This is a genomic window from Aquisalinus flavus (assembly GCF_014640095.1).
In the GTDB taxonomy this organism is placed as follows: Bacteria; Pseudomonadota; Alphaproteobacteria; order Caulobacterales; family Parvularculaceae; genus Aquisalinus; species Aquisalinus flavus.
This window is the reverse complement of record NZ_BMGH01000001.1, coordinates 2,080,351-2,195,693: the sequence shown is the minus strand read 5'-3', so window position 1 is coordinate 2,195,693 and position 115,343 is coordinate 2,080,351. Positions and strand designations below refer to the sequence as shown.

General features: G+C 62.1%; 99 protein-coding genes, 1 pseudogene and 1 riboswitch (2 of these 101 only partly in view). Of the genes and pseudogenes, 51 read left to right on the top strand and 49 right to left on the bottom strand.

Annotated features, from left to right (window positions below; translation table 11 throughout):
• The 3 genes from IEV88_RS10065 to glpK all read left to right on the top strand — a co-directional run.
• On the top strand, positions 1-108 hold the end of the coding sequence (locus IEV88_RS10065; protein WP_206711211.1) for a galactose-1-phosphate uridylyltransferase. 966 nt of this gene lie to the left of the window's left edge; the window shows 108 of its 1,074 coding nt (coding positions 967-1,074); the start codon falls outside the window, past its left edge; it ends in the stop codon at positions 106-108.
• Between the two features lie 17 nt (positions 109-125).
• Positions 126-1,181 carry a galactokinase gene (gene galK, locus IEV88_RS10060; RefSeq protein WP_188158570.1) on the top strand — a complete coding sequence of 352 codons (1,056 nt, stop codon included), beginning with the start codon at positions 126-128 and terminating at the stop codon, positions 1,179-1,181.
• 95 nt (positions 1,182-1,276) lie between these two features.
• Positions 1,277-2,767, top strand: coding sequence for a glycerol kinase GlpK (glpK, locus tag IEV88_RS10055; RefSeq protein ID WP_188158571.1), 1,491 nt, complete (start codon positions 1,277-1,279; stop codon positions 2,765-2,767).
• A 74-nt stretch (positions 2,768-2,841) separates the two neighbouring features.
• Here glpK and manD read toward each other — a convergent pair whose 3' ends face one another.
• The 4 genes from manD to uxaC are packed head-to-tail and all read right to left on the bottom strand — an operon-like array spanning position 2,842 to position 7,901.
• The gene (gene manD, locus IEV88_RS10050) at positions 2,842-4,050 is read right to left on the bottom strand and encodes a D-mannonate dehydratase ManD (RefSeq protein WP_188158572.1); all 1,209 of its coding nucleotides are present in this window, start codon (positions 4,048-4,050) and stop codon (positions 2,842-2,844) included.
• The gene (locus IEV88_RS10045) at positions 4,047-4,991 is read right to left on the bottom strand and encodes a sugar kinase (RefSeq protein ID WP_188158573.1); all 945 of its coding nucleotides are present in this window, start codon (positions 4,989-4,991) and stop codon (positions 4,047-4,049) included. The genes manD and IEV88_RS10045 overlap by 4 nt, the downstream gene beginning before the upstream one ends.
• Positions 4,988-6,478, bottom strand: a complete 1,491-nt coding sequence (locus IEV88_RS10040) for a mannitol dehydrogenase family protein (protein ID WP_188158574.1) — start codon at positions 6,476-6,478, stop codon at positions 4,988-4,990. Before IEV88_RS10040 ends, IEV88_RS10045 begins: the two co-directional genes overlap by 4 nt.
• Before the next feature lie 4 nt (positions 6,479-6,482).
• The gene (gene uxaC, locus IEV88_RS10035) at positions 6,483-7,901 is read right to left on the bottom strand and encodes a glucuronate isomerase (RefSeq protein ID WP_188158575.1); all 1,419 of its coding nucleotides are present in this window, start codon (positions 7,899-7,901) and stop codon (positions 6,483-6,485) included.
• A gap of 422 nt (positions 7,902-8,323) precedes the next feature.
• On the opposite strand from uxaC, the gene IEV88_RS10030 reads away from it, so the two are divergent.
• A complete protein-coding gene (locus IEV88_RS10030; RefSeq protein WP_188158576.1) occupies positions 8,324-11,248 on the top strand; it encodes a TIM-barrel domain-containing protein in 2,925 nt (974 codons plus the stop codon).
• 20 nt (positions 11,249-11,268) lie between these two features.
• Here the strand turns inward: IEV88_RS10030 and IEV88_RS10025 are convergent, their stop codons facing one another.
• The 11 genes from IEV88_RS10025 to IEV88_RS09975 all read right to left on the bottom strand — a co-directional run bounded on the left by IEV88_RS10025 (position 11,269) and on the right by IEV88_RS09975 (position 24,432).
• Positions 11,269-12,492: an NAD(P)/FAD-dependent oxidoreductase gene (locus IEV88_RS10025; protein WP_188159221.1), complete on the bottom strand. Its 1,224-nt coding sequence runs from the start codon at positions 12,490-12,492 to the stop codon at positions 11,269-11,271.
• Between the two features lie 70 nt (positions 12,493-12,562).
• A complete protein-coding gene (locus IEV88_RS10020; protein ID WP_188158577.1) occupies positions 12,563-13,348 on the bottom strand; it encodes an ABC transporter ATP-binding protein in 786 nt (261 codons plus the stop codon).
• On the bottom strand, positions 13,341-14,324 hold the full coding sequence (locus IEV88_RS10015) for a FecCD family ABC transporter permease (RefSeq protein ID WP_188158578.1): 984 nt from the start codon (positions 14,322-14,324) through the stop codon (positions 13,341-13,343). Before IEV88_RS10015 ends, IEV88_RS10020 begins: the two co-directional genes overlap by 8 nt.
• Entirely contained in the window at positions 14,321-15,175 is an 855-nt protein-coding gene (locus IEV88_RS10010; RefSeq protein ID WP_194420137.1) for an ABC transporter substrate-binding protein, read from the bottom strand. Before IEV88_RS10010 ends, IEV88_RS10015 begins: the two co-directional genes overlap by 4 nt.
• 1 nt (position 15,176) lies before the next feature.
• Complete coding sequence (locus IEV88_RS10005; protein WP_188158579.1) at positions 15,177-17,009, bottom strand: TonB-dependent receptor plug domain-containing protein; 1,833 nt, start codon at positions 17,007-17,009, stop codon at positions 15,177-15,179.
• Between the two features lie 154 nt (positions 17,010-17,163).
• Positions 17,164-17,352: riboswitch (cobalamin riboswitch) on the bottom strand.
• Between the two features lie 68 nt (positions 17,353-17,420).
• A complete protein-coding gene (locus tag IEV88_RS10000) occupies positions 17,421-18,413 on the bottom strand; it encodes a glutathione S-transferase family protein (RefSeq protein WP_188158580.1) in 993 nt (330 codons plus the stop codon).
• Positions 18,414-18,540: 127 nt separating this feature from the next.
• The gene (locus IEV88_RS09995; RefSeq protein WP_188158581.1) at positions 18,541-19,071 is read right to left on the bottom strand and encodes a hypothetical protein; all 531 of its coding nucleotides are present in this window, start codon (positions 19,069-19,071) and stop codon (positions 18,541-18,543) included.
• 247 nt (positions 19,072-19,318) lie between these two features.
• Entirely contained in the window at positions 19,319-20,662 is a 1,344-nt protein-coding gene (astB, locus tag IEV88_RS09990; RefSeq protein ID WP_188158582.1) for an N-succinylarginine dihydrolase, read from the bottom strand.
• Between the two features lie 10 nt (positions 20,663-20,672).
• Entirely contained in the window at positions 20,673-22,139 is a 1,467-nt protein-coding gene (astD, locus tag IEV88_RS09985; protein ID WP_188158583.1) for a succinylglutamate-semialdehyde dehydrogenase, read from the bottom strand.
• Positions 22,136-23,158, bottom strand: a complete 1,023-nt coding sequence (gene astA / locus IEV88_RS09980; protein WP_188158584.1) for an arginine N-succinyltransferase — start codon at positions 23,156-23,158, stop codon at positions 22,136-22,138. Before astA ends, astD begins: the two co-directional genes overlap by 4 nt.
• Positions 23,159-23,181: 23 nt before the next feature.
• Complete coding sequence (locus IEV88_RS09975; RefSeq protein WP_188158585.1) at positions 23,182-24,432, bottom strand: hydrolase; 1,251 nt, start codon at positions 24,430-24,432, stop codon at positions 23,182-23,184.
• A 222-nt stretch (positions 24,433-24,654) separates the two neighbouring features.
• On the opposite strand from IEV88_RS09975, the gene IEV88_RS09970 reads away from it, so the two are divergent.
• Together IEV88_RS09970 and IEV88_RS09965 are read left to right on the top strand one after the other, a co-directional pair.
• A complete protein-coding gene (locus IEV88_RS09970) occupies positions 24,655-25,338 on the top strand; it encodes a DUF6134 family protein (protein WP_188158586.1) in 684 nt (227 codons plus the stop codon).
• Positions 25,339-25,363: 25 nt separating this feature from the next.
• Positions 25,364-26,134, top strand: a complete 771-nt coding sequence (locus IEV88_RS09965; RefSeq protein ID WP_188158587.1) for an SDR family NAD(P)-dependent oxidoreductase — start codon at positions 25,364-25,366, stop codon at positions 26,132-26,134.
• A gap of 165 nt (positions 26,135-26,299) precedes the next feature.
• On the opposite strand, the gene IEV88_RS09960 is transcribed toward IEV88_RS09965, so the two are convergent.
• From IEV88_RS09960 to IEV88_RS09950, 3 genes are all read right to left on the bottom strand, one after another.
• Positions 26,300-27,718, bottom strand: a complete 1,419-nt coding sequence (locus tag IEV88_RS09960; RefSeq protein WP_188158588.1) for a serine hydrolase domain-containing protein — start codon at positions 27,716-27,718, stop codon at positions 26,300-26,302.
• A 133-nt stretch (positions 27,719-27,851) separates the two neighbouring features.
• Complete coding sequence (locus tag IEV88_RS09955) at positions 27,852-28,661, bottom strand: DUF1365 domain-containing protein (RefSeq protein WP_188158589.1); 810 nt, start codon at positions 28,659-28,661, stop codon at positions 27,852-27,854.
• Position 28,662: 1 nt separating this feature from the next.
• Positions 28,663-30,027, bottom strand: coding sequence for an NAD(P)/FAD-dependent oxidoreductase (locus tag IEV88_RS09950; RefSeq protein WP_188158590.1), 1,365 nt, complete (start codon positions 30,025-30,027; stop codon positions 28,663-28,665).
• 263 nt (positions 30,028-30,290) lie between these two features.
• Between IEV88_RS09950 and IEV88_RS09945 the strand changes: the two genes are divergently transcribed.
• The 3 genes from IEV88_RS09945 to IEV88_RS09935 all read left to right on the top strand — a co-directional run bounded on the left by IEV88_RS09945 (position 30,291) and on the right by IEV88_RS09935 (position 35,125).
• Positions 30,291-31,172, top strand: coding sequence for an RNA polymerase factor sigma-32 (locus tag IEV88_RS09945; protein WP_188158591.1), 882 nt, complete (start codon positions 30,291-30,293; stop codon positions 31,170-31,172).
• A 207-nt stretch (positions 31,173-31,379) separates the two neighbouring features.
• Positions 31,380-32,564: an OmpA family protein gene (locus IEV88_RS09940; RefSeq protein ID WP_188158592.1), complete on the top strand. Its 1,185-nt coding sequence runs from the start codon at positions 31,380-31,382 to the stop codon at positions 32,562-32,564.
• Positions 32,565-33,031: 467 nt separating this feature from the next.
• Positions 33,032-35,125 carry a transglycosylase domain-containing protein gene (locus tag IEV88_RS09935; RefSeq protein WP_188158593.1) on the top strand — a complete coding sequence of 698 codons (2,094 nt, stop codon included), beginning with the start codon at positions 33,032-33,034 and terminating at the stop codon, positions 35,123-35,125.
• Positions 35,126-35,127: 2 nt separating this feature from the next.
• On the opposite strand, the gene IEV88_RS09930 is transcribed toward IEV88_RS09935, so the two are convergent.
• The gene (locus IEV88_RS09930; RefSeq protein WP_188158594.1) at positions 35,128-35,874 is read right to left on the bottom strand and encodes a M48 family metallopeptidase; all 747 of its coding nucleotides are present in this window, start codon (positions 35,872-35,874) and stop codon (positions 35,128-35,130) included.
• Between the two features lie 162 nt (positions 35,875-36,036).
• On the opposite strand from IEV88_RS09930, the gene mutS reads away from it, so the two are divergent.
• The 4 genes from mutS to wrbA all read left to right on the top strand — a co-directional run bounded on the left by mutS (position 36,037) and on the right by wrbA (position 42,731).
• Complete coding sequence (gene mutS / locus IEV88_RS09925; RefSeq protein ID WP_188158595.1) at positions 36,037-38,787, top strand: DNA mismatch repair protein MutS; 2,751 nt, start codon at positions 36,037-36,039, stop codon at positions 38,785-38,787.
• On the top strand, positions 38,777-41,548 hold the full coding sequence (gene glnD / locus IEV88_RS09920) for a [protein-PII] uridylyltransferase (protein ID WP_188158596.1): 2,772 nt from the start codon (positions 38,777-38,779) through the stop codon (positions 41,546-41,548). Before mutS ends, glnD begins: the two co-directional genes overlap by 11 nt.
• A 127-nt stretch (positions 41,549-41,675) precedes the next feature.
• The gene (locus tag IEV88_RS09915; protein ID WP_188158597.1) at positions 41,676-41,999 is read left to right on the top strand and encodes a DMT family transporter; all 324 of its coding nucleotides are present in this window, start codon (positions 41,676-41,678) and stop codon (positions 41,997-41,999) included.
• Between the two features lie 132 nt (positions 42,000-42,131).
• Positions 42,132-42,731, top strand: a complete 600-nt coding sequence (wrbA, locus tag IEV88_RS09910) for an NAD(P)H:quinone oxidoreductase (protein ID WP_188158598.1) — start codon at positions 42,132-42,134, stop codon at positions 42,729-42,731.
• Positions 42,732-42,806: 75 nt separating this feature from the next.
• On the opposite strand, the gene IEV88_RS09905 is transcribed toward wrbA, so the two are convergent.
• The gene (locus tag IEV88_RS09905) at positions 42,807-43,424 is read right to left on the bottom strand and encodes a TetR/AcrR family transcriptional regulator (RefSeq protein ID WP_188158599.1); all 618 of its coding nucleotides are present in this window, start codon (positions 43,422-43,424) and stop codon (positions 42,807-42,809) included.
• 439 nt (positions 43,425-43,863) lie between these two features.
• Between IEV88_RS09905 and murJ the strand changes: the two genes are divergently transcribed.
• The 6 genes from murJ (at position 43,864) to gpmA (ending at position 50,480) form a co-directional block, all read left to right on the top strand.
• Positions 43,864-45,462, top strand: a complete 1,599-nt coding sequence (gene murJ / locus IEV88_RS09900) for a murein biosynthesis integral membrane protein MurJ (protein WP_188158600.1) — start codon at positions 43,864-43,866, stop codon at positions 45,460-45,462.
• Between the two features lie 41 nt (positions 45,463-45,503).
• Entirely contained in the window at positions 45,504-46,535 is a 1,032-nt protein-coding gene (gene trpS, locus IEV88_RS09895) for a tryptophan--tRNA ligase (RefSeq protein ID WP_188158601.1), read from the top strand.
• A 21-nt stretch (positions 46,536-46,556) separates the two neighbouring features.
• The gene (locus IEV88_RS09890; protein WP_188158602.1) at positions 46,557-47,876 is read left to right on the top strand and encodes an endonuclease/exonuclease/phosphatase family protein; all 1,320 of its coding nucleotides are present in this window, start codon (positions 46,557-46,559) and stop codon (positions 47,874-47,876) included.
• A 3-nt stretch (positions 47,877-47,879) separates the two neighbouring features.
• Positions 47,880-48,707, top strand: coding sequence for a metallophosphoesterase family protein (locus IEV88_RS09885; protein WP_188158603.1), 828 nt, complete (start codon positions 47,880-47,882; stop codon positions 48,705-48,707).
• Entirely contained in the window at positions 48,704-49,642 is a 939-nt protein-coding gene (locus IEV88_RS09880; protein ID WP_188158604.1) for a diacylglycerol/lipid kinase family protein, read from the top strand. Before IEV88_RS09885 ends, IEV88_RS09880 begins: the two co-directional genes overlap by 4 nt.
• A gap of 118 nt (positions 49,643-49,760) precedes the next feature.
• Complete coding sequence (gene gpmA / locus IEV88_RS09875) at positions 49,761-50,480, top strand: 2,3-diphosphoglycerate-dependent phosphoglycerate mutase (RefSeq protein ID WP_188158605.1); 720 nt, start codon at positions 49,761-49,763, stop codon at positions 50,478-50,480.
• Between the two features lie 89 nt (positions 50,481-50,569).
• Here gpmA and IEV88_RS09870 read toward each other — a convergent pair whose 3' ends face one another.
• Together IEV88_RS09870 and IEV88_RS09865 are read right to left on the bottom strand one after the other, a co-directional pair.
• A complete protein-coding gene (locus IEV88_RS09870; protein WP_188158606.1) occupies positions 50,570-50,827 on the bottom strand; it encodes a hypothetical protein in 258 nt (85 codons plus the stop codon).
• Between the two features lie 179 nt (positions 50,828-51,006).
• Entirely contained in the window at positions 51,007-51,492 is a 486-nt protein-coding gene (locus IEV88_RS09865; protein ID WP_188158607.1) for an Hsp20 family protein, read from the bottom strand.
• A 270-nt stretch (positions 51,493-51,762) separates the two neighbouring features.
• Between IEV88_RS09865 and IEV88_RS09860 the strand changes: the two genes are divergently transcribed.
• From IEV88_RS09860 to IEV88_RS09850, 3 genes are read left to right on the top strand one after another with little or no spacing between them, the layout of a single operon-like run.
• Positions 51,763-52,689: a class I SAM-dependent methyltransferase gene (locus IEV88_RS09860; RefSeq protein WP_188158608.1), complete on the top strand. Its 927-nt coding sequence runs from the start codon at positions 51,763-51,765 to the stop codon at positions 52,687-52,689.
• Positions 52,690-52,695: 6 nt separating this feature from the next.
• The gene (locus IEV88_RS09855) at positions 52,696-53,001 is read left to right on the top strand and encodes an SCP2 sterol-binding domain-containing protein (protein ID WP_188158609.1); all 306 of its coding nucleotides are present in this window, start codon (positions 52,696-52,698) and stop codon (positions 52,999-53,001) included.
• 4 nt (positions 53,002-53,005) lie between these two features.
• On the top strand, positions 53,006-54,019 hold the full coding sequence (locus tag IEV88_RS09850; protein WP_188158610.1) for an alpha/beta fold hydrolase: 1,014 nt from the start codon (positions 53,006-53,008) through the stop codon (positions 54,017-54,019).
• Here IEV88_RS09850 and IEV88_RS09845 read toward each other — a convergent pair.
• Positions 53,998-55,716 (bottom strand): amidohydrolase, encoded by a 1,719-nt coding sequence (locus IEV88_RS09845; RefSeq protein WP_188158611.1) that lies wholly within the window; start codon positions 55,714-55,716, stop codon positions 53,998-54,000. The genes IEV88_RS09850 and IEV88_RS09845 overlap by 22 nt on opposite strands.
• A gap of 129 nt (positions 55,717-55,845) precedes the next feature.
• Complete coding sequence (locus IEV88_RS09840; protein ID WP_188158612.1) at positions 55,846-56,262, bottom strand: CBS domain-containing protein; 417 nt, start codon at positions 56,260-56,262, stop codon at positions 55,846-55,848.
• A 689-nt stretch (positions 56,263-56,951) separates the two neighbouring features.
• On the opposite strand from IEV88_RS09840, the gene typA reads away from it, so the two are divergent.
• The 3 genes from typA to IEV88_RS09825 all read left to right on the top strand — a co-directional run bounded on the left by typA (position 56,952) and on the right by IEV88_RS09825 (position 59,893).
• Positions 56,952-58,808: a translational GTPase TypA gene (gene typA / locus IEV88_RS09835; protein WP_188158613.1), complete on the top strand. Its 1,857-nt coding sequence runs from the start codon at positions 56,952-56,954 to the stop codon at positions 58,806-58,808.
• Positions 58,809-58,944: 136 nt separating this feature from the next.
• On the top strand, positions 58,945-59,256 hold the full coding sequence (locus IEV88_RS09830; RefSeq protein WP_188158614.1) for a GIY-YIG nuclease family protein: 312 nt from the start codon (positions 58,945-58,947) through the stop codon (positions 59,254-59,256).
• A 325-nt stretch (positions 59,257-59,581) separates the two neighbouring features.
• Positions 59,582-59,893, top strand: a complete 312-nt coding sequence (locus tag IEV88_RS09825; protein ID WP_188158614.1) for a GIY-YIG nuclease family protein — start codon at positions 59,582-59,584, stop codon at positions 59,891-59,893.
• A gap of 1,083 nt (positions 59,894-60,976) precedes the next feature.
• Here the strand turns inward: IEV88_RS09825 and IEV88_RS09820 are convergent.
• Positions 60,977-62,023: a serine hydrolase domain-containing protein gene (locus tag IEV88_RS09820; protein ID WP_188158615.1), complete on the bottom strand. Its 1,047-nt coding sequence runs from the start codon at positions 62,021-62,023 to the stop codon at positions 60,977-60,979.
• Between the two features lie 140 nt (positions 62,024-62,163).
• Between IEV88_RS09820 and IEV88_RS09815 the strand changes: the two genes are divergently transcribed.
• A complete protein-coding gene (locus IEV88_RS09815; protein ID WP_188158616.1) occupies positions 62,164-62,799 on the top strand; it encodes an SDR family oxidoreductase in 636 nt (211 codons plus the stop codon).
• Positions 62,800-62,864: 65 nt separating this feature from the next.
• On the opposite strand, the gene IEV88_RS09810 is transcribed toward IEV88_RS09815, so the two are convergent.
• Positions 62,865-63,803: an alpha/beta hydrolase gene (locus IEV88_RS09810; RefSeq protein ID WP_188158617.1), complete on the bottom strand. Its 939-nt coding sequence runs from the start codon at positions 63,801-63,803 to the stop codon at positions 62,865-62,867.
• A gap of 206 nt (positions 63,804-64,009) precedes the next feature.
• Here IEV88_RS09810 and IEV88_RS09805 point away from each other — a divergent pair, with 206 nt between their 5' ends.
• A complete protein-coding gene (locus tag IEV88_RS09805) occupies positions 64,010-65,167 on the top strand; it encodes an endo-1,4-beta-xylanase (RefSeq protein ID WP_188158618.1) in 1,158 nt (385 codons plus the stop codon).
• 121 nt (positions 65,168-65,288) lie between these two features.
• On the opposite strand, the gene katG is transcribed toward IEV88_RS09805, so the two are convergent.
• On the bottom strand, positions 65,289-67,511 hold the full coding sequence (gene katG, locus IEV88_RS09800; RefSeq protein ID WP_188158619.1) for a catalase/peroxidase HPI: 2,223 nt from the start codon (positions 67,509-67,511) through the stop codon (positions 65,289-65,291).
• 169 nt (positions 67,512-67,680) lie between these two features.
• Between katG and IEV88_RS09795 the strand changes: the two genes are divergently transcribed.
• From IEV88_RS09795 to IEV88_RS09785, 3 genes are all read left to right on the top strand, one after another.
• A complete protein-coding gene (locus tag IEV88_RS09795; protein WP_188158620.1) occupies positions 67,681-68,205 on the top strand; it encodes a 2'-5' RNA ligase family protein in 525 nt (174 codons plus the stop codon).
• A gap of 211 nt (positions 68,206-68,416) precedes the next feature.
• Positions 68,417-68,824 (top strand): helix-turn-helix domain-containing protein, encoded by a 408-nt coding sequence (locus IEV88_RS09790; RefSeq protein WP_188158621.1) that lies wholly within the window; start codon positions 68,417-68,419, stop codon positions 68,822-68,824.
• Between the two features lie 190 nt (positions 68,825-69,014).
• Entirely contained in the window at positions 69,015-69,860 is an 846-nt protein-coding gene (locus tag IEV88_RS09785) for an inositol monophosphatase family protein (RefSeq protein WP_188158622.1), read from the top strand.
• Positions 69,861-69,866: 6 nt separating this feature from the next.
• Here IEV88_RS09785 and IEV88_RS09780 read toward each other — a convergent pair whose 3' ends face one another.
• Positions 69,867-70,445 carry a hypothetical protein gene (locus IEV88_RS09780; RefSeq protein WP_188158623.1) on the bottom strand — a complete coding sequence of 193 codons (579 nt, stop codon included), beginning with the start codon at positions 70,443-70,445 and terminating at the stop codon, positions 69,867-69,869.
• A 191-nt stretch (positions 70,446-70,636) separates the two neighbouring features.
• Here IEV88_RS09780 and IEV88_RS09775 point away from each other — a divergent pair, with 191 nt between their 5' ends.
• Entirely contained in the window at positions 70,637-71,074 is a 438-nt protein-coding gene (locus IEV88_RS09775) for a hypothetical protein (RefSeq protein WP_188158624.1), read from the top strand.
• A gap of 21 nt (positions 71,075-71,095) precedes the next feature.
• On the opposite strand, the gene rnhA is transcribed toward IEV88_RS09775, so the two are convergent.
• Genes rnhA through ispH form a run of 3 tightly spaced genes read right to left on the bottom strand, consistent with a single transcriptional unit; the run spans position 71,096 to position 73,450 of the window.
• Complete coding sequence (gene rnhA / locus IEV88_RS09770; protein ID WP_188158625.1) at positions 71,096-71,533, bottom strand: ribonuclease HI; 438 nt, start codon at positions 71,531-71,533, stop codon at positions 71,096-71,098.
• Positions 71,517-72,491, bottom strand: coding sequence for a homoserine kinase (gene thrB / locus IEV88_RS09765; protein WP_188158626.1), 975 nt, complete (start codon positions 72,489-72,491; stop codon positions 71,517-71,519). Before thrB ends, rnhA begins: the two co-directional genes overlap by 17 nt.
• 8 nt (positions 72,492-72,499) lie before the next feature.
• Positions 72,500-73,450: a 4-hydroxy-3-methylbut-2-enyl diphosphate reductase gene (gene ispH / locus IEV88_RS09760; RefSeq protein ID WP_188158627.1), complete on the bottom strand. Its 951-nt coding sequence runs from the start codon at positions 73,448-73,450 to the stop codon at positions 72,500-72,502.
• A 148-nt stretch (positions 73,451-73,598) separates the two neighbouring features.
• Here ispH and IEV88_RS09755 point away from each other — a divergent pair, with 148 nt between their 5' ends.
• The 5 genes from IEV88_RS09755 (at position 73,599) to IEV88_RS09735 (ending at position 81,122) form a co-directional block, all read left to right on the top strand.
• Positions 73,599-74,171, top strand: a complete 573-nt coding sequence (locus IEV88_RS09755; protein ID WP_188158628.1) for a hypothetical protein — start codon at positions 73,599-73,601, stop codon at positions 74,169-74,171.
• A gap of 43 nt (positions 74,172-74,214) precedes the next feature.
• On the top strand, positions 74,215-75,996 hold the full coding sequence (gene argS, locus IEV88_RS09750; RefSeq protein ID WP_188158629.1) for an arginine--tRNA ligase: 1,782 nt from the start codon (positions 74,215-74,217) through the stop codon (positions 75,994-75,996).
• A gap of 241 nt (positions 75,997-76,237) precedes the next feature.
• Entirely contained in the window at positions 76,238-79,378 is a 3,141-nt protein-coding gene (locus IEV88_RS09745) for a TonB-dependent receptor (RefSeq protein ID WP_188158630.1), read from the top strand.
• 124 nt (positions 79,379-79,502) lie between these two features.
• Positions 79,503-80,600: a DUF4908 domain-containing protein gene (locus tag IEV88_RS09740; protein ID WP_188158631.1), complete on the top strand. Its 1,098-nt coding sequence runs from the start codon at positions 79,503-79,505 to the stop codon at positions 80,598-80,600.
• 87 nt (positions 80,601-80,687) lie between these two features.
• Positions 80,688-81,122 (top strand): hypothetical protein, encoded by a 435-nt coding sequence (locus IEV88_RS09735; protein ID WP_188158632.1) that lies wholly within the window; start codon positions 80,688-80,690, stop codon positions 81,120-81,122.
• 18 nt (positions 81,123-81,140) lie between these two features.
• Here IEV88_RS09735 and IEV88_RS09730 read toward each other — a convergent pair whose 3' ends face one another.
• Both IEV88_RS09730 and gloB read right to left on the bottom strand, forming a co-directional pair.
• A complete protein-coding gene (locus tag IEV88_RS09730) occupies positions 81,141-81,545 on the bottom strand; it encodes a cupin domain-containing protein (RefSeq protein WP_188158633.1) in 405 nt (134 codons plus the stop codon).
• Positions 81,545-82,333: a hydroxyacylglutathione hydrolase gene (gloB, locus tag IEV88_RS09725; protein WP_188158634.1), complete on the bottom strand. Its 789-nt coding sequence runs from the start codon at positions 82,331-82,333 to the stop codon at positions 81,545-81,547. Before gloB ends, IEV88_RS09730 begins: the two co-directional genes overlap by 1 nt.
• Positions 82,334-82,418: 85 nt before the next feature.
• On the opposite strand from gloB, the gene IEV88_RS09720 reads away from it, so the two are divergent.
• Positions 82,419-83,192 (top strand): class I SAM-dependent methyltransferase, encoded by a 774-nt coding sequence (locus tag IEV88_RS09720; RefSeq protein WP_188158635.1) that lies wholly within the window; start codon positions 82,419-82,421, stop codon positions 83,190-83,192.
• Here IEV88_RS09720 and metW read toward each other — a convergent pair.
• Positions 83,166-83,786 carry a methionine biosynthesis protein MetW gene (gene metW, locus IEV88_RS09715; RefSeq protein WP_188158636.1) on the bottom strand — a complete coding sequence of 207 codons (621 nt, stop codon included), beginning with the start codon at positions 83,784-83,786 and terminating at the stop codon, positions 83,166-83,168. The genes IEV88_RS09720 and metW overlap by 27 nt on opposite strands.
• 2 nt (positions 83,787-83,788) lie before the next feature.
• On the bottom strand, positions 83,789-84,934 hold the full coding sequence (metX, locus tag IEV88_RS09710; protein ID WP_188158637.1) for a homoserine O-acetyltransferase MetX: 1,146 nt from the start codon (positions 84,932-84,934) through the stop codon (positions 83,789-83,791).
• 134 nt (positions 84,935-85,068) lie between these two features.
• On the opposite strand from metX, the gene hisC reads away from it, so the two are divergent.
• From hisC to IEV88_RS09690, 3 genes and pseudogenes are all read left to right on the top strand, one after another.
• Positions 85,069-86,178: a histidinol-phosphate transaminase gene (gene hisC / locus IEV88_RS09705; RefSeq protein WP_188158638.1), complete on the top strand. Its 1,110-nt coding sequence runs from the start codon at positions 85,069-85,071 to the stop codon at positions 86,176-86,178.
• Positions 86,178-87,098, top strand: coding sequence for a prephenate/arogenate dehydrogenase family protein (locus IEV88_RS09700; protein ID WP_188158639.1), 921 nt, complete (start codon positions 86,178-86,180; stop codon positions 87,096-87,098). The genes hisC and IEV88_RS09700 overlap by 1 nt, the downstream gene beginning before the upstream one ends.
• A 60-nt stretch (positions 87,099-87,158) precedes the next feature.
• Positions 87,159-87,838 (top strand): annotated as a pseudogene (locus IEV88_RS09690) (isocitrate/isopropylmalate family dehydrogenase); the annotation flags it as partial.
• 99 nt (positions 87,839-87,937) lie between these two features.
• On the opposite strand, the gene IEV88_RS09685 reads toward IEV88_RS09690, so the two are convergent.
• The 6 genes from IEV88_RS09685 to ftsE form a co-directional block, all read right to left on the bottom strand.
• Positions 87,938-89,404 (bottom strand): hypothetical protein, encoded by a 1,467-nt coding sequence (locus IEV88_RS09685; RefSeq protein ID WP_188158641.1) that lies wholly within the window; start codon positions 89,402-89,404, stop codon positions 87,938-87,940.
• 272 nt (positions 89,405-89,676) lie between these two features.
• A complete protein-coding gene (locus IEV88_RS09680; RefSeq protein ID WP_188158642.1) occupies positions 89,677-90,744 on the bottom strand; it encodes a DUF2125 domain-containing protein in 1,068 nt (355 codons plus the stop codon).
• A gap of 178 nt (positions 90,745-90,922) precedes the next feature.
• On the bottom strand, positions 90,923-91,684 hold the full coding sequence (locus tag IEV88_RS09675; RefSeq protein WP_206711213.1) for a lysophospholipid acyltransferase family protein: 762 nt from the start codon (positions 91,682-91,684) through the stop codon (positions 90,923-90,925).
• Between the two features lie 11 nt (positions 91,685-91,695).
• Positions 91,696-92,301, bottom strand: coding sequence for a YdcF family protein (locus tag IEV88_RS09670; RefSeq protein ID WP_188158643.1), 606 nt, complete (start codon positions 92,299-92,301; stop codon positions 91,696-91,698).
• A 137-nt stretch (positions 92,302-92,438) separates the two neighbouring features.
• A complete protein-coding gene (locus IEV88_RS09665) occupies positions 92,439-93,374 on the bottom strand; it encodes a cell division protein FtsX (RefSeq protein WP_188158644.1) in 936 nt (311 codons plus the stop codon).
• Positions 93,371-94,162 carry a cell division ATP-binding protein FtsE gene (gene ftsE, locus IEV88_RS09660; RefSeq protein ID WP_229731448.1) on the bottom strand — a complete coding sequence of 264 codons (792 nt, stop codon included), beginning with the start codon at positions 94,160-94,162 and terminating at the stop codon, positions 93,371-93,373. The genes IEV88_RS09665 and ftsE overlap by 4 nt, the downstream gene beginning before the upstream one ends.
• A 62-nt stretch (positions 94,163-94,224) precedes the next feature.
• Here ftsE and IEV88_RS09655 point away from each other — a divergent pair, with 62 nt between their 5' ends.
• Positions 94,225-95,607, top strand: a complete 1,383-nt coding sequence (locus IEV88_RS09655; RefSeq protein ID WP_188158645.1) for a zinc-ribbon domain-containing protein — start codon at positions 94,225-94,227, stop codon at positions 95,605-95,607.
• A gap of 20 nt (positions 95,608-95,627) precedes the next feature.
• Positions 95,628-96,140, top strand: a complete 513-nt coding sequence (locus IEV88_RS09650; RefSeq protein ID WP_188158646.1) for a phosphoribosyltransferase — start codon at positions 95,628-95,630, stop codon at positions 96,138-96,140.
• 10 nt (positions 96,141-96,150) lie between these two features.
• Here IEV88_RS09650 and carA read toward each other — a convergent pair whose 3' ends face one another.
• Positions 96,151-97,341, bottom strand: coding sequence for a glutamine-hydrolyzing carbamoyl-phosphate synthase small subunit (gene carA / locus IEV88_RS09645; protein ID WP_188158647.1), 1,191 nt, complete (start codon positions 97,339-97,341; stop codon positions 96,151-96,153).
• A 234-nt stretch (positions 97,342-97,575) separates the two neighbouring features.
• Here carA and IEV88_RS09640 point away from each other — a divergent pair, with 234 nt between their 5' ends.
• Positions 97,576-98,049 carry a GatB/YqeY domain-containing protein gene (locus IEV88_RS09640; protein ID WP_188158648.1) on the top strand — a complete coding sequence of 158 codons (474 nt, stop codon included), beginning with the start codon at positions 97,576-97,578 and terminating at the stop codon, positions 98,047-98,049.
• Between the two features lie 22 nt (positions 98,050-98,071).
• The gene (locus IEV88_RS09635; protein WP_188158649.1) at positions 98,072-98,788 is read left to right on the top strand and encodes a GNAT family N-acetyltransferase; all 717 of its coding nucleotides are present in this window, start codon (positions 98,072-98,074) and stop codon (positions 98,786-98,788) included.
• Positions 98,789-98,851: 63 nt separating this feature from the next.
• Here IEV88_RS09635 and IEV88_RS09630 read toward each other — a convergent pair whose 3' ends face one another.
• Both IEV88_RS09630 and IEV88_RS09625 read right to left on the bottom strand, forming a co-directional pair.
• Positions 98,852-101,563 carry a glycoside hydrolase family 3 C-terminal domain-containing protein gene (locus tag IEV88_RS09630; protein ID WP_188158650.1) on the bottom strand — a complete coding sequence of 904 codons (2,712 nt, stop codon included), beginning with the start codon at positions 101,561-101,563 and terminating at the stop codon, positions 98,852-98,854.
• A gap of 179 nt (positions 101,564-101,742) precedes the next feature.
• Positions 101,743-102,339, bottom strand: a complete 597-nt coding sequence (locus tag IEV88_RS09625; protein ID WP_188158651.1) for a DUF1134 domain-containing protein — start codon at positions 102,337-102,339, stop codon at positions 101,743-101,745.
• A gap of 162 nt (positions 102,340-102,501) precedes the next feature.
• On the opposite strand from IEV88_RS09625, the gene dnaG reads away from it, so the two are divergent.
• The 3 genes from dnaG to IEV88_RS09610 all read left to right on the top strand — a co-directional run bounded on the left by dnaG (position 102,502) and on the right by IEV88_RS09610 (position 107,172).
• Positions 102,502-104,421, top strand: a complete 1,920-nt coding sequence (dnaG, locus tag IEV88_RS09620) for a DNA primase (RefSeq protein ID WP_188158652.1) — start codon at positions 102,502-102,504, stop codon at positions 104,419-104,421.
• 98 nt (positions 104,422-104,519) lie between these two features.
• Complete coding sequence (rpoD, locus tag IEV88_RS09615) at positions 104,520-106,514, top strand: RNA polymerase sigma factor RpoD (protein ID WP_188158653.1); 1,995 nt, start codon at positions 104,520-104,522, stop codon at positions 106,512-106,514.
• Between the two features lies 1 nt (position 106,515).
• Positions 106,516-107,172 (top strand): hypothetical protein, encoded by a 657-nt coding sequence (locus IEV88_RS09610; RefSeq protein ID WP_188158654.1) that lies wholly within the window; start codon positions 106,516-106,518, stop codon positions 107,170-107,172.
• 50 nt (positions 107,173-107,222) lie between these two features.
• Here IEV88_RS09610 and IEV88_RS09605 read toward each other — a convergent pair whose 3' ends face one another.
• From IEV88_RS09605 to IEV88_RS09595, 3 genes are all read right to left on the bottom strand, one after another.
• A complete protein-coding gene (locus tag IEV88_RS09605) occupies positions 107,223-107,555 on the bottom strand; it encodes a UrcA family protein (protein ID WP_188158655.1) in 333 nt (110 codons plus the stop codon).
• 96 nt (positions 107,556-107,651) lie between these two features.
• Positions 107,652-107,945, bottom strand: a complete 294-nt coding sequence (locus IEV88_RS09600; protein WP_188158656.1) for a UrcA family protein — start codon at positions 107,943-107,945, stop codon at positions 107,652-107,654.
• A gap of 621 nt (positions 107,946-108,566) precedes the next feature.
• On the bottom strand, positions 108,567-109,610 hold the full coding sequence (locus IEV88_RS09595) for a methyltransferase domain-containing protein (protein WP_188158657.1): 1,044 nt from the start codon (positions 109,608-109,610) through the stop codon (positions 108,567-108,569).
• 234 nt (positions 109,611-109,844) lie between these two features.
• Between IEV88_RS09595 and panD the strand changes: the two genes are divergently transcribed.
• Complete coding sequence (gene panD, locus IEV88_RS09590) at positions 109,845-110,201, top strand: aspartate 1-decarboxylase (protein ID WP_188158658.1); 357 nt, start codon at positions 109,845-109,847, stop codon at positions 110,199-110,201.
• A 120-nt stretch (positions 110,202-110,321) separates the two neighbouring features.
• Here the strand turns inward: panD and IEV88_RS09585 are convergent, their stop codons facing one another.
• A complete protein-coding gene (locus IEV88_RS09585) occupies positions 110,322-111,539 on the bottom strand; it encodes a glycoside hydrolase family 43 protein (protein WP_206711214.1) in 1,218 nt (405 codons plus the stop codon).
• Positions 111,540-111,740: 201 nt separating this feature from the next.
• On the opposite strand from IEV88_RS09585, the gene IEV88_RS09580 reads away from it, so the two are divergent.
• From IEV88_RS09580 to IEV88_RS09570, 3 genes are all read left to right on the top strand, one after another.
• Positions 111,741-112,928 carry a hypothetical protein gene (locus tag IEV88_RS09580; RefSeq protein WP_188158659.1) on the top strand — a complete coding sequence of 396 codons (1,188 nt, stop codon included), beginning with the start codon at positions 111,741-111,743 and terminating at the stop codon, positions 112,926-112,928.
• An 82-nt stretch (positions 112,929-113,010) separates the two neighbouring features.
• Positions 113,011-113,697: a guanitoxin biosynthesis heme-dependent pre-guanitoxin N-hydroxylase GntA gene (gene gntA, locus IEV88_RS09575; protein WP_188158660.1), complete on the top strand. Its 687-nt coding sequence runs from the start codon at positions 113,011-113,013 to the stop codon at positions 113,695-113,697.
• Positions 113,690-114,289, top strand: coding sequence for a DUF1989 domain-containing protein (locus tag IEV88_RS09570; protein WP_188158661.1), 600 nt, complete (start codon positions 113,690-113,692; stop codon positions 114,287-114,289). Before gntA ends, IEV88_RS09570 begins: the two co-directional genes overlap by 8 nt.
• Here the strand turns inward: IEV88_RS09570 and IEV88_RS09565 are convergent.
• A protein-coding gene (locus IEV88_RS09565) for an amidohydrolase family protein (RefSeq protein WP_188158662.1) crosses the window boundary here: on the bottom strand, positions 114,276-115,343 show its 3' portion. Its footprint extends 975 nt past the window's final position; the window shows 1,068 of its 2,043 coding nt (coding positions 976-2,043); the start codon falls outside the window, past its right edge; it ends in the stop codon at positions 114,276-114,278. The two genes, IEV88_RS09570 and IEV88_RS09565, sit on opposite strands and share 14 nt — an antisense overlap.

The window sequence follows — 115,343 nt, the reverse complement described above, 5'->3', positions numbered from 1 at the left end:
CGCTCGGCCGACAAAATCAAGTATCTCGCCTCGGTCGAGCAGTCGACCGGCATGTTCACCGTCGACATCATGCCGGAACAGGCCGCCAAGGCCCTTAGAGACCTGTAACAAGAGATTGTAGACGCATGAGTATCTTCGAGAAGACCTTCGGCTATGGGCCGAAGACGGTGCAGACCGTACCCGGCCGCGTCAACATTATCGGCGAGCATACGGACTATAATGGGGGCGCTGTCCTGCCGGCGCTGGTCGACCGGTCGATGACAGTTTCTCTCGCCCCCGCCGATGGCGATACGCTGCGCATCTATTCTCGCGGCTTTGACGAAATGAAGCAGCGCCCTGCCGCCTTCGTCCGCGACGGCCATTGGTCCGATTATGCCGCCGCGGCCTTCGCCTTTCTCGGCGACAAGGGGCTTTTCAAGGGCGGCGCCGATGTGACGCTGGAAAGCGATATCCCCGCGGGAACCGGGCTCTCTTCTTCTGCCGCGCTTCTGGTCGCCTGCCTGAAAGCCGCGCGCGATATCGGGGCATTCGACGAGGACGACAAGACGATCGCCCTGTGGGCACAGAAGATCGAGAACGACTATCTCGGCGTGCCCTGCGGCATCATGGACCAGATGGCGGTCGCCCTGGCCGAGCCCGGGACCGCGCTGTTCCTGAACACGCTGACGCTGGAGACAGAAAAGATCGCCCTGCCTGGGGGGCATGTCATGGCGGTCGCCCATTCCGGCGTCGAGCGCCGCCTCGACGAGGGCCGTTATGCCGTGCGCCGGGCCGAGTGCGAGGAGGGCAAGACGCTGCTCGGCGAACCCAATCCATGCCTGATGGATGAGGCGACGCTCAAGCGCGCCCTCGCGCTCGACGAGCCGATCAACCGGCGTATGCGCCATCAGCGCACGGAGCACCTGCGTGTCCTTGCAGCGGTCGATGCGATCCGCAGAGGCGATGCCGCCGGGCTCGGCCGGCTGATGGATGAAAGCCATGTGTCCATGCGCGACGATTTCGAGATCACCCATCCCGTTCTCGACGAGATGGTGATCCGCGCCCGCCACCACGGGGCCCTCGGCTCGCGCATGACCGGCGGCGGCTTCGGCGGCTGCTTCGTCTCGCTCGTGCCCGAGGATGGCCTCGCCCGCTGGCAACAGGCAATGACCGGTGACTTCCCGCAGATCACCATGATCTGACGCACGGGTTCGGGCGCCGGTCCTGCCTGAATCGCGGCCTGACCGCGGGCAGAATCCTGTGCTATGGTGGCTGCCTGCAAGCATGAGGAAACGACATGACGGGCACACCCTGCATTCTGGCGATAGACCAGGGCACGACGAGTTCGCGCGCCATTCTCTTCGATGGCGAAGGCACGATACAAGCGCTGGCGCAGCGCGAATTTCGCCAGCACTACCCGCAGGCCGGCTGGGTCGAGCATGACCCCGAGGAAATCTGGGACACCGTCGTCGCTGTCTGCCGCGAGGTGCTGGATAAGGCGCAGGCGGATGACCTGAATGTCATCGCCATCGGCATCACGAACCAGCGCGAGACCACGCTGGTCTGGGACCGCGAGACGGGAAAGCCCGTCCATAACGCGATTGTCTGGCAGGACCGGCGCACGGCGGACTTCTGCCGCCGCTTGCGCGAGGCTGGCCACGAGGCGATGGTGACCGACCGCACCGGCCTTGTCCTCGATCCCTATTTTTCGGCGACGAAAATCACCTGGCTGCTCGACAATGTCCGCGGCGTGCGCGCCCGCGCCGAGGCTGGCAAGCTTGCCTTCGGCACGGTCGACAGCTTCCTCCTGTGGCGGCTGACAGGGGGAAGGGTTCATGCCACCGATGCGACCAATGCCTGCCGCACCTGCCTGTTCAATATCGAGCGGCAGGACTGGGATGCGGACCTCCTCTCGCTGTTCGACATTCCCGTATCGCTGATGCCGGAGGTGCGCGACAGCGCCGCCGATTTTGGCCATACGGACAAGGCGGTGCTAGGGACGCCAATTCCGGTCTGCGGCGTCGCCGGTGACCAGCAGGCCGCCCTGATCGGTCAGGCCTGCTTCAAGCCGGGCATGGTCAAGAGTACGTTCGGCACCGGCTGTTTCGTCGTGCTGAATACGGGCGAGACCATCGTTCGCTCACGGAACAAACTGCTCACGACCGTAGCCTATCGCCTGAACGGAAAGGCGTATTATGCGCTGGAGGGGTCGATCTTCGCCGCCGGTACGACCGTGCAATGGTTGCGGGACGGGCTTGGCCTGATCCAGTCGGCGACGGAGACGGAAGCGCTCGCGAGCAGCATCGAGAACAATAATGGCGTCTATATCGTGCCTGCCTTTGCCGGGCTCGGCGCGCCATGGTGGGATGCCGAGGCGCGCGGCGCGATCTACGGGCTGACGCGCGGCTCGGGCAAGGCGGAAATGGTGCGCGCCGCCTTGGAATCGACCGTCTATCAGCTCTCCGACCTTGTCGGTGCCATGGTCGCCGATGGCGGCACGATCGAGGCAATGCGGGTCGACGGCGGCATGGTCGCCAATGGCTGGATGATGCAGTTCCTCGCTGACATACTCGACTTGCGCACCGACAGGCCGGTGATCGCGGAGACGACAGCCTTCGGCGCAGCCTGCCTCGCCGGGCTGCAGGCCGGACTTTACGGGTCGCTCGATGACCTCGCGACGCGCTGGCAGCTGGATCGATCCTTCGAGCCGGCGATGACGGTGCAGACCCGCGCGCGCAATCTTGCCGGCTGGCGCGACGCGGTCAGCCGGACACTGACGGAGCGCTAGATTGTTTTCCGCGTTTCCTGACGGTGAACCGGTTTCCACTTCACCGGGAAACGCTAGAGTCGGTCCCGGCCGGCCTACCAGTTCCACATCGTCCCGTCGGTCAGGCGGTTCACCGGCAGCTGGGCCGGCTTGTAGGGATATTTTGCAGCCAGTTCCTCGTCGATGGTCACGCCATGGCCCGGCGTCTCCCCGGCATAGAGGAAGCCGTCCTTGAAGGTATAATCATGCGGGAAGACGGCGTCTGTCTCTTCCGTGTGGTGCATATATTCCTGGATGCCGAAATTCGGTACCCAGGTATCGAAATGCAGCGCCGCGCCCATGCACACCGGTGACAGGTCGGTCGCACCATGGCTGCCGGTGCGCACCTGGTAGAGCGCGGCGAGATCGGCAATCCGGCGCAGATGGGTGATGCCGCCTGCATGGACGACGGTGGTGCGGATATAGTCGATCAGCTGGTTCTGGATCAGGTCCTTGCAGTCCCAGATCGTGTTGAAGATCTCGCCGATGGCGATCGGCGTCGTGGTGTACTGACGGATCAGCTTCAGTGCCTCCTGGTTCTCCGCCGGCGTCGGGTCCTCCATCCAGAACAGCTTGAACGGCTCCAGCGAGCGGCCGAGCTGGCCGGCCTCCAGCGGGGTCAGTCGGTGATGGATGTCGTGCAGCAGGTGGATATCCGGGCCGACCGCGTCGCGCACCTTCTCGAACAGCTTCGGCGCATGGTTGAGATATTTGACCGTATCCCATTCGTTTTCGCTCGGCAGCGCGGCGTCGGCAGGCTCGTAGAACATGGTGTCCTTGGAGACGCCATAGGTCGATTTGAGACCGGGAACGCCGGACTGGGCGCGGATCGCCCTGTAGCCCATTTCCTTGTATTTCAGCACGGCCTCGACCGTGTCGTCGATATCGGTGCCATTGGCGTGGCCATAGACCATGACGCCATCGCGCGAGCGCCCGCCGAGCAGCTGGTAGAGCGGCATGTTCGCGGCTTTCGCCTTGATGTCCCACAGCGCCGTGTCGATCGCGGCGATCGCCGACATGGTCACCGGCCCGCGGCGCCAGTAGCAGCCGCGATAGAAGAACTGCCAGATATCCTCGATCCGGCCGGCATCCTTGCCGATCAGGTTCGGGATGCAGTGATCGGTCAGGTAGGAGGCGACGGATAGCTCGCGCCCGTTCAGCGTGGCATCGCCGATCCCGGTCAGGCCCTCATCGGTCTCGATCTTCAGCGTGACGAAATTGCGGCCGGGGCAGGTGACGATGACCGTGGCATTGGTGATTTTCATGAATGTCGCTCTTGGTTGATGACGCTGGTGAAGGCAGATATCGGGCAGATGGCGCCTGGCTGGGTGACGACGAAGGCCGCGACACGGGCGGCGCGGGCGACGCAATCGGCAGGGGCAAGGCCTTCGAGCCAGCCGGACAGGAATCCGGCGGCGAAGCTGTCCCCGGCGGCGGTCGTATCGACCGGGCGGTCAACCGGCGTGACCGGCAGGATTTGCGTGTCCTCGCCCTTCGTATACAGATGGACCTGCCTGCCCGCTTTCAGAACGATATGCGACGGATCGGTGGCTTTCAGCCGGTCCAGCGTCTCCGCCGGGCTTTGCGAGCCGTACAGATCGCGCTCGTCATCCATGCCGGGCAGGGCGATGTCGCTGACCGCGAAAGCATTGTCGAAGGCAACGATCGCCAGTTCCGGGGCGTCCCACAGGCGGGCGCGATAATTCGGATCGAAGGCGATCGCGGTGCCTCTTGCCCGGGCTGCTTCGGCAGCGGCGATCAGCATGGCGGCCTCGTCCGGCGGCAGGATGGCGAGGGTGATGCCGGAAAAATAGACGAGGTCAAAGCCCGACAGCATGTCGGTCAGTGCCCCGAGGCTGTCGCCTTCCAGCATCCGCCGGGCGGCAGCGGCAGAGCGCCAATAGGTGAAGGAGCGCTCGCCCTGATCATCCGTATGGATCATATATAGACCCGGCGTGCCGCCATGAACGGTGCGGACCCTGCCTGTGTCGATCCGCTCATCCTCGAAGGTCGTGCGCATGCGCTGGCTGAGGGCATCGTCGCCAAGGGCGGTCAGGAACGACACCTGCGCGCGCTCGCCGGCCAGCCGTTTCATATAGACCGCTGTGTTGTAGACATCCCCGGCGACGGCGCTGGCATAGTGCCCGGCGTCCCCCGCCGGGCGCAGTTCGACCATCGCCTCGCCGATGACCAGGACGCGCTTCATGTATCAGCCCCATATGTCATCAGGGCCCTGCGCACGGTGGCGGGCGCGCCGTCCCCTATCAGCCGGATCGCCTGTTGCAAGGCGTCGTGCAAGGGCTGACTGCGCGCCAGATCCTCGTCGAACAGCGCGCGGAAGGTGAGGAAGTGCGTCGCGGCGGCTTCCGGGTCGCTGTCATCGAGCCATGGCTGCGCGGCAAGGGCATCGCTTTGCGGGTCGACGATCTTGCGGCCATCCTGCAGGGCCTTGATGACGAATATCCGCCACGCTGCGACGACCAGGCACAGCCGGTCGACAGGGCGGGCTGCTTCGATATTCTCGCGGATCACGGAAATGATCCGGACGGGGAGCTTCTGGGTACCGTCCCACGCAATCTGCGCCAGCAAGTGCCTGATCTCGGGATTATGGAAGCGTCCGATGATGGCGTCGCGATACTCGGTCAGGTCGAGACCTACCGGCGCTGTCAGGCCGGGGATGATTTCCTGAGCCGTCATGGTGCGGATGAATCTTTCGAACGCGTCATCGCCGATCGCGTCCCTTACGGTCTCATGGCCGGCAAGCGGCCCGAGATAGGCAAGGGCTGAGTGGGGGGCGTTGAGAAGGCGCAGCTTGGCATGCTCGAACGCGGCGACATCGCCGGTAAACGTCGCGCCAGCCTTGTCCCACGCCGGACGCGGCCCGTCGAAATCCTCGATCACCCATTGCTTGAAGGCTTCGCGCTGGATCGGCCAGGCATCGTCGAGCCCTGCGTCGTCGCGCACGCGCGCGATCAGCGCGTCATCGGTCGCCGGGGTGATCGAGTCGACCATAGTGCGGGGGAAGGCGACATTGGCGCCGATCCAGCCGGCAAGGCTCTCATCCCGTTTTGCCGCGAGCGCGATGACGGCGGCCTTCAGCTTGTGGCCATTATCCGGCAGGTTGTCGCAGGAAATGCAGGTGAACGGGGCCGTGCCGTTGTCCCGACGGCGGGCGAGCCCGGCGACGAGATAGCCGATGGCCGAGCGGGGCGCGTCCGGCGTGGCGATGTCATGGGCAATGTCGCTATTGCTCTCATCGAGCCTGCCATTGGCGGCGAGACAATACCCCTTCTCGGTAATCGTCAGGGTCACGATCTTTATCGCCGGATCGGCGAGTCGGTCGATGACGGCGCCGGGGTCTTCCGGCGCGACCATCAGCTCCTTCAGGGACCCGATGATGCGATACGAGACCTCGCTGTCCAGCGTCGCCAGCGTGTAGAGCCCGTCCTGTTGGGCCAGACCGTCACGCACCGATGCCGAGCGCAGGGAGATGCCGCAAATGGCCCAGTCGCCACCGTGGATGTCGCTACCGCCGAGCGCCATGGCGTCATCGGTATAGACAGCCTGATGGCCGCGGAAGAAAGCCCCCGGCCCGAGATGGACGATGCCGACACCGGTGGCATCCCGGTCATAACCGGGCAGGGCGGCGCTGCTGTGATTGTCCCGCAGCGCGTCTTTGAGCGATTGGGCCATGATATCAGTCGAACCTGTAGGCTTTCTTGACCAGATTATAGGTCAGGTCCTTCGCCACCTCCGCGGCCTCGTCCTCGCCGAGGCGGTGCTCGGCGACGAGTTGGGCCAGAAAGCGGCAGTCGATGCGGCGGGCGACATCGTGGCGCGCCGGGATCGACAGGAAGGCGCGGGTGTCGTCATTGAAGCCAACGGTGTTGTAGAAGCCGGCGGTCTCGGTCACCTGGTGACGGAAGCGCAGCATGCCTTCGGGTGAGTCGTGGAACCACCAGGGCGGACCGAGACGGAGGCAGGGATAGTGCCCGGCCAGCGTCGCCAGCTCGCGCGAATAGACCGTCTCGTCGAGGGTAAAGAGAATGACTGTCAGGGCCGGTTCATTGCCGTATCTGTCGAGCAGCGGCTTGAGGGCATGGACATAGTCTGTCTGCAGAGGAATGTCCGCGCCCTTGTCCGCGCCGAACTTGTCGAACAATCGGGCATTATGGTTGCGGAACGAGCCGGCATGGATTTGCATGGTCAGCCCGTCTTCAAGGCTCATGCCGGCCATCTCGGTCAGCATCTGGCCGCGGAACAGCTCCGCTTCGGCAGGGGTCGCCTTGCCGCTGCGGACCGTCTCCCACAAGGCTTCGCAGGCTGCCCGGTCGAAGTTCGCCGTGTTGGCGGTGACATGGCCATGGTCTGTGGCGGTCGCGCCATGTTCCTTGAAGAAGGCACGGCGGTTGCGCAAGGCGGCAAGATAGCCGTCCCAGATCGTAATGTCTTCGCCAGTGATCTCGCCCAGTCTTTCAAGGGCGCCGGCAAAGCCGGCCTTTTCCGGGTCAACGACATCGTCGGGCCTGAAGGTCGTGACGACGCGGGAGAGATAGCCGTCCTTCTTCATGCTGGCATGGTGGGTCAGCGGATCCGTCGCCATCTCGGTGGTCGCGATCTTCTCGATATTGAACCGGTCCATCAGGGCACGCGGGCGGAAAGCGTCTGTCTTCAGCTGCTCGTCGATGACGTCGTAATAATGGTCCGCCGTCTCGGCCGAGAGCTGCACGTCCAGGTCAAACACGGTCGCGAACACATAGTCGAGCCAGCCGCGCGACGGCGTGCCGCGGAACAGGGGATAATGCTCTGCAAAAAGGCGCCAGATCTTGCGCGGGTCCTGCTCGGTCCAGCCGCCATCCTGGCGCGGAACACCGAGATTCTCCAGCGTCACGCCCTGCGAATAGAGCATGCGAAACACATAATGGTCCGGGGTGATGAACAGGTGCGCCGGGTCGGGGAAGTTGTCGTTCGTGGCAAACCACTCCGGGTCCGTATGCCCGTGCGGGGAAATGATCGGCAGGTCCCTGATCTGCTCATACAGGCCCGCCGCAATCTCCCGCTGGACAGAATCCGACGAGAACAGGCGATGCGGGTGAAGGGTCAGTTTCTGTTTCATTGATGGTCTGCTTTTCACATCCTTTGAAGCGTTGGCGCATGCTAGTTGCCCGGCATAGCGCAGGCAACACGCTGTCGGCAAGAATTACGGCCAAATCCCGCAATCGAAGGCAAAAGGTCCGGGCTGACACGGTCATGGCCGGCTTTCAAGCGCGATAATGAAAGCGTGCCGTGCCTCCCCGGCCTATGGTCATTTCCGGGACGGCGTTTTATAGTGCCCGAAAGGCGACGTGAAGCCGCCGGCAAAGACCGTCTCTGGGGTGGAACATTCCGATGCAGGAAAACTGGAATGCCGTTGGCATGACCGGCCTGATACCGGTTGTTGCAGCCTGCCATGAGGCTGCTGCGGCCGGCCATGACGCCGACGCGCCAACACGACCTACAGACAACGCACGGCATACTGAATAAAGGGAAGGAAACACCATGAAGATTAGGACGATATTGCTCGCGGGTACCGCGATGCTTGCGATGGCGGCCTGTGCCAGCGCCGAAACCGGCGCCCGCGGCACTGCCGTCGCCGGCAAGACGATGGGCACCGTTACGGAAACCGACACGGGCTTCGTGCTGCGCCCGGCGACCGGCGATGCGGAAGAGGTCCGCCTGTCCGTCATCGCCAGCGATATCATCCATGTCGAGGTTACGCCGAAGGGCGGCACGCCGCGCGAAGAGAGCCTTGCCGCCGTGGCGCAGGCCGACGGGAGCGTGGCTTTCGACCTCGGCATCACCAATGGTTTGGTCACTTTAGACACCGGTGACATCCAGGCGCTGATCATGCGCGATACCGGCCAGATCGAATTCCTCGACAGCGATGGCAATACGTTGCTGAAGGAAAATGATCGCGGTTCCTTCGTCGCCATTGACGATCCGGCGATCGAGATGGATGGCGAGGAGCTGTTCCGCGTGCGCCAGACCTTCAACCAGGGCACGGATGAAGGCTTTTACGGTCTCGGCCAGCACCAGAATGCGCAGTACAATCTGAACGGCGAGGATGTCGAGCTCGCCCAGCACAATATTTCCATCGCCAATCCGTTTATCGTCTCCAGCCGCAATTACGGCGTGCTGTGGGACAATTACTCGATCACTAAAATCGGCGATGCCCGCGAATACCAGCCGATTACCGGCTCCCTGACGGTACGCAATGCCGCCGGCGAAGAGGGCGGCCTGACGGCGACCTATTTCAGGGACGACGAAGTGCTGCTGGCCCAGACCGAGGCCGATATCGACTACCAGTACCTGCCGGCTGACCAGTATGTGCGCGGCAATGCCGACCGCGATCCCTATCCGGCGGCCGTGCACGACGCGCTGGGCGAGGAAGCCGATCCGACACTGATCACCTGGGAAGGCACGATCGAGGCCGATGAAAGCGGCGCCCACAAGTTCCGCCTTTACGGCTCGTCCTATATGAAGATCTATGTCGATGGCGAGCTGGTGCTCGATCGCTGGCGCCAGAACTGGAACCCGTGGTATCATAATTTCACCGTCGACATGACCGCCGGGATGCCGCGCGACATCCGCGTCGAGTGGGAGCCGGTCGGCGGCTATCTGCGCCTGCTGCATCTAGATCCTCTGCCTGCGGAGGAACAGAACCAGCTATCGTTCTCGTCGGAGGCAGGTCACGCCATCGATTATTATTTCGTTGCGGGTGAGGATATCGACGACGTCATCTCCGGCTATCGCACCGTCACCGGCAAGGCGGTGATGCTGCCGAAATGGGCCTATGGCTTCTGGCAGTCGCGCGAGCGCTACAAGACCCAGGACGAACTGGTCGAGGCGCTGGCCGAATATCGCAGGAGAGAAATTCCCATAGACAACATCGTTCTCGACTGGAATTACTGGCCGGAAGATGCCTGGGGCAGCCATGATTTCGATCTCGAGCGCTTCCCGGATGCCGAAGGCATGATCGACCAGGTCCATGACATGAATGCCCAGATCATGGTCTCCGTCTGGCCGAAATTCTATCCGACGACGGACAACTACAAGGAGCTGGACGAAGCCGGCTACATGTATCAGCGCCCGATCGAGATGCAATCGCTAGACTGGATCGGCGCAGGATACCTCAATTCCTTCTACGATCCCTATTCCGGAGACGCGCGGGAGATCTTCTGGCGCCAGATGGAAGAGAAGCTGGCGACCATCGGCTTCGACGCCTGGTGGATGGATGCGACCGAGCCGGACACCCATTCCAACCTGTCGATCGAGGAACGCAAGCTGCGCACCGGTCCGACGGCCTTGGGCTCGTCCACGGAATATTTCAACACCTATGCACTCGCCAATGCCCAGGCCGTCTATGAAGGCGAGCGCGAATTCGATCCGAATGATCGCACCTTCATCCTGACGCGGTCAGGGTTTGCCGGCATCCAGCGCTATGGTGCGGCGATCTGGTCCGGCGATGTCGTCTCGCGCTGGGACGATCTGCGCGACCAGATCCATGCCGGTATCGGCGTTGGCCTGTCGGGCATTCCCAACTGGACCCATGACATTGGCGGCTTCTCGGTCGAGAACCGCTATGCCAATGAGGATCCGGCGCATCTGCCGGAATGGCGCGAGCTGAACCTGCGCTGGTTCCAGTTCGGTGCGTTCTCGCCGATCTTCCGCAGCCACGGCCAGTATCCGTTCCGCGAGATCTACAACATCTCGCCGGAAGGCCACCCGGTCTATGAGTCCATGGTCTGGTACGACAGGCTGCGCTATCGCCTGATGCCCTATATCTATACCGCGGCAGCGGACATGTATCACGACGACTACACGCTGATGCGCGGCCTTGTCATGGACTTCACCGATGACGAGATGGCACGCAATGTCGGCGATCAATACATGTTCGGCGACGCCTTCCTCGTCGCCCCTGTCTATGAGTACAAGGCGCGTACGCGCGAGGTCTATCTGCCCGAGGGCGCGGACTGGTACTCTTTCTACTGGGGCGAGAAATTCTCGGGCGGTCAGACGGTCACCGCGGCGGCGCCGCTTCAGCGCATGCCGCTCTTCGTCAAGGCCGGCTCAATCGTCCCGAGCGGGCCGGAGATCGAGTATACGGGGCAGGACACGGGCAATGAGCTGACCGTCACCGTCTATACCGGCGCCAATGGCGCCTTCTCCCTCTACGAGGATGATGGCGACACCTACGACTACAAGGATGGCCAGTATTCCCGCATCCCGATGACATGGAACGAGGAAGACCGTACCCTGACCATCGGTCAGCGCCAGGGTGGCTTCCCGGGCATGGCCGGTAGCAAGCAGATCTCGGTCCGCTTCATTTCAGAGGCGATCGCCGGGGCGGATGATTTCGATGCCCATATCGCCACCACCATCACCTATGATGGCGCGCCGACCATGGTCACGCTCGAACAATAGCGATAACGGGCTGAAGGACCTTACATCAGGTCCTTCAGCTCGATCGCCGTATCGGCGAGCCGCTCCGGCTCTGCCGACACGCGGATTTCGACCAGCTTACGCCCGAACACGAAATCCTTCGGCGCATTGACGCAGTCGAGGGCACAGACGACTCCCCGCTTCAGATAGATCAGCGAAAAGCTGCGATCTGCAGGATCGCCGCGCAGAACATGGGCATCATGGCCGGTGGCAAGCCCTGCCGTCTGCAGCTTCAGATCATACTGGTCCGACCAGAACCACGGCACGGCTTCATAGGGCTGCGGGTTTCCCGTCAGCGCGCGGGCAACGGTCATCGCCATGTCGCTGGCATTCTGGACGGATTCCAGCCGGATCAGCGCATCTTCTCCGTAGATATTGCGATGCGCGGCGCAATCGCCGATCGCGAATATATCCCGCAGGCTGGTGCGGCAGAATGCGTCGACGACGACGCCATTGCCGCCTTTGGCGCCAGCCTCGATCAACGGGCCGACCTCCGGCACGATGCCGATACCGACGATCACCATATCCGCCTCGATCACCGATCCATCGGCCAGGCGCACGCCGGCGGCGCGGCCGTCGCGCTCCTCGATACAGTCGACCAGCACGCTGGTGCGCAGATCGACACCGTGATCGCGATGCTCCTTCTCGAAGAAACGCGCCAGCGGCTCGCCCGCGACACGGGACAGCACATGCGGCTGTGCTTCCAGCAACACGACGTCGCGCTCCAGCTTGCGCAGCACGGCGGCCGCTTCAAGCCCGATATAGCCGCCGCCGATCACGACGACGCGCTTCGTCCGGTCCATCTCGCCCATCATCGCGTTGATGTCCGACAGGGTACGGACGGTGTGAACCCCGGGCAGGTCATAGCCGGCGCAGGTCAGCAGGCGCGGCGTGCCCCCGGTCGCCCAGACAAGAGCGCCATAACCGATAGCCTCGCCATCATCCGTCGCTACCGTCTTGCCCGCCGGATCGACGGCGGTCACCCGCCTGCCGCGCATCAGGGTCAGGCCTTCGGAATCCCAGAAACTTTCCGGCCGCAGCAGGATACGCTCGAAATCCTTCTCGCCAGACAGGTAGTCCTTCGACAGGGGCGGGCGGTGATAGGGCAGGTGCGGCTCGGCGCCGATCACGCCGATAATGCCGCCAAACTTCAGCTTCTGCAGATTGACCGCGAGCTGCGTGCCGCCATGGCCGGCGCCGACGATGAGAATGTCGTAGGACGTCATTAGACTGTCTGCCTTCTGGTCTTCGGTTTCGCGCACTATAGGCGGCTGCGCGGCGGATGCCACTCCCCCGTCAGGGCCGGTCCTGCGCAACCGGTGAGCGCACGATGATCGCTGGTCCGTCCGCGCTCTCGATTATCCGGGCGTGGATGCCATAGACCTCTTCAAGCCGCGCCTCCGTCAGGGTCTCGCTGACAGGCCCGTCGGCGAGGATGCGGCCATCCTTCATCCAGACAAGACGGTCAGCGAAGCGCGCGGCCAGCGCGATATCGTGCAGGATGACGAGCGCACCGCTACCGTCATCGACGTAGCGGCGCAGCAGGCTCATGGTCTGGAACTGGTGGCGCGGATCGAGGGCCGCGACCGGTTCGTCGGCAATCATCAGCGGCGTCCCGGCGGCAAAGGCCCGGGCCAGATGCACCCGCGCCAGCTCGCCGCCGGACAGCGTGTCCGTCGACCGGTTGGCGAGGGGCTGGAGATCGCAGGCGCTCAGCGCCCCGTCGACGGCCTCGGCATCGCGGCCCGTCAGCCGCCCGATGGCGGCGCCATGGGCATAACGGCCGAGGGCGACGACATCGCGCACGGTGGCGGGCCAGGCCAGCGGGCGGATCTGCGGCAGATAGGCAATCATCCGGGCACGGTCGATTGGCGAGAGCGATGTGATCGCCATGCCATCGAGCCGGGATGATCCCGTCTGCGTCTCCACCCCCAGCATCGCCCGCGCCAGCGTCGTCTTGCCTGCCCCGTTCGGGCCGAGCAAGGCGACGAGCTCGCCTTGCCGCAGCGTGACAGACGCCTCTGCCAGGATCGTCCTGCCGCCGGCGGCGACGCTCAGGTTGCTTGCGACGAGCTCAGCCATGGGCGCGCCTCCGCATCGCGATCCAGACAAAGGCCGGCGCGCCGATCAGGGCCGCGACGACGCCGAGTTTCAGCTCACTGGTAGTCGGCAACAGGCGCACGGCGATATCGGCAAGCACCAGAATGACGCCGCCAAGCAGGCCGGACGGTAGCAGGCTGCGGGCCGGGTCATGGCCTGTCAGCGGGCGGACGAGATGCGGTGCGACGATACCGATGAAGCCGATGCCGCCGGCAATGGCGACCGCCGCGCCGGTGGCAAGACCGGTCCCGGCGATGACGGCAAGGCGCTGGCGCCGCAGGTCGAGACCGATGCCATGGGCCGCTTCCTCACCGAGCGTCAGGGCGGAGAGGCCGCGCTTCGTGGCGAATAGCAGTGCTAGCCCGGCGATCATGAAGGGCGCAGCAAGGGCGATGTCATCGAGCCCGCGATTGGCGACTGACCCGAGCATCCAGTTGATCATGTCGGACAGGGAGAATGGGTTCGGCGCGAAATTCATCAGCAGTGACATCAGCGCCCCGGCGAAGCTCGCCATGCCGACACCGATCAGGATCAGCGTCACCATGTGCCGTATGCGGATCGCCGCCATGGCGATGAACGCGGTGGCGGCAAGCGCCCCGGCGATTGCGCTCAGCGGCAGCACCCAGACCGACAGGGCGGTCAGGCCGTAGTAAAGCGAGAAGGTCGCCCCCAGCGAGGCGGTGGCGGTGACGCCAAGTACGCCGGGTTCGGCCAGCGGGTTCCGCAGCAATCCCTGCAGCGCCGCCCCGCTGATCGCCAGCGCAGCGCCAACCACATAGGCGGCGAGCGCCCGGGGCAGGCGGATCTGCCAGACGATGATCGCATCGCCGGCCGCGCCACCCCCGACCAGCGCGGAGAGCACACGGGGAACCGCCATCGGCGTCGAGCCGAGAAAGCAGGCCGCCAACAGCACGGCGATGCTGGCAACGAGGAGAGACGGGAGGAGCCAGCGGGTCATGCATCGTCTCCAGAGGGGGCGCCACCATCCGGCGCTTCTGCCAGCGCCTCGATCGCCTCGATCAGGAACCAGCCGCCACAGGCGGTCCAGGCGCTGTCGAGGCGCACGACCGGACGCTCGCGCAATTGCCGCCGCGCAACAGGGTGACCGCTGGCGCTCCACGCATCCATGTAGCCCGTCCCCGTCTCGTAAAAGGCGCTGGCGACAAGATCGGGCTGTTCCTGCGCCAGCCGCTCCAGCGGCAATGCATGCCAGCCGGGGCGGGTCTCGAAATTGACAAGGCCTGCGGCGGCAAACATCTCGTCGATCATGGTGCCGGGCCCGGTGGTGACCCCGCCGGAGGTCATGTAGAGGACGGTTCTGGGCTTCGCCTGCGGAACGATGGCATTGAGCCGGGCGCGATAGTCGCGGCTGATTTCCGCGCCCTTTTCCTCCGCCTGCAGATCGGCCGATGCCTGTTCCAGCACAGCCGGCACATCGGCCAGCGTCGCGGCGTAACCGATCTGCACGACCGGTATGCCGGCTTTCTCGAAGGATTCGGCAGCCTGCGGCCCGCCGCCATAGCTGCGCACGATCAGGTCAGGCTTCAGGGCAAGCACGTCCTCCGCGACCGGGCGCACCTTGGCGAGCCCCGAGGCTTCCTCGCGCAGATAGGAATAATCCTCTTCGGCGTATGGCGAGAGCGCGAGGATATCCTCGCGCCCGGCCAGCGCCAGCACATATTGGTCGGCGCAATAATCGAGGCTGACGATCCGGCGCGGGGCCTCGCTCTCTCCCGGGCTCGCTGCCTCGTCCGCCGGGGCGGCACAGGCAGCAAGCGAGACAGCGATGATCGTCAGCCTCTTGATCATGTCAGAGCCTTACCCTGATCCCGGCCGATCCGGAAAGACCCGGAGTGCCATAACCGAGCAGCTGCTGGTAATCGGCATCGAACAGGTTCTCGACCCGGCCATACAGCTCCAGCGTCTCGCTCAGATCATAGGCGCCGTTCAGGTCGACCCGCGTCCAGCCATCGACCGGACCGGTCGAATCCATCTGCTCGCCGGTATGGCGCAGATCGACGCTGCCGGAGAACGGCCCCTCCGGATCGATGCCGGCGCGCAGTGTCGCGCTATGGGGCGGCACACGGATCAGCTCGTTGCCGTCACCATCCTCGGCTTCGATATAGGCATAGGTCCCGCCGAGACTGAGCCAGCCGGTCAGGCGATACTCCCCCGCCAGCTCGATGCCGCGTGACGTCGCCTCCGCGATATTCTCATAGCGCCCGATATTGAAGGTGATGAGATTTTCCGTGTCTTGCGCGAATACGCTGACACTTGCCGAACCGCGACCGCCAGGCGTGCGCAGGTCGACCCCGATATCGACCCCTTCGGATGTCTCGGGTGCCAGGTCCATTGCCGGTTCCGTCAGGCCGCAGCATAGAAAAGTCGTCTGGAACAGGGTCGGTGCCTTGAAGCCCTGGCCCCAGCTTGCCCGCATAGTCACTGTCTCGCGCGGTGTCCAGGCCACGGCGGCGCGGCCCGTCGTCTCCGCGCCGAAGCGATCGTGATCGTCATTGCGCAGGCCTGCCGTCAGGGTCAGGCTGTCGATGGGCTTGAGCTCATAGAGCGCGAACAGGCCGGTGATCGAGGTCTCGTCACCGTCAGCACGCGTCTCTTCCTGCTCTGCCCCGAAGGCGAGTGTGCTCTTCGCATCGATTGTCAGCGTGCCCTGATAGCGCAACAGGCTGCGTTCGCCTTTGGCGGAGAAGCTTTCGGCCCCGGCGGTAAAATTCACCCGCTCGATGTCGGCGAACCCGGCGACGAGCTGGTTTTCCAGCTTGCCGTCGAACAGCGGCACGGAGAGGGAGACATTGCCGGAAAACTCTTCCGTCTCGCTCGTCTCGCCGCCATCGCCGACATTGCCCTCGGCCCCGAACACGAAGCTGTCGAATTCCGTCCCGGCATCGGTATAGAGCAGCGTTACATCGAGGCGCGCCGCCGCCGGCAGGTTCAGCCCGCCGCGCGCGGCAAGGGTCGTCATCTCATAGCCGTCGTCCTCGGTGTTGCCATTGTCCTCGTCGGCCTTGGAGATACCGTCCGTATCCGTCCTGCTAGCTGACAGGCGGAAATCGCCCGTTTCATTCGCGCCGGTCACGGCAGCCCCGCCGCGCCGTGTGTCGAAGGAGCCGACCTCGCCGAACAGGGTGGCGCCAAGGCCGTCTTGCGGGCGTTTGGTGATGATGTTGACCACCCCCCCGATGGCATCCGTGCCCCACAGGGTCGATTGCGGGCCTTTCAGGATCTCGATCCGCGCGATCTGGTCGGAGTCGAGGCGGGCGAAATCATAGCCGCCGCCGGGCGCTGACGGATCGTTGACCGCCACGCCGTCGATCAGCACCAGGGTCTGTTCGCTGCCGGCGCCGCGGATGCGCACGCTCGCAGCGCCGCCATAGCCGCCATTCTGGTTCACGGTCACGCCCGGCGCCGTCGCCAGCGCGTCGACCACGAACGTATATTGCGACAGGATCTCTTCTGTAATGATCGCCACCGACGAGCCGTTCTCGGTGACACGTTGGTCGAGGCGCGTGCCCTCGACGATGATTTCATCCTTGCCCGCATCATCCTGCGCACAAGCCGGCAAGGCTATGGCGGGAAGGGTAGATAGAAGGCTGGCGGTACTGGCCAGAAGCAATAGTCGTTTCATGTCTCGTTCCTTTTTCCGACCCGGCCTGCCGCAACCGGAAAGGAGCAATGACAAAAGCCGCGCACAGCGAGTGCACGGCGGCAGAGCTCGATTTTCGATTGTCGTTGCAGAGAAAAGAGACTTTCCCGTACGCGAATGGCTGGACCCGGCCCCGGCACGAACGACGCGATGGCAGGTTTCCTGACTCACCGATCAATGCTTACGGCCGCCTTCCCGGCGCATGGCGCGCCAGTGACATATTGGCCGTCAGCTCCCGGCTGACAGTTGCGGGCACAGTCCCGGATTCGCACCGGGTTCCCTCTTAGCGCCGTGTTACCGGAGCACCATCTGGGACCAGTCTATGCAGAAGGGCGGCTTCATTGTCAATAAATGGCGTTGTCAATGAAGCCGCCGGACATGGAGAGCGAAGCGCTACGCCGCGCTGGTCAGCCGCTCGCGCTTGTGCGGCGCGTCGAAATCCATGGCCGGGCCGACAGGCACCACACCGGTCGGATTGACCATGTCGTGGCTCTCGTAGTAATGGCGTTTGGCATGCTCGAGATTGGTCGTCTCCGCAATGCCCGGCCACTGATACAGGTCACGGGTGTACCCCCACAGGTTTGGATAATCTGTCAGTTTGCGGATATTACACTTGAAGTGCCCGAAATAGACCGGATCGAACCTGTAAAGCGTCGGGAACAGGCGCCAGTCCGCTTCGGTCGGCTGATCGCCGGTCAGGAAGCGTTGGCGTGACAGACGATCCTCGAGGAAATTCATCGTGTCGAACAGCGGCTCGACCGCTTCCTCATAGGCGTCCTGTCTTGTCGCGAAGCCGGACTTGTAGACGCCATTATTCAATGTGTCATAAATGCGATCGTTCAGGGCGTCGATCTCGCTGCGCCTGTCTTCCGGGTAATAATCGCCTTGCGTTGCACCCACATCATCAAACGCATCGTTGAACATGCGGACGATGTCTGCGGATTCATTGGAGACGATCGTCTGCTGCTCCTTGTCCCAGATGACCGGGACGGTGACCCGGCCGGAATAGCCGGGGTCGGCCTTCAGATAGACCTGATAGAAAAAGTCGCTGTCGAACAGCTTGTCGCCGACAACGCCATCATCGTCCTGTTTGAACGTCCAGCCGTTCTCCTTCATCAGCCAGTGGACGACGGAAATGTCGATCATCTCCTCGAGCCCTTTCAGGCTGCGATAGATCAGTGTACGGTGCGCCCAGGGACAGGCATAGGAGACATAGAGGTGATAGCGTCCCGGCTCTGCCTTGAAACCGGCCTTGCCATCCGGGCCGGCGCTGCCATCCTTCGTGATCCAGTTGCGGAACTGGCTTTCGGAGCGCTTGAAGCGCCCGCCGGTTTCATCGGTATCGTACCATTTGTCCTGCCATTTGCCGTCGACGAGAAGTCCCATCAGGTCGTCTCCTTCACAGTTTGCATTTACCTCATCAACACAAGATTGGGCCGATCAGTCGCAAACCCAGTCTCGATTCCTCAAATGACTGTTCTGCAAACGCGAAGACACCGGTGCGCAGCGCGTATCAGGCCAGGGTCGCACCGCGCGGTGCGATCAGGCTGCGGCCATAGCCGAGGGCATCCTTGCCCCGCAGCACCAGGATGAACAGCGCAAAAACCCAGCTGATGCACGCGGCAATGAACAGGAACGAGCCCTCCTCCACGATCACGCCATTCTCCCATTCCGTCGGGGTGGCGATGCCGAGCGGCGTGAACAGGTGAAAGGTGATCGCGCCGGTCATCACGCCAAGGGCGATCAGCGCACCCAGCGCCTGCGACAGAGCGGCGAGGCGATTGTCGCCTTTCGTCAGCCACAGGATGACCGGGATCGCGACCAGCAGCACGGCGGCGGCAAGCTCGGCAATGCCGATGATCCACGGGCCCGCCGGGTAGAACAGGCCGATGCCGGACCAGTCGCGCAGGGTGGTGAAGATATGCTCCGGGGTCGGATGGCCGGTAAACTTGAAGCGCAGACTGTCGATGAAGATCGCCGAAATGAACAGGCTGGCGCCGAACAGCGCGATCCGGACGGGTCGGGACGGGGTGGAATGGCTCATGTCTCTCTCCAATAAATGCCCGGTATCACTTTACATTCCCTTGGCTGTCCTGGCGAATCACAAATGATCACGAAACTGGCAATTGACCGCCAAAATCCCGTGTCAGGGAATGGCTCAAGCAGAACATACTGATTTTACGGGAAAATCGGTTGACGGGCGCGCCAAGGGGAGATGAAAGCTGCCATCATGAAGTAGACGCAGGAGCTTTCTCCGGTCCCGCGCTGATCGAGGCAGGCCGGATAAATGCCTAGCGCTGGAAGTCGTAGATGGGGCCGAGATCGAGGATCTGCGTCAGCTCATCCAGCGCCCGGCAATTGTCTTCGTACAGGAACGGATCGCCGAGATCGGCCGGGGCAAGCTGGTCGCGATAATGCCTGACCGCCCATGTCTCCAGCTCGGTGATCCTGTCCTCTGTCAGGATCGCGCCGGTCGAGACCGCAGCCCGTTCGGCTTCGGTCAGCACGATGCGCAGGCGCAGGCAGGCCGGCCCGCCGCCATTTTTCATGCTCTGCTTCAGGTCGAGATAGAACGCCTGGGAGACCGGGTTTGAATTGCTCTCCAGCATGCCGTCGACAAAGGTCTTTGTGCGCGGATTCTCCTCCGCCTCCGTCGGCAGGATCAGTGCCATCGTGCCGTCGGGCAGGGTGACGAGCTGCGAATTGAACAGATAGGAGGTGACCGCATCTTCCAGCGAGACCTCGGCGGCGGGCACCTCGATGAAGACCGGCTCGAAGCCCAGCGGTTCGCATGCCTTGCGGATATCGGCCTGCGTGCGGGCCAGATCCTCGAACGCTTCCTCGTGATAGAACAGGCAGGGGCCATTGGTCACCGAGACGACATCATTATGAAAGGCGCCAGCCTCGATCGCCTTGCGCGACTGGCGGGTGATGATCGTGTTCTCGAAGCGCAGTTTATGGTTCGTCGCGACGGCGTGGCAGACTTCCAGCGCCTGGCGCGGCAGGAATTTCATCCCTTCCAGCTTCTCGAAGGCAGAGCGTCCGTAGACGAACAGTTCAGCGCCTGCCTCGCCATGGGCGGCGGCCAAGCGGCCATGGTTCGCTGCGCCCTCATCGCCCATCGCGCCGCCATAGGGCAGGGGCGCGTGATGGGTGAAGTGCTTGTCATCGGCGAAGATCGCCTTCAAGGCGCGGCCCGTCTGCTCCGCCTCGATCGAGCGGTGAAACATCGAGCCGAGATTGGCGGGCGTGAAATGCACCGTGCCATCCTGCGTATCGGCGCTGGGCGAAACCGTCGCCGCATTGGCGGTCCACATGGACGAGGCCGACGCCGTGTTATACAGGAAAGATGGTGAGGCGGCATGGGCGGCCTCGATCATCTGAGCATCAGAACCGGTAAAGCCGAAGGCCCGCAGGGTCGGCAAATGCGGGCGCAGCTGCGGCGGCAGCACGCCTTGCGTAAGGCCAAGCCTGATCAGGGTACGCATCTTGTCGAGGCCCTGCAGCACCGCCGCGCGCGGGTTCGACACCGCGCCGTAATTGGTCATCGAGGCAAGGTTGCCCATGGACAGGCCGCCATAATTGTGGGTCGGCCCGACCAGCCCGTCGAAATTGATCTCGCTTGCTGTGCTCATGATGTGGTCCTCAGTCGTCGATGCCGGGCGTGACCGCGTCGTCCGTCACCTTGCCTTCGGCGATCAGGCTCGCCATCGGCCAGGCGGCATAGTCGGCGGCATAATAGCCGGCAGGGCGATGATTGCCCGACAGGCCCGGACCGCCGAACGGTGCCGCGCCGGACGCACCGGTGGTCTGGCGGTTCCAGTTGACGATGCCGGCATTGATCTCGTGAATGAAACGCTCGAACAGCGCATGGCTGTCGGAGATCAGCCCGGCGGCGAGGCCAAAGCGGGTATCATTGGCTTCCGCCAGCGCTTCCTCGAAAGTCCTGACACGGATCACCTGAAGCACCGGCCCGAAGATTTCCTCATCCTTGCGGGTCTTGACCTCGGTCACGTCGATCAGGCCGGGGGAGACGAAGGCCGGTCCCTGGTCCGTGATCGTCGCCAGCCGCACCGCCCTGGCGCCGCCGGCGATCAGTTCCTCCTGCGCGTGGATCACCCCGTCGGCGGCCCTGGCCGAGACGAGCGGACCCATGAACGGTTCGGGTTCGGCATCCGGCGCGCCGACGCGGACCTTGCCGAGCAGGCTGTCGAGGGCAGAGATCAGCGCCTCACCCTCCGGGCTGTCCTCAACGATCAGGCGGCGCGCGCAGGTGCAGCGCTGGCCTGAGGTGATATAGGCAGAGCGCAGGATGATCCGCGCCGCCGCCTGCTTGTCTTCCACGTCCCAGGCGATCAACGGGTTGTTGCCGCCCAGCTCCAGCGCCAGGATCTTGTCCGGCTGGCCTGCCAGCGCCTTGTGGATCGCGCGGCCGGCATGAATGCCGCCGGTAAACAGGATGCCCGCGACGCGCTCGTCGGCGATCAACTGCTCGGCGACCTCGCGCCCGCCCTGGACGAGGTTGATCACCCCGGCTGGCAGGCCAGCGGCTTCCCAGCGCTGCAGCGTCTTTTCCGCCACCATGGGCGTCAGCTCGCTCGGCTTGAACACGACCGTGTTCCCGGCCAGCAGCGCCGGAATAATGTGGCCGTTCGGCAAATGGCCCGGAAAGTTGAACGGACCGATCACCGCCATCACGCCATGGGGGCGGTGGGCAAGGCGCATGGTCGCGCCGGCGGCCTCGCCGGTCTTCGTGCCCGTGCGCTCCTCATAGGCCTGTACGGAAATCGCGGCCTTGCCGATCATCGCGCCGGCCTCGGTGCGGGCATCCCATAGCGGCTTGCCGGTCTCATGGGCGATGGCGGCGGCGATCTCCTCCTTGTGTTCTTTCAACTCCTCGACAAAGGCATTGATGACGGCGAGGCGCTCGTCGACGCTCTTCCTTGCCCAGGGCTTGAATGCGGCGCGGGCAGCGGCGATGGCCGCCGCGACGTCATCCGGCCCGGCCATGGTGCCGGTCCAAAGGGTCTCGCCGGTAGCGGGCGCGATGGAGGAAAATTCAGCCCCCGATCCCTTTTTCCACGTGCCGTCGATGAACAGGCTGTCGGTCATGATTTGCGTCCTTTCACGGGCGTGACGAGCACTTCCTCGCCCTCCTTCACGCCCAGTTCACTGATCTGGTCCTGACTGAGGATGATGGTGTCGGCATCGACGGCGTCGACATAGACGCTGATACAGGCAAAATCGCTCATGCCGATCCGGGCGACGAGGGCCGGCATATCCGCCTTGACCTCCGCGCCCTTCTCGACGCGCCGGCGCTCGGCATTGCGGATCGTCGTGATGTTCTCGATCCGCGCCTGCAGGCTCGGCCCTGCATCGAAGATGTCGATCAGGTCTTCATAATGAAAACCCTGGCGCATCAGCAGTTCCATCGCTGGGCGCGAGGAATCATGCGGCTTGCCGATGGCTGCCTGGGCTTCCTTGGGCAAAAGGTCCGCATAGATCGGATATTTCGGCATCAAATCGGCGATGAAGCGGAAATCATTGGCGCTGCGCTTGTCGGCCTCGTCGAATTCCAGGTGAAAGAATTTCCGCGCCACATGCTCCCAGAACGGGAAATTGCCATTCTCGTCGGCCCAGCCGCGAATCTCCGCCATGATCTTGTCGCCGAAGCGGCCCGGGTTCGCGGCCATCAGCATGAAGCGCGAGAAGGACAATAGCCGCCCGACACCGCCGCCGCGCTTGTCCGGATCGACAAACAGCGTGCCGATCTCGGTATAGCCATGGAAATCATTGACCAGCGTCAGCACATTCGCATCCGTGCGCAGTTCCAGTTCCGGCGAATGGCTGGAGATATGCGAGATGCGATAGGAATAGAACGGGCGTTCATGGCCGAGATGGGTGAAGATGCAGGACATCCCTGCCACTTCTCCGTCATCTTCCAGGACGAGGAAGAAAGTCTCGCCTTTCTCGGTCGGGCGTGGGCGGGCGAAGGCCTCCTGCGAGAGATAGATGCGGTGCAGCATCGTGCGCTCCGACTGCGGCACGGTGGTCATGCCGCGGCCGGTCTTGCTTGCCAGCTCCATCAGGGCGGGCAGGTCATTCTGTTCAGCTGGACGAACACGAACCATGCCTTGGGTCTCCTGTCTCAAAACTATTGCGGTGTCAGCCGGTCGGGCCAGGCGGCCTCGCCGGAGGCCAGCATCATCATGACGAGGCTGGCGAGTTTTGCGCGCGGCACGAAACTGTCGATGATCGCATATTCGTCGGGCGAGTGGATCGCCCCGCCGACGACGCCCAGCGTGTCGACATTGGGCAGGCCAGCCGCCGCGAGATTGTTGCCATCGCAGCAGCCGCCGGTCGGCTTCCAGTCGATGCCGATACCGAGATCGGCGCCAGCGGCCCTGACCAGCTCGAACAGGGCGCGGGTGCCGCCCTCATCGGCCTTGACCGGGCGGTGGATGCCGCCATGCAGCTCGACGGCGATATCCGCGCCGAAGCCGCCGGCCGCGATCACGCGGTGGATATTCTCATCGGCCCATTTCAGGTCTTCCGGGCTGCGTCCGCGAATATTCATCCGTACAACGCAAATATCCGGCACGACATTGGTCGCCTGGCCGCCATTGATGACGCCGAGATTGAGCGTCGTGCCCTCGCGCTGGCCGTTCAGATCGTTGATCGCCGCGATCACCCGCGCGGCGCCGACAATGGCGTTGCGGCCAAGATGGAACTCGCGGCCCGCATGGGCCGGCCTGCCGCGCACGGTGAAGGTATAATGCCCGCTGCCTGCACGGGCCCCGGCGAGCGTGCCGTCGGGCAGGGCGGGTTCGAAGACGAGGCCGATATCGGCCCCGCGCGCCTTTTCGGTCAGCGCGGCGGCGGAAGCATGGGAGCCGGTCTCTTCGTCGGAATTCAGCAGCACGTCGATGCCGACAGCCTCCGCGAACGGGCTCTGCTCGAACGCCTTGATCGCTTCCAGCATGACGCAGATACCGCCCTTCATGTCGGCGGTCCCCGGTCCGTGCAGGAAGGCGCCGCGCTCGTCTTTCTTGCGTTTGACCTTCTGGAACGGATGGTCCCTGGGGAACACCGTGTCGAGATGGCCGGTCAGCAGGATGCGACGGTTGGCATCGGGGCGGTTGGAGAAATGGTATGTGCCGCCGCGCGGAATCTCGATGATGTTGCCGCCATCATCGACATGGGTCACCGGGTCCGGCTCGCGATAACTGCTAGTCAGCCCCGCCGCCTCGAAGGCCGGAACGACCGCGTCCGCGACCGTGGCAATGCCGCCGAGATTGCCGCTGCCGCTATTGATACTCGACCAGCCGGTGATCGTCTCGACCATGCGTTCCGTCGCACCGTCGAGGACCGACAGGTGTGTCCTGAAGTCAGTTCTTGCTGTCATGGTCCCTAGTGATAGGCCTTTTATAGGTCTTGGCAATGGCTGCCCGCGGGCACTGACCTAAATGCAGGCTTCAACCCCGGCGGCGTCACGGCGAAGCATTTACTGCCCCTTCCGGGCGATGTCGGGCAATAGTCTGCCCGCGCGGCAACCTTTTCGAAACCGGCGGCGTAACTACCTGTTATCGTGCCAGTATTTTTCAGGGAAAGTTTCAGGGGATCAGGAATGTCGCGTATGATTGGTCATAATATCGCTGTTCGGCTGGCCGCTGCCGGTGCCATGTTCTCTGTTGCCGGCGTGGCGCTGCCGGCTGCGGCGGCCGACGAGCCCGAGGAAATGGCGCGCGCCGCATCGGTGCCGCAGGATTACGCCTTCGCCATCACGCGCAACGGCAATCGCATCGGCGACCATAAGATCGAATTCTCCCGCGATGGCGACGACCTGCATGCCGTGATCAGTATCGATATCGACGTCTCCTTCGGGCCTCTCCCCCTCTATCGCTATGAGCACCGGAACCGGGAGACCTGGCGCGATGGACGGCTTGTCGCCATAGAGACAGAGACAACCGAAAATGGCGATGATTTCGCCGTGTCCGGCATGCTGGAAGGGGACCTGTTTGTCGTCGACGGCATGGAGGGCAGGCTGGAGACGGCGCCCGGCATCGTCCCGACCAGCTATTGGGACATGGATATTGTCCACGCGACAACGCTTCTCGACACCCAGCGCGGCACGCTGATGGAGCAGAACGAGGCGGTCATGACCCGCGACGAGGACCTTGGCGCGGATTGCTACGAGCTGTCCGGCGATCTCGACCTGACCCTGTGCTATGCCGACAAACGCCTGCGCAAACTCGCCTTCGAGTTCGACGGGAGCTACATAGAGTATCAGCCGATCGATCCCGAAAGCTGAGACCGAAAGCCGAGTAATTTCTGATATGCCGACATTCCCGAACAAGACTGCCTGGATCACCGGGGCGAGCTCCGGCATTGGCCGGGCCCTGTCCCTCATCATGGCCCGCAATGGCTGGCGCGTTGCCGCCTCCGCCCGCTCGGAGGACGACCTCGACGCCCTGTCACGCGAGGCGGAGGACCTGAAAGGCGAGATCCTCGCCGTGCCCTGCGATATCACCGACCGCGACAGCATCGCCGCGGCGATGCAAAAGACGCGCGGTGTTTTCCATTCCATCGACGTCGCCGTGCTCAATGCCGGCACCCACAAGCCGGTGCGGGCGAAAAGCTTTTCCGCAGACGATTTCAGGCTGCTGACCGACATCAACCTGATGGGCACGGTCAACTGCATCGAGGCGCTGCTGCCGACGATGATGCGCGACGGGCGCGGCAAGATTTCCGTCGTCGCTTCCGTTGCCGGCTATCGCGGCCTGCCGACCTCCGCCGCCTATGGCATGACCAAGGCCGGGCTGATTAATATGTGCGAGGCGCTGAAGCCGGAACTGGACGAGGCCGGTGTCGACATCCAGGTCATTTGCCCGGGCTTCGTCAAGACGCCCCTGACCGACAAGAACGAGTTCGACATGCCGTTCCTGATGGAGCTGGAAGACGGGGCGCAGGCCATGTATAAAGGCATCTGCAGCGACACTTTCCACGTCACCTTCCCGTGGCAGATGGCATTGCTGACCAAGACGCTCGGCATCCTGCCATCGCCCATCGCCCTGGCGGTGACGAAGAATTTCATGCCGGATGATTAACAGGCACTACAGCGTTTCCCGGTGAAGTGGAAACCGGTTCACCGTCAGGAAACGCGACAAACAAGGAGGCTGGGTCGTTTCAGCGTTTCCACAGAATGCTGAAACGATCTAGTTTGGCAACTCCGATGATTCTGTATGATCGAAATTTAGGAGAAGGACCGTGTGTTACCGGAGTATAAGCCTTTTCAGTTCCTGTGAACGCAAACCCTTAAACCGCATCAGCGATACGGCAATCATTGCAGCACCTGCGATAAGCAATGCGGTTGCTGCCGTGGGATAAAGGTCCAGCGTCGAGCGGAAGTCGCCTGCAAAAAGCCGTGGCAGCAGCAGAGGCATCGCCAATCCGGCTGTCGCCTGTACGCCGCTGGCGATGATGAGTATGGCAGCGTGTGGCCGACTTTTGTCACGGCTCAGATGCCAGAACCAGAATAGATGAGCAACTGCCAGAAGAATGACTGTCGCAAAGAGACCCCTTTGAAACCAGAAGCTGCGTGGCTTCCCAACCGGATTTCCAAAGGCTAACGCCCGTGGATGATCTGTGATTGCCGGCGTATCACCGGCAATATATCCTTCTGCAGCATTGGTCATCGATACGAACCCACGTCCGGTTGCTGGCGCAATGCCACCAGTCGATGATCCACCGAACGCCCAGCCATTGTGAAAAATAATTGTTCCGTGGTCACTGGATTCTGCTATCTGCCATCCAAGCCTGTAAGCTCCCGAGGGTTCACTGAGAATGCGGGCCAATGTGCCGGACGGGAGAAGTCTTTCATCCTCTGTGGCAACGGCAATCAAGAACCGGGCATAATCGTCAGTTGTGGTGAAAAGCCCGCCGGCGGCACCAGCAATGGCTCGATCTCTCTTCAGCGCTACCGGCATGCCAAAAATCATTCGGTGCTGTCCGGCAGAGGCGTGACCTCGGGGAAGCGAATTCATGTTGCTAGCACTAAGTCCTAGCGGGGAAAAAACACTAGCCTCGATGTAATTGGCATAAGTCTCACCGGTCACCGCCTCGATAATCTGGCCAAGCAGGTGGAAATTCAGGTTCGAATACTCGAAGGTATCGCCAGGTTGGTGAACCAGCCGTGTCGCATTGACTATCCGTCTGAACTTGTCGGGGTCTTCCGTTGGTATGTCACCGGCAAGCATGCCGTTGCGCACACCCGATGCCCGGGAAAAGCCGCTTCGGTGGTTTAGGAGATCGCGTACCCTTATGCGGACGGCCAGTTTGGGCTCGTGACCGACAAACCATGGCAAATAGCGCGAGACGGGAGCATCAAGATCAACTTTTCCCTCATGTTCCAGCTGAAGAATGGAAACCGCAGTAACTGGCTTTGTCATTGATGCTGCAGCGAATATCATCTCTGCACTGATTGCATCACCCCTGGTATTGGCCTGCCCAAACGCTCGAGTGGCTTTGATCTCATGCTCATCGATAAGGGTGAATACCACACCGAGACCGCCCGTTTCATTCAGTCGAGACACAGTAAGTTTTTCAACGTCTGCAATCTCGCCGTCGACGGTCTGGTCAGGTTGAGAGGCGATGGCAAATAACGCCACCAAGGTAAGAAGCAACTTGGTCATGGCCACCTGCATTCCCCGTTCAATCTCTCTTCATTATGAAGGTACAGGCAATGCCGGCGGTGGTCTACGAAAATTCTGATGCTGCATTGGCACAGCTATCGGCAATTGGCGCTAGCGCTGTGCTGCCTCTGCATCATTCCGCCGGTTTCTCGCGGGCGGGATAGAGCACATCGCCGGTCTGGGTCTGCGGATTGGCGCGGAACGGCGCCCCCTTGATCAAGGTACGGATCGCCTGCCAGTGGATCGCAGCGACGATCTTGAAATACATCAGCGGGTGCGACAGGAAGGTGCGCAACAGGTTCTTGTCATTGAACGCCTGCGCCGTCCCTGTCTGCACCGCCAGCAATGTGCGTTCGTCGGCCCGGGTCTCGCGGATGGCGATGCTCAGTCTCTCGCCGGGCTCCGCCAGCGTGAAGTGATAGCGGCAATCCATCTCCATCAGCGGCGAGACGTAGAATTCCTTGTCGCAGGCCTGGCGGATCATTTCCCCCGGCGCCCTGTCGGCGTCGACCGGCATCATGTAGCCGCGCCACTGGCCGAACGTGTTGCGCACCTCATAGAGGACCGCGCGCAGCACATCATCCGTGTCATAACAGAACCAGACGGACAGCGGGTTGAAGACGAAGCCGAACAGGCGCGGAAAGCATAACAGCTTGACCCGCCCCGGCGTGAAACCGAACCCGCCTTCGGCCAGCTTTTCCTCGATCCAGGGCCGCAGCGGGCGGCCATCCTTGGCCCCGTGGTCCTTGTCATGGAAACTCATCAGCGCCAGCCGGTTATGGGCAAACCAGCGATGGGCGGCATCAAGCCGCGGCAGCTCGTCGATATCGATCAGCAGCGAGAAGACGCGATAGGCAAAGCGGTGGGAGACAGGCCTGATCCGCCGGTGCGATACCGCGCCGGGATAGATCCTGCTCTCAAGGCCTGTCGTCTCGTTGCTCATCCTACTCAGCGGCATAGACCCCGCGCAAGGGCGGCGCAAGCGGCGCGGCGTTCTCGGCTGACGGGCTCATCTCGGTGATCCTGTCGCTCCACGGCACCGGCGAACCGAGCGCCTTGGCAACGGCAAAGCCCGCCGCCGCGCCATCCTCGTGGAAACCATGGCCGCACCAGGCGCCGCAGAACCAGACGCCGCCGGCGCCCTGTATCTCGCCCAGAGTGCGCTGGCCGCGCAGGGCGGCGCGGGTGAATTGCGGGTGGTCATAGGACCATTCGCCGATCACCTTGGCCGGGTCCGGCTCCTCTAGCGGATTGAGGGTCAGCAGCGCCGGTTCGGCCGTGTTCAGATTCTGCAGCTTGTTCATCCAGTAGGTCAGCGCAACCGGGGAGGGGCCGTCTTCATGGGCCTCGCGCGACGCGATATAGTTCCAGCTCGCCCAGGCCCGCTTGCGGCGCGGCATCTGGTTGATATCCGTGTGCAGAATGGCGCGGTTTTTCTCATAGGCGATACTGCCGAGAACATCTCGTTCGGCGGTGCTCGCCCCGCTGCCGAGGATCGCCAGCGCCTGGTCGGGGTGACAGGCAAAGATCACCTCGTCGAAAGTCGCCTGTTCGAGGATTTCCGCGCCGAAGGAGATGTCGATGCCATCCTCGGTGCGCTGCGCCGAGCGCACCGGGCAGCCCATGGCGATATGGTCTGCGAACAGCCGTGTGATCCTGTCGACATAGCTGCGGCTGCCGCCGCTCACCGTGCGCCATACCGGCCGCGCCTGCAGGTCCATCTCCAGCAAGCGGTGGTTCTGGAAGAAATTGATGAAACTCTCCGCCGGAAACTCGTTCACCTGCTCGACCGGCGTCGACCAGATCGCGCCTGCCATCGGCAGCAAATGGCGATAGCGGAAAGCCGACGAATAGCCGAGGCCTGCAAGCAGCTCGCCGATTGACAGATCCGCTTCCCGCGCCTTCTCCAGATAGGAGGGTGCTTCCTTGTAGAAGCGCATGATGTCGCGGATCATCAGCCAGTGACTGGGGCGCAACAAATTGCGCCGCTGGGCGAACATGCCGGGCATGTCGCCGAAATACTCCGTGTTGCCTTTGCCGATCGACACGGCGAAGGACATGTCGCTCGCCTCGGTGGCAACGCCGGTCGCGTCGAACAGGTGGACGAGATTGGGATAGTTGTGGGTGTTGTAGACGATGAAGCCGGTGTCGACCGCAACCTGCCCGCCGAACCCGTCCGGCATGTCGACCGTATGGGAATGCCCGCCTAACCTGTCGTCCTGTTCGAACAGGGTGATCTCGTGGTCACGATACAGGGCATAGGCAGCGCTGAGCCCCGCAATGCCCGACCCGATAATTGCTATTTTCATCTGACTTTATTGCCTTGCGCGTTATGGCTCGCGAAGAAGCGGCCCTCTACAGTTCGTATACCCGTTGTTACGTTGGCACAAACGGACAAAGAGCCAGCAGATAACGTGGTTGTGAATGGGAGTGAATTTGCACGGGCGGAGTTTCGGTAGATTGTCCCGATGCCTATCCGGGCAAGTTTTACCGAACAGTTCCCTGACGAGAAATTTTTCGAACTCTTTGACGTACCGGCTGTTATCGCACCATTGCGCAGGAAAGGAACACCATGGCTTCTACCGCTTATGCCGAACGCGACTACGTGAAGGACATGATCCGGCAGGCGATGACCGCGCCCCTGCTCGAGCCGGAAGAAGAATATGGTTACGCCGTTCGATGGCGTGACAAGAAATGCGAGAAGTCCCTCGCGAAGCTGACCGAAGCGCACATGCGCATGGCGGTTTCCACCGCCATCAAGTTCCGCGGTTACGGCCTTCCTCTCGCTGACCTGATCCAGGAGGGCGGCATCGGCCTTCTCGAAGCCGCCAAGCGATTCGATCCCGACCGCGAAGTTCGCTTCTGCACCTATGCTGGCTGGTGGATCCGCGCCTCGATGCAGGATTATGTCTTGCGCAACTGGTCGATCGTTCGCATCGGTTCGAAGTCCGCGCACAAGACGATCTTCTTCAATCTCAGCCGCATCCGCTCCATGATCGAGGAAGTCGATCGCGGCAATGGCAATGGCGAGACCCGCGAGACCATCGCCAGGCGGTTCAAGGTCACGGAAGACGATCTCGATTTCATGACCGGCCGTCTGCGCAACAAGGACATGTCTCTCAACGCCACCTTCAACGAGGAAGGCGATACCGAGCGTCAGGATCTGATTCCCGATGAGCGCGACCTGCCCGAAGATGTTGCCAGTTCTTCCATCGACGAGAAGCGCCGCAGCGAATGGTTGCGGTCGGCGATGGACCAGCTCAGCGCCCGGGAGAAGACGATCATCAATGAGCGGTTCTTCAACAGTGATAAAGTAACGCTGTCTCAACTCGGCGTTGATCTTGGCCTGTCGAAGGAGCGCGTCAGACAAATCGAAAAGCAGGCGATCGGCAAGCTCAGAAATACTTTAACATCAGAAGGCCATGCGGCCTATATCGGCCTTGAAAATGCCTAACTTGACTCGTTTAAGGGCGGCACACCGGACCTGGTCTTCTTGTTTTACCGCGGCGATTATGCAACATGTCATGGTAAATGGATTTTCGGGGAACGAATTTCCGGAAAAACCTGTTGCTCATCCAGTCTTGGACTAGCTAAACAGGACTTATTGGTTTAATTGTGCGTTGCGATGCACTACTATGCAGTCACCTTACAGGAGGGGATTATGAAACTTAAACTTGCACTACTGGCGGCCGCTGGCTCCGTAGCGATGGTGTCGGCAGCTTCTGCCCAGGACCAGGGCTATTACGGCGAACTCGGCTTCGGTTACACCTTTTCCAACGACGAAAACGATTTCGAGGATACCGGCAGTGCCGTTCCTTATTCCTTCGTCACGAATTACGACCTCGATGAGTCGCTGAACATCTACGGCGCTTTCGGTAAATATCTGCAGAACGGCCTGCGCGCCGAGCTGGAACTGACCACACGCACTCAGGAAATCGATGAGCTGCCGGGCGATGGCCTTGGCTTTGTCGGCTTTCCGGGCGGCGGCAGCATCGGTGACCTCACCGTCAACACGCTGATGGTCAACGTCTTCAAGGATTTCTACAACGAATCCCGCTTCACCCCGTATCTCGGTGTTGGCGTCGGTGCTGCTTACATCCGTCCGGAAGCAAGCAACTCCTCGATCGTTCCGACGCCGGCTACCGGCCCGGGTCAGCCCTATCTGATCGTCATGGGTGACAAGGACTTCGCCTCGGCCGCTCAGGCGCTTGCCGGTGTTACAATCGACCTGACCAACACGGTCGACGTCGATCTCGGCTACCGCTACCTGGTCACTGATTCCTTCGAATACGGTGCCGCCATCAACGGTCCGGTTACCCCGATCGAAGCTGGCTACCGCGCTCAAGAGCTGACCGCTGGTCTGCGCTGGAACTTCGGTGCTCCGGCACCGGTTGTCGAAGAGCCAGAAGAGCCGCCGGTAACCTACAAGGATTGCTGGGATGGCAGCCGCGTCGTATCGACCGCCTCCTGCCCGCCCGAGCCGGAAATCGTTGAAGACGACGTGATCCCTGATGATCTGGATCTGGTCGTTTACTTCGACTTCGACAAATCGAACCTCAGCGTCGCCGCTCAGGACCTGATCGCCGCCAAGGCTTCTGAAGCCATGGAGTATGACATCTCCGGCGTCACCGTTCAGGGTAACACCGACACGTCCGGTTCTGCTTCCTACAACAACGCCCTGTCCGCTCGCCGGGCCGCCGTTGTTCGTGAAGCGCTGGTTGCCAACGGCATCTCCGGCGGCCTGATCACGACCCAGGCCCTGGGCGAGAGCAACCCCGCCAAGCCGACGGCTGACGGTGTTCGCGAGCCGCTCAACCGCCGTACGGAAGTTCTCTTCGACTTCTAATCGGGTCAAATTCCGATCAAGAAACCGGCGCGGTCCTCCGCGCCGGTTTTTTTGTGCCGCTTTTCAGGATTGCGATATTTCCGCAAGGCCCGGTTTGCTTAATCATGTATTAAGCCGCGCGCTCAAAGCTGCGGGCTATGGCCAGAAAACCGTCTTCCCGTTCCGGTTCGACACCGCGACGGCGTCCTCCTGCGCGGGCGGCGTCCGCGCGGTCGCGCGGCGGTGCAGGCAAAGGCCGCAGTCAGTCTCTGGTTGACAGGCTGATCCCTCAGCTTGGCCAAAATTCCAGCAAGAATTCAAACAAGAAGTCTGGCAAGAAGTCCGCTGCGAAACCCGCCGCGAAACCGCGCAAGGCGCCGGTCAAGAGAACCGCGGCTGGCGCGGCCCGCAAGTCGGCGTCCGGCCGTGCCACGTCGCGCCGGGCGTCCACGAGAAGACGCCCTCAGCGGCCCGGCCTGCCGGGCTGGGTGAGAAGGGCAGGGGGCATCGCTTTCCGCGTCGGTTTCGTCGGCTTCGGCTGTTTCATCCTGTCCCTCGCCGCGATCTATTACTACAGCCGCGATCTGCCGCCGCTCAGCGCCCTCGACCATCTGCAACGCCCGGCGCAGATCACCCTTGTCGATGTGCGCGGCGAATTCCTCACCCGTTATGGCCAGTTGCATGGCGAGCCGGTCATGGTCGATGGCTTGCCGCCGCATGTGGTGCAGGCGTTTCTGGCGACAGAGGACCGGAATTTCTATCACCACTGGGGCGTCAACCCGGTGGCAATCATCCGTGCCCTGATCGTCAACCTGCGCGAGGGCAGCGTGCGCCAGGGCGGCTCGACCATCACCCAGCAATTTGCCAAGAACGTCTTTCTCACGCCCGACCGGACGATCAAGCGCAAAATGCAGGAAATGCTGCTCGCCCTGCAATTGGAGATGACCTATTCGAAGGACGAGATCCTCGCCTTCTATCTCAACAATGTCTATTTCGGTGCCGGCACCTGGGGCATCAGCGCCGCATCGGAGCGCTATTTCGAGAAGAAGCCGGACGACCTGACGGTCGGCGAAGCGGCCATGCTCGCCGGCCTGCTCAAGGCGCCGTCACGCTACTCCCCGTCGGCCAGCCCGGATGCGGCCCGCGCCCGGGCCGGGGTCGTGCTCGCCGCCATGGTCGATGCCGGCTATCTGAAGCCCGAAGACGCCGAAACGATTACCAGCCAGCGCATCGCCACGGTCTCGCGACGCCGCAATCCGGCGCCCTATGCAACCGACTACGCCATGGCCGCGCTGAACGAGATCATGCCGCAACTCAAGCATGACATCATCATCCATACGACGATCGATCTCGAGGCGCATAAACGGGCCCAGGCAGCGATCGAAACCCTGACCGAACGCGACACCCGCGTCGCCGCCGATGTGCAGGTCGCCATGGTCGCGCTGGAATCGGATGGTGCCGTAAGCCTGCTGATCGGCGGCAAGGACTATGCCGGCAGCGAGTATAACCGCGCTACCCACGCCTTGCGCCAGCCGGGCTCTGCCTTCAAACCATTCGTATACCTCGCCGCGCTCGAGGATGGCCGCCGGCCCGATGATATCATCCTCGACACGCCCGTCGAGCTGTCAGACTGGGCGCCGTCCAATTATAACGACAAGTATTACGGCGCCGTGCCGATGGCCGAGGCGCTCGCCCGCTCGCTCAATGCCGCCGCCATCCGGCTGCAGGAGGAGACCGGCCGCGACGAGGTCGTCGCCGTCGCCAGGCGGCTCGGTTTCCCCGGCGATATCGACCCCGGCGCGGCTTTGGCTCTGGGGGTCAACGAGGCAACGCCGCTCGATCTCGCCGCGACCTATCTGCCCTTCGCCAATCATGGTGTCACGGCGCAGCCCTATATCATCACCTCGATCTATACCGAGAGCGGCAAGGTGCTCTATGCCCGCGAGACCAGGCCAGGCCGCTACGTGGTCGCCGAGGACGACCTGATCGCCCTCAACCACATGCTGCGCCAGACCATTGCTGACGGCTCGGGCAAGGCGGCGGCGCTGCCCGGCTATGTCGCCATGGGCAAGACCGGCACCACTCAGGAAAGCCGCGATGCATGGTTCGCCGGCCATGCGGCGGGCGTGACCGGCGTCGTCTGGCTCGGCAGGGACGACTACACACCGATGCGTGATGGCTGGGCGCCGGTCAGCGGGTCCGGCGCGCCGGCGCTGTTGTGGAAGGACATGATGATCGCCGTCCTCGATGACCGGCCGGACCTGCCCTATACGCCATGGCAGCCGCAGCCCTTCCTGCCGTCGATCTTCGACCAGTTCCGCGGCCTGTTCAGCCGCAACGATATGCCGGCCGATCCTGCTGTGCCCTATGACGCCAGCTATGAAATGACCGCGCCGCCACCGGCAGACCGTCCCCTCCCGCGGGCGCAGGTGAGCATGGACGATCTCGTCGCGGACGTGCTTGAAGAGGAGGCGGCGGCAAGCACCCTGCCTCAGGGTGATGAGCTCGGCGCCTTCCTCAACGGTCAGCTCGCAGAACCGGCCGCGGCCGGTCCCGGCCCGGAGTCAGGGACAGGCGGCTGAGATCAGCGCGCGCCGATGCCGTAAAGGCTGGCGCCATGGGTCTTCAGCCAGTCCTGCGCCGGGCGGCGATCCTCGATCAGCTCATCGACGACGCGCCAGAAGGCAGGCGAATGATCCATGTGCTTCAGATGCGCAACTTCATGGCCGACGACGTAGGTGTAGACATGTTCCGGCGCCATGATCAGCCGCCAGCTCAGCGAGATCGCGCCTGCCGACGAGCACGATCCCCAGCGCGAGCGTGTGTCGCGCACGGTGATCCGTTTACGGACGACACCGATCCTGTCGCAAAGCGCGTCGGCGATGGCACAGAATTCGCGCCGTGCCTCGGCCCTCAGCCAGTCCTCGACCCGGCGGGCCAGGAATTCCGGCGCGCCGCCGACATAGAGCGTCTGGTCCTCCGCCCGGACCGCCTTTCGCTGCCCCGGCGCGTGAAGGATCGTGTGCTCTATGCCGCGAACCGGCACGCTCGCCCCGTCATGAAAAGGCTGGGTCTGCGGACTCTCTGCCAGGCATTGCGCGATCCAGCTGCGGCGTTTTTCCACGAAGGAAAGCCCGTCGGGTACGGAGCGCTTGCTCGGGCATGTCAACAAGACGCGCCCGCCCAGCGCATCGACGCGGATGATCAGCCGCCGCGCACGGCGGTTGATGCGCACATCGACCGGCAACAGACGCTCGCCGATGCGCACGCTCGGCCCGGCGCTCGATTCCGGCGGTGCAACTTTGAGGGATTTCTCCCGGGGAAGGGTCATGCGCCTGAGTCTCTGCGTCTGCGCCTCTCCCGTCAAGCGCGGTTTGTGTGGCATCCCCCCGTCCCGGGGCCGCGTCCCTGCCGGGCCGCTTGCCTATCGGCCGGCTTGCCTATCGACTCAGGCCAGTCTGTTTTATAAGACAAGTCAGTCGTGGAGAATTCAATGGACGGTTCTGCCCATCCGAGCGAGATCGGTGACAAGGGCAAGGCGACGGCGCTCAAGGATGCAAAAGCCCTGACGCCGATGATGGCCCAGTATCTGGAGATCAGGGAACAGGCGGGTGATGCCCTCCTGTTCTATCGCATGGGCGATTTCTACGAGCTGTTTTTCGACGATGCGGTCAAGGCCGCTGCGGCGCTCGACATCACGCTGACCAAGCGTGGCCAGCACCAGGGCGAGGCGATCCCCATGTGCGGCGTGCCGCACCATTCCCACGAAAACTATCTCGCCCGGCTGATCCGGGCCGGTTTCAAGGTCGCGATATGCGAACAGACGGAGGACCCGGCGGAGGCAAAGAAGCGCGGCTCGAAATCCGTCGTGCGGCGCGAGATCGTGCGCTTCGTCACCCCCGGCACGCTGACGGAAGATTCGCTGCTCGAGGCCCGCTCCCATAATTTTCTCGCCGCCCTGCATGCGCCCAGGACAGGTGCCGGGGCGCTCGCCTGGGCAGACGTGTCGAGCGGGGAGCTGTGTGTCGCGAGCGTGACCGCCGAGACACTCGGGTCCCAGCTTGCCGCGCTGGCGCCGAAGGAATTGCTGACGCCGGAAGCGCCGGGCGGGGACTGGGTCGCCGCCCTCGACGCGATGGGCGAGGAGACCTGCGTGACCCCGCAGGCGCGCACTTTCTTCGATGTCGCCAATGCCGAGGAACGGCTGTGTGATCTCTACAAGGTCCAGGCACTCGACGCCTTCGGCACCTTCGCGCGCAGCGAGATCGCTGCGCTCGGCGCGCTTGCCGCCTATATCGAGCTGACGCAAGTGGGCCGCATGCCGGCGTTGAAGCCGCCACGCCATCCGGCCCGCGGTGCCGCCATGGCGATCGACGCTGTCACCCGCACCTCGCTGGAGCTGACCCGGACCCAGCGTGGTGATCGCGATGGCTCGCTGCTCGCCGCCATCGACCGCACGGTCTCCGGTGCCGGTGCGCGGCTGTTGTCTGACTGGATGGCTGGCCCGCTGACCGATATCGACGCGATCCGCCGCCGCCAGCAGGCCATCGCCTGGCTGGTCGAGGCGCGGCCCTTGAGGGGCGATATCCGCGAGCGCCTCGCTGCCACGCCCGACATCGCCCGTGCTCTTTCCCGGCTGGCGCTTGGCCGCGGTGGACCGCGCGACCTTGCCGCCTTGCGCGATGGCCTGACCGCCGCGCGGGAACTGTGCGTGCTGCTTCACGGGGCAGCGGAGGGCGCGCCCCTCGACGCACCAATGGCCGAAATGCTGCAGGAGGCAATGTGCGACCTCGAGGCGCAATCCGGCGGCGGTTTCGCCGACCTGCTCCGCCTGCTGAACAAGGCGCTCGCCGCCGACCTGCCGCTTCTTGCCCGCGATGGCGGGTTCATCGCAACCGGCTTCGACCCCGGTCTCGACGAGACCCGCGGCCTGCGCGACAATGCCCGCCGCATCATTGCCGGGCTCGAGGACCAGTATCGCCAGAAGGCCGGCATCAAGGCGCTGAAGATCAAGCACAACAATGTGCTCGGCTATTTCGTCGAAGCTCCGGCGAGTTATGCCGGCACGCTGATGGGCGCGCCCCATTGCGACCTGTTCATCCATCGCCAGACGCTCGCCAACGCCGTGCGCTTCACGACCGTCGAATTGTCGGACCTGGATTCCCGCATCGTGCGCTCTCGCGACACGGCTTTGGCCCGGGAGATGGCGCTTTACCGCGATCTCTGCGAACAGACACTTGCCCGCGCTGGAGATATTGCTGCGTGTGCGGACGGCCTCGCCCTTATCGATGTCTGCGCCGGTCTCGCGCAGCTTGCCGAGGCGCAGGATTATGTCCGCCCGCAGGTCGATGACAGTTTCGCTTTCGAGATCATTGGCGGCCGTCACCCGGTTGTCGAGCAGACGGTGGCGCGGGCAGGCGAGGGGGCGTTTATCCCCAATGATTGCCGCCTGACACGCGAAGATGATCCCAGCCTGTGGCTCGTTACCGGGCCGAACATGGCCGGCAAGTCGACCTTCCTGCGCCAGAACGCGCTGATTGCGATCCTCGCCCAGATGGGGTCGTTCGTGCCTGCGAAAGAGGCTCATATCGGCGTCATCGACCGCGTCTTCTCCCGCGTTGGCGCGTCGGACGATCTCGCCCGCGGCCGCTCGACCTTCATGGTCGAGATGGTCGAGACCGCGGCGATCCTGAACCAGGCCGGCGAGCGGTCTCTCGTCGTGCTCGACGAGATCGGCCGCGGCACGGCAACCTATGACGGCCTGTCCATCGCCTGGGCGGCGCTCGAACATCTGCACGAGATCAACAAGTGCCGTGGCCTGTTCGCGACGCATTATCACGAGCTGACGGCGCTGTCCTCGCGCCTCGACCGGCTCGCCAATGTGTCGATGCAGGTGCGCGAATGGAAGGGCGATGTCGTCTTTCTGCACGAGGTGGCGGAAGGCCCGGCCGACCGTTCCTATGGCGTGTCCGTCGGCCGCCTTGCCGGCCTGCCATCCGCTGTCGTCGCCCGCGCGCAGGAAGTGTTGAGCCTCTTGGAAGAAGGCAAGGTCGCCTCCAGTGCCGGGCTCGCCACTCTCGTTGACGACTTGCCGCTGTTCAGCGCGGCTGTGGCAAGGCCAAAGCCGGTCGCCGACAGTCCTGCCCTGAAGGCGCTCGCCGATATCGACCCGGACAGCCTGTCCCCGCGCGAGGCGCTCGAAGCGCTGTACGCGCTGAAGGAACTGACCCGCAATGGCAGCTGACGCATCGCGCAAGCTCTGGAAGCCCGGGGCGCTGGCCGAGCGGCTGACCACCATGTCCGCCGAGCTGTCCTCGATGGAGCGCAGCACGCGGCTGGGTCAGGAAATCCGCGATACCCGCGCCCACTGGCTCGCGGAAATGTTCGACAAGACCCGGCGCGGCGAACAGATTTCCCGCGGCCTGTCGACGCTCACGGGCGAAGGGATCCATGGCCTGTTCGAGGCAGGCGCCGTCCTGTACCCGGAAGAGGCGCAGCATCTCGCCGTACTCGCCGCAGGCGGGTTCGGTCGCGGGCGGCTGGCGCCTTTTTCCGATATCGACCTGCTCTTCCTGCATTCACCCAATGCCGGGCAGAAGATCAAGCCGCTGCTCGATTTCATTCTTTATGCGCTATGGGATGCCGGGCTGACAGTTGCCCAGGCCGTGCGCTCGCCCGCCCAGTCGATCGACTTCATCAAGACCGATATCGAGGGGTGCACGTCCTATCTCGATGCCCGCTATCTCGTCGGTAACGAGCCGCTGGCGCGCGATTTCTTCCAGCGCTTCGATCGCTACCGCAAGGGTAGCGTGTCGTCTTTCGTCGAGGCCAAGTTGAAGGAGCGCGAGGAGCGGGTCGCCAGGGGCAATGGCTCACGCTATGCGGTCGAGCCGGACATCAAGGAAGGCAAGGGCGGCCTGCGCGATCTTGAAACGCTGCATTGGCTCGCGCGCTATGCCTATGGCGCGACGAATGTCGAGCAGCGGGTCAATATCGGTGTCTTCACCGATGAGGAAGCCGCGAGCTATGAAAAGGCGCTCGATTTCCTCTGGTCAGTCAGGGTGCAATTGCACCGGTTGCGGGGCCGGCCCGATGAGCTCCTGTCTTTCGATATCCAGCCCAGGGTCGCGGACGCGCTGAATTACAATGATCGCGGACAGACCCTCGGCGTCGAGCGGCTGATGAAGCATTACTTCATCAACACCAAGGAAGTCGGCCGCCTGACCGGAGTTGTCTGCGCCGCGCTCGAAGAGGCGGAGGTCAAACGCTCGCGCCTGATCGAGAGTTTCTTCCGCGGTCTTGGCGGCAATCGCAAGCAGGACCTGAACCGCCGCATCCGTCCGGACGAAGTCGGCGCGTCGACCAATATCACGCTGCGCGGCGACAGGGTCGACTTCAGGGATCATGCAAAGGCGCAGGAAACGCCGCTCGACCTTGTCCGTCTGTTCCGCATTGCCGCCCGCAAACCTGCCGCTGAAATTCACCCCGAAGCGTTGAAGACCGTCGCCGCCGGTGCCCGCTTCATGAAGCGGGCGAGTGTCGAGGATGAAGACGTCGCGACGATTTTCCGGGCGATCATTCTCGATACGGAGAATCCCGAGGAAACGCTGCGTGACATGACAGAATGCGGGCTGCTCGGCAGTTACCTGCCGGCTTTCGGCATGCTGATCGGCCGCGTCAAATACGGCCTGTATCGCGGCTTCACCCTCGATGAGCATGTGTTGCGCTCCGTCGGCGTGCTCGATCATATCCGCCGTGGCGATGAGATAGAGCACCACCCCATCGCCACCCGCATCATGGCGGAGACGGACGATCCGCTGTCATTCTATCTCGCCATCTTGATGCACGAATCCGGCGAGACGCTGACAAACCCGACGCCGGACAGGCTGCGGCGCAAGATCATCTCCTCCATCGGTCATCTGGTGCGCGACAGGGACCGGCTGGAAGATATCGTCTGGGCGGCGACGCGCTACCAGATGATGGCGAATATCGCCGTGCGCCGCAACGTGATGGAAGAACGCACCATCGAGACCTTCGCCGCCGAGGTCGCGACCCGGGAGCGCCTCGATCTCCTCATGGTACTGACGATCTGTCACCTGCGCATGGCCGGGTTCAATTCATGGGACCGGTGGACGCGCCGCGACCTCGGTAATCTTTACGAGGCGACGAGGGCGTGGTTTGCCGGCGGGGCAGAGGCTCTCGCCGCCCATATCCTGAAGCAGCGTGACGCCCTGCGCGGTCGCGCGGCGCGGCTTCTCTCCGACTGGCCGGTGCAACAGCTCGACCGCTATCTCCTGCGCCTGCCGGCCGAGTTCTTCGAAGGCGTCGATCCGGCAACCGCCGTGCGCTTCGTCAAGCTGATGCGCCAGGTCGATGGCGGGGCCTCGCCCGGCTCGGTCGAACTCAGCGTCCATGACGATGGCCTGGTCGAGGCGGCGATCTATTCCCGCGACAAGCCGGGGCTCTATGCCGCCATCGCCGGCGTCGTCATTGCCAATGGCGGCATGGTCCGCGCCTCGACCGCCTTTCCGGTCAAGCCGGCGGGCAAGGGCGTCGACATGGCCGGCAACATCGTCGTCTTCCATGGCGAGCAAGGCCGGTCGATCCTCGAAGGGCAGGACGAAGAGGTTGCGCTGGCACGGCTGCGGCAACAGTTCGAGGAGGCGATCACGCGGCCCGGCTACCAGAAGATCAAGCTGCGGGCCCGGGTCGGCGACCGCCGCCATGTCTTTGATGTACCCTCGGAGGTCAAACTCGATCAGCACACGTCCCATGACTGCCTGATCGTCGAGGCCAAGGGCCGCGACCGCCCGGGCCTTCTCTATCGTCTCGCCGCCGCGCTCAGCGATATCGGCGTATCGATCCGCTCGGCCTATATCGCCAATTACGGCGAAATGGCCGTCGACACCTTCTATCTGCAGGACCTGCCCGGCTACAAGATCACCGACAGGCGCCGCCAGGAAGTGATCCGCCGCTCTCTGCTTGCGGTGCTGGATTCGGACTGAAACTGCCCCTGGGCCGGGATGACTTGATCGGCGCGGCACCCGCCCCTATATCAGGCGCCCGCGGGACGACCCGTGTTCTTCGTGCACTTTCGGGACGGCCCGAGCCATTCATGGAGGGCCTTTTCTCATGGCCTGGGTTTATCTCTTTGTCGCCGGATTGCTTGAAATCGTCTGGGCTTTCTCGATGAAAAAGTCCGAGGGTTTCACGATCCTGCTCCCAAGCGCGGTCACTATCATCGCGATGATCGCCAGCTTCGCGCTGCTGTCGCTTGCCATGCGCTCCCTGCCGCTCGGGACCGCCTATACCGTATGGACCGGTATCGGGGCCGTCGGTGCGTTTATTGTCGGCGTTCTGGTCCTCGGGGAGATGCTCACGCCCATGCGTGTCGTCGCGGCGTGCCTGATCGTGGGCGGCATTCTTCTGATGAAGCTGTCGGGCTCGCCATCCTAAAGGCCGGCGTGGTGGCGCAGCCCGAGCGGCCCGGTCCTGAGCAAACCGCAACAGATATTTGCCCAATCAGCAACGGCGCTCGGCCTTCAGGCATATTATGTCTGGTCCGAGCAGAATGACTTGGAGGCTATCATGGCAAAAGTTCTCGTTCTTTATTATTCCAGCTACGGTCATCTCGAGACCATGGCCACCGCCATTGCCGAGGGCGCGCGCGAGGCCGGCGCCGAGGTGGATGTGAAGCGCGTGCCGGAAACCGCGCCGGATGAGGTCGCGAAAAACGCCGGCTTCAAGCTCGACCAGGCGGCCCCCGTCGCCACGGTCGCAGAGCTTGCCGATTATGACGCGATCATCATCGGCACCGGCACCCGCTTCGGGCGCATGTCCTCGCAGATGGCGGCCTTTCTCGACCAGGCCGGTGGCCTGTGGGCGAGGGGCGCCCTGAATGGCAAGGTCGGCGCTGCCTTTACCGGTACAGCATCCCAGCATGGCGGACAGGAGACGACCCTGTTCTCGATCATCACCAACATGCTGCATTTCGGCATGACCATCGTCGGCCTCGATTACGGGTTCCAGGGCCAGCTGACGCTCGACAGCGTCGAGGGCGGCTCGCCTTATGGCGCCTCGACCATCGCCGGTGGCGACGGCAGCCGCCAGCCGAGCCGGATCGAGCTCGACGGCGCGAAATATCTTGGCGCCCGCGTCGCCAACACGGCGGCAAAACTCTCCGCCTGAGCGCGCTTACCATGATGGATCAGAAAAGCCGGTGCGGGTTCCCGTACCGGCTTTTTCATGCGGCGTTGAAAGCGGTCAGCCTTCCATTCCCGCGGCGATGGAGCGGACAACGAAATCGATCTGTTCCCAGATCTCCTCGACATGCTGGTCCATACCGGCCGGACGCAGCGAAACCGTGACGATGCCATGCACCGCGCCCCACATGGCGCGGGCCATCATCCGGCAGCGCGCGATATCGTCCATGCCGGGCATCTGCGCGATCGTGCTGGCGACGAGCCCGCTGACGGCGCGTTCCTTTTCCCTGTACCAGTCCGGCGGCGTGCCGGTGCGCCGCTGCATGAAGGTCAGCACGGCGTTCCACTCGTCGGGATGGGCGATGACGTAGTCGAGATAGGCGCGCGATAGCGCCAGCATCTGGCCGGTGACGTCCTTGTTCTGCGTCCTCGCCGCCTCGATCGCCTGCTGGCCGGCGATGAACAGGCCGTCAAGGGCGCGGGCGTTGAGGCGGTAGACGAATTCGTCCATCTGGCCGAACAGATTGTAGATCGTGCCGACCGACACGTTCAGGCGCACGGCCAGAACACGGGCCTTGACCTGTGTCAGCCCGCCTTCACGGATCAGGGCTTCACCGATATCGAGGGCGCGTTCGCGCATCTCTTCCTGGGTTTCGCGGGGGGAGGTTTCATATGCCATGCCCCTACATAGCTGAAAAAATTTCATGAACAAAGTTCAAAATCATCTTGAACTATGTTCATTTTGTGGTATTGTCCGTTGTGAACGATGTTCATTCCGTCTGGCGGAGAGAGTTGCCGGTCCCTTATCGAAACCGGCAGCGCCAGGCGAAACGGCAGCGTTCACATTTGGTAGCTCGGGGGAGCTGGCTGCCGGATGCAGCTCGATGGCTCGGCGTGATGACCGACAAGGCACGTTGCCGGTAAAGATGCCGGCGTAAACCGGATAAGGTCGTTACAGCCGGGCCACCATGTTGCCTGCCTTTAAATGGCGGGCATTCCCCCAAAGGTCCGAAACACCCCTTGCTCTTTCCTTGGTCCTGCCGCAAACGCTGGTATCCTTCGCGTTGGCCGGTCCTGCTTCGGGGCGGCGACGGGCGTCTCTTCGGGTAAGGCTCTCCATGTCACGCAGTCTGGTAAAGTCGATGGCAACCGTTTCGGGGCTGATCATGCTGTCGCGCGTGTTCGGTTTCGCGCGTCAGGTGCTGATCGCCGGTGTCATCGGCGCGTCAGGATCGCCGGTCGCCGACGCCTTCTGGGCCGCGTTCCGCTTTCCGAACATGTTCCGCCGCCTGCTCGCCGAGGGGGCATTCCAGGCCGCCTTCATCCCGCTCTTCCAGGGGCGTCATGTCGAGGGCGGCGATGAAGAGGCGCGGGCTTTTGCCGAGGACGTGCTGGCGTGGATGATCTTCATCCTCACCGCCCTGTCGGCGGTGGTGATGATTTTCGCGCCCGCTTTCGTCTGGGTCGTCGCCACCGGCTTCGAGGATGACCCGGAGAAATTCCGCCTTGCGACCCACTTCACCATCATCATGTTCCCTTATCTGGCCTGCATGTCGCTGGTCGGGCTTTATGGCGGGCTGCTGAACGCAATGCACCGCTTTGCCGCCGCCGCCGCCGCGCCGCTGGCGCTCAACGTCATCATGATTGCCGTCGTGCTCGTCTATGCCGATCGCGGCGTGACCGTGACCGGCTACGCTGCGTCGTGGTCGGTTTTCGCCGCAGGCCTCGCCCAGCTTGCCATCCTCATGTTCGGGGCATGGCGCTCCGGCTTCCTGCTCAAGCTGCGCCTGCCGAAATGGACACCGCATATCAAGCGCATGCTGGCGCTGGGCTGGCCCGGCTTCATCGGCGCTGGCGCGCTGCAGATCAACACGATCGTCGGCACCAACATCGCCTCGCGCGAGGCCGGCGCGATCTCTTGGCTGATGAATGCCGACCAGCTCTACCAGCTGCCGCTGTCGATGATCGGGATAACCCTCGGCATCGTGCTGATGCCGGCGATCTCCCGCGCGGTGAAGGAGGGGGACGAGCCCGCTGCCCGGTCCAATCTCAATCGCGGGCTGGAACTGGTCCTGCTGTTCGGCCTGCCAGCCGCGGCGGCACTGATGGCCATGCCGACTCTCATCTGCGCGGCCCTGTTCATCGACTTCGCCGGCGACGCCCTGTCCTATTTCGGTCAGAACGAAAGCGCCTATCTCGTGCGCGATGCCGAGGCGACAGGCCTTGCCTTGTCTGTCTACGGCTTCGGGCTGTTGTCCTTCTGCCTGCAGAAAGTGGTCTCCTCGGCCTATTTCGCGCGGGAGAATACGCGCACCCCGATGAAATTCGCGCTGCTGGCAATCTCGATCAATATGGTCCTGTCGCTCACCCTGTTCCCGATGATCGGCTTTATCGCCATCCCCATCGCCACCATCGTCGCGTCATGGACCGAGGTCATCCTGCTGTCGCGCCAGCTGTGGAAGGCCGGCATCCTGCGGCCTGATGACCGGCTGACCCGGCGCACGCCGCGTCTCGTCATTGCCGCCATTGTCATGGGGCTCGCGGTCTGGGCCGCGGCGGAGAATACCGGCCTGCTGCTGCCGTTCTTCGGCGGCCAGCTCTGGCTCTTGCTGCTGGCCATCGTCGCCGGCGGCGGCGCGCTATACGGGGCCTGTGCCGTCCTGTTCGGCGGCGCCCGACTCTCCGACTTCAAGGGGCTGATCACCAGGCGCGCTTAAGGCTGGTGCCTGGCGGAAATATCCGCTAACACGCGCCCACTATGAGCGAGCACCCAACATCCAGCTATAAGGGCCCCGAGCGCGTGTTTTCCGGCGTTCAGCCCACCGGCAACCTTCACCTCGGCAATTATCTCGGCGCGATCCGCAAATTCGTCACGCTGCAGCAGTCCCATGACTGTCTGTTCTGCGTCGTCGACATGCACGCGATCACCGTCTGGCAGGACCCGGCCAGGTTGCGCGCCCAGACGCTGGAGATTGCCGCCGCCTATCTCGCCGCCGGCATCGACCCGGAAAAGTCGATCATCTTCAACCAGTCGCATGTCTCGGCCCATGCCGAGCTCGCCTGGATCTTCAACTGCGTCGCGCGCATGGGCTGGCTCAACCGCATGACCCAGTTCAAGGACAAGGCCGGCAAGGACAAGGAGCGCGCCTCCGCCGGGCTGTTCGTCTATCCCAACCTGATGAGTGCGGATATTCTCGCCTACAAGGCGACCCATGTACCCGTCGGCGACGACCAGAAGCAGCATCTGGAGCTGGCCCGCGACACGGCGGCCAAGTTCAATAATGATTTCGGCTGCCCGGATTTCTTCCCGCTGCCGGAGCCGCTGATCAAGGGCGCCGGCGCGCGCGTGATGAGCCTGAAGGACGGCACGGCCAAGATGTCGAAATCCGATCCGGCCGACAATTCGCGCATCAACATGACCGACGATGCCGATATGATCGCCAGGAAGATCAAGAAGGCGAAAACCGATCCGGAGCCGCTGCCGGGTGACGTCGAAGGCCTGACCGGCCGTCCCGAGGCGGATAATCTCGTCGGTATCTATGCCGCGCTCGCTGGCGTCGAGAAGGAACATGTCATCGCCGATTTCGGCGGGCAGGGCTTTGGCGTCTTCAAACCGGCGCTGGCCGATCTGGCTGTCGAAAAACTGTCACCAATCACTGCAAGGATGCGCGAGATCCAGGGCGATGAAGCCCATCTTGAAAAAGTCCTGAAGGACGGGGCTGGGCGCGCTGATGCCATCGCCGCGCCGATCATGCGCGAGGTCAAGGAAATCGTCGGTTTCCTTGTCTAATATAAAGAAGGGGTATCGACGATGAAGAGACTGCTTGCCACCACTGCCATCGCCTTGCTTGCCGCCTGCGGGCAGAATGCATCTGACGACAGCACGGCGCAGGAGATGGTTCCGCAATCCGAAGCGCTCCAGCAAACCGCCGACCCTGCCGCCGAGCCCGCTGCGGCGGACTGGCCGCCTGCCAGGCCAGAAGGCGCGCTGCGGGTGGCGACCTTCAACGTCTCCTTCTATCGCGACGAGCAGGGCCAGTTGCTTGAAGACCTGATGGCTGGCGGTGATCCGCAAATCGAGGCGGTCGCCGAGATCATCCGCCGCGTCGATCCCGACATCCTCGTGCTGAACGAGATCGACTGGGACAATAATGACCGCCCGCTCGGTGTCTTCCGCGACAAATATCTCGACCCCGAACCGGTCGATGGCAAGAAGGCGCTGTCCTATCCCTTCATCTATTCGCCCAACGTCAATACCGGCCTCGCCTCGGGGGTCGATCTCGACAATGACGGCCAGGCCGTGACCGAGCCCGGCACCCGCGGCTATGGCAATGATGCCTTCGGCTATGGTGTCTATGAGGGCCAGTATGGCATGGCGATCCTGTCGAAAAAGCGCGTCTTCATGCCACGCACGCGCACTTTCCAGACCTTCCTGTGGAAGGACATGCCGGACAATGCGATGCCAACGGAGTTTTACTCCGCCGAGGCGCAGGAAGTGTTCCGCCTGTCCTCCAAGACCATGGTCGATGTCTCCTTCCTGTATGAAGACCAGCCCGTCCACATCATCGCCGCCCATCCGACCCCGCCCTCCTTTGACGGCCCGGAAGACCGCAATGGCCGCCGCAACCATGACGAAATCCGTCTGATTGCGGACTATGTCACCCCAGGGGCGGGTGACTACATCTATGACGACAAGGGCCGGACCGGCGGCATCAGGGAGGGCGAGCCGTTCATCATCTTCGGCGACCTCAATGCCGACCCGAATGAGGGCGACAGCTACAACAACGCCATCTCCCTCCTGCTCGATAATCCCCTGATCCTCGACCCCGCCCCGTCAAGCGAAGGCGCCGTCGCTGCAGCCGAGCGCCAGGGCGGTGTCAACAGCGGCCACATCACGCCAGCCGCCCTCGACACGGCCGATTTCAGCGATACCGGCGAAACGTCCGTCGGGAACCTGCGGATCGATTATGTGTTACCTTCCCGGCAGGACTTCCAGGTCGTCGGCTCAGGCGTTTTCTGGCCCACCCCGGATCAACCGGGTTTTGAGTTGGTCGGCGAAGGCTGGCCTGTCGTCTCCTCGGACCATAGACTGGTCTGGGTCGATCTCAGGTTGAAGCAACAGGAAGAGTAAGTCATGGCCACCACATTCGCGCATCTTTCAGACCTCCATTTCGGCAGGATCGATGCGCCGGTTCTGGAAGCCCTGAAGGACTACTTCAATCGCGCCCATGTCGACGAGGTGATCGTAACCGGCGACCTGACCCAGTCTGGCCGCCGCCGTGAATTTGCCGAGGCGGCCCTGTTCTTCGATCTCCTGAAACAGCGTACGACGATCATTCCCGGCAATCATGACGCGCCGGTCTACAATCTCTGGCAGCGTTTCGTGACGCCGTGGAAGCGGTTCCGCGATTCGCTCAACCGCGACCCGGAGCCGGTGACGCTGGCCAAGAATTTCGTCTTTGTAGGGCTTAATTCCGCGACACGCATACGCCTCTCGCTCGACTGGTCGACAGGGCGGCTGTCGTCCAGTCAGATTTCCAGGGCGCTGACGACCTTTCAGGACAGCCGGGCAGGGCGTCTCAACATTCTCGGTATCCACCACCCGTTCTTTCCCGAGCCCGAGGCGGGCAGCGCCGGGCGCGCGGTCATTCCGCGTGCGCCCCATATCCTCGAGCGTCTGGTCGAGGCCGGGGTCGATATCCTGATGACCGGCCATGTCCATCATGGCCGCGTGCGCGCCGTCGATGTCGGCGAGCGCAAGATCATCCTGTCCCAGGCCGGTACCGCCTCCTCCACCCGCACGCGCGGCGATGTGCCGTCCTTCAACGTCATCGAGGCGGAAGGCGACATCCTCCACACACGCATCATTCGGTATGCGGGTGAACATTTCGAGCCGGAAAAAACCCGCTCCTTCGCCAGGACCGATCGTGGCTGGCAGCTGACCGAGGCACACGACCTATGACATCCCCCGCCCGCCTGAAAAAGGCCGTTGCTTTCGTCAACAAGCATTCCGGCCGTGTGTCCTCTACGGACCTGCATATGCTGCGCGAAGAAGTCCACAAACCGCTGATCGCGTCAGGGTTCGAGGTCGACTTCGTGCTGGATGATTGTCCGGCACTGATGGAAGCCGCCCCGAAATGCCATCCCGATGCGGATTATTACATCGTCATTGGCGGTGATGGCACGATTGCCGCGCTCGCCGACATCGTCACCAGGCTGCCGGGCGAGCACAAGCCTGTTTTCCTGCCGCTGCCCTTCGGTACGGCGAACATGTTCACCCGCGATCTCGGCTTCCCCGTCGACCCGTGGGAGGCTCTCGAAGCGGCGCTGGCGGCGGAGACGACCACCGTCGACATTGCCCGGGTCAATGGCCGCGCTTTCCTCAACAATGTCGTTCTCGGCACCTTTGCCGAAGTTGCCGAGGCGCGGGAGAATTTCCGCGTCGCCGACAATCTCCATGACAAGGCGATGAGCCTGATCGAATCCGCCGACGCCCTGTTCTATTCCAGCGAGCACCGCTATCGCGTCCAGATGGATAACCGCTCCGAGGAAGTGTCGACCAACACGATCATCGTTTCCAATAACGCCTTTCACGGCTCGGTCGACGGCGTGCCCCATCGCGATCATCTCGACGCAGGCATGCTCGCCGTCTACCTGACCGAGGCCCATGACGGCTTCGGTTTCCTCGCCCGCGTCGCCGAGGCGGTGATGGGCGGGCTTTCGAGTTCCGACTCCGTCGATGTGCGCGAGTGCAAGCGCTGCTCGATCGCGCCGCGCGATGGCGAGCCGATCCATTACACCGTTGATGGCGAGATTCTTGAAAGCGAGGAGCCGCTGATCTTCGAGATTGTGCCCGGCGCCCTGCGCGTCCCGCTCATGCCCGCCGTCGAGGAGTGAGCCTGAGCCGGGAGTGGGGCGGTCACCGCTATACATCCCATTTGTCATCAGTGCCCGCCTGGGTTACATCAACACCGAACGATTTCGGCATTATCTATATTGAGAGGATCGACCGCCCATGACCTATCTTGCCCTTGTCCGTCACGGCCAGAGCGCCTGGAACCTGGAAAACCGTTTCACCGGCTGGGTCGATGTCGATCTGACCGACCAGGGCCGGGAAGAGGCGGCCAAGGCCGGTGAATTGCTGGCGCAGGAGAATGTCGAATTTGCCGCCGCCTATACCTCGGTCCTGTCCCGCGCGATCCGTACGCTGAACATTGCCCTCGACAAGATGGACAAGTCGTGGCTGCCGGTGACCAAGGACTGGCGGCTGAACGAGCGCCATTATGGCGGGCTGACCGGCCTGAACAAGGCAGAGACAGCCGAAAAGCATGGCGAGGAACAGGTCCTCGTCTGGCGCCGCTCCTACGACACGCCGCCGCCGGAGCTGGACGATGCGACTGCGTTCCCGTCCCTGACCGATGGCCGCTATCCCGCCGGTGTCACCATGCCGAAAACGGAATCGCTGAAAACCACCCTCGACCGCGTCCAGCCCTATTGGGAGGCCGACATCGCCCCGCGCGTCAAGGCCGGCGACAATCTCATCATCGCCGCCCATGGCAATTCCCTGCGCGCGCTCGTGAAAATGCTGTTCAACGTCTCTAATGACGACATTGTCGGCGTCGAGATGCCGACCGGCAATCCGCTGCTGATCGAGCTGAAGGATGGCAGCCTGGAGATCGTCTCCGCCCGCTATCTGGACACATCCCGCGCCACCGAGATCCCGCCGGCGAAGTAAGCATTTATCAGAGTGTAGTTTTCAGTTTTTAGTGGTGAGGAGGCGATACATCCGCTCCAATAACTAAAAACTACTAACTAAAAACTGACCTACCGATAGCAGTTGAAGTTCATATACGCCCAGCGCACGGATTCGGTGTTGATCTCGTTATCGACGGCGACCGCTTCCGTACCGCCCTTGGCGATGCAGGCGGCTGTCGCGTTGCGGTCCAGCTCGGCCATGGAATAATTGTAGGGATCATATTGCAGCGAGACGACGTCGATCGGCAGGCGGATATCCTTCTTGCCGAACATTTCACAGCCGCTCAGAAGCAGCGCGATGAAAACAACCAGACCGTACCGTAGCATCGGAAGAACCTTCCCCAAATTCCCGCAACAAGCCCCCGCAAGGGCCGTCAAAGGCTAGCACGGCCGGATCGGCCTGTCTGCACCCTTGTGACAACCCCCGATAGGAGCGAGCGCGCAGCAAAAAGGGGCGCCGGGGCGCCCCTTTCCGTGCAAATGGGAGTTTGCGAGGGTAATTGAAATTATGCGGCGTCGGTCTTGCCGAGGAGCTTGCCCGGCCCGCGGAGCACGGTGCCCCGTGCGTTCTTGGAAATCTCGATCTTGCGCGGTTTCTTCGCTTCGGGAATCTCGCGCTCGAGATCGATGTTCAAAAGGCCGTTCTGGAGGCTCGCCCCGGTGACGCGGACATGTTCGGCCAGCTGGAAGCGGCGCTCGAACGAGCGTCCGGCAATCCCCTGATGCAGGAACTGGCGTTGTTCGCCATCATCCGGCTCGGCGCGCTTGCCGGTAATGGCCAGCGTCTGCTCGGTAACTTCGATGTCGAGGTCGTCCTCGCCAAAACCGGCGACGGCCAGGGTGATGCGGTAGTGATTGTCGTCCGCCAGTTCGATATTATAGGGCGGATAGCCGGAGCCATCGAGCTTGTTCACGGTATCGAACAGCTCGTTGAACAGGCGGTCGAAACCGACGGTCGAGCGATAGAGGGGGGTCATGTCATAGGTTCGCATGGTCTTCATCCTTCTGTAGAAGCAATGGTTACTGAAACTGGCCCGTCATCCCGTGTGGCGATGTCGGGCCGTCAAAGCGCCGGAGCCATCAGGCCTCCGGCTTTTTCGAGATGTGACCGGTTTTTAGCCATTTCAAGAGGCCGGAACGCAAAAAATTGGCACGAAACCCGGCTGCCTTGCCGCCGGTTGGTTTATGCCGTCCTCCCTATCTATATGGTCAAAAGCGCCCTAAAACGGGGCTGCACTCGTAACTCATGGGGAATAGAGACGATGAAACATGCACCTTCCTTGCTGGCCCTGATTATGGCCGGCGCCCTTGCTGCCTGTAGCGCAGAAACGCCCGACGGCGCAGACGGCACAGCCGAATCCACCATGGCCGAAACCGGAACGTCCGACGAAACGACCGCCGACATGGAGCCGGCGGCGTCATCGCCGACGCTTGAGGACCTTGTCGTCGGCGACCAGCGCCCTGATGGCCATGCAGACCGCAACCAGTACCGCAATCCGGTCGAGACGCTGGAATTCTTCGGCATCGAGCCCGACATGACGGTCGTTGAAGTCTGGCCGGGCGGCGGCTGGTATGCCCATATCCTGGCGCCCTATCTGGAACAGGGCGGTGGCGATTACATTGCTGCCGGGTTCGAGATCGGCGACAGCGAAAATGCCCGCCGGTCGTTCGAGAACTTCCAGTCCGCCATGGCAGGCTATGGCGATGTCGACTTCACCGTCCTGTCTGCCGGATCTGACGGCATTGCGCCCGCCGGCTCAGCCGACATGGTTCTCACCTTCCGCAATGTTCATAACTGGATGGGTGGCGGCTTCGCCGACAAGGCCTTTGCCGATTTCTATGCTGCCCTGAAACCCGGTGGCACCCTCGGCGTCGTCGAGCATCGCCTGCCTGAGGACCGCGAGCAGTTCGGCGAGGGTGGCTATGTCAAGCAGAGCGCCGTCATCGCCATGGCAGAGCGCGCCGGCTTCCAGTTTGTCGAGGCCAGCGAGATCAATGCCAACCCGGCCGATACCGCAGATCATCCCTTCGGCGTCTGGACCCTGCCGCCGAACAACCGCAGCAGCAATTATGGCGAAGAGCCGGATCCCGAGTTCGATTCCTCGAAATATATGGAAATCGGCGAGAGCGACCGGATGACGCTGAAATTCACCAAGCCTGTCACCGCCGATGGCGCAATGCTGGAATAGCATCTGATGGAAGAGCTGCTGGCAAAAGCGGGAGATTATTTCCGCAGGCGCTTTGACGGGGTGATCCGCATAGAGATCGATAATGCCTCGTCGGCAATCTGGGTCGACGGGCGGGCCGAGCCCCCCGTCGTCTCCGTGACGGCGCCGGAGAATGTCAGCAGCGACTTCTGCCTGTGGCGCACCTCGAACGATACATTGAGCCGTATCCTGTCGCCGGAGACGCGGCGGCTGGAAGGCGCCTATATTGCCGGCCGGCTGGCGATATCCGGCGACATGGCGGTCATGGCCCGGCTCGAGATTGGTGAGGAATAGGCAAATGGGCGAGCTTTCTTTTGAGCCGGCAGACTTTATCGAAATCGACGCGGCCCCCGTTCCGCCGGGCGGGCAATGTTTCTTCCAGCCGGCACCGGACGGCGCGCGGCTTCGCGTCGCGACTTTCGCTGCCCAAGAGCCCCGCGGCACGATCGTGCTTCTCAACGGGCGCTGCGAAATCATCGAGAAATATTTCGAGGTAACGCAGGATCTCCTGTCGCGTGGTTTCAACGTGGCGACCATGGACTGGCGCGGGCAGGGGCTGTCCTCGCGCATGCTCGCGGTCAGCGAAAAGGGGCATATCAAGAGTTTCGGCACCTATCTCGCCGACCTCAAGCTGTTCCTGAAAAAGGTCGTGCACAAACAGTTCTCCGGGCCGTATTTCGCCCTGTCCCATTCCATGGGCGGCACGCCGTTGCTGCAACTCCTGGCAGAGGGATATGACGGATTCCATGGCGCCGTGCTGTCGTCACCGATGACGCGGCTGTTCCGCACCCTGCCTGCACGCCATGCGGTCCGCCTGATGGCCAATGGCGCCGTGACCCTCGGCATGGGGCAGAAGCAGGTATTCGGCGTGCCTGAATATTCCATGCATTTCGAGAACAATAATCTGACATCGGACGAGACGCGCCATACCATGTTCCGGCAGCTGCTCGAGGCGGCCCCCAATGCGGCGGTGCATGCGCCGACCTATGGCTGGTTACATGCGGCGATCAAGGCGCTCGACGGGTTGAACGCGCCCGGCGCCCTCGCCGCCATAAAGATCCCCGTACTGATCGTCTCGTCCGGCGCCGACACCACCGTCGACGGGGCGAATTCGGTCCGGCTGGGGACGCTCTACGACCAGATCACCACTACGGAAGTCGATGGCGCGCTGCACGAAGTGCTGATGGAGCGCGACGTCTATCGCGACCGGTTCTGGCAGGCTTTCGACGCCTATGTGACCGAACGCCTGGCCGCCGGGGTGTCTGATCCGGCATCAGCCGCTGCGAACGATCACTCCGCCATTGCCTCATAGACGATCTCGCCATCGACGATGGTCATCACCGCCTTGACACCGGGCAGATCGCCCGAGGGCACGGTCATGATGTCGCCGTCGAGCACGGTGATATCCGCCTTCTTGCCCGGCTCCAGCGTGCCGAGACGGTCCTCGTTGAAGCTGGCAAAGGCCGGATTGATGGTGAACATATCCAGCGCCTCGCCACGCGACAGCGCTTCGTCAGGGTGCCAGTTCTCGCCGCGATAGCCTGAGAGGTCGCGCCGTGCCACGGTCGCATAGAACTCGATCATCGGATCGCCGCGCTCGACCGGCGCGTCCGAGCCACCGGCGATAATCGCGCCACTGTCCGACAGGCTGCGCCAGGCATAAGCGCCGTCCAACCTGTCCTCGCCGAGGCGCGCCGGGGCAAAGTGCAGATCGCCGATCGCGTGGGAGGGCTGCATCGAGGCGATGATGCCAAGCCCGGCGAAACGCGGAATATCAGCCGGATCGACGATCTGGGCGTGTTCGACGCGCCAGCGTGGCCCCTCGTCATAGGACAGGCGTTCGACCGGCAGCACGTCCTCATACCAGTCGAGCACCAGCGTGTTGCCGCGGTCACCGATGGCGTGGGTCGTGACCTGGATCGAATTGTCATAGGCTTGTCTGTAGCCGGCCATCGCCTCTTCCGGCGTCAGCAGCAGCAGGCCGCTCGTTTCCGGCTGGTCCGTATACGGCTCGTGCAGCGCCGCGCCGCGCGACCCGAGCGCGCCATCGACATAGAATTTGACGGCGCGTGTCGTCACCTTGCCGTCATTCAGCTCCCAGATGCCGGTCTCGATCAGTGCATCCATGTCGCCCGGATTGATCGCATTATAGACCCGGATCGGCATCTCGCCGGCTTCTTCCAGCGCGCCGATAATCTGCGCATCGCGGATATCGACTGACATATTGTGCAGGCCGGTCCAGCCATAGGAGGCGTAGACCTCGGCGCCCTTCTTCAGCGCTTCGCGCCGTTCGGCCTCGCTCGGTTCATCGATCAGGGCACGAACGGGCCGGTCGGCGGTGTCGATCAGCATGCCGGTGGCGCGGCCATTTGCGTCGCGCTCGATCCGCCCGCCATCGGGGTCGGGTGTCGCGTCGGTGATGCCGGCGGCATCGAGCGCGGCTGTGTTCGCCACGCTCGCATGGCCGTCGGCGCGCACCAGCACGACCGGGTTGTCCGGTGCTGCCGCGTCGAGATCGTCGCGGGTCGGGAAGCGCCCCTCAGGCCAGCCGGTCTCGATCCAGCCGCGCCCGAAGATGACCTCGCCCTCCGCCTTGCCCTCTGCCTCGGCGGCGATGCGCTGCTTCAACTCGGCAATGGAGGCGGTGCCTTCCAGGTTCAGCGTCAGTTCGCGCTGGCCGATGCCGATCAGGTGGGCGTGGGCATCGGTGAAACCGGGATAGGCGACTTGGCCGTCGTCAAGCAGAATGATATCGCCGTCGAAACCGCTGGCTTGATCGACCGTATCCAGATCAAACGGTCCGGTGCCGACCGCGTCGATATATCCGCCCTTTATGGTAACATAGCTGGCGATCGGCGCGGTCTCGCTGCCGGTATAGATCATTCCCACAAGGACGGTATCGAAAGACGGCGGTATCGCGGCATCGCCGCTGATAACGGGTTCCGACCGCGAACAGGATGCGGAAAATCCGAGAACGCTGCACAGCAGCGCCGTTTTGAGCCGTACCATGACTGGTCCCCCTGATGTGTCGTCGCCCGCTTCCACCCCTGCGGCACAGACTCAAGCGCTGCCCCCGGCAAGTCAAGCCTGCCGGGGGCTTTTAATCCGTTTAAAGTGTTTATATCGGGAGATAACGCCTTATTGCGCCACGTCGCGCAGGGCTTCGCCGCCCTGATCGGCACTGCCACGCGCGGCGAGATCGCCGAGGCTTACAATCCCGACGAGACGGTCCTCGTCATTGACAACCGGAAGGCGGCGCATCTGGATGTCGCCCATATTGCGGCAGACCTCGTCCACCGTCTGGTTCTCGCGGCAATAGCGGATCGTGTCGGTCATCGCGCTGCGCACGTCGGCGGCATTGACGTCGCCGCCCTCGGCAACGCAGCGGATGACGATGTCGCGGTCGGTGATCATCCCGACCAGCCGGTCGTTCTCGCCGACGGGCAGGGCGCCGATATCGCCGTCGCGCATCATCTGTGCGGCCTGGGCAATGCTGGTGCCGGGCGTGGCGAATGTCACGTCCGTCGTCATGATGTCCCTTATATGCTGGGTCATATGGTTCCTCCTTCGGATCAGTCCTCGCTCGCCCCTTGTGTCAGTCGGGAGACAGGGCGGGCGGCGATCATGTTCCGGTGGCGGGAAGCCCGGCGCATGTATTATCCGTAAGGGACCTAATCGGGGTGCCGGGGGGCGGGAGCAGCCAGCACTGTCCGGTTGAAGCGCGGCCCGTCAAAAGCAAAGAGGCCGCCGCCGCGCTTGGGGATCGCGGGCAGGCGGCCTCTCGTCAGAATGAAAGGTTCGGGAGAGACCCTTACTTCTTCTTCGGGGCGGCTTTCGGGGCCGGCTTCGAGCCAGGTTTGGACGGAGCGGCGGGTTTTGCTTTTTTGTCTGCCATGTTGGCCTCCATGAGTGTACCGGCAAATCCGGTACTGCCGCATATTTTATGCTGTCCGTGACGGCCCGCAATGGGGTCACCCGCCCCCGGCGATCACATATTGTTTCCAAACGGATCATTTTGGTTGATTTTTGCCCGCCGGAGGTCTTCGCCGGGGGGGCATCTTTCCCGCCAGCACGCCGCCCGCCCCTGCCGGGCCCCCGAGCACCGCCCAAACAAAGCCCTCGACGCGCGGCCTCATATCGGCTATGCACGCGAAAATATTGCGCCGCAACAAGAGCGCCCCAACCCCCAATACATCCTTCGCGCCGACCCCCCTTTCGTTTACGTCACCTCTGGATATATCGTCATGACCACGCCCGCCCTTCGCAACATCGCCATCATCGCGCACGTCGACCACGGCAAGACCACGCTTGTCGACGAGCTGCTGCGCCAGTCCGGCGCCGTCGCCGCCCATTCCGACATGGCAGAGCGCGCCATGGATTCCAACGATATCGAGCGCGAGCGCGGCATCACCATCCTGGCCAAATGCACCAGCGTCGAGTGGGAGAGCACGGTCGAGGGCCCGATGCGCCTGAACATCATCGACACGCCGGGCCACGCCGATTTCGGCGGCGAGGTCGAGCGCATCCTGTCCATGGTCGATGGCTGCCTGCTGCTGGTCGATGCCGAGGAAGGCCCGATGCCGCAGACCAAATTCGTCCTGTCCAAGGCGCTGGCGCTGGGCCTGAAACCGATCGTCGTGCTCAACAAGGTCGACCGCCCCAATGCCGAGCCGGACCGCGTGCTCGACGAAGTGTTCGACCTGTTCGCCTCGCTCGGTGCCAATGAAGACCAGCTCGACTTCCCCGCGCTCTATGCCTCCGGCAAGGAAGGCTGGGCCGATACCGAGATTGACGGCCCGCGCGAAGACCTGAAACCCCTGTTCGAGACGGTCGTGCGCCATGTGTCCTCGCCGCCGATCGAGGACGGTGCCGCCAGCCAGCCCTTCCGCATCCTCGCGACCACGCTCGAGGCCGACCCGTTCCTCGGCCGTATCCTGACCGGCCGCATCGTCTCCGGCCGGCCGCAGCCGGGCCTGACCTACAAGGCCCTGTCCGTCGACGGCAAGCTGATCGAACAGGCCCGCCTGACCAAGGTGCTCGCCTTCCGCGGCCTCAAGCGCCAGCCGGTCGAGACTGCCGAGCCGGGCGACATCGTCGCCATTGCCGGCTTCCAGAAGGCGACCGTCTCCCACACCATCTGCGACAGCGCCGTCACCAAGCCGCTGGAAGCCCAGCCGGTCGATCCGCCGACGCTCTCCATCACCATCTCCGCCAACGACTCCCCGCTGGCCGGGCGCGAGGGCGACAAGGTCCAGTCCCGCGTCATCCGCGAGCGCCTGCTGCGCCAGGCCGAGGGCGATGTCGCCATCCGCGTGACCGAGACCGAGAATCGCGACGCCTATGAAGTCGCCGGCCGCGGCGAGTTGCAGCTCGGCGTGCTGATCGAGAACATGCGCCGCGAGGGGTTCGAGCTTGCCGTCTCCCGCCCGCGCGTGCTCACCTTCACCGACGAGGAAACCGGCCAGCTGATGGAGCCGATGGAAGAGATCGTCATCGATGTCGATGACGACTATTCCGGCGCCGTCATCGAAAAGCTGACCCAGCGCAAATGCGAGCTGAAGGAAATGAAGCCGACCGGCGGCGGCAAGACCCGCCTGGTCATGCACGGGCCCGCCCGCGCCCTGATCGGCTATCACGGCGAATTCCTCACCGACACCCGCGGCACCGGCGTCATGAACCGCTCCTTCCTCGAGCACGGGCCCCACAAGGGCAAGATCGAGGGCCGTCGCAATGGCGTGCTCATCTCCAACGGCCAGGGCGACGCCGTCCCCTTCGCCCTGTGGAACCTGGAGGAGCGCGGCACCATGTTCATCTCCCCCGGCGAGAAGGTCTATCTCGGCATGATCATCGGCGAGAACGCCAAGCCCGACGATCTCGACGTCAACCCGCTGAAAGCCAAGGCCCTGACAAACATGCGCGCCAGCGGCAAGGACGAGGCCGTCCGCCTCACCACCCCGCGCCGCCTGTCCCTGGAACAGGCCATCGCCTATATCGACGATGACGAACTGGTCGAGGTAACCCCCCAATCCATCCGCCTGCGGAAAAGAGAGCTGGAACCGCATATGCGGAAAAAACGCTCGAAGGACAAAGAGAACGCGTAACTCACACGATCTCACCACCCCGTCATCCCGGACGCCGCTAGGCGATCCGGGACCCAGCTCTGAAATAACGGTTGCTCACGGCGCGCGCTCCGCTTGGCCGGGATGACAGGCGGAGAACGCCAGTTTATGATTTTGCATGGCGCATGGGGACAAGCACTACACCGTTTACATTCTGGCCAATCGCAAGAACGGCACGCTCTATGTCGGCGTGACCTCCGACCTTGCCACCCGCGTCTGGCAGCACAGGCAGAAACGCCATCCCGGCTTCACCGCCAGATATGACGTGCACAAACTGGTCTGGCATTCGACCTTCGACAGCGTCGAGGCCGCGATCGACTTTGAAAAGCGCCTGAAGAAATGGCGCCGCGCCTGGAAGATCGCCCTGATCGAGGAGAGAAACCCCGACTGGGAAGACCTCTACCCAACCCTCGGCCCGACCAATTTCTGAGTGTCTCCCCGATCCCTCCACCCCGTCATCCCGGACGCCGGAGGCGATCCGGGACCCAGCTCTGAAATCATGAGTGCTCGCGGCGCGGTGAAGGCTCACGGCGCATTGCGTCGTCAGACCCCATCTTTCCACCGTCATCCCGGACGCCGCAAGGCGATCCGGGACCCAACTCTGACGTTGTGAAGGCTCACGGCGCGGTGGTTATTGCCTATATTGCATGCGCCCAACCTGCTCTCCGCAAGCCACCGGAACGCCAGAGCTGGGTCCCGGCGCGCGCTGCGCTTGGCCGGGATGACAACGGCGAAATCCCGCGATATTTTGAGCCATGGCGCATGGGGACAAGCACTACACCGTTTACATTCTGGCCAATCGCAAGAACGGCACGCTCTATGTCGGCGTGACCTCCGACCTTGCCACCCGCGTCTGGCAGCACCGGCAGAAACGCCATCCCGGCTTCACCGCCAGATATGACGTGCACAAACTGGTCTGGCATTCGACCTTCGACAGCGTCGAGGCCGCGATCGACTTTGAAAAGCGCCTGAAGAAATGGCGCCGCGCCTGGAAGATCGCCCTGATCGAGGAGAGAAACCCCGACTGGGAAGACCTCTACCCAACCCTCGGCCCGACCAATTTCTGAGTGTCTCCCCGATCCCTCCACCCCGTCATCCCGGACGCCGGAGGCGATCCGGGACCCAGCTCTGAAATCATGAGTGCTCGCGGCGCGGTGAAGGCTCACGGCGCATTGCGTCGTCAGACCCCATCTTTCCACCGTCATCCCGGACGCCGCAAGGCGATCCGGGACCCAACTCTGACGTTGTGAAGGCTCACGGCGCGGTGGTTATTGCCTATATTGCATGCGCCCAACCTGCTCTCCGCAAGCCACCGGAACGCCAGAGCTGGGTCCCGGCTCGCGCTGCGCTTGGCCGGGATGACGCGAAACTGAAAACTTCAAATCAAAAACTCCCCAAAAATCTTATCCCCGCCCATCCACACCCGCTTATGCTTCTCCATGACGCCGGGGTGAGGATCCTGGCGCAGGCGTCGTCAGACCCCGTGACCTGCGGGGGCGGGCGGCGTATCAGGTTTCGGATGGCCGAGGTTCCGGTGGAACTGGTGAGGGTGTGCGCAAGCTTCGCATCGTCCGTCCGAGCGGCGTCCCGGGGTAGCCCCCGGGCGGGAGAGCTATGCACTTTGGCCCCGCATCGATCGCCGCCGTGTGTAGCGAGAGCTATGCCAGTCATTATTATTGTTTGAGGCAATGGCCGCTACACACGGGCCCCCTCGATTTCATATTCACACCGCAGCGAAATCTGACGGTGTTTTCAGTGCTGCCTCTCTTGTCTTCCCGGGGGATGCGCAGCATCAACCCGGGATCCATTTTCCAGAGGCCTTGCCGCTGCTCTCTCAAGCCAGCCTCACCGTCTCTGGAAAACAGGTCCCGGCTCGCGCTTCGCTTGGCCGGGAGGACAAGAGGGATAGTGCGGGGAAGAAAATCGGCCGCGTGTCGTGCCGAGGTTTCGTTACTTTAGCTCGCCAAGGCCTTTTAAGGGTGAGGCCGATCAGAAAACGGGGGTGGGGCCCCGTTTTCCGGCCGAACGTTGCCTTAAAAGGCATGGCTGCCAATTGTCGTGCCGGCATTTCGCTGTCAAGGCGGCACCCGCTTCGCGGCGCGGCGTAGCTGCGGCCTTGACAGCGAAAACCGGTGCGGCACCCGCCTTGCTCACATCCCCGCTGCGACCGCCGGGATCAGCTCCCTTGCAACGAGGCTGTGCAGCGACTGGATATGGCCGTCGACGCTGCGCGCATTCGGGTCGGAGGTCATCACCACGGTCAGCGACAGTCCGGGTACGACATACACCATCTGCCCGCCATAGCCCCAGGCGTAATAGACATCATGGCCGCCCGCCCGCGCGATCCACCAGCCATAGCCATAGGACCCGCCGGACCAGGGCGAGGTGACGCGCGGCGTCCAGCTCGCCTCTACCCAGCCTGCCGGCAGCACACGCTCGCCGTCCCACATGCCGTCCTGGCGATACAGCTCGCCGAGGCGGAACAGGGCGCGGGGGCTGAGCGCCATGTTGTTGCCGCCCATATAGATGCCCTGCGGATCGCGGGTCCAGGGCGGGAAGGAGATGCCCAGCGGCTCGCCCAGCCAGTCGCGGAACAGGGCCAGCGTCGAGCGGCCCGTCGCCTGCGTCAGCGCGGCCGACAGGAGATGCGAGGTGCCGGTCGAATAGATCATCGGCCCGCCGGGCTCGGCTTCCATGTCGCGGGTCAGGGCATGGGTGACCCAGTTGTCGCTGACGACCCAGGCGCCGTAATTGCGGCCCGAGGTCGAGGACAGGCCGGCGCGCATGGTCAGCAAATCCTCGATGGTGATGGTGTCGACCTGCTCGTCGGCGCTGACCGGCACGGTGAGAATGTCGGCAAGCGCCGTGTCGACGCTGTCGATGTCGCCGCGCTCGATGGCGATACCGGCCAGCGCCGAGATCAGCGATTTCGACGCGCTCTTGATGTTGACCGGCGTGTCGAGGCCGGGGCCGTCATAAACCCGCTCGGCGAGGATGTCGCCATCGCGCCCGACGATCATGGCGTTGAGCTGCGGCAGCTCGGCGGCCTTGTCCATCACCGCATCGAGCGACGTGTCGCGCTGATTGTGCGTCGCGGCGGTTTCGACCGGCGCCTTATCCTGCAGCGGCAGGGCAATCGCGACCGAAGCGAACAGGGCGAACAGAGCGGTGCAGGCGGCGGCGAGAGAGTGGAGCATGGGATATAAATGGGCGGCAGACGCCGTTTGGCGACTTAAAACGTGCACAGGCGGCCCTGCCTCGCTGGCCTGTGAAGGAACGGCTTGTACCCCGCTGCCGTTGGCGGGGTGACAATCACGAAGTCTCAAAGGAGTTCCCCATGCGCATTCTCATCGCCGGCGCGACCGGCAATACCGGTACCCGCCTGACCAACCAGCTTGCCGAGGCGGGCCACGAGCCGATCGCCCTGGTGCGCGAGACGTCCGATACGTCGGCCCTGCCGGCGGGCTGCGAAACCCGCCAGGCGGACCTCACCGACCTGCCCGAAGACGTGGCAAAGGGCGTCGATGCCGTCATTTTCGCCGCCGGTTCCGGCGGTGACACCAGCGCGGAGATGACCGACAAGGTCGACCGCGATGGCGCCATGGCGCTGGTCGATCGCAGCGAGCAGGCCGGCGTCAAGCGCTTCGTCATGCTCAGCTCCGTCGGTACCGACGACCCGGACAGCGGGCCCGACGCCATGCAGCACTACCTCAAGGCAAAGCGCGCCGCCGACGACCATCTCATCGCCAGCGGCCTCAACTATGTTATCGTCCGTCCGGTCAGCCTGACCGACGATTACGGCACGGGTGAGATCGAGCTGTCGACGGACCATGTCGACGGCAAGAAGATCTCGCGCGACGATGTCGCCGCCGTTCTGGCCGAATGCGCTACGGCGAAGACACCGGGCAAGGTCGTGTTCGAAATTGCCGGTCGCGGTATGCCGGTGGGCGAGGCGCTGGCAACGCTCCGCTAAGCTGAAAAAAACCGCCGCATCCGGACGGGATGCGGCGGTTGGTTGCCTGCGGTCAGTGCTGCGGCCTATTCGGCAGCCTCAAGGAAGCCGTTCACATCCAGCCAGTGGATGTAGTTGGTGAACCAGATATTCGAGGTCCGGTCCGGATTGCCGAGGCCGAAGCCATGGCCGCCATTCTGGAACAGGTGCATTTCCACCGGCTTGCCGGCCTCGTACCAGGACTTGATCAGGCCGGTATCGCCCTCATAGAGGAAGTCGTCCGTCGCAATCGCGACAAACAGCGGCGGGGCATCGTCCGGCACCTCGACCGCGCCCATGCCGCCATAGATCGGCGCGATGAAGGCGGGCCTGGCGACATCGGAGTTCATCGTCACATGCATGGTCAGGCCGGCACCGGCGGAAAAGCCCATCATGCCGAGCCGGTCCATGTCGACGCCCCACTCATCGGCATTGTCGTCGATCATCTGCCACGCCGCTTCGGCGTCTTCCAGCTGGTTCGACAGATCCCAGCGCGGCCGCGGGGCAGGAGCCTCGCCCTCCTCACCCGGTGCCGGGCGCGGCCGGTTCATGATTTCGCGGTCGAATGCCTCCAGCGCATCAGGGGTCGGCTGCAGGCGGTATTTCAGCACGAAGGCGGCGATGCCCTGTTCGTTCAGCGCCTCTGCCACTTCCCAGCCCTCATTACCCATCGACAGCCACATGAAGCCGCCACCGGGCGCGACGAGAACAGCGGCACCATTGGCCTTGTCGGGGTCCGGCAGGAACGGCGTCAGCGTCGCTTCGGTGATGTTGCGGGCCATCGGGTCACCCCACTGCTCGAACCAGCTTTCGCTGGCCGGCTGGTCCTCGACACCGCCGGTGTTGAGCGGAATGGCGTTGGGCTCGTCCGGCGCCTCCATCGGCGTCATTTCCTGCGCTGCAGCGGGAAGAGTTGTCCCCGCGATGAAAATGGCGACTAGAGTGGCGGCTGCACCCAATGCAGGCCTTTCGATAGAAAAGAACATGCGATATCTCCCTTGTGATGACGGTTTTGCCGTTTCTGCTTTTCAGCGAAAAGGAGACACCCGTCCCATGGGCGGGTCAAGCCGGATTCCGTTAGCGCTATCTTGCAAAGGATTGCAGGGCGATGCGATATTCTTGCGGGGCCCGTTGATTGGTGGCATGGGCAAATGACAATTTGCGAGTGAAGCGTGGATACGGGATTGGACTGATGAAACAAGTACTGTGCAGCCTGGCGGCGTCCGCCTCATTGCTTATCACCTGCGGGCCTGCCTTCGCTCAGGAAAACGCGGCACCCGCGACAAATCCCGCCGCGCTTAAGGAAGCCTTCGACGGCTGTTTCCTCGTCGGCACGGCGATGAACCGCTGGTTCATCATGGACGAGGTGCCAGGCGTGCTCGATTTCGCGGCTAGCCAGTTCAATGCCGTGACCGCAGAGAACGCAATGAAATGGGGCCGGATAAACCCGTCCAAGGGCGACTATCACTTCGGCATCGCCGATGCGCTGGTCGATTACGCCGAGGCCAACGATATGGCGGTTATCGGCCATACTCTGGTCTGGCACTCGCAGACGCCGGATTGGGTCTTCGAAAACTGGCGCGGCCAGTCTGTCGACAGGGATACGCTGCTGGAACGGCTGGAACAGCACATGGAAAAAGTCGCAGGGCGTTATTCGGGCCGCATCCATGGCTGGGACGTGCTGAACGAGGCGATCCTTGACGATGGCTCGTGGCGTGACAGCCCGTGGCGGCGGATTCTGGGCGAGGACTATGTCGCGACCGTGTTCGAGATGGCCCATGAGGCTGATCCGCAGGCTGAGCTTTATTATAACGATTATAATATGTACCTTCCCGGTAAACGCGATGCGGTCGTTGCCATGGTGAAGGACCTGCAGGATAGAGGCGTGCCCATTCACGGCATCGGCATGCAGGGCCATTTCGGGCTCGATCGCCCGTCAGTGGAGGATTTCACGGCAGCCTTGGATGCCTATGGCGCATTAGGTCTGAAGGTGATGATTACCGAGATGGATGTCACTGTTCTGCCCTGGCCGGAGACCCTGGAAGTCGGGGCTGACATTTCAGCTGCCGCGGAGAACCGGCAAGAGCTCGACCCGTATACCGCGGGCTTGCCGGACGATATCGCGCAGGCCCAGGCAGACCAATATGCGGCGTTTTTCCGCGAGCTGGTCGCCCGGCGGGATTTTGTCAGCCGTGTCACCTTCTGGGGCGTGTCGGATGCCGACAACTGGAAGAACAATTTTCCCGTCCGCGGGCGCACGGACCACCCGATGCTGTTCGACCGTTACCTCCGGCCAAAGCCGGCCTTCGATGCGGTGATGGCAGAAGCCGGTCCGTGTAGGGCCGAATAGCGGTCTCAACAGACACGTGAGGGGCCATTTTTACGGATCGTTGTGATGGTCTGGGTCAAACAGCAGCGCGGCACCCGGTTTCCCGGATGCCGCTTTGCTCTTGCGGGTGCCGATCGAGGCCTTATCGGTGCAGGTCGAACCGGTCCAGGTCCATCACCTTGGCAAAGGCAGCGGCAAAGTCCTGCACGAATTTGCCGCCATTGTCCGACTGGGCGTAGACTTCGGCGATGGCGCGCAGTTCGGAGTTCGACCCGAACACGAGATCGGCGCGCGTTGCGGTCCACTTGGCATTGCCGCTCTTGCGGTCGCGGCCCTCGAAGGTCTGTTCGTCCTCGTCGGCCGGTATCCACTCCGTGCTCATATCGAGCAGGTTGACGAAGAAGTCATTGCTCAGTGTGCCGACCTTGTCGGTGAACACACCATGGGCCGTGCCGGCATAGTTGGCACCCAGCGTGCGCAGGCCGCCGACGAGAACCGTCATTTCCGGCGCGGTAAGCGTCAGAAGCTGGGCGCGATCGATGAGGAATTCCTCCTGCGACATGGAGTAACGCTTCTTGTGATAGTTACGGAAGCCGTCATCGACCGGCTCCAGCGGCTCAAACGAGTCCACATCAGTCTGCTCGTCAGTCGCATCCACGCGGCCCGGAGTGAACGGTACTTTGACATCTTGCCCTGCATCCTTTGCCGCCTTTTCGACGGCAGCGCAGCCACCGAGAACGATCAAATCGGCAAGGGAGACTTTCTTGTCGCCACCGGCGGATTTGTCGAAGTCAGCCTTGATGCCCTCAAGGGCAGATAGCACGTTGGACAGCTTTTGCGGCTCGTTGACCTCCCAGTCTTTTTGCGGGGCGAGGCGGATGCGGGCACCATTGGCACCGCCGCGCTTGTCCGACCCGCGGAAGGTCGAGGCAGAGGCCCAGGCTGTCGACACCAGCTCGGAGACGCTGAGGCCAGTGTCCAGAATTTTCGATTTCAGCGAAGCGATGTCGCCGTCACCGATCAGCGCATGATCGAGATCCGGCAGCGGGTCCTGCCAGAGCAGGTCTTCCGCAGGAACGTCCTTACCCAGATAACGGGCTTTCGGGCCCATGTCGCGGTGGGTCAGCTTGAACCATGCGCGGGCAAAGGCGTCGGCGAATTCATCCGGGTTCTGCTGGAAGTGGCGAGAGATTTTCTCGTATTCCGGATCCATGCGCATGGCCATGTCGGCAGTAGACATCATGATCGGCACGCGCCTGGACGGATCTTCCGGATCGGGTGCCATGTCCTCTTCCTTCAGGTCTTTCGGTTGCCATTGCCAGGCACCGGCAGGGCTCTGGGAGACTTCCCATTCATATTTGAACAGGACGTCGAAATAGCCCATGTCCCATTTGGTCGGGTTTGCCGTCCACGCGCCCTCAAGGCCTGAGGTGATGGTGTCACGGCCCTTGCCGCTTTTCCACGTGGAGAGCCAGCCGAAGCCCTGGTTCTGCATCGGTGCGCCTTCCGGTTCGGCACCGACATTGTCAACCGGGCCTGCGCCGTGGGTCTTGCCGAAGGTGTGGCCGCCGGCAGTCAGGGCGACGGTCTCGTAGTCATTCATCGCCATGCGCGCGAAGGTATCGCGAATATCGCGGGCGGATGCCAGTGGGTCCGGCTTGCCATCCGGGCCTTCCGGGTTGACGTAAATGAGGCCCATCTGCACCGCGGCCAGCGGGTCTTCCAGTTCGCGGTCGCCGGAATAACGGGCGAGTTCATGGTCGCTGGTTGCGAGCCATTCATTCTCGGCACCCCAGTAGACGTCTTCTTCCGGTTCCCAGACGTCGGCGCGGCCGCCGCCGAAACCGAATACCGGTCCACCCATCGATTCGATGGCGCAATTGCCGGCCAGGACGTAAAGGTCGGCCCAGGAAATCTTGTTGCCGTATTTCTGTTTGATCGGCCACAGAAGGCGACGGGCCTTGTCGAGGTTGCCATTGTCCGGCCACGAATTAAGCGGCGCAAATCGTTGCTGGCCGGTGCCTGCGCCTCCGCGCCCGTCGCCTGTGCGATAGGTGCCGGCGGAGTGCCAGGCCATACGGATGAACAGGCCGCCATAATGGCCATAGTCCGCAGGCCACCAGTCCTGACTATCGGTCATCAGCGCCATGAGATCTTTTTTCAGGGCATCAAGGTCGAGGGACTTGAAGGCTTCCGCATAGTTGAAGCCTGATCCCATCGGGTCGCTGAGCGCGGAATTCTGGCGCAGGATTCTCAGGTTAAGCTGGTCAGGCCACCAGTCCCTGTTGGACCGTCCGCCATGTTTCGTATGCATACCGCCGCCCGCACCGAATGGGCATTTACCCGTGCTGTCACTGCCGTCCATATCTTTCTCCTTCTTTGCGTGTTCTTCCCTGCCAGCCAAAAGTACGCCTTAAGGCTGTATTGTTCCAATCGATTTTGTTGTTCTGGTGTATTTGGAAAATGATACCGCACTGCGACACTCGGGAGAAAAGTCCGCCAGCCCTGGTGGGCTTGCTGCGAGCGGTCGATATATGACGCTCATGACCGACGAATATCCTCCCATCATTGTTACCGGGCAATTCGATGCCGAGACCGATGCGCTGTTCCAACGCCGGCGCGAGGAATTCTTCCCGCCGCAGCTGAATTTTGTCCCGGCACACCTGACGCTGTTCCACAATCTGCCCGGCGACCGGGAAAGGGAGGTCGTGGAAGGCATTGCCGCTGTGATCGGGGGTCAGCCTCCGGTTGAGGTGCGTGTAGCGGAGCTGATGTCCCTTGGCCGCGGCGTCGCCTATCGGCTCGTCTCCGAAGAGCTGAAATCGTTGCGCGGCCGCATGGTACAGCATTTCGACGGTATGCTGGTCAAACAGGACCGCCAGGGCTTCCGGCCGCACGTGACAATCCAGAACAAGGTTTCTCCGGCACAAGCGAAAGGTACCCGTGCCATTCTGGAACAGGACTTTGCGCCGTTTGGCGCCACGATCGAGGCGATCCAGCTCTGGCATTACCGTGGCGGGTCGTGGTCGCCCATTGGCGTGCTGCCCCTGCAGGGTTAACAAAACCTTGCTTTTGCCAGCAATCATGCGGGATTGCGCCGATGCAAGCAGGACGGGCACCAGCTTTCCCGATGCGTGCACACCACAAACGGCACGCCCCTTGTATTATTCCCTTCGAAGGCGAGTGACCGGCCCGGCAGTCTGGCAGTCTCTCGCAGGGCAATGGTGGCAGGTCCGGCTCGCGCCGGATGTTGAGAAAGGTAGTTGAGTTATGGCACATCCGATTGACTTGCATGTCGGCCAGAGGCTGCGTCAGCGTCGTTGTCTCCTTGGCATGACGCAACAACGGCTCGCGGAAGCGGTGGGGATCAAGTTTCAGCAGATCCAGAAATACGAAAGCGGCGCAAACCGTGTGTCGGCATCGCGCCTGTGGGCGCTGGCCAATGCGCTGGAAGTGTCGGTTTCCTATTTCTTCGACGATCTGTCGCATACCAAGCCGAACGGCGCCTATGCGCATGGTGCAGGCGGGGGCACGGGCGAGGAACAGCCAGCCTCGATCGAGCCGGAAGTGCTTTCCGAAAAGGAAACCATCGACCTCGTGCGGGCCTATTACGGCCTGTCCGAAGAGCCGCGCAGGCGTCTTCTGGACCTTGCCAAGACGCTCGCGGGCGCAGCCTGACGTTCGGCTGGTTCCACGGAATTGCGGTCGGGTGCGTATTACCCGCCGCGATGAGACCGCCACGGCAACTCGCTTGTCTGTCTCCTCATCTGTCTGGCGGTATTCGGGATAACGCGGTGCTCTCTCCGGGGTGCCGCGTTATTTCGTTTCCCGCTGGTCTCCCCGTGAAAATGCGGCTACCCCTGAAGCCATGAATGACGCCGATTTTGACGAATACACCGCCTTTGCGCGCGAGCTCGCCCTGCGTGCCCGCGTAGAGACCATGCCGCGTTTCCGCCAGGGCCTCGCGATCGACAACAAGCTGGCGCAGGAGACGGGCGACGCGTTCGACCCGGTGACGGAAGCCGACCGCGAAGCGGAGAAGGTTATCCGCTCCCTGATCGAAAGGCGCTATCCCGGCCACGGCATTCTTGGCGAGGAGTTTGGCGAGAAGGAAAGCGATGGGCCGTTCCGCTGGGTGCTGGACCCCGTCGACGGCACCCGCGCCTTCATCTGCGGCGTGCCAAGCTGGACCACCCTGATTGCACTGGAGGTCGATGGCCGTCAGAAGGTCGGCGTGATCGACCTGCCCTGGCCTGGGGAAATGTATATTGGCGGCGCCGGCGGTGCCTGTCTCGTCTCCGGCCAGGACAAATGGCGGATCGCTGTTTCCGGCGAAACGCAATTGTCCCGGGCGCGGCTGTCGACGACGGATCCGCGGGCGGGGGAGTGCTTTACCGCCGCAGAGGCCGACGCCTTCATTGATATGTCCGAGAGAGTCCGTGTAACCCGTTTCGGTCTCGATGCCTGCGCCTATGCGCTGTTGGCAGCAGGTCATCTCGATCTCGTCATCGAGGCAGGTCTGCAGCGCTACGATGCGGCCGCCCTCGTGCCGGTGATCGAACAGGCCGGCGGTGTCGTCACCGACTGGAACGGCGAACCTGTCGCCGGCGACTGGGAGCGGCAGATTGAGGATGGCGGCCAGCGCGGGCGCCTCGTGGCGGCAGCCAGCCGTGACCTGCTGGACAGCGCGCTAGAAAAATTGCGCGAGGTCTAGCGGTCCCTAATAGGTCGAGCGGCGGCAGGCTTCGACCAGCCGGTTGACTTCAGGCCCCCCGGGCATGCGCAGGATCTCCGACCCCTCAGGGCCCGATACTGCGAGCCGGGCGGCCTGGGCTATATCGTCCACGAACATGTCCTCAAGGGCAATGCCGGTCGTGACCAGCGGCATGGGGCCGTCCGTAGACTGCACATAATATTTGCGGCTGCCAAGAGGCGTAATGATCGTTATCTCCGCCGTTTCGGCATTGCTGACTTCCGCGGCCCTCTGGACGATGAGTTCGTTGGATTCCGTATCGCACCACAGCGAGAAGATGGCGTCGGTGCTTGGTCGGCCGTATAGCGCAGCCGGATCCCCCGCCTTGTAGACCCATTCGCCCTCGGAGTAATCCCCGGTCAGCAGGCTGTCCCCAGCGGGGATATTGTCCGGCGTGTTGTCAATCGCGCTCTCGTTCTCCAGAGTCTGTTCGGCCTCGCGCGCGCTTTCCAGCGTCGTTTCGCCCTCATTGTTGCCGCAGGCGGCAACCAGCGCCACCATGCTCATCGATACGATCAGGCTTAGCGGCAAATACTTTTGAGGCATGTCTCTCTCCATGCTTCTGCTATTCTATTTCTTCTGAAACGATTATTCCGTGAAGACGGTTCCCGGTTATGCGGGACATGCCGTCCTCACGTTATGGACGACAAATCAGGACAGTGATAGATTGTTGATCTACCAAGCTTCAGGGAGAGGCTGGCACCGCCACCGCGAGGCGGATCATAAGGAGGGAAACAATGTCAGAAACAACTGTAAAGAAAGCACCGGTCTGGTTCTGGGTCGTGGCCGTCTTGGCGCTTCTGTGGAATCTTCTTGGACTGCTTGCGTTTGGCGGAACCATCATGATCCTGAACAGTGCAGACGTAATGGCGGCCCTGCCGCCAGAACAGCAGGCTATCTATGCGGACTATCCGGGCTGGGCTCTGGCGGCGTTTGCCGTCGCTGTCTTCGGTGGATTGCTCGGCTCGATCTTCCTGCTGATGAAAAGCGGCCTTGCGCGCATCCTTTTCATCATCTCGCTTGTCGCCCTGCTTGTCAGTGATTACTACACTTTTGCCGTCGCAAGAATGCAGGAAGTCTCCGGGTCAGGGACTTTCATCATGCCGGCACTGGTCCTCCTCATCACGCTCTTCCTGATCTGGCTGTCAGGCAAGGCGGCGAGGGACTTCAAATAGATTTCCTGTTCATGGCATCCGTCAGCGTACGGATGCCATGCCCTGATTGGCGAGGGCATCGGCGCGTTCATTGCCAGGGTCGCCGGCATGGCCCTTGACCCATTTCCAGCTGATGTCCCGTTCTGCGCATAGCGCGTCGAGCTCGATCCACAGATCCTGATTCTTGACCGGCTTTTTCGCAGCGGTCTTCCAGCCATTGCGTTTCCAGCCATGGATCCACTGGGTCAGTCCGTTTTTCAGGTACTGGCTGTCGGTATGCAGGATGATCTTCCAGCCGGGCTTGACGGCCTTCATCGCCTCGATGGCTGCCTGCATTTCCATGCGGTTATTCGTGGTGGCCTTCTCTCCGCCGCACAATTCCTTGTCGCGGTCACCCTGTATCAGCAAAACGCCCCAGCCGCCGGGGCCGGGATTGCCGGAGCAGGCACCGTCCGTGTAAACCTCAACTGTTTTTGTCATGGAGGAGTTCTCTGAGCTCATCGGAACGGAAGAAGCGCGACTTCTCGGCATATTCAAGCGGGTCCTTAACGGTTACGAGCGCATTGGGTTCCTGGTTCAGCCAGTCATAGAGGCGCGTCAGCAGGAAGCGCAATGAAGCACCGCGCGCGAGCAGCGGTAAGCTCTTCTTTTCAACATCGCTCAATCGGCGTTCGGCCTCATAGGCATTTATCATCGCTCTTGCATGGCCGGGGATAAATTTCCGTCTCGCATCGAAGCACCAGCTATTCAGGCAGACGGAAAGGTCATAGGCGTAAAAGTCAGTACACGCGAAATAGAAGTCGATAATGCCGGTGATCTCGTGGCCGGTGAACAGGACATTGTCAGGGAACAGGTCGGCATGGATGACCCCGCGGGGCAGGGCGTCGCCAGCGGGCCATGCCCGCGCAAGTGCTGCCACCTCCTCGTTGATGAACGTATCGAGGCCATCGGCGCACTCATCTGCCCGGCCGGCGCAACGCGCGACCAGCGCTTTCCAGCCCTCGACCGAGAGGTTGTTCTTCCGGTTGCCGCCAAACCCGGCGGTTGCCTTGTGCAGGCGCGCCAGCATCATGCCGAGGGCAGCGCAGTCTTCCTCGTCCGGCGCATCCTTCGACACGCCGGTGACGAACTGGATCAGCGCCGCCGGGCGGCCGTTCAGCGCCTTCAGCGTCTCGCCCTTGCGGTCGGCGATCGGCGCCGCTGTCGGCAGCCCCGCGGCAACAAGATACTGCATGAGCGAGAGGAAGAACGGCAGCTCGTCGGCGTTCACCCGCTTCTCGTACAGCGTCAGGATGAACCGGTCGCGGTCGGTTTCGAGGTAGAAATTGGAGTTCTCCACGCCCTCGGCGATTCCCTTGAAGGTGCGCGGCATGCCGACATCATAGGCGCTGAGAAAATGCGCCAGCTGCGTGTCGGAGACTTTGGTGTAGACAGCCATGGCAGAGATCAGGAGGCGAGCGCGCGGGGCAGTTTGAATGTGACGTTTTCGCGGGCGGTGGTCACTTCCTCGACGGTCACGTCATAGCGCTCCCGCAGGGCGGTGACGATGCCCTGGACAAGGCTTTCCGGCGCCGAGGCCCCGGCGGTCAGTCCGACGGTTTCCGGCTGCGCGGCGGCGAGGGCCTCCCAGTCGAGATGCTCGGCGCTGTCGGTCAGGACCGAGAAGCGGCAGCCATGGCGCTCGCCGACCTCGACGAGGCGCTTTGAGTTTGAGGAGGTCTGCGAGCCGACGACGATCAGCGCGTCGGACTTCTCGGCGATCGCTTTCACCGCGTCCTGGCGGTTGGTGGTCGCATAGCAGATATCGTCCTTGTGCGGCAGGCGGATGTCCGGGAAGCGGCGCTTTAGGATGGCGACGATGGAGGCGGTATCATCGACGGACAGGGTCGTCTGCGTCGCATAGGCGAGGCGGGTCGCATCGCGCGGTACGAACGTCTCGGCATCTTCCTCTGTCTCGATCAGGGTGATCGCGCCCTCTGGCAGTTGCCCCAACGTGCCGACAACCTCGGGATGGCCAGCGTGACCGATCAGCAGCACTTCCAGGCCCTGGCTATGGTGGCGTTCGGTTTCGATATGGACCTTGGAGACGAGCGGGCAGGTGGCATCGAGCCAGATCATGTTGCGGCGCTGGGCTTCGCTGGGCACGGATTTCGGCACGCCATGGGCAGAGAAGATGATCGGACGGTCGTCCGGTGCCTCGTCCAGTTCCTCGACGAAGACGGCGCCCATATCGCGCAGGCGGCTGACGACGGTCTCGTTATGGACGATCTCGTGGCGTACATAGACCGGGGCGCCGTATTTCTCCAGCGCCTTCTCGACGATCTCGATCGCGCGGTCGACGCCCGCGCAGAAACCGCGCGGCGCGGCGAGCAAGACTTTAAGCGGCTGTTTTTTCATCGCCAGACCCTAACAGGAAATTCCGTTGCACCATACCTTATAAGCGGTTACCAACCATGTTTGTAAAGCATGAGGCAATGGCCGTTTTTGCGGTCGCGCTCCACAACCGGCGGGTCGCCAGCGTCCTGCCGCACGGGACGGGAAGTAGATGACAAGACTGATCAAGATTTGCACAGGAACCCTCGCTCTCGCCGCCTTCCTTACCGGCTGCTCGTCACTGGCCGACTGGCGCGATTCCGCGAACAAGGAGAACCCGGCGCCGTGCCCGAACGTGATCGTGCTGCAGGATGCCGGCCGCATGGTCCAGTTCAGCGGCGAGCCGACGCTGGAAAATGTCGCCTATACCGCCGAGATCACCAACGTGCAGACGACCTGCCGTTATTACGATGACGCACCGATCGAGGCCGCCGTCGAGGTTGATTTCGCCTTTGGCCGGGGTCCCCAGGCCACTGCCAACACCATGGATGTATCCTATTTCGTGGCGGTGACACGGATGGACCGCGATGTCATCGCCAAGGAAGAATTCACGCTGCCGGTGCGTTTCCGCGGCGACAGCGCAACGGCAACCCTTTCCGACACGGTCGGGTCGATCGTGATTCCGCGCAAGGATTCCTCGACCTCCGGCACCAATTTCGAGATTGTCGTCGGTCTCGCCCTGACCCGCGAGCAGGTGCTCTATAACCGCTCGGGCCAGAGCCTGAAATTCCCGGATCTCGACTAACAACGTCACCCAGAGGGTCGGCTCTGCGCCGGCTTCAAGACACATGGCAGTTTTATCGCTCGCAGAACGCCTGTCGGCCATCGCCGGACAGGCGTTTGAAGCCGAGGGGCTCGATATCGCATTCGGGCGGGTCCAGGCCTCGGACCGGCCGGACCTTGCCCAGTTCCAGTGCAATGGTGCTCTGGCCGCCGCAAAGCAGGCCCGGGAAAAAGGCAGTGGGACCAATCCCCGCGCCATCGGCGAGGCGGTCGCCGCACGCCTGCGCGATGAGGATATCTTCGCGGATGTCTCCCTCGCCGGGCCGGGCTTCATCAACCTGACCCTGACCGACGACTATCTCGCCGGATTTGCCGCGCTCGTGGCTGGCGATGCGCGGTCCGGCGCCTGGGCCAAGGACACGCCGGAGACCATCGTCATTGATTATGGCGGGCCGAATGTCGCCAAGCCGCTGCATGTCGGGCATCTGCGCGCCGCGATCATCGGCGAGGCGCTGAAGCGGCTGATGCGGCTGGCCGGCGACGATGTCACCGGGGATATTCATCTTGGTGACTGGGGCAAGCAGATGGGCCAGCTGATCATGGCCGTGCGCGATGAAATGCCGGATCTGCCCTATTTCGACAAGGATATCACCGGCCCCTATCCGGCGGAAAGCCCGGTCGCGCTTGACGACCTCGCGCGGCTCTATCCGCAAGCGTCGGCCGCCTGCAAGGCCGATACGGCCAAGAATGAGGAAGCGCGGCGCATTACCGCCGAGCTACAGGCCGGACGGCCCGGCTATATCGCCTTGTGGCGGCATTTCGTGAGTGTGTCCCATGCCGGGCTCAAGCGCGAATATGACGATCTCGGCGTGACCTTCGACCTGTGGAAGGGCGAGTCCGATGCCCAGCCCTTCATCCAGCCGCTGGTCGAATTGCTGGAGAGCAAGGACCTGCTTGAGGAAAGCGAAGGTGCACGGATCATCCGTGTCGCGCGAGAGGGCGATTCGAAGAAAATCCCGCCGCTGATCATGATCTCTCAGGACGGCTCGGTGCTTTATGGCTCGACGGATCTCGGCACGATCTGGGATCGCAAGCAGTCTATCAATCCGGACCGGATCATCTATGTCGTCGATGCGCGCCAGTCGCAGCATTTCGAACAGGTGTTCCGGGCGTCCGATCTGATGGGGCTTTTTCCCGAAGACAGGCTGGAGCATCAGGGGTTCGGCACGATCAACGGACCCGACGACAAGCCCTATAAAACGCGCGAGGGCGATGCCCTGCCGCTGCGTGTTCTACTCGACCAGATGAAAACCGGTGCTGTCGACCGGGTCGACACCTCGCTTTCAGAGCGCGGTTATTCGAAAGAGGAACTTGCCGATATCGCCGCGAAGGTCGGCATGGCTGCATTGAAGTTTGCCGATCTGTCGAATCCACGGACCACGAACTACATCTTCGACATAGACAAATTCCTGTCATTCGAGGGCAAGACCGGTCCTTATATTCTGTATGCGGCAGTTCGCATCAAATCGGTGCTGGAGCGCGCCGGCATGGCAGAGCAGGGCAGTGCCGTGATGATCACGCAGGATGCCGAGCGCGACCTTGTCCTGTCGCTCGCAGCCTTTCCCGATGCCATGCGCCAGGCCTATGAAAAGCGCATGCCGCATATCCTGTGCGACCATGCCTGGCGGCTGGCGCAGAGCTTCTCGAAATTCTACACCAATTGCAGAATTGCCGACGAGCCGGAACCCGCCGTGAAGGCCTCGAGACAGGTTCTGGCGCGGACAACCGGCGAGCAGCTGGAACTCGTTTTGGGTACCCTCGGCATAGCGGTGCCGGACCGGATGTAGGCGCATATTGTGCGCGATTTCGCGACTTTCCTCCGAGTGCAGGCGCAAATGTTGCGCTAGCGGCAATAGAGCGCTGCCTTAACGGTGTGGTAATTTTTCAACAACACCTGACAGGTGTGACGCGTTGCAGCATTTGTGACAGCAATGTTCCAGGATTGTAATATTTCTGTCGTACTCCGGGCCTAAGAGCAGCCTCAATGGCTCGTGCCAGAAATTCATATTTAATTGGGGAATACTCTCGATGAAACTCAACAAGCTTCTTGTGGCGGGCACCGCTGCGCTGGCTATCACAGCGGCCTGGGGCGGGTCTGCGGTAGCTCAGGAAACCACGTCTTCCATTCGTGGTACCGTCACCGACGAAAACGGCGCACCGATTTCCGGCGCCACCGTCTCGATCATCAACGAGCAAACCGGCTTCAGCCGTACGCTGTCAACCACTGGCAATGGCCAGTTCTCCGTGCGCAACCTTCCGATCGGCGGCAACTACGTCGTGATCGTCGAGAGCGCCGGCTTCCAGGGCGAGCGCCTCGAAGACCTCGGTCTCGAGCTCGGTTCTTCCACAAACCTGACTTTCGATCTTGCTGAAGAAAGCGGCGGTGACGAAATCGTCATCGTGGCTCGGCGTACTGTTGGTGCCGACCTCGCAACTGGCCCGTCGTCTGTTTTCAATCTTGACACGCTGCAAAACGCTCCGGCTATCAACCGCGACCTCAAGGACGTGATCCGTATCGACCCGCGCGTTTATCTCGACGAATCCTTTGCCGAATCGATCCAGTGCGCCGGCGCAAACCCGCGCTTCAACTCGCTGACCGTCGACGGCATCCGCCTGAACGACAATTTCGGTCTGAACTCCAACGGTTATCCGACCGAACGTATCCCGTTCTCCTACGATGCCATCGAGCAGGTTGCTGTCGAGCTGGCGCCGTTCGACGTCGAATACGGTTCGTTCACGGCCTGTAACATCAACGCCGTTACCAAGTCCGGTACCAACGAATTCCACGGCGGTGCTTTCTTCGACTATACCAATGACAGCCTGCGCGGCGATGAAGCCGCTGAACGTGAAATCGACAATGGTGATTTCGACGAATACCGCTACGGCATTAATGTCGGCGGCCCGATCATTCAGGACAAGCTTTTCTTCTTTGCTGCCTATGAGTATCAGGAAGGCTCAGACCTGTTCGGCAACAACACGCCAACAGGAAAAGGCATCACCGATGCCGAGTATCAGCGTATCATCGACATCGCACGCGATGTTTATGGCTATGAAACCGGTGGGCTGCCGACTGCTCTGACCAATGAAGACGAGAAGTTCCTGCTCAAACTCGACTGGAACATCAACGATTTCCACCGTGCGTCCTTCACCTACAACTACAATGACGGCTATTCGAACAGCCCGTCCGACGGTGACCCGGATGAGCTGCCGGAATTCAACCACTTTTATCAGCGTGGCGCGACTCTGAACTCTTATGCCGGTTCGCTCTACTCCGACTGGACCGAGAACCTCTCCACCGAGGTGCGCGTATCTTTCCTTGATCTCGATAACATTCAGAACTCCTACGGTGGCCTGACCGACCAGATCGGTGAAGTCCAGATCGAAGTAGGTGACACCGTCGTTTATCTTGGTCCGGATGACTCCCGCCACGCCAACGAGCTGAATTACGAGCTGTGGACCTACAAGGCCAAGGCTGACTACTCATGGAATGACCATCTGTTTACTGTGGGTATCGAGCGTGAAGAATTCGAAGTGTTCAACCTTTTCGTACAGCGAGTTCAGGGTCAGTTCCTGTTCTCCAGCATCGACGATTTCGAAAATGGCGATCTGGACGAGTTCCTTTACCAGAATGCTTCCGGTACGAACGATGCCGATGACGGCGCTGCAGAGTTCGGTTACGAGATCACAACGCTGTATGCTCAAGACGAGTGGCAGGTTACCGACCAGCTCAACCTCGTTCTGGGTCTGCGCGGTGATTTCTTTACCTCTGACGACAAACCTGCCTTCAACCCGAACTTCCTGAATGCCTATGGCATCCGCAACGATGACAACCTGGATGGCAAATCCGTCATCCAGCCGCGGTTAGGCTTCACCTATGACTGGAGTTCGGACCTGACCTTCCGTGGCGGCGTTGGCCTCTACTCTGGCGGCAATCCAAATGTCTGGATTTCGAACAACTACTCCAACAATGGTCAAACGTTGGCCGGATTTTCCGGCGACGGCAATATCATTACGGACTATACCTATTCGAATGGCGGCACGCCGCTTTTCGACATCCCTGATGAAGCCCTCTCGGCCGTTGCCAATGCAAGCGGTGCAGGTGCTGTAAACGCACTCGACCCGGACTTCGAAATTCCGTCGGAATGGAAGTATAGCCTTGGTCTCACACACTCCTTCGATGGTGCGACTTACGGCATGCCATGGGCCGGCAATAATTTCATCTTGAATGCAGACCTGCTCTACAGCCGCGCCAAGGAAGCAGCCATCGTCAAATCCGCAAGCCTATCGGCTATTGGTACGGCGCCTGATGGCCGTCCGATTGTCGCTGCTGGCGAGTTTAATCCGTTCAGAGACGATTACATCCTGACCAATACGGATGCGACACCGGAAGCTTTCGTAGCCTCGATTGCCCTGTCCAAGAGCCATGAGTTCGGCCTGGACTGGACCTTGGGCTATGCTTACACGGACTCCCGTGATGTGAACCCGATGACGTCGTCGGTGGCCTCCTCCAACTATGCTAACTTCGTAACGACCGATCCGAACAATGCCGGTACCGCTACATCGGATTACGAAATCCCGCATCGTTTCACACTGCAGGCCGATTATGAGCACGAGTTTGTTGCAGGCTACGGCACACGCTTCTCGCTCTTCGGTCAGGTCTCTGAGGGGTCGCCATACAGCCTGACTTATGGAAACTCTGCGGTCACTGAAATCAACTTCCTCGACCGTCAACTTTTGTATGTCCCGAACGGGGCCAACGATCCGCTCGTGACCTATGACAGCTCTGCGACCGAGAATGGTCTGCTGTCATTCCTCGCCGAAGACGAGTGCTACTCGGATTACCGCGGTGAAATCATTGATCGCAACGCCTGCCACGATGACTGGTGGACCAAGTTCGACCTCAAGATCACCCAGAACCTGCCGGGTCTGCGTGAAGGCGACCGGACGCAAGCCTTCGTTGTCCTGGAGAACGTCGGCAATTTCCTCAACAGCGATTGGGGTGTCCTGCGTCAGCAAGGGTTCCCGGGTGCGGTTGACGTCGTCAACGCCAGTATAGTCGACGGTCAGTACCGCTACTCCAACTTCCGCGGCGAGGACACGGACAATGGTTCGATCCAGGTCGAGCCGAGCCTGTGGGAAATCCGCTTCGGTGTTAACTACGACTTCTAGTACTGCGTAAGCATCGCATGAGTTGCGTAAGGGCGGTCTTCGGACCGCCCTTTTTTTCTGCCCGCATTTTGCCCTATTGCTATGCGACAAGGCCCCTCGCTTCAGGGTGAAAGCAACAGGGTTGATGAAAAGCGGACTGAAAAATCTTGCAGAGCATGCGCGAGCAGGGGGACTTCCCCGTGCCGCAACAGCCTCTGGCTGGCGCCTGTTTGCCATCCTCCTGATCTTGGCCGGCTTTGCCTTGTCCGGTGTTGCCCAAGCGCAGGTGACGGGGCAGCCTGGTACGGGGGAGGGGCAAGCTGCCCCGGTCCCGGAGGCGCCTGTCGTCGGTCAGGATGGCATCGGCGATGATGCCGGCGACAGCGCCGGGCCCGCTATCGGCGAGGAGGACGCGCCTGCAACATCAAGCCTGTTCGGCGCGCCGGCGGTCGAGGAAGAAGAGGCCCGCCCGCTCGACCCGTTCGCGGCCATGCTGACCCGGCGCGGCCCCAGCGCAATCCGGCTCTCAAGCCGGACACCGCAACTTTACAAGACGACGGAAGGCGACGAGACCTTCGTCTTTCAGGCGGACGGCAGTTACGGCTTTATCCGATTTCCCTGCGACGGCAGCGATGAAACGCTGGAATGCGCCCTTTTGTCAGGCCGCAGGGCAGAGGAAATCCTGATCCTCGACGCGACCCGCTCGCCGCGGGGGGACGTCACCTATACCGACCAGAGTGGCACGGCGGTGCTGCGCGTCACCTCCAATGGGGGCGCGACGCTGTTTGTGCCGGAAGAAGGCTTTGCAGGATATGAGGATGACTCCATCGTGCCGCTTGGCGGTCGCGCCGTCCTGCCCGTGGGCAAGGTTGGCGGAACGCTGAAATCGCCGCCGATGGCCTATGAAATTGCCGCCCAACGAATGCGCCGGGCTTCCGAGGTCATAGAGCAGCGCCACGGCTTCTACATCACCTTCATGGCACCTGGCACGTATGCCGGTAATCAGGCGGTTCTGGCCGATGCCGTGCTGACCACGGCAAAGGGTATCGATCAGGTCGCGGCCGATCCGCTTGGTGCCCGAATCGTTGCCGAGCGCCTTGCCGTCGTTGAATTCGTGCCCGATGCCGAACCCTCGATGAAGCTGCAGGATGGCGCGCTGACGGTATTCTACAACCCGGCAGCGGGCCTTCAGGGGCGTCCGTCATCCCTTGCGGTGACCCGCTATCTGGAAGGCGCGCTCTAGCCGTTGTGGCGCATTTTGGCCGCGATCAGGCCGTTGCCGCGTCCCATTCATGGTTTATTGTCTTTCTCCCGATAGGAAGAAAAGTTGATGAAAAGCGCATTGTCTAGACTAGTTGCCCTCGGTGCGGGCCTCGCTGTTGCCACCGTTTCGACGGTTGCCTCGGCTCAGAGCCCGCTGAAGGAGTTGCGCGCCCGGCAAGCCGAAGAGCGCCAGCTTGCGAGCGAGGTCGCCTATACCGGCAATGTCTGCAGCGCGCGTATCTCCTCGCGTATCGACTGGAACCGCGCCCGCGACTGGCCGGCCGATGAAAGCCTTGCCGATGCCTGCGACAATGCCCTCGGAGCGATTGAGGCAATCTGCCGCGGCGGCGGTTCGGACAAGGTTGCGAACGGCATTTCGTCCTTCACCTGTACCGGTGACGGCAGCGGGCCGTCACTTGACGGGAAAACGCTGACATTCGGCGCCCGTCCCGGCGGGAACGGCTTCAGCCAGACCCGCTCTTACCTCGAAGACAGCCTGTAAGCCTTCGCGTCGCGGGCCCTATCCAGGCTCAGGGTGCCAGTCGTCCGGCGCCAGCGACCAGCGCAGGAAATGCGATTTTCTCTCGGCACTGACGATCATCAGGGACCAGTGGCCGAGGCTTTCCCATGTGCGCCATTCTGTATCCTCGACCATGCAGGAATGCTCGCGGCTTTCGTGCAGGATATGCGAGCGCGTGGCGCGTCCGCCATCCGACAGGGTCAATGTCAACGGCGCGCCGTCTATATGCGTCACGACAAGCCGGCCGCCGGTACGGTGCCAGGCGGCATATTCGCCCGATCTGATCAGATAGTGATAGCGCACTGGGTGGGCGACGCTCGTCTCGATGCGGGCGTACCAGCCATCGAAGGGATGGGGCAGCAGCCTGAATTCGGCAATCACGTCTTCTGCGGTCAGTTGACGCATCAGAAATTGTCTTTGCGCTGACGGATCTCGCCGAACACATCGACCGGGTCATTGCCGCCCATGCCGATATCGGCCTGCAGGGATGTCATGTCGGCACGAAGAAAGGGGTTGGTGTCGCGCTCGATCGCAATGGTTGTTGGCACGGTAGGCTCGCCCCTGGTTCTCTTCTCGTCGATCTGCGCGATGCGGTCCATCAGCGCCTTGTTGCTGGTCTCGATCGTCTCGGCAAAGCGTGCATTGGACTGGGTATATTCATGGGCGCAAAAGACGACCGTCTCCGCCGGCAGGGCACGGATCTTTTTCAGCGATGGCCACATCACGGCGGCGGTCCCTTCGAACAAACGCCCGCAGCCCAGCGCGAACAAAGTGTCCCCGACAAAGGCTATACCTGCCGAGTCGAAGTGATAGATGATATGGCCACGCGTATGGCCCGGCGTTTCGATGACGTGGCCACTGAAGCCGCCAAGTCTGACGGTGTCGCCCTCGTTGACCAGCCTGTCAGCCACGGGGATACGGCCATCTTCGGCTTGCGGTCCGGTGACGGTACACGCCCAGCGTTCCTTCAGCGCCCCGTTGCCACCGGTATGGTCTGGATGCCAATGGGTGTTGAAGATATCGGTCAGCTGCCAGCCGCGTTCTTCGAGGGCGACATTGACCGCCTCGGCATCTGGCGTGTCGATGGCGGCACAGGCGTGAGTCTGCGGATCGTGGATCAGGAAACCGTAATTGTCAGACAGGCACGGGAACTGACTGATCTGAACGCCGCCTATCTGGTGGAAGAACGACATATTAATCCTTTCGGCATGGTCTCACCCGCATTAGTTTAGCGTTGCTGCCGATGATGGCGATACTGCGAACGGTAAAAAGTAAGTCATGCGCACGGATATTCTGGATATACAGTCTTTTTACGACAGTGCCCTCGGCGAGGCGGCGCGTGGCTTCATCGCAGGCCGGCTGGAAGAAGCCTGGGGCAATACTGCAGGATGCCGCGTCGCGGGGTTCGGCTATACAGCGCCCTATATGCCGATATTCAGGGCGACGGAGCGCAGCCTGTGCCTGATCCCCGAGGGCATGGGCTATGTCAGCGACCTGCATGGCTGCGCCAGCTGCCTGACCTCTGACCTGTTCTGGCCGTTGCCCGATGCGTCGATGGACCGCATCCTGATCGTGCACGGGCTGGAAGAGGCAGCGGCCCCCCGTCGCCTGATGCGGGAGGTCTGGCGCGTTCTGGCCGATGACGGGCGGCTGATCATCGTCGCCCCGCACCGGCGCGGCCCTTGGGCGATGATCGAATCTACGCCCTTTTCCGCCGGCCGGCCCTGGTCGCGCACCCAGCTGTCACGGCTGTTGAAGGGCGCGATGTTCACGCCCGCCGCCTGGACCTCGGCGCTGTATTTTCCGCCGCTCGATTATTCCTTCATGATCCGCGCCTCGAAGGCGTGGGAGCGGGCGGGGCATCACCTGTGGTCGGCGCTGGCAGGCGTGACACTGGTCGAGGCGGTCAAGGAAATCGCCATGCCGGTTTCGGGTACAAAGGCAGAGGTGCTCAATCCTGCCCGTGTCCTGCGGCCCGCTGGCCTGCAGGGCAACAGGCGGGCGTCTTCATCGGCTGGCCGGAATTCACCCTTTGGTGAGAATGAAGATTGATTCCTCGGCCAGCAAATTGCGCAGGGCGAGCGTCGCGCCCGTCGGCTCATACGGTTCAGGCTTTGTGTTGCTGGCAGCGGAATAGGCCGCCTCGATCCTTATACCCTTGTGCGTGCATAATGCGACGAAGTCGGCGATCGTGCACAAATGGATATTGTCCGTTTCAAACCAGCTGGCCGGCAGGGCGCGGGATTTCGGCATACGTCCCGCGAACAACAAATTGAGCCGGACTTTCCAGTAGCCGAAATTGGGAAAGGAAACCACGGCCCGGCGTCCGATGCGAAGTGCCTCGGCCAGGGTCAGGTCGGGGCGCCGCACCGCCTGGATCGTCCGTGTCAGGATGACGTAATCGAACGCATCATCCGGATATTCGGCAAGATCGGTATCGGCATCGCCTTGCACGACCGACAGACCCTTGGCGACACTGTTTGAGACGCCCTCGCGGCTGATCTCCAGACCGCGCCCCTGTGCTGCGCGGCTGTCGCGCAGCAGAGTAAGCAGTTCGCCATCGCCGCAGCCGACATCGAGCACGCGTGAGCCTGTTTCGACGAGGGAGGCGATATGCTGCAGGTCGAGCCGGGAGAGGGACGCCATGATCAGACCCCCTGTTCCGCAGCAACCGATTTCAGCCAGCCGCCGAGCACGTCAAAGAATTCCGGCTCGTCGAGCAGGAAGGCGTCATGCCCCTTGTCGCTTTCGATCTCGACGAAGGACACGTCAGCGCCGCCGGCATGCAGGGCGCGGACGATGTGACGGCTCTCGACCGTCGGATAGAGCCAGTCGGTCGTGAAACTCGCCAGCAGGAAGCGCGCCTTGCAGGCGCGATAGGTATCGGCCAGCGTCGTGCCGCGCGCGAGGTCGAAATAGTCCATCGCCCGGGTGATGTAGAGATAGGAATTGGCGTCGAAGCGGTCGACGAAGCTGCGCCCCTGATAGCGCAGATAGCTCTCGACCTGGAAATCCGCATCGAAGGAAAAGCCGACCTTGTCGCGTTCCTGCAGATTGCGGCCGAATTTGCGGTTCAGCGAATTTTCCGACAGATAGGTGATATGAGCGGCCATGCGGGCGACGGCGAGACCTTTTTCGGGGCGTATTCCGGTCTCGTAATAATCGCCATCGGCCCAGGCGGGGTCGGCCATCACCGCCTGGCGGCCGACTTCATGAAAGGCGATATTCTGGGGTGTGTGGCGCGAGGCGGTGGCGATCGGCGCGGCGGCAATGACCCTGTCAGGGTAATCTGCTGCCCATTGCAGCACCTGCATGCCGCCCATCGACCCGCCGATGACGGCGAGCAGCCGGTCTATGCCGAGATGATCGACCAGCCGCGCCTGTGCGCGCACCATGTCGCCCAGCGTGATGACCGGCAGGGACAGGCCATAGGGCTTGCCCGTCGCTGGATTGATCGAGGACGGGCCGGTCGTGCCCATGCAGCCGCCCAGTACGTTGGAACAGATGACGAAATAGCGGTCTGTGTCGATCAGCTTGCCTGGGCCGACAAGGTGCTGCCACCAGCCGGGTTTGCCGGTGACCGGGTGATCCTCGACCGCGAACTGGTCGGCGGTCAGCGCATGGCAGATCATGATGGCGTTGGATTTGGCCGCGTTCAACTGGCCCCAGGTCCTGTAGGCGACCTGCACACCCGACAGCGTCTCGCCTGAATCGAGTGGCAGCGGGTCGGTCAGCGTCAGCACGTCGCTGGCACCGTCTGGCAGCAGGCAGTAAGGTTCACGCGTGCTGGGCATGCGAATCTCGCCCTGACCTTCAGTTAAGGCGGCGGCTATTGAAAGCCGACGCCAGTTGCGCCACAAAGCGTGCTCTATAGCAGGCCCCGCACGGGATACAAGAATTGCCAGCGAAACAGGAAACGGATTTGAGCATGACCCGACCGCAGCCCCGTCCCGGTATCGACGAGATCAAGCCCTATGTGCCCGGCTCTGCCGTCACGGGGTTTGACGGCCCGGTCTACAAGCTGGCCTCGAACGAGAGCGCGCTGGGCCCGAGCCCGAAGGCGATGGAGGCCTATGAGGCGGCGGCGGGCAAGCTGCATATCTATCCCGACGGATCGGCCCGGGTCCTGCGCGAGGCGCTCGCGGCCCGCTATGGTCTTGCGCCTGAGTTGATCGTCTGTGGCGCCGGCTCCGACGAGATCCTGCAGCTGTTGTGCAAGGCCTATCTCGGGCCCGGCGACAATATCGTCATGTCGCGTCATGGCTTCTCGGTCTATCACATCCTCGCCCAGGGGTGCGGCGCGAGCACGAAATTCGCCGAGGAGAAAAACCTCACCGCCGATGTCGATGCCCTGCTGGCGCAGGTCGATGAGAATACCCGGATCCTGTTTATCGCCAATCCGAACAACCCGACGGGCACGGCGATATCGGGCGAGGAACTGGCCCGCCTGCGCGAGGGCCTGCGCGAGGATGTGTTGCTTGTCGTCGATGCGGCCTATGCGGAATATATGGATTGGGTCGATTACGACGAGGGCACGTCGCTGGTGCGGGCGGCGATCGGCACCGGGGCGGAAAACACCGTCATGACTCGGACATTCTCCAAGATTTACGGCCTTGGCGGGTTACGGCTCGGCTGGGCCTATTGCCCGCCATCCATCGCCGAGGTGCTGAACAAGGTGCGCGGGCCGTTCAACGTCTCTCTCTCCGCCATCGAGGCAGGCGTCGCTGCCGTCAGCGATGACGAGTTCGTCGACGACAATCGCGACCACAACCGGCGCGAAAGGGCCCGCGTCACCCAGCGCCTGCGCGGCCTTGGCTTCGAGGTCGGTGACAGCCATGGCAATTTCGTGCTGGCGAAAGGCCGGGGCGATGCGCCGGTCGAGGATGTCACCGCGCTGATCGAATTCCTGAAGACGCGCGGCGTCACCGTGCGCCAGATGGGCGGCTATTTCCTGCCGGATTATGTGCGGATCTCCATCGGCTCGACGGAGGCGAATGATGTCTGCCTCAATGCCATCTCCGAGTTTGCGAGCCAGTGATGGACGAGCCCTTTGAAACGATCGCCATTGTCGGGATCGGCTTGATCGGGTCGTCCGTTGCCCATGCGGCGCGCGCCAGTGCAGGCACGACGAAAGTCGTCGGTTATGATCTTTCTGCTGACGTTCGTGCCGAGGCACTGAGGCTGGGTGTGATCGACGAGGCGGCGGATAGTCTCGAAAACGCGGTGGCCCAGAGCGATCTCGTCGTCCTGTCGACACCCGTCGGCGCCATCGGCAAGATCCTGCCGCAACTGGCTTCCGCCAAGGCTGGCACGGTCGTTATGGATGTCGGCTCGTGCAAGGGCTCCGTGATCGAGGCGGCGCAAGGCCTGCCCGACAGCGTGCACTTCGTGCCCGCGCATCCGGTTGCGGGGACGGAGCATTCCGGCCCGGCCGCGGGCTTTGCCACCCTGTTCCGCAACCGCTGGTGTATCATCACACCGATGGAACGGAGCGACGAAGCGTATGGCCGGTCGCTCGCCCGGGTCGATGCGCTGTGGCGGGCATTTGGCTCTGATGTCGTGCAAATGGATGCGAAGCATCACGATCTTGCCCTGGCTGTCACCTCCCACCTGCCGCACCTGATTGCCTATACGCTGGTCGGTGCCGCCGATGACGTCGAAAGCGTCAATGAGGCGGAAGTTGTGAAATATTCCGCAGGCGGATTCAGGGACTTTACCCGTATCGCAGCTTCCGACCCGATCATGTGGCGCGACGTCTTCATCAACAACAAGGAAGCGGTACTGGAAGTGCTGGGCCGTTTTTCCGAGGAACTTGCCGTGATGCAGAGGGCGATCCGCTGGGGCGATGGCGAGGCACTGGAAAAGGCCTTTGCCCGCTCGCGCGGTCTGCGCAAGGCGATCATCGAAGCCGGCCAGGAAAGCGCCGAACCGAATTTCGGCCGCGACAAGAAGGGTTGAGCCCTAACGATACCGTCCGTGCTCCAGTTCGCGGACGATGTATTCCCGCAAGCGTTCGGCGCCATGTTCGAGGCGATCCACGGTTCCGCGCCCGACATTGCCGGCAAGAACATCGCCAACCCGTCAGGGCTGTTGATGGCTGGGGTCATGATGCTGGTCCATATCGGGCAGGGTGAGGTGGCCGGACGTGTCCATAATGCCTGGCTGAAGACGATCGAGGACGGTATCCACAGCGCCGACATCTCTGGCGTGAGGGTGTGTCGAAACAACGGGTCGGCACGCTAGACTTCGCCAATGCCGTGATCGCGCGGCTAGGCCAATTGCCGGAAAGCCTGCCGATGTTGGACTACAGTGCGGCCAAGCCGCTCGCCGTGCCCGGCGCGACGGCGCGCCGTAACGTGCCGGCTGAGAAAAAGCTCGTCGGGTCGATGTCTTCGTCCAGGCGCCGGGTGACCCCCGACACGCTGGCAAAGGCACTGCGTACGGCGGAAAACCATGTCTTCTCGCTGACCATGATCACCAATCGGGGTGTAAAGGTCTGGCCGAACGGCCTGCCGGAAACTTTCTGTACGGATCATTGGCGCTGCCGATTCGAAGCTGCACAAGACAAGCAGTTCAACAAGGCGATGCTGCTCGAGCTACTGCGCAATCTGCATTATGGCGGCGTCGACTTCATCAAGACAGAAAATCTCTACACCTTCGACGGTGAGCCGGGTTTTTCGCTTGGGCAGGGACAATAAAGGCAAGGGGCGGGGACGGCTCCGGGAGCGGGACGGCAAGCCGCCTGTCACGCTCCCGGCCTTTCTGGCCGTCGCCTGTGTCGCTTGCCAGGCGACCGCTCAGTTTTCGAAACAGACCCGGTTGGCGAGGCCAGACTCGGTATAGCCGGTGGTATAACAGCGCGTTGTGGGTGGTTGATATGGTCCGCTTTTGCTGCTGGGGCGGTTGGCGTAGTCGTTCAGCCCTTTGAGGATTTCGTCCCATTCATTGGGGGCTTGGGGCTCTGCTAGTCTGTTCGCCTTCTCAGCCTTTTCCCGCTGCGTCACTTCGTAGCGCGTTTTTGCGTTCTCAAAAATTGCGGCCGGGGTCTCATTGCACATGATCTGCGCCCAAGACGGCCGGCTTTGTGAGACGAGCCGATAGTATTCCGCTTCGCCTCTGGTCTGAGGTGTGCGTTTTCCAAACTGGATGTCGTTGCGGACGATATTCATGAGAATGTCGCACCCCTCATTCACCCTGATGCGAGGGGTCTGTGGTGCAAGTTTGTTAAGGCGCGAGGCAACATGGCGCGCCCAGATCTCATCCGTCAGCTCTGCTTCGTGAAGGCGATAGCGGGCTTCAAAGGGATCTTCGACCGGTTCAAACCGGGTCAGTGGTTGCTCCAGTGCCCAGTCCATAACGGCCTGAGGTATCCCCGGTTCGGGATACCCGTCTCTGACTTTTTGGGCGTAGTTTGCCTGCCAGTCAAAAGAGCCCTGAGGCATCGGACGTGTGGGCTCGTGTTCCCCGGAGTTGGTGCGATAGACGAGGCTATAGGCAATCTGCATGGCGTTGAGACCGGCGACCCGCTCCGCGACAGACCGATTTTCGTAGGCTGCGATCTCGCGTTCGCGTTTCTCAACGCGGCCCAGATATTCCTGCATGAGTGGCCTGGCCGCTATGGGCGCAACGCGACATTCCTTGCGTCGATCAAACACGCCGGGTCTGGACATATATCGGCGCAGAGCAACGCCCCAGCTACGATAGGCAGCGAGGTCATCTCCAAGCTTTTCAGGACGAAGTTCAAGTTCCGTGGCTGGTTTTGAGCACACCTGGATATCAAACTCGCCAGCGAACAGGCCAAGTTCATCAAGTGTCGGGAGCGATGGGTCATCGCCGAAGCAGGTGCCCAGACTCTTCATTGCAAACGTAATGGCTTCAGGGGGTGGGCCGCCTTCAAACAGTTTCTTCAGCGTACTTTCAGACAGCTCGGCGGTGCTGTTTTTCTCGAGCGCCTTCCTGATGGAGCTGCTGGACTTGAACCCACACTTGCCTTTCGCCTTCCCGTCAAAGCATTCGGCAAAACGATCCTGCTGACTGACCCATTCCGGCATCTTACTGACCTGATCGTAGCCATAGGTATGCCAGAACCAGATGAAGAGCTCGTGGGTGTAGAATTCATCCTTCGCCAGAACATCAGCTATCGGTGCCTCGTTCCAGATCATGCAGGTTGGGCTATCGAGCGAGCTTTGAGACTGAGCGTGTGCGGTTGAGGAGAATGCAACTATAGAGCAGAGGGCGACTGCGGCGCGCAGAACTGACAACATGAATGCGCTTCCTGAAAACACAATTCAGACTATCCTTCTGCTTCCCTTCAGAAACAATACCCCATTCCGGGGATGCGTCGCCTATTGTCTCGCCCGGCATCCCCCGTTTGGAGGGATCGGTCGCCATTGCCTGACGGCACTGTCCAGCAGTGCCAGGTGTCATCCGGCGCGAGAGGTGCCCTGCCATCGAGGGTTGCGACGATCGGGACGGTATTTGCCGAACCGCTTTGGAGCCGCAGTTCGGAACGGATAAGCCAGCCAGCCGACGCCCTTCAGCCTATCCGGTCGAGATCCATGATCGCGACGGGGCCAAGGCGCAGCTTGCCGTTGCGCAATTGCAGGGGCGCCTTGATCTCCTCGCCCATGGCCTGTGACAGGAAGCGCAGGGCATTGTCGGCCTGTTCCGATTCCTCCTGCGTGATCAGGCCCTGCTCGCGCAGCACGGAGACAAGGGCAAGGTGATCCTTCAGTGTCAATTCGATGGTCCCGGCGGGGAAATGCTCGCTGTCGAGGGTCAGGGTTCCATTGGCACGAAGCTGCGTCGGGATCGCCTGACGGCCATCGGACACGACGAGGCGCAGGCCCTCGATGACCAGTTCGCCATTGCCGCGCTGCCAGGCGGCGGCATTGCTTTCGCCGCCCTGCCGGGTCATCACCGTGCCGATCGCCGTGGCCACCACGGACAGATCGACCTCGGCAAAGGCGAGCGGCGGTGTGCCATCGGCCTTCTCGAAGACGATATCGCGTGCAGACAGGGCAAAGCGGCCAAGGTCGCCACTTCTGCCATTCTCCGGATTCTCCGTGATCAGCGTATTGGCCATGACAGAGCCGATTTCCAGCGCCGCGATATCGCCGTCACCGGGCCGCTCGGGACGGGCAACGAGGCCGCGAATATCGAGACCGGTCTTGGCCTCGGCGAGGCTGATGCGGAAGATTGCCGCCGTCAGGTTCCAGATATTCGGGCCGCTGTCATCGGTCAGGTTCAGCTGCTGATCGCCCTCGGGCGACAGGATGATTCGGTTCGGCGAAAGCGGCGGCGTATCGGCATAGAGCATTTCCGCCTGCCACGCCCAGCCAGCGGCAGTATTGGCGATGTAGGGATCTGGCAACTCCGCCCGCAACACGAAGGGGAAGCCGGTAACTTTCATCGGCCCGTGCTCTATCGTCAGCCCTGCGCTTTCCTGCGCCGTCTTCCAGTTGGCAATCTCTTCGCGCATGACGCCAGCGCCCCATGACCATACGAACCAGTAGATGACGACGAGAGCGGCGCCGATCACCAGTGGCAGGAACAGCATCCATCGCGATGCCCGCGGCTGATCATCCTGAGCGTAAGTGTTCATTCCTAACCCCGTTTTTCGCGCCGCGCCTTTACCCCGACGATACCTTGGAAGCACATCCTACAAGCCGTGGCGTGCCGTTAACAGCACCAGATTGTCCCAGTGTCATAAGTTTAATGCCGTCTCAGAAGGCGGTCGCTCGCGATCCGGTTCATCTCGGTGATATCTGCAAGGTGTGGACTCATCGAAGGTATTCCGACTTGTCCGCACCCCGTTCAGCCGCTTTTCCCGAAGGCGCCGGGGCGACGAGGCGCAGGGCCTCGGTCTCGATCGCGCTCTTTACCTCGGCGAGGAATTGCGACCGTTTCATCCCGGGCTCTATCGGCGGCAGGAAGGTCAGCGTGATCGTGCCGGGCTCGCGGCGGATGCCTGGATAACGAAAAAACAGTCCGGAATTATGGGCGACGGGGACGCAGGGCGTGCCGAGCGCCTTGTACAGCCCTGCAACGCCCGGATGATAGGTGCCAGTCTCGCCAGGGGCGATCCGAGTTCCTTCCGGAAAGATCAGGATCTGGCAGCCTTCATCGAGGCGCTCTCTTGCCGCGTCCAGCATCTGGCGCATCGCGTTCGCTCCGGCGGCGCGGTCTACCGCGATGAAGCCTGCCGCGCGGCACCACCAGCCGAAGACGGGTATGGCGATGAGTTCTTTCTTCAGGACGAAACACGGATTGGGCAGCAGCACGGCAAGCGCGATGGTCTCCCACATGGATTGGTGCTTGACGGCGAGCAGGGCGGGGCCATCCGGCATATTGCCCCGGCCTTCGATGCGATAGTCCGTGCCGCAGACGACTTTCAGCATGCCAAGCGCCAGCCGGCCCCACACCTTGCATACGGCGAGGGCCCAGTCCCGTCTCAAAACACTGGGCAGGCAGACGAGGCCGGTGACAAGAGCGCTCAACGGCATCAATATGCCGTATGCGGCAGACCGCAAGGTGGTCAGCATTGTGGCCTTCCCTATTCCAGCCGCAGCACCTGGGCCATCCGTACCAGCAGAAACTTGTTATACTCGGTCACCAGAACCTGCCACGCTTCCCCCGATTCAATCCAGCCCTGCGCAGGCGCAATGGGGGAAGCGACGGGCCAGGCGATGACCTGGGTCTGCGGCATCGAATGGCGGATTTCCGCGATCGCACGCGGCATGTGATAGTCGGTGGTCACGACGATGATACGTTCAAAGCCGTTTTCGTCGACCCAGTCACGCGTTTCGATGGCATTGCCCCTGGTGGTCAGCGCGCGCTGGCCAAGCTCGATACAGCATTCGAACAGGGCAGCTGAGTTCTCGATATAGGCGGCGAGCTCTTCTTCCCTGGTGTCCGGGTGGGTGCCGGTGATCAACACCTTGGTGCCATTCCCGGACTCCATCAGGGTCACCGCCGCGCGGATCCGCGACAGGCCGCCGCCCGTCAGCGCGACGATGCCGGTCTCGGCTGGATCGGAGTTTTCCAGTTGCAGGGAGGCAATCTCATTGCCCTCGCGCGGAACCTTCGAGACGAAAAGGGCAAAGCCGCCGGCCCAGAGGAGGGCGAAAACGATCAGCAATTGTCCAACGAAGCGTATCAAAGCCTGTCCTGCCTTACCCCACACTGAAGCCGGTTCATCAGGCCCCAAGCTCCAAAGATTAGCGCATTTGTCGATGCTGGCAAGCTAACCGGTTGTAATGTGGCACAGACATGCCAGACCGGTTAGCGAAACCGGTATCAGAACCGCTTTTCGAGGGTCTTGAGAACGGTCGTGCGGGCACTCCATGCCGCGACGAGGCAGGTGAGCAGGGGTACGATCAGCAGCCACAGAAACAGGCCTGAATCGGTCGAAAAGGACGGCAGGAAATAGCTGTTGGCGATCGATCCGCCAAGCAGCAGGACGGCACTGGCGACCGCCGCACCTGCCGCGACAACGCCAATGATCGAACCGCGCAGCCCGAGAATGAAGAAGCGTCTCTGTACTTCCTTGGCGATGAAGGTGTCGGTTGCGCCGACGAGGTGCAGCACGTCGACGACTTCCCGGTTGGCGGCAAGGCCCGCCCGCGCAGCAAAGATGATGACAGTGCAGACGGCGCCCATAATCAGCATGAAGACGCCGAAGGCAAAAATCTGGATAACACGGGCCGAGGCGGCGAGGCTTGCATTCCACGCCCCGTGATCGTCAATCGTGGCATTCGGCGCGACGCCGGCAAGGCTCGATGCCAGGCTGTCGAGTTCCCCGCGCATTGAGGGCGCCACTTCAACGGCGATGATGCCCGGTACCGGCAGGCTGGCGGGCAGGTTACCCTTGCCGAGCCACGGCTCCAGCAGCTTGCCGGCTTCCTCGCGGGTCAGGGCCTCGGCACTCAGAATGCCTTCCGTGCCTTGCAGGAACTCCATGACGGTCTCGGTATTGGCGGCGATCTCGCCAACATCGCTTCCCTTCACCTGGATGGTGATCGAGCCGCGCAGATCCGCCGTCCAGTCCCGCGCTGCCTTTGACACCGAAAAGAAGCCTGTCAGGGCGAGGGCGGCGAGAAAGCAGATCACCGCGATGACGGCCGTCAGGGGTGCGCCCGCGGCGCCGGCCTCGGGCAGAAGCGGCATGCGCTTTGCCCGTGGTCCGTGATCAGCCTCGGCGACCGCGTCTGCGTCTAAGGGCTCGAGGCTCATGAGGATCTCCGGGCGGCTTCGGGTTCAGCCTCGTCGAGCCGGTCGCCGGTGGCGCTTGCCTCGGTATAGGGTGTCGACGCCGCGCTCGTGCCGGGGCCTGCTGGGGCGGCATCCTTCAGTGGCCCGTGCAGGGTCAGCGTACCATCCTTCAGGCGCAGGATGTTCTTTTTCATCCGGCGCACCAGGGCAAGGTCGTGGGTGGCTACGATCACCGCGGTTCCGAGCCGGTTCAACTCCACCAGCAGCCGCATGATGCGCTCGCCCATGATCGGATCGACATTGCCCGTCGGTTCGTCGGCAAGAATCAGGTCCGGCTTGGACACCAGCGCCCGGGCCAGGGCCACGCGCTGCTTCTCCCCGCCCGACAGGGTTGCGGGCAGGGCGTCCATCTTCCGGCCCAGTCCCACCCATGTTAAGAGTTCGGTTACGTCTTGGCGGTAATCCAGTTGGTTAACGCCCGCCACGCGCATGGGCAGGGCCACGTTTTCAAAGGCCGTTAGATGATCCAGCAGCCGGAATTCCTGGAAGACCACGCCGATACGCCGCCTGATGGCGGGCTGGTCGCTGCGCGGCATGTTGGCAACATTCTGGCCGAACAGGGACAGCGAGCCGCTTGTCGGCTTGTGGGCAAGATAGATCATCTTCAGCAGCGACGTCTTGCCGGCGCCGGACGGCCCGGTCAGGAAGCGGAAGTCGCCATTGCGGATGACCAGATTGACGTCCTTGAGCACGTCAATCTGCCCGTCATAGGACAGGCCCACCATGTTGAATTCCGCAATCGGGTCCACGCTTACTCCGGTTATGATACTAGCTGGCAATACAAGACTGATTCTGGCTCGGGGCAGAGAGAATGAAACTGATTTGCCCTACCTGTTCCACCCGATACGATGTGCCGCCCGGCAGCATTCCGCCACAGGGCCGCTCTGTCAAATGTGCGTCCTGTCATCATTCATGGCTGGCGATGCGCGCCGCTGCCACCGCCTCCTATGGTATGGGCGAAACCATACCGCGCTGGGACCGGTCACGCCCAATGTCGGCGACCGCCGGTCGTGCCGCGTCAGGGTTCTCCCGCCCGGCCCGCTCCAGCCAGGGGTCGGCAGCGCTGGCAGCGCTGTTTGACAGCTATGAAGATGAGGCGATCGAAGACGAGAGCGCAACCGGGACCTATTTCGGCGCCGCTCCCGAGGCTGACATCGATGATCGGGACGAGCGGATCATCGAGGCCGACTGGCATGAAATCGGTCCTGCAGGCAATCAGACCGAAACCGTCGACGAGCGCATCGATGCTGCCCTCACCATGCCGGCGATAGCCCGGCTGGTCAGCCAACATGAGCACGGGCCAGGGCAAGAACCGCTGACGCCGCCGCGCCCTGGCACGGCAACCGGCAAGGCCGGTTCGCGCAGCGAGATGAGGGCGCCTCCTAACGAGTCGCTCGCGGCCGAAACGGATGCACCGTCGGAAAATTCCCCCGGCGCCTTCCGCAGCGTGGTGCGCGGGCTCGTCGCCCTGATGGAAGGCGTCGCCGACCGCGCTGATGGCGTCCTCGGAACGCTGTTGCGCGGGCGCGAGGCCCGGGTCGAAAGACTGCTCACTCCCGGTGACCGCAAGGTCTCCGAATGGCGGATGGAACAGCTGCGCCGTGCCCGCCGCCGCATGACGCCGAAGAAATTTCTCGGCTGGGCGGGGTTCTACGCCGCCATTGCCGCCGTCGCCTATGCCGGTATCTTCATGCGCACCGACATCGCCCAGGCCTGGCCCCAGGCCGGGGCCGCCTATACTGCCTTTGGCATGATCGGCGGGCCGGAGCCGGTGGAGATTTCCACCATCACGCATCGCTATGCCCGCTCGCCGCAGGGGCCGGTCATCGAGCTTGCCGGATCGGTCAGCCATCAGGGTCGCGACGTGGTGAAGTCACCGCTGATCCGCGCCGATGCCCTGGATCCCGACGGTCGCGTCCTGTCGAGCTGGGCGTTCAGGCTGGAGGGCGCAGGGCAGTTGTCGCCGCAAAGCGAGACGCCCTTCCGCACGAGGGCGCTGGCGCCCGCGGGGACAGCTCAGGTCAGGATCGATGTGATGAATGCCGAAGAACGCGCCGCGCTGGAACGCAGCCAGCCGGAAGTGATCGCCGCGCTGGAAGGCGGGCTTGGCGGCAACGCCTATTTCATGCGAAAGACGACCAGCGGCTGGGGCGAGGCGCAGCAGCCAGCGCCCCTGACCCGCATGAGAGACTGATACGAGACCGAAGGGCACGCATGCGCACTCTTTATACGGAAGACCAGATCGCCGGACGCCTCGTCACGCTGGGCGAGAAGATCGTCGCGGACCTCGGCACCGACTTCGTGCTGATCCCGATCCTGACGGGCGGCTTCGTGTTCGGCGCAGACCTTGCCCGCGCCATCAACCGCGCCGGTGGCGACTGCTTCATCGACACGCTGCATCTGGCGAGTTACGGCGACAAGCATACCTCGTCAGGCGTCGTGAAGCTGTTGAAGGACCTGACCAAGCCAATCGAGGGCAAGACCGTGCTGCTCGCCGACGATGTGCTCGACTCAGGCCGCAGCCTCTATTTCGCGGCCAGGCTGATGGAGGAACGCGGCGCGGCCGGCGTGAAGATCGCCGTTGCCGTCGACAAGCAGACGGGCCGGGCAGAGCCGGTCCACGCCGATTATGCCGCCTTCACGGCGGGTCCGGACGATTTCCTCGTCGGCTATGGCATGGACGATGCCGGCCAGAAACGAGGCCTTCCGTTCATTGGCGCGCTTTAGGCCAAACCGGTCAGGCGGCCTTGTCCTCATTGCCGATCAACTCCCGGAACCGCTGGAACAGGTAGAACGAATCCTGAGGGCCGGGACTTGCCTCCGGGTGGTGCTGGACGGAAAAGGCGGGCGCATCTTTCAGGGCGATACCGGAATTCGACCCGTCGAAAAGCGATGTATGCGTAGCGATGCAATTGTCGGGCAGACTTGTCTCGTCGACGGTGAAGCCATGGTTCATCGACACGATCTCGACCTTGCCGGTGGTATTGTCCCTGACCGGATGGTTCGCGCCGTGATGGCCCTGGACCATCTTCATGGTCCTGGCTCCAATGGCCAGTGCCAGCAGCTGGTGGCCAAGGCAGATGCCGAGCGTGGGCACTTTTGCCGCGATCAGCTGCTTGATCACCGGCACGGCATAGGTGCCCGTCGCGGCCGGGTCGCCCGGGCCATTGGACAGGACAACGCCATCGGGCTTCAGCGCCATGATGTCATCGAAGCTAGACTGCCCGTTGACAACGGAGATGCGGAAGCCGGCGCTGGCGAGCCGCCGCAGGATGTTGCGCTTCACGCCATAATCGATGACGACGACATGCGGCGCGTTCGGATCGCTCTGGCGGCCATAGCCGGTGCCCCAGACCCAGCCGGTCTCGTCATGGGGATAGGTTTGCAGCGTGGTAACTTCCTTGGCCAGGTCGAGCCCCTCGAGCCCCGGCCAGGCGGTCGCCTTTTTCTGCAGAGCGTCGATATCGAAATTGCCGGAGGCGGCATGGGCGATCACGCCATGGGGCATGCCTTTCTCACGGATCATGATGGTCAGGGCGCGGGTGTCGATGCCGGCAAGGCCGATAATCCCGCGGCGCTTCATCCAGGCCGACAGGTCGAGCCGGGCGCGATAGTTCGACGGCGCGGTGATGCGGTCGCGGAAGATCGCCCCGCGTGCGGCGGTCGCGGCGGCGGGGGAAGCGTTTTCGATATCCTCGTCATTGGCACCGACATTGCCGATATGGGGGAAGGTGAAGGTGATGATCTGCGCCGCATAGGACGGGTCGGTCAGGATCTCCTGATAGCCGGTGATCGCCGTGTTGAAACACACCTCCCCCACAGTGCTGCCGGTGGCCCCGAACCCTTCACCTTCGAACACGGTGCCGTCCGCCAGCACCAGAATACCGGTGGGGAAAGTTGATCTCACGCTGTCTTGACTAATCCTCATGGCGATATAGTGTCCCGTTTCCTATCTATAGGGCTGAGAGCTGGCGCTGAGCGGCTCGTAAGCTCCGTGGGTGGCTGCCAGATGGCACGCAAATTGCCGCGAAGCTATGCGAAAGTGCAAAACGGGTCAAGAAAACGAACGGCTCTAAATTCTTAATGAAAAACAAGGCTTTGACAATGACCGCGACAGCGGTCCCGTCTTTGGTTGATATCGGATGGCAACCCGGGATGGTCAATGGAGAATCATATGCTGTGCGAACAGATTAATTTGGCGCTGAAGACGTCGATGAAGGAGCGGGCCCCGAAAGTCCGCATCGGCACGCTGCGCCTGATCAATGCCGCGCTGAAGGACCGCGATATCGCGGCCCGCTCGGAAGATCGCTGCGGTGGCCTGACCGACGAGGAAGTGCTGGGCATCCTGACCAAAATGGTCAAGCAGCGCGAGGACGCTGCCCAGACCTATGAGGATGCCGGCCGGATCGAGCTTGCCGAACAGGAAAGGTCCGAGATCGAGGTGATCCGCGAATTCCTGCCGCGTCAGCTGACCGAAGCGGAAATCGACACTGCCGTGGAAGCAGTGATTGAGGAACTCGACGCCGAGGGCCTGAAGGACATGGGCAAGTGCATGGGCGTGCTGAAAAGCAAATATGCGGGCTCGATGGATTTCGGCACCGCCGGTGGCAAGCTGAAAAAGCACCTCGCCAGCTAGGGCTTGCAAAAGGGCTGGAGGCATGAAGATTGACGCTGATGCCGCCGCCCTTCTCGCCGCAATTCCAGACACACCGCGCCATGTCGAAGCGCGATCCTGCCTGATTGCGGGCACGGCAGACCTGCTCTATTGGCAAGATCAGCCTTTCGCCTATGCCCTCATCAATCGCAATACCGGCACGCTGTTCGTGCACGGAGCGCCAAGGGATGAGGTCATTCTCGAATGGGCCAAGGACGCCGCCAAACTCGAGATGGAACTGGTCGGCGACGAGGCGCACGCTGGTGCGCTGAAGGCCCTGCTGCCGGGTTGGGAGTACTACCCGGCGATACTGTTCCGGCTCGCCGGGGCGGTGGCCGCGCCGGGTGAGGGGGAAACGGTATGGCTGTCCCTGAATGACATCCGTACGGTGAAAATGCCGGAGGTCGTGCGCGACGAAATTCTCGTTGGTGCCGTCGATGGACGGGTGGCCTGCAGCCTTGAAAAGGGCCGGCCGGTGTCCTTTTGCTATGCGGGCGCGATTACCGAAGCCCTGTTCGATATCGGCATCGACACATTGGCGGGCTTCCGCCGCAAGGGCCATGCCCGCCGCGCTGCCGCCCTGATGATCAGCGATATGTCCGCGCGAGGGCTGGCGCCCGTCTGGGGCGCGGTGGAGGAAAACATCGCCTCGATCAGAGTCGCCGAGAAGCTCGGCTTCGAGCCGGTCGACAGCTGCAACGTATTCGCCCTGCCGGATTAGATCGTCCCACGAAAAAGCCGCCCGGTGAGGGGCGGCTTCTACATTTGTTCGTATGCGTCCGGCCTAGTTCGACGCGAACAGTACTTCTGCGGTTTCCGTCTCGGTAAAGGACGGCTGGCCGCCGCCTATGGAGATGGTCGCGCTGGAGCCTGACGGCGTGACCATTTCTCCGTCCTCGGCGATAAACCCTAGATTGGCCGGGGTCAGATCGAAAGACACCGTCTTGCTTTCGCCCGGCGCCAGCTCGACGACATCGAAGGCGACAAGCTCGACATGCGGCACGGACGGGTTGGCCCGCTCTGCATGGCTGATATAGACCTGCACCACTTCGCGGCCCGCCATCTCGCCGGTATTGGTCACCGTCGCCGACACCGTCATTGGCTCACCGGCATCATGACTGCCCGGAACGCTGACGTCGGAATAGTCGAAGCTGGTATAGGACAGTCCGTAGCCGAACGGATAGAGCGGCTCGCCGGTGAAGTATTTATAGGTCCGGTTTGCCATCGAATAATCCTTGAAGCCCGGCAGGTCATCGACCGACTTGTAGAAGGTCACCGGCAGGCGGCCGGACGGGGAGAATTCGCCCCAGAGCAGGTCGGCAATGGCAACGCCCGCCTTCTCGCCCGGATAGAACGCCTGGACGATGGCGTCGACATTCTCCTCTGCCCAGTTCAACGACATCGCAGAGCCGGAGAAATTGACCATCACGACAGGTTTTCCGGTCGCTTCGAGCTTCTCCAGCAGCGCTTCCTGCACGGCGGGCAGGTCCATATGAGTGCGGTCGCCGCCGAGGAAGCCGTCGAGCTCGACACCCATTTCCTCGCCTTCCAGCGTTGCATCGATACCGCCGAAATAGAGGATCACATCAGCGTCGTCCGAGGCCGCCATGGCTTGCGCTTCGAGGTCCCTGTCGGCACGGGTCCAGCTCAGCTCGGCGAATTTCTCCAGACCGTCGCGGGGCCATCCGCTGTTGAAATTCATGGTCATGGTCAGGTCGTATTGCTCGCCGGCGGTCAGGTCGATCGGATCGGAGCCGACCTCTTCGCCATTGACCGTGGCCTTTGACCAGCGCGACGCTTTCATCAGGTACGAGCCGCTTTCCTCCGGCACCAGCACGCCTTCCCATGTCGCGCCGAACTCGTCGTTGAGGCCGTTTTCGACCGGCCCGCGCTCCCAGTAGAAATCGATATTCGGGTCGATTTGCGTGACGCCGGGTTCGCCCGAAAGGTCGGGGTCGGCGTAATAGGCAGCTTCCAGACCCGGCTCCAGTTCGCCGCTGTCAGTGCGGTGGAACAGGACATCTGCCGGCACCGGTGAGAAATCCGTGTAGAAATCACCGGCTATCGTCGAGCCCAGCGCGTAGGAGACATTCTCCGCGCCGACCTTGGCCTTGATACCTTCCAGTGCAGTAACCGGCTGGGTCGGGATGCCGTTGTAGTTGGCGATCAGGGTCATGTAATTATCGGCATTCGGCCCGATGACGGCGACCTTCGTGCCTTCGGCCAAAGGCAGGATGCCGTTGTTCTTCAGCAGCACCAGCGATTTGCGCGCCGTGTCTTCCGACAGGGCAATGTTTTCGTCGCTGGCGACTTCCGAATGGGGAATATCGGCGTAAGGTACCATGGACGGATCATCATACATGCCCAGCCGGAAGAGGGCAGTGTACAGACGGATCACCGCCTGATCGATTGTCTCCTCGTCGATAAGGCCCTGTTCGACTGCGGCGGGCAGGGCATCCATCTTGTTGCCATAGCCGTCGCCGCAATTGAGATCCGTGCCCATCTTCACCGACAGGGCGGCGGCCTCGGCGCGGGTGTCGACATAGTCATGGGCGACGTAATGAGCCTCGCCGGTTTCGATCTTGGCTTCGTCATAATAGAAGTCGCCGATCGCGCCGCAGTCGGACACGACATAGCCGTCGAACCCGAGATCGCCGCGCAGGATATCCACCATCAGGCGTTCGGAGCCACAGGCTGGCGCGCCCCAGACGGCGTTGTAGGCGCACATGACCGATGCCACGTCGGCCTCGTCCATCGCCATCTTGAAGGCGGGCAGATATGTTTCCCAAAGATCCGCATCATTGGCGACATAGTTGTCGCGGTGACGCGAGGGTTCCGGCCCGGAGTGAACGGCGAAGTGCTTCACCGTCGCAACTGTTTTCAGGTATTCGGCGTCATCGCCCTGCAGGCCATTGACGAAATTCACCGCCATGCGGCCGGTCAGGAACGGGTCCTCGCCATAGGTTTCCATGCCCCTGCCCCAGCGCGGGTCGCGGAAGATGTTGATGTTCGGCGACCAGAAGGTCAGCCCGCCATACATGGCGTAGACATCCTCGGCGGCATAATAGTGGTGCTTGGCGCGGCCCTCGTCGGAGATGGTCGTCGCGACCTCCAGCATCTGGTCCTCGTCCCAGGTCGCGGCGAGGCCGATCGCCTGCGGGAAGACGGTGGCATGGCCGGCGCGGGCAACGCCGTGCAGCGCCTCGTTCCACCAGTTGTATTCGTGAATGCCAAGGCGCGGGATCGCCGCGGCTTTGTCATACATCTGCGCGGCCTTCTCTTCCAGCGTCATGCGCGAAACGAGATCGCGGGCGCGCTCCTCCGACGACAGGGCCGGATTCTGGAACGGGTAGTCGCTGTCCGTCTGCTCGGGCGCGACCGGTTGCGCGGGTTCCTGCGCAGAGCTGACGCTGTCGCTGCAGCCGCTGAGCAGAGCCAGTGCGGCTGCCCCGGTAAGAAACGATCCGAAGAGGCTCGCCGTGCGGTGGGTAATCATCGTTTTCCTCCCAAAAATTTTCTGATTTGCGCCATTTGCGGCTGTTCTTGGTGCCATTTGTTGCACGCTAACATTGCCATTGCCAAGCGCTTTCGGCCTCGACTTTCAGTGTGCGGCGCAACAAAAAGCCTCCCGCCGGGAAGCGGGAGGCTCGAGGTTACACGGGCCGAAACAGTCATTTAGAAAGGGATCGGCGTGTAGTCGCGGGTGTAATTCAGATAGCCGATATTGATCCCGGTGCGCAGGCCGATACCGGTACGGACCGGGGCGAGAACCGTCGCGCCATTGCGCTGATAGTTCACGCCGGCACCGCCGACGACATAGGCAGAACCATCAACGCCCGGATAGCGGCGATAGATGTTGGTTGTTGGCCCGAGGTCATAGACCAGCGTGAAAACCTTCGACGCATTCCCGCCGGCATCGAAGCCGATCGATGGGCCGGTCCAGAATACCTCTACCGGCTGCGCGCCCGGGCGATAGAGATAGCCGCGGCCGTAGCGCAGGCCGACGCCGACGGCACCGGATGCTTCCTCACCGGCGATATAGGCTTGCGGGCGGCCCTGGTCGGTAAAGACCTTGTTCAGCACGTCGGCGATCTCCGCCGAGGCGCCGCCGAAGAATTCCTCAGCCTCGCCGACAACGGTCGAGCGGTCATAGGTGGCATAGCCGGACTGGGTCTGGCCTTCGGCCGACGGCGGCGCGGTTGTCGCGCAGCCGGACAGGACCAGGGCAAAGCCCGCGGCGGCGGACATCATCAGTTTCTTGGCGTTTTTCATGGGGTTGTTCCTCTCACTCGACTTTAGAATTTCGACAGGGTGACCTTAAAACGCCATAAAACTGCCAGCGTTCCCCGTGCCCCGAAATAGCCTTTTTTGAGGCGGTGCTAATGGGGGAAAGCATGGATTGCAGCGGGCAGACTCGGCCTATATCTATGCGTGATGGCGCGTTTTACCCCCGATTTCCTTGACCAGCTGCGCGACCGGTTGCGTGCATCGGACGTGATCGGCCAGCATGTGAAGCTGAAAAGGGAAGGGCGCGAATTCCGCGGCCTGTCGCCCTTCACCAATGAAAAGACGCCGTCCTTTTTCGTCAATGACGACAAGCAGCGCTATTTCGATTTCTCCTCCGGCAAGTCGGGCGACGTTGTCGGTTTTCTCATGGACACCCAGAAGCTGACCTTCGTCGAGGCGGTGACCCGGCTCGCCGAGCAGGCCGGCATGGACATCCCCCAAGACAGCTACGAGGACCGCCAGAAGGAAGAAGAGCGCAAGGGCCTTGCTGAAGCCTGCGCTGCGGCGGCGAAATTCTATATGGACAGCCTGCAGCGGATCGAGGGGCGCAACGCCCGTGAATATCTCGAAGGCCGCCAGGTGCCTGAAAAGCTGCAGCGCTCCTTCGGCATGGGCTATGCCCCGGCTGAGCGCACCGCGCTGAAGGATCACCTCATCAACAAGGGCTTCGACCCGAAACTGCTGGTCGAGGCGGGGCTGCTGATCCAGCCCGACAATGGCGCCCCCTATGACCGGTTCCGCGACCGGGTCATGTTCCCGATCCTGTGGCAGAAGAACAAGGTCATCGCCTTCGGCGGCCGGGCGCTCGATAAATCGGCCAAGGCGAAATATCTCAACTCGCCGGAAACGCCGCTCTTTCACAAGGGCCACGTCCTCTACAATTACATGCGCGCGCGCAAGGCTGCAGCGGACCTGCCGAAGGAGACGGGCCAGCCGCTGATCGTGTGCGAGGGCTATATGGACGTGATTGCGCTCGCCGGCGCCGGGTTTGAGAACGCCGTCGCGCCTCTCGGCACCGCGCTGACGGAGAGCCAGATCGAGCTGCTCTGGCGCGCCTGCGATGAGCCGGTGCTGTGTTTCGACGGCGACCGGGCCGGTGTCGGCGCCGCTCACCGGGCAATCGACCGGGCGTTGCCGATTTTGCGGCCCGGCAAATCGTTGAGATTCGCCTTCCTGCCGGAGGGGCAGGACCCGGACGACATGGTCAAGACGCAGGGCGCCCAGGCATTGCGGAGCGTGCTCGATGCCGCCCAGCCGCTCGCTGACGTGCTCTGGACGCGCGAGATCGAGGCCCAGCCGCTGACCACGCCGGAACGCAAGGCCGCCTTTCGCGCTCATCTGCGCCAGCTGGTCAAGGGCATCGTCGACAAGGATGTTCGGCTTGCCTATGGCGGTTACTTCTCGGAAAAGCTCGGCCAGATGAACGCCCCCCCACGCCAGCAAGGTGATGGAAATCGTGGTTTTTCAGGCGGTTACGTGCCGCGCGGTGGCAATCGCCCGGGATTTTTCGGCCGCGGTGGTATGGCGCCGACAGTGCAGGCTTCCATGGCGCTGAAAGCCCGGCTTGGCACGGCGGCTGGTGCTGCCCAGGGCGGGCGCGTCGCCTCCCAACGAGAGGCCCTTCTGGTGATTACCCTCTTGAACCATCCGGGTCTGTTTGCCCGCCAGGAAGAGGCGATCCTGGACCTTGAACTCGCCGATCCCGACTATTCGGCGCTTTTGCGCGAGATAATCTCTTCCCTCAGCGCGGATCCGGCGCTTGACAGGGAGGGTCTTGCACTCCACATGTCAACAGTTGCGCATATTGCAGGCACTATGGAGCAGATGCTCAAAAACGAGCGGCTCAGATTGACAAAATTCGCCTGCGCGGATGCAACGCTCGACGATGCGGAAGATGGCTGGCTGAACACGCTTTCCATCCATCTGCATCATGGCCCGTTGCGGCTGGAAGAAATGGAAGCGGCTGGCGAGGCCTTTCTGGACGAGACTTCCGAGGCAAGATGGCGGGTTACCCATACGCACCGTCAGGCCGTGGTGGCAGACAACAAGGTGCAGGACGAGCGCTGAAGCGGCACTATATTTGAAATGATGACGTTGACCCTGGCTCGGGGGAAGGGCAGCGGAAACGTCTATCGGGCGGCAAGTTTAGACGAACAAGGATTGCAATGAGCAAAACAAAAAAAGGCGGTGACGATCCTCAGGATCGTCCGGTTATCGACCTTACTGACTCTTCTGTAAAGAAGATGATTTCCACCGCGAAGAAGCGCGGATACATCACCTATGACCAGTTGAATTCGGTGCTGCCGTCGGAAGAATATTCCTCCGAGCAGATCGAGGACATCATGGCCAAGCTGTCCGATATGGGCATCAACGTCACCGATGGCGAGGAAGCCGAGGATCAGGACGACTCCTCCGACGAAGACAGCGATGATGAGGACGCGCCGAAAGCCAAGGCGATCACGAAGAAGTCCGAAGGCGCGACGGTTACCACCAACACCAAGGAAGGCTCTGATCGCACCGACGATCCCGTGCGCATGTATCTGCGCGAGATGGGCTCGGTCGAATTGCTCTCCCGTGAAGGCGAGATCGCCATTGCCAAGCGCATCGAGGCCGGTCGCGAGACGATGATCCGTGCCCTGTGCGAATCGTCGTTGACGTTCGAGGCCATCACGGTCTGGCGCGAGGAATTGATGGAAGGCCGCGTTCTCTTGCGCGACATCATCGATCTCGACGCGACCTATGGCGGCGGGCCGGAATCCAAGCCCGACATGACCAAGCCGGAAGTCGCCGAACGGGTCAATCGCGAGCAGGAAGAAAAGGCCGCGGAGGAGCAGGAGCGCCGCGAAAGCGACGATTTCGATGAGGAAGATGACGAGGATTTCGACGAGGGCGCCTTGTCTCTCTCGGCGATGGAAGCTGAATTGCGCGACAGCGTCATGGAAGCGTTCGACGAGATCGCGTCTGACTTCAAGAAACTGCGCCGCCTGCAGGACATCATGATCGAGGAACAGCTGAAGGGCGAGGACCTGTCGCCCTCCCAGCATCGCCGCTACAAGAAGCTGCAAAAAGACATCGTCGAACGTGTACGGAATGTCCGCTTGCACAATCACCGCATTGAGGCGCTGGTCGAGCAGCTCTATGACATCAACCGGAACCTGATGGCGCTGGAAGGCAAGCTCGTCCGTCTGGCAGACAGCCATGGCGTTAACCGTCAGGAATTCCTCAACGAGTATCTCGGCAACGAGCTTGACCCGGATTGGCTCGATCGCGTGTCCTCGCTGGCGACGCGTGGCTGGTCCAGCTTTACCGAGAGGGCCGAAGACCAGATCAACTATCTGCGCGAGCAGATCGGCTACCTGTCGCAGGAAACCGGCCTGACGGTGCAGGATTTCCGCCGCATCGTGCAGACTGTGCAGAAAGGCGAGCGCGAGGCGCGTATCGCCAAGAAGGAAATGGTCGAGGCCAACCTGCGGCTCGTTATTTCCATCGCCAAGAAATACACCAATCGCGGCCTGCAATTCCTCGACCTGATCCAGGAAGGCAATATCGGCCTGATGAAGGCCGTCGATAAATTCGAATATCGCCGCGGTTACAAGTTCTCGACCTATGCGACGTGGTGGATCCGCCAGGCGATCACCCGCTCGATCGCCGACCAGGCACGGACGATCCGTATCCCGGTCCACATGATCGAGACGATCAACAAGATCGTGCGCACCTCGCGCCAGATCCTGCACGAAATCGGCCGCGAGCCGACGCCGGAAGAGTTGGCCGAAAAACTGTCCATGCCGCTGGAAAAGGTCCGCAAGGTGATGAAAATCGCCAAGGAGCCGATCTCGCTGGAAACGCCGATCGGCGACGAGGAAGACTCCCATCTCGGCGACTTTATCGAGGACAAGAACGCGATCCTGCCGATCGATGCGGCGATCCAGTCCAATTTGCGCGAGACGACCACGCGCGTTCTCGCTTCGCTGACGCCGCGCGAGGAGCGTGTCCTGCGCATGCGTTTCGGCATCGGCATGAACACCGACCACACGCTGGAAGAAGTCGGCCAGCAATTCTCGGTCACCCGAGAACGTATTCGCCAGATCGAGGCCAAGGCGTTGAGGAAACTCAAGCACCCGAGCCGGTCGCGCAAGCTGCGCTCGTTTCTGGATAATTGATTTGGGGCGCATCCCTCAAGAAAAAGGTGTCCGAGGCAGTCAGAAATGGCTGCAAGTCGCCGTTGACGAAAAACCTGATATACTTAAACCGGAAAGCCAGCGGACACCCATCCGCTGGCTTTCTCCCTTAAGGGAGGATGCGTATGCGGAATATAGCGGTTCGGCCTTTCTCGATCGTCTTGGGTTGGAAAGGGTGAAGGAAGCCATGGCAGCGTTCTGGCCGGAACGCGGCGCTGTGTGGGACGGGCTTGGCATAGCAAATGAGCGCGTTTTCCTTGTTGAAGCCAAATCACACATACGGGAATTTTTTTCCGGACACTGTGGAGCTTCATCTGCAGAATCTCGCAAGCGCATCCGCAATGCGCTGGATGAGACGAGTCGTGCCTGCCATGCGTCAGGTGGGGCAGACTGGATGGAATTTTTCTATCAATACACAAACAGGATGGCTCATCTTTATTTCCTGCGCCGCGAAGGTGTTGATGCCCGTCTCGTTAACGTATGTTTCCTGAATGATACGGAGATGGGTGGACCGCGCGAGCCTGCGGAGTGGAAGGCTGCTTTCGATACAGCCCGGTATGTCTTGGGGTTGCCAGTCAGGCATGCCTTGTCTCGGTATATTGACTATGTCTACCCGGATATTGATCTGCTCCAGAAATGAATAAGCCCGGCGCTGTTGCCGAGCTTATATTTTGTACGGAATTCCGTTAGCTAGCGGTTTTCGCTGAAGCGAGGGGACAGTCCCTCGCTATTATGGTAGCCGGTGAGCCGGCTGTGGTCGATTTTCTCGATCGCGATATCCAGCACATCTTCCTTGCAGCTGTGGAAGCGGCTGACCTCCCGCATGTTGTAGCCGACAGATTCGCAGATTTCCCGGGCCTGCCGGTCGAGATCGCGGTGCAATTCGGCGATACCTGTCGAGCTCTGCAACAGCTTGCGATCGACCTTCATGTGGTAATCTTCTGCGGCATTGGCGAAAGACAGGGCCGCAAACGGCAGAATGCTGGCAGCGGCAGTAGCGGCGATGATATTTGACTTTTTCATGACTTCTCTCTCTTTCCTGTTTGCTCCACTCCCTCGGGAACAGTCAGTATACGGCTGTTTATGGTTGGTAAGCGGCCCGTTCTCCGGGCTCTGTTTTTAGCTGCGCTGGTTGTGGATATTGGTCAGCGCCCTGTCGCCGATCTCGCGGACCGATTGCTCGACAACATGATCGACACATTCGGCTGTGCTCATGCCATTGCGCAGCGCATAGCCTTCGGCGCCGCAGACGCGCTTGGCATCGGCAAGAATGTCGCGGTAGACGGACCGTGTGCCAACGATATCGCGCAGGGCGAGTTCGTTGTAGTCGACGGTGTACTCCTTGGCAGTGGCACCGGAAATCGAGGCGAGCGAAAGGGTTGCGGCAAAAGCCGCCATAGCGATTGACTTCATGACTTCTCTCTTTGTTTTGCGCCCTCTGACGGAGCATTTGGGTAGTGTGCGTTTTTGACGCAAGACCATTAGAGGCCGGTTTCGAAATTTTTCTACTAAAAAGGTCGTAATAAAATACTATTCTTATAGTAAAAGTTGCGGAAGCGCTGAATCGGACCCGATTTTAGAGCCTGCTTTCTCTGCACACGGTACACTATCGGGTGATCTCGCCGGCGCTGAGCCGGACCGTTCACGGGAGCTGTCTGGAGGGACGCAAGAGGAGCCATCCACGAACCCGCTCTGTCAGAAAGGGTGATCCGTGGATGGCAGCTCCGGCAAGATGCTCTTGCCGGAGCAATGAAACCGGAGGCCCGGGACGGGTCTCGAGGGTGTGGAGCAACGATATGTACACCCGCCCCGAACGGTCCGGTTTCAAATCATGGGTCAGGAAAGAATGCCAGAGGCAGACCATCTCCCGGCGTTTGACCCGTCATGTTACGCGGTCAGCCGGTGAGGCGTGACCGTGCGCTATTGCTGCGCCGGACCACTAAAAGCGGGATCGGGAAAGCCTTCAACTAACTATGTAGTAATAAAGTACGATATCCCTAGTTTCATCGTGCGGAGCCTACGGTCCGTCGCAAGCTAGCAGCAAGTGACGTTGCTTCGCGCATTGGCGCCTTGGGAGAAAGGCATTTGCGTGCCGCAGCCCTCGAAGATGCCGTAATGGCGATCGCGGCTGCCGATGAAGTCGAACGCATCGGCGAAACGGCTTTCCTTCAGCATACGGTATGTATTGCCGCATACCGGGAAGACCTTCCCGGCTTCGATCACATGGTGCGCGTCGAAGATGAAGGTGTCGCCGGCATGGTCGATCGAGCCGTCATAGATCACCGCTTGCCCGTAGTCCTCGCAGGAGGGCTCGAGCCCGTCGATATTGAACAGGCTGTAGGTCGCGGAGAAAAACCTGGCCCGGCCCAGCTTTTCCTGCAGGGCCAAGTTCTCGACAGCCAGCGGCCTGTCGGTGACAAGCCGCGGGTCGGCAAAGCCTGCCTGTTTCGACAGGGTGAGGAAGTCGTTCCAGTAGAGCGCGCCGCCGAGGCATTCTCCGAACAGCACCGGGTCTTCGCGCACGGCCTGTGGCAGGCGCCGGTCGGCATAGACGTCGGAGAAAAAGAACTCGCCGCCGGGTTTCAACAAGCGCTTGACCCCGGCCAGCACCGCCGGTTTGTCCATCGACAGGTTGATGACGCAGTTGGAAACGACGACGTCGAAGGAGCCGGGCTCCAGGTCGAGCCTGTCGAGCTGCTCGATAAATCCCTTTTCGAAGCGCACATTGGCATAGCCGAATTTCTCCGCATGCCACTCGCGATGGGCATTGGCCACCGCCAGCTGTTCGTCGGTCATGTCGACGCCGACGATTTCTCCATCGGCCCCGGCCATCTGGGCCAGAGCATAGGCATCACGGCCCGACCCGGAGCCGAGGTCCAGCACCCGTGCGCCCTCCAGCGCCAGCGGCGCGATCAGGCCGCAGCCATAATATTTCGCCATCACCTCGTCATGGATATTGGTGAGAAGCGCCTTGTGGAAGGGCGGGATGTCATCCGTCGTGCAGCAGGCATCCGTCTTCAGGTCGGCGGAGGACTGGAGCACCTTGCCGTAATAATCGCTGACGATCTGTTCGTTCATGGACTCTCGCTGTTTTTTTGTGTCAGCTCTACACATCACAGCATCATTTTCGCGCGTCACATGACAATGGCGCGAGCTTTGTGCGTTTTGGGCACTGTGGAGCCCTCATCCATGCAAATCCACGAGAGCGCTCTTATATCATGTGTGGAAAAACTGGATTTTTTCACAGGGCTCGTGTAGACGATCCCCTGTTTTTCGCACTTGCGAACACCCGACGACCGAAAGGGGCATCCCATGCTGCTCAACATGCTCAAGGCGAAGATTCATCGCGCCACCATCACCATGACCGACCTTCACTATGAAGGCTCGATCGCGATTGACCGGGACATCCTCGATGCCGCCGGCATTCACCCCTATGAGCATGTCGACATCTGGAACGTCACCAATGGCAATCGCCTGGCCACCTATGCCATCGAGGGCGAACGCGGGTCGGGCTGCTTCATGCTCAACGGTGCCGCTGCCCGCCTTGCCGAGCCGGGCGACAAGATCATCATCGCCGCCTTCGGCCAGCTGCCGGCAGAAGAAGCCGCCAATTACAAGCCGACGGTCGTGCTGATGAATGACGACAACACGATCCAGAGCGTGATCTAGGTGTGGAGCCTCAACAGGTTGTTCGGGTTTTCCCCTTGCGAGCCCAAACACTTAATATCTCCAACGAAAAAGCCCGGGCGCTTGGCCCGGGCTTTCCATATTGACCTTTAGTGGTCGTAACTAGTCCAGATAGTTATCGACCGTGACGTCGTCGCCGAAGAAGGGGTCGACCGGCTCGATCGTGCCGTCATCATTAATCGTCAGCGGCGTGATCTTGACGTTGCGCAGGTGGTTGACGCCAGACAGCTGCGTATCGTGATAGGCAAGGTAATACTGGCCTTCATACTCGAAGATCGAATGGTGGTTGGTCCACCCACGAACGGGCAGGTTCACGACGCCCTGATAGGTAAACGGCCCATACGGATTGTCCGATGTGCCATAGACGATCTTGTGGGTGTCGCCGGTCGACCATGACAGGTAATAGGTGCCATCGATCTTGTTCATCCATGCGGCCTCGAAGAAGCGGCGGTCATTGTCGCCGGCCTTCAGCGGCTCGCCATTCTCGTCGAGAAGCAGGACATCGCGCGGCTCCTCGGCATAGGAGAGCATGTCGTCGCTCATCTTTGCGACATAAGGCACCAGCGCGGGTTCATCAGCCTCCAGGTCTTCCTGGTTCAGGTCCGGGCTGTCGTCATACTCGCCCGTGGTCCAGCGCTGCAGCTGGCCGCCCCAGATGCCGCCGACATACATGTAATATGTGCCGTCATCGTCCTTGAAGACCGACGGGTCCATCGAATAGGAGCCTTCGATCCAGCTCTCTTCGGCCGTGAACGGGCCGGTCGGCGAGTCGGAGACGGCGACGCCGATACGGAAGATGCCGTCATAATCCTTGGCCGGGAAGTAGAGATAATATTTGCCGTCTTTCTCGGCGGCGTCCGGCGCCCACATCTTGTCGCGCGCCCACGGCACATCGTCGACATGCAGGCCGACATCGTGGATCGTGACCTCGCCGCCCGGCTCGTCCATCGACAGGACGATATAGTCTTTCATGTCATACTGGCTGCCGAGATCGTCCTGCGGGATGCCGGTATCGACATCGTGGCTCGGATAGACATAGATGCGGCCATCGTCCCAGACATGCACCGACGGGTCCGCGGTATAGATTTCGCTCACCAGCGGCTGGGCGATATAGTCCTCCGGACCGAACTCGCCGCTCGTCTCCAGCTCATAGCGCTCGGCGTCGGAAAGTTCCGCTTCCGCCATTTCCTCGCCGGCCGCGTCCGGCTCGGCCATTTCCATGCCGTCTTCGGCAGTCGTATCCTCTTCCGGCGCCGGCGTCTCGCTGCAGGCGGCCATCAGCAAGAGGGCGCTGGTCATAAGCAGTGTCTTCTTAAGCATGGGATATCGCTCCTGTTGTTTCATTTCCCTGGGTGGCTTGCGCCATAATGTTTCCGCTAACATTACGGTTAGTGAGGCCTGTTGGCAAGGAATACCGGAATGGCCGGCTTGGCAACACATGCGCTGTGCATGCCTTGTGCCGTCGCTTCGGTGCAGGCAAGCTTTCACTATTTGCGCAAACAGGCGGTCGGGAGCGGTTGAATGGTCGGAAAAAACTTTCTCATATCGTGGCTGTGCCTCGTGCTCACGGCGCCATGGCCGATGAGCGTTCGCGCCCAGTTCATCGACGGGTTCGACACGCCTGTCGTCAGGGACGAAACCGCCGAGGCTGGCTGGTTGTGGATGACCGGAGATGGCGCGGCAGTGATGGACATGGTTGCGCAGGAGGGTTCGGGACTGGTCACTGTCGATGCGCGCGCCGACAGACGCAATATCTGGTGGGCGCTGATCAAGCGCGGGGTGTCGGATCATATCGATTCCGGGGAACTGGCGCGGCCGGATCGCGAGCTGCGAATCGAGGCGCGCATTCGGCTCAGCCACGCGCCGCGGCGGGTCAACCTACATGCCAATCATTCCCGTACGACAGATTTCCATTCGCATCTGATGGAATACGACATCCCCGACACGGACTGGCACGAGATCAGCTTCACCACGACCGGTTTCGACGCCCGCCCGGGTGATCGCGTCTATACCCAGATAGCGTTGATGGACTGGGGCCGGGAAGAGTATCAGGTCGAGATTGACTGGTTCCGGGTCGCGGTCGTCGATCCCGCCATGGCCGAACCGGACAAGGGCAGCCCGATTCCGTACCGTCCGGCAACGCCGGCGCTTGACGCATTTGCTCAACAGGTTCCGGTCGCGCAGGATGCGATCATCGACAGCGCTTGGCCATGGGTCGCGGTCAATGACTGGCGCCGGGAAGGGAAGGCGAGTGAACCGCTGCTTTCGGTCAGCGGGTCCCAGACCAGCCTGCTGACCTTCGACCTGTCTGACTACGCTGGCAAGACCGCCCAGCAATGGGGCGTCCTCGCACTGTATACGGACAGCGTATATAAGGCATCGACGGATCTGGAAGAGTTCGGCGAGCTTCGGGTCAAGGAAGTCTTTGCGTTGCCTGACGGCTGGCAGCGCGGGTCGATCACCTGGAATGCCGTCATGGGTCAGACGCCCCCTGTCATAAACGGCCAGATGATGATCGATGTTCCGCCGGTCCCGCAGAAGGGAGCCGTTACGCTGATCCCGGTCTCGCCGCCTGTGCTGCAGAGATTGATCGATGGCAAGACGTCCGGTCTGGCGATCGAGGCCCAGGGCGCGATTTCGGCGACGTTCCGGTCGAGCCAGGCGCGTGAGAAAGAATTACGACCGGTACTGTATTTTAACATGAATTAAGCCGACGGCATTGCCGGGAACCTCTTTCCCTCCGGACTTGTTAATCGGGTCTGGTTCAACACCCACCCGTGAGAGTACCACCATGCAGGCAGAGACGCTGCGCAAAGAGTTTGACGACTTTATCCGATCCGATGAGTTCCCCTGCGTCGGTGCCAAGGCGGCCCTGGCCCGTGGCACGATCGACTTCTTTGCCGGCGAGCATATCGATGAGGCCCGCGATGATCTGCCGCTCTACAAGGCACTGACCGCATTCGGCAAGACGCTCGATAATGACGCTCCCTTCGTGCAGAGCTTCGTTGCGGCCTTTTCAGGCCCTACCGATCTGACCGAGCAGGACTTCGAAAAGGCTCTCTGGAACCGGCTGCAGGCCCTGCACAATATCGACGCGGCGACGGGCCATGAGTGGACCGAGGGGGTCGATTCCGATGCGTCCTCGCCGCATTTTTCCCTCAGCATTGACGGACAGGCCTATTTCGTCGTCGGGCTGCATCCGCATTCCTCGCGGGAGGCGCGGCGGTTCTCCCGTCCTATTCTCGTATTCAATTCCCATGAACAGTTCGAGGCCCTGCGCGCCGATGGCCGCTTCGACAAGATGAAGGATATCATCCGCGAGCGCGATATCCGGCTGGAGGGCGATATCAACCCCATGCTGAATGATTTCGGCTATGGCTCCGAAGCGCGGCAATATAGCGGGCGCATGGTCGGCGATGACTGGCAATGCCCGCTCGCCGTGCAGGAGCCGGAAAAGACCCTGGAGAACCATGACTGATACGATCACAGAGCGCATCCCGCCACGATCCGGCACGGCCTTCACCTTGAAGCACGGTGACCTTCTCACCGTCATCGACCCGGAGGGCCGGCAGGTTTCGGACCTTGTCGCCTATAGCGCCCACGACACGGAGGAGCATATCTCGTCGGGGCGGTCGCTGGACTATGCCGCGCGGATGCTGCTGACGACCGATGATATTCTCTATTCCAACCGCTCGAGGCCCATGCTGACGATCATCGCCGACGAGGTCGGGCGGCATGATTTCACGCTCACCCCGTGTTCGAAGGACACGTTCCGGATCATCTATGGCGACGAGGAGCCCCATCGCGGGTGCCAGGGAAATCTCGAGGAGGCGCTCGCGCCCTATGGCATTTCCGGCGATCGCATTCCCATCGCCTTCAACGTCTTCATGCATGTCGCGGTCGATCCCGGCACCAGCGCGATCAAAGTGCTGCCCCCCTTGAGCAAGGCGGGGCAGCAAATCGTGTTCCGGGCCGAAATGGACCTCATCATCGGCATGACCGCGTGTTCTGCCGGTGAATCCAACAATTTCAGCTACAAGCCGATCGACTTTCAGGTTACGGCTGGCTGACCGCCGGAATGTCCGTGAACGGCTTGATGCCGATTTCTTCATATATTTCCGTCGGGAAGTAGACCGTGCCATCGGACATGACCATGGAGATGGTCTTGATCGCCTTCAGGTCTTCCAGCGGGTTGCCCGGCATCAGGAAAAAATCGGCGCGCTTGCCTTCCTCGATCGAGCCGAGCTCGTCGAGCCGGTCCATGTAGACAGCCATGTCATAGGTCGCCCGGCGCAGGATCTCGCCCTTGGTGAACCCGGCCTGCTCGTAGATTTCCATCTCGCGATGCTGGTTGAAGGCACCGCCCATATCGGTCCCGAAGACGATGAAGATGCCGGCCTCGCGCATCATTGAAATCATGCCGATGATCCTGTCATAGGCGGCGCGATAGGCGATGTTGTCTGCCTCGCTGGCAATGTCCGACCAGGCGACCTTGGCGCTGCGCTGGATGCCGACCGGCATGTGGTCGATATAATCGACCGTGCCGATCCGGGTTTCGCCATTGCGCCCCAGCAGCAGGGCTTCGTGGATGGCCAGCGTCGGGTCGATCGCGACGTCGCGCTCCGCCATCATTTCGATCGTGTGCTGAACTTCCGGTGAGGCGAGATCGAGATCCTCCAGCCGCTTCAGCGCGGTCAGGCGCAACAGCGTACGGGTGTCCTCGCCTTCCTCCAGCACGAAGCCGAGCATGATCTGGTTGATATGGGTCATCTCGTCATACCCGGCCTCGATCATCTCGTTGGCGTTGGAAAAGGCGGGCACGTGCCCGGACACGCGCAGGCCCCGCTCATGGGCGCGCTCGACCATCGCCGGTACCCAATCGCCATTCATCGAGTTGTAGATCTTGATCTGCCAGAAGCCCATATCCGCATAGGTGTCGACAGCGGCGACGGCTTCCTCCTGATTGCTGACGAGAATGCCGTTATTGGCGTTGAACTCGCTTTTGCCCTCGATGAAGCCTGAGCGCACGATGCGCGGCCCTGCGATAGTGCCGGCCTCGATCTTGGCAATAAGGTCGGCGAGGACTTCATTATTGTTGCCCATGTCGCGGATCGCGGTGACACC

Bases quoted from the DNA above. Each gene is read 5' to 3' on its own strand.
- IEV88_RS10000 (WP_188158580.1), bottom strand. From the start codon at position 18,413: ATGGGACTTCTCGTCGACGGCAAATGGCAGGACAAATGGTACGATACC.
- IEV88_RS09965 (WP_188158587.1), top strand. From the start codon at position 25,364: ATGCCGACATTCCCGAACAAGACTGCCTGGATCACCGGGGCGAGCTCC.
- IEV88_RS10005 (WP_188158579.1), bottom strand. From the start codon at position 17,009: ATGAAACGACTATTGCTTCTGGCCAGTACCGCCAGCCTTCTATCTACC.
- IEV88_RS09625 (WP_188158651.1), bottom strand. From the start codon at position 102,339: ATGAAAAACGCCAAGAAACTGATGATGTCCGCCGCCGCGGGCTTTGCC.
- IEV88_RS09905 (WP_188158599.1), bottom strand. From the start codon at position 43,424: ATGGCATATGAAACCTCCCCCCGCGAAACCCAGGAAGAGATGCGCGAA.
- IEV88_RS09945 (WP_188158591.1), top strand. From the start codon at position 30,291: ATGGCTTCTACCGCTTATGCCGAACGCGACTACGTGAAGGACATGATC.
- IEV88_RS09720 (WP_188158635.1), top strand. From the start codon at position 82,419: ATGCGCACGGATATTCTGGATATACAGTCTTTTTACGACAGTGCCCTC.
- IEV88_RS09995 (WP_188158581.1), bottom strand. From the start codon at position 19,071: ATGAGCCATTCCACCCCGTCCCGACCCGTCCGGATCGCGCTGTTCGGC.
- glnD (WP_188158596.1), top strand. From the start codon at position 38,777: ATGGCAGCTGACGCATCGCGCAAGCTCTGGAAGCCCGGGGCGCTGGCC.
- IEV88_RS09840 (WP_188158612.1), bottom strand. From the start codon at position 56,262: ATGACCCAGCATATAAGGGACATCATGACGACGGACGTGACATTCGCC.
- IEV88_RS09580 (WP_188158659.1), top strand. From the start codon at position 111,741: ATGGTCGGAAAAAACTTTCTCATATCGTGGCTGTGCCTCGTGCTCACG.
- IEV88_RS09880 (WP_188158604.1), top strand. From the start codon at position 48,704: ATGACATCCCCCGCCCGCCTGAAAAAGGCCGTTGCTTTCGTCAACAAG.
- IEV88_RS09825 (WP_188158614.1), top strand. From the start codon at position 59,582: ATGGCGCATGGGGACAAGCACTACACCGTTTACATTCTGGCCAATCGC.
- IEV88_RS09780 (WP_188158623.1), bottom strand. From the start codon at position 70,445: ATGCCTCAAAAGTATTTGCCGCTAAGCCTGATCGTATCGATGAGCATG.
- IEV88_RS09700 (WP_188158639.1), top strand. From the start codon at position 86,178: ATGGACGAGCCCTTTGAAACGATCGCCATTGTCGGGATCGGCTTGATC.
- IEV88_RS09685 (WP_188158641.1), bottom strand. From the start codon at position 89,404: ATGTTGTCAGTTCTGCGCGCCGCAGTCGCCCTCTGCTCTATAGTTGCA.
- IEV88_RS09820 (WP_188158615.1), bottom strand. From the start codon at position 62,023: ATGCTCCACTCTCTCGCCGCCGCCTGCACCGCTCTGTTCGCCCTGTTC.
- panD (WP_188158658.1), top strand. From the start codon at position 109,845: ATGCTGCTCAACATGCTCAAGGCGAAGATTCATCGCGCCACCATCACC.
- gpmA (WP_188158605.1), top strand. From the start codon at position 49,761: ATGACCTATCTTGCCCTTGTCCGTCACGGCCAGAGCGCCTGGAACCTG.
- IEV88_RS09630 (WP_188158650.1), bottom strand. From the start codon at position 101,563: ATGATTACCCACCGCACGGCGAGCCTCTTCGGATCGTTTCTTACCGGG.
- IEV88_RS09810 (WP_188158617.1), bottom strand. From the start codon at position 63,803: ATGTTCTTTTCTATCGAAAGGCCTGCATTGGGTGCAGCCGCCACTCTA.
- rpoD (WP_188158653.1), top strand. From the start codon at position 104,520: ATGAGCAAAACAAAAAAAGGCGGTGACGATCCTCAGGATCGTCCGGTT.
- uxaC (WP_188158575.1), bottom strand. From the start codon at position 7,901: ATGAAACAGAAACTGACCCTTCACCCGCATCGCCTGTTCTCGTCGGAT.
- IEV88_RS09860 (WP_188158608.1), top strand. From the start codon at position 51,763: ATGAAACATGCACCTTCCTTGCTGGCCCTGATTATGGCCGGCGCCCTT.
- argS (WP_188158629.1), top strand. From the start codon at position 74,215: ATGGCAGTTTTATCGCTCGCAGAACGCCTGTCGGCCATCGCCGGACAG.
- IEV88_RS09890 (WP_188158602.1), top strand. From the start codon at position 46,557: ATGAAGAGACTGCTTGCCACCACTGCCATCGCCTTGCTTGCCGCCTGC.
- wrbA (WP_188158598.1), top strand. From the start codon at position 42,132: ATGGCAAAAGTTCTCGTTCTTTATTATTCCAGCTACGGTCATCTCGAG.
- IEV88_RS10040 (WP_188158574.1), bottom strand. From the start codon at position 6,478: ATGGCCCAATCGCTCAAAGACGCGCTGCGGGACAATCACAGCAGCGCC.
- IEV88_RS09775 (WP_188158624.1), top strand. From the start codon at position 70,637: ATGTCAGAAACAACTGTAAAGAAAGCACCGGTCTGGTTCTGGGTCGTG.
- IEV88_RS09975 (WP_188158585.1), bottom strand. From the start codon at position 24,432: ATGACAGCAAGAACTGACTTCAGGACACACCTGTCGGTCCTCGACGGT.
- IEV88_RS10015 (WP_188158578.1), bottom strand. From the start codon at position 14,324: ATGACCCGCTGGCTCCTCCCGTCTCTCCTCGTTGCCAGCATCGCCGTG.
- IEV88_RS10020 (WP_188158577.1), bottom strand. From the start codon at position 13,348: ATGGCTGAGCTCGTCGCAAGCAACCTGAGCGTCGCCGCCGGCGGCAGG.
- IEV88_RS09790 (WP_188158621.1), top strand. From the start codon at position 68,417: ATGGCACATCCGATTGACTTGCATGTCGGCCAGAGGCTGCGTCAGCGT.
- IEV88_RS09955 (WP_188158589.1), bottom strand. From the start codon at position 28,661: ATGAGCAACGAGACGACAGGCCTTGAGAGCAGGATCTATCCCGGCGCG.
- manD (WP_188158572.1), bottom strand. From the start codon at position 4,050: ATGAAAATCACCAATGCCACGGTCATCGTCACCTGCCCCGGCCGCAAT.
- katG (WP_188158619.1), bottom strand. From the start codon at position 67,511: ATGGACGGCAGTGACAGCACGGGTAAATGCCCATTCGGTGCGGGCGGC.
- ispH (WP_188158627.1), bottom strand. From the start codon at position 73,450: ATGAAAAAACAGCCGCTTAAAGTCTTGCTCGCCGCGCCGCGCGGTTTC.
- rnhA (WP_188158625.1), bottom strand. From the start codon at position 71,533: ATGACAAAAACAGTTGAGGTTTACACGGACGGTGCCTGCTCCGGCAAT.
- IEV88_RS09570 (WP_188158661.1), top strand. From the start codon at position 113,690: ATGACTGATACGATCACAGAGCGCATCCCGCCACGATCCGGCACGGCC.
- IEV88_RS09745 (WP_188158630.1), top strand. From the start codon at position 76,238: ATGAAACTCAACAAGCTTCTTGTGGCGGGCACCGCTGCGCTGGCTATC.
- IEV88_RS10010 (WP_194420137.1), bottom strand. From the start codon at position 15,175: ATGATCAAGAGGCTGACGATCATCGCTGTCTCGCTTGCTGCCTGTGCC.
- IEV88_RS09680 (WP_188158642.1), bottom strand. From the start codon at position 90,744: ATGAACACTTACGCTCAGGATGATCAGCCGCGGGCATCGCGATGGATG.
- IEV88_RS09730 (WP_188158633.1), bottom strand. From the start codon at position 81,545: ATGCGTCAACTGACCGCAGAAGACGTGATTGCCGAATTCAGGCTGCTG.
- astA (WP_188158584.1), bottom strand. From the start codon at position 23,158: ATGGTTCGTGTTCGTCCAGCTGAACAGAATGACCTGCCCGCCCTGATG.
- murJ (WP_188158600.1), top strand. From the start codon at position 43,864: ATGTCACGCAGTCTGGTAAAGTCGATGGCAACCGTTTCGGGGCTGATC.
- IEV88_RS09605 (WP_188158655.1), bottom strand. From the start codon at position 107,555: ATGAAAAAGTCAAATATCATCGCCGCTACTGCCGCTGCCAGCATTCTG.
- IEV88_RS09950 (WP_188158590.1), bottom strand. From the start codon at position 30,027: ATGAAAATAGCAATTATCGGGTCGGGCATTGCGGGGCTCAGCGCTGCC.
- IEV88_RS09960 (WP_188158588.1), bottom strand. From the start codon at position 27,718: ATGACCAAGTTGCTTCTTACCTTGGTGGCGTTATTTGCCATCGCCTCT.
- IEV88_RS09740 (WP_188158631.1), top strand. From the start codon at position 79,503: ATGAAAAGCGGACTGAAAAATCTTGCAGAGCATGCGCGAGCAGGGGGA.
- IEV88_RS09675 (WP_206711213.1), bottom strand. From the start codon at position 91,684: ATGCTGACCACCTTGCGGTCTGCCGCATACGGCATATTGATGCCGTTG.
- IEV88_RS09885 (WP_188158603.1), top strand. From the start codon at position 47,880: ATGGCCACCACATTCGCGCATCTTTCAGACCTCCATTTCGGCAGGATC.
- IEV88_RS09870 (WP_188158606.1), bottom strand. From the start codon at position 50,827: ATGCTACGGTACGGTCTGGTTGTTTTCATCGCGCTGCTTCTGAGCGGC.
- dnaG (WP_188158652.1), top strand. From the start codon at position 102,502: ATGGCGCGTTTTACCCCCGATTTCCTTGACCAGCTGCGCGACCGGTTG.
- trpS (WP_188158601.1), top strand. From the start codon at position 45,504: ATGAGCGAGCACCCAACATCCAGCTATAAGGGCCCCGAGCGCGTGTTT.
- IEV88_RS09585 (WP_206711214.1), bottom strand. From the start codon at position 111,539: ATGCTTAAGAAGACACTGCTTATGACCAGCGCCCTCTTGCTGATGGCC.
- IEV88_RS09635 (WP_188158649.1), top strand. From the start codon at position 98,072: ATGAAGATTGACGCTGATGCCGCCGCCCTTCTCGCCGCAATTCCAGAC.
- IEV88_RS09640 (WP_188158648.1), top strand. From the start codon at position 97,576: ATGGAGAATCATATGCTGTGCGAACAGATTAATTTGGCGCTGAAGACG.
- IEV88_RS09930 (WP_188158594.1), bottom strand. From the start codon at position 35,874: ATGACCCTTCCCCGGGAGAAATCCCTCAAAGTTGCACCGCCGGAATCG.
- IEV88_RS09850 (WP_188158610.1), top strand. From the start codon at position 53,006: ATGGGCGAGCTTTCTTTTGAGCCGGCAGACTTTATCGAAATCGACGCG.
- metX (WP_188158637.1), bottom strand. From the start codon at position 84,934: ATGCCCAGCACGCGTGAACCTTACTGCCTGCTGCCAGACGGTGCCAGC.
- IEV88_RS09795 (WP_188158620.1), top strand. From the start codon at position 67,681: ATGACGCTCATGACCGACGAATATCCTCCCATCATTGTTACCGGGCAA.
- thrB (WP_188158626.1), bottom strand. From the start codon at position 72,491: ATGGCTGTCTACACCAAAGTCTCCGACACGCAGCTGGCGCATTTTCTC.
- IEV88_RS10025 (WP_188159221.1), bottom strand. From the start codon at position 12,492: ATGACGTCCTACGACATTCTCATCGTCGGCGCCGGCCATGGCGGCACG.
- IEV88_RS09665 (WP_188158644.1), bottom strand. From the start codon at position 93,374: ATGAGCCTCGAGCCCTTAGACGCAGACGCGGTCGCCGAGGCTGATCAC.
- IEV88_RS09600 (WP_188158656.1), bottom strand. From the start codon at position 107,945: ATGAAGTCAATCGCTATGGCGGCTTTTGCCGCAACCCTTTCGCTCGCC.
- IEV88_RS09735 (WP_188158632.1), top strand. From the start codon at position 80,688: ATGAAAAGCGCATTGTCTAGACTAGTTGCCCTCGGTGCGGGCCTCGCT.
- gloB (WP_188158634.1), bottom strand. From the start codon at position 82,333: ATGTCGTTCTTCCACCAGATAGGCGGCGTTCAGATCAGTCAGTTCCCG.
- IEV88_RS09655 (WP_188158645.1), top strand. From the start codon at position 94,225: ATGAAACTGATTTGCCCTACCTGTTCCACCCGATACGATGTGCCGCCC.
- typA (WP_188158613.1), top strand. From the start codon at position 56,952: ATGACCACGCCCGCCCTTCGCAACATCGCCATCATCGCGCACGTCGAC.
- IEV88_RS09815 (WP_188158616.1), top strand. From the start codon at position 62,164: ATGCGCATTCTCATCGCCGGCGCGACCGGCAATACCGGTACCCGCCTG.
- gntA (WP_188158660.1), top strand. From the start codon at position 113,011: ATGCAGGCAGAGACGCTGCGCAAAGAGTTTGACGACTTTATCCGATCC.
- IEV88_RS09915 (WP_188158597.1), top strand. From the start codon at position 41,676: ATGGCCTGGGTTTATCTCTTTGTCGCCGGATTGCTTGAAATCGTCTGG.
- metW (WP_188158636.1), bottom strand. From the start codon at position 83,786: ATGGCGTCCCTCTCCCGGCTCGACCTGCAGCATATCGCCTCCCTCGTC.
- IEV88_RS10045 (WP_188158573.1), bottom strand. From the start codon at position 4,991: ATGAAGCGCGTCCTGGTCATCGGCGAGGCGATGGTCGAACTGCGCCCG.
- astD (WP_188158583.1), bottom strand. From the start codon at position 22,139: ATGACCGACAGCCTGTTCATCGACGGCACGTGGAAAAAGGGATCGGGG.
- IEV88_RS09830 (WP_188158614.1), top strand. From the start codon at position 58,945: ATGGCGCATGGGGACAAGCACTACACCGTTTACATTCTGGCCAATCGC.
- IEV88_RS09785 (WP_188158622.1), top strand. From the start codon at position 69,015: ATGAATGACGCCGATTTTGACGAATACACCGCCTTTGCGCGCGAGCTC.
- IEV88_RS09755 (WP_188158628.1), top strand. From the start codon at position 73,599: ATGACAAGACTGATCAAGATTTGCACAGGAACCCTCGCTCTCGCCGCC.
- IEV88_RS09805 (WP_188158618.1), top strand. From the start codon at position 64,010: ATGAAACAAGTACTGTGCAGCCTGGCGGCGTCCGCCTCATTGCTTATC.
- IEV88_RS09940 (WP_188158592.1), top strand. From the start codon at position 31,380: ATGAAACTTAAACTTGCACTACTGGCGGCCGCTGGCTCCGTAGCGATG.
- galK (WP_188158570.1), top strand. From the start codon at position 126: ATGAGTATCTTCGAGAAGACCTTCGGCTATGGGCCGAAGACGGTGCAG.
- IEV88_RS09595 (WP_188158657.1), bottom strand. From the start codon at position 109,610: ATGAACGAACAGATCGTCAGCGATTATTACGGCAAGGTGCTCCAGTCC.
- mutS (WP_188158595.1), top strand. From the start codon at position 36,037: ATGGACGGTTCTGCCCATCCGAGCGAGATCGGTGACAAGGGCAAGGCG.
- IEV88_RS10030 (WP_188158576.1), top strand. From the start codon at position 8,324: ATGAAGATTAGGACGATATTGCTCGCGGGTACCGCGATGCTTGCGATG.
- IEV88_RS09855 (WP_188158609.1), top strand. From the start codon at position 52,696: ATGGAAGAGCTGCTGGCAAAAGCGGGAGATTATTTCCGCAGGCGCTTT.
- IEV88_RS09650 (WP_188158646.1), top strand. From the start codon at position 95,628: ATGCGCACTCTTTATACGGAAGACCAGATCGCCGGACGCCTCGTCACG.
- IEV88_RS09970 (WP_188158586.1), top strand. From the start codon at position 24,655: ATGTCGCGTATGATTGGTCATAATATCGCTGTTCGGCTGGCCGCTGCC.
- hisC (WP_188158638.1), top strand. From the start codon at position 85,069: ATGACCCGACCGCAGCCCCGTCCCGGTATCGACGAGATCAAGCCCTAT.
- IEV88_RS09865 (WP_188158607.1), bottom strand. From the start codon at position 51,492: ATGCGAACCTATGACATGACCCCCCTCTATCGCTCGACCGTCGGTTTC.
- astB (WP_188158582.1), bottom strand. From the start codon at position 20,662: ATGAGCACAGCAAGCGAGATCAATTTCGACGGGCTGGTCGGGCCGACC.
- carA (WP_188158647.1), bottom strand. From the start codon at position 97,341: ATGAGGATTAGTCAAGACAGCGTGAGATCAACTTTCCCCACCGGTATT.
- IEV88_RS09845 (WP_188158611.1), bottom strand. From the start codon at position 55,716: ATGGTACGGCTCAAAACGGCGCTGCTGTGCAGCGTTCTCGGATTTTCC.
- glpK (WP_188158571.1), top strand. From the start codon at position 1,277: ATGACGGGCACACCCTGCATTCTGGCGATAGACCAGGGCACGACGAGT.